The organism is Myxococcus sp. MxC21-1 (genome assembly GCF_032612255.1).
GTDB classification, from domain to species: Bacteria; Myxococcota; Myxococcia; order Myxococcales; family Myxococcaceae; genus Myxococcus; species Myxococcus virescens.
In genome coordinates this window covers 8,432,944-8,545,194 of sequence record NZ_CP123278.1, presented here as the reverse complement: position 1 = coordinate 8,545,194, position 112,251 = coordinate 8,432,944, and the positions used below count along the sequence as shown (strand labels likewise).

The following is a 112,251-nucleotide window of genomic DNA, read 5'->3' as shown; positions in this document are numbered from 1 at the left end:
GGAAGGCGGGTACTTCTGCAGCTTGCGCTGGAGCGAGCGCCGGTGGATGCCCAGCTTGCGCGCCGCCTCGGAGATGTTGCCGCCGCAGTCCGCCAGCACGCGGTTGATGTGCTCCCACTCGGCGCGCGCCAGGGACGGGGCCTCGAAGCGCTCCGAGGTCGCGACGGAGGCTCGCCGGACGCACGCGCGAAGGCCGCGAGCAGGTCATCCGCGTCCGCGGGCTTCGGGAGGTAGTTCACCGCGCCCAGCCGGATGGCATCCACCGTGGTGGCGATGCTTCCGTAACCCGTGAGGACGACGACGCGCGTGGAGGCATCCACCGCCAGCAAATCCCTCACCACCTCCAGGCCGCTGCGGCCCGGCATGCGCAGGTCCACCACCGCGTACTCGGGCGACTCGCGGCGCGCGGCGGCGAGGGCCTCGTCGTAGTCCCCCGCGGTGGTGACGTCCCAGCCGCGCTCGCGGAAGGCGCGGGCCAGCCGCTCGCGCAGGGTGGAATCGTCATCCACCAGCAACAGGCTGGGGCGCTGCTCCGTGCCCGCGCTCGCGATGCTCATGGCGCCCCCTCCGTCACCGGCAGGGAGAGGCTCGCCGTGGTGCCCCGGCCCGGCGTCGAGCGCAGCTCCAGGGAGCCGCCCAGTTGCTCCACCAGCGTGCGCGCCAGGAAGAGCCCCAGGCCCATGCCTTCGCCCGGTGGCTTGGTGGTGAAGAAGGGCTCGCCCGCCCGGGACAACACGTCCGCCGCCATCCCCGTGCCCGCGTCGCGCACCTCCAGCAGGGCACCTTCGCCGCGCGCTTGCACGCGCAGCTCCACGGGACGTGACACCTGGGACGCCTGGAGCGCGTTCTTCACCAACCCGCGCAGCACCCGGGCCAGCGCCCGGGGCGGGCCGTGGACGTGCCAGTCGCGGGCCTCGGTGGGCAGTTCGACCGTCACCCGCTCCGCGCCAGGAAGCTCCGCCAGCATGTCCTCCACCAGCCGGCCCAGGGGCACGGGGTGGAAGGGCTCACCCGTCGTCTGCCCGGCGTCCGCGGACATCTGCACCAGGACGTCGCGGCAGCGGTCCACCTGCTGGCGAATGAGGCGCAGGTCCTCGCGAACGGACTCGGAGGTGCCCGCGGTGGCCAGCGCGCGCTCCACCTCCTTGCTCACCACGGCGATGGTGGACAGCGGCGTGGACAGCTCGTGCGCGGCGCCCGCGGCGAGCGTCGCCAGCGAGGCCACCTTCTCCCGCCGCGCGTGCAGCGCGCGCGCCTGCGCCAGCTCCTGCTCCCGCGCCCCGAGCGCCCGCGTGACGCGCTGGACGAAGTAGACGATGAAGCCCGCGGCCACGGCGAAGGCCACCCACATGCCGTTGATGTGCAGCCGCATCAGCTCCGCGTGGTCCGGCCGCGACAGGCCCGCTGGCAGCTCCACGTCCTGCAACACGAACAGCGAGCCGAAGGCCGTCAGCGTGAAGCCGAGCAGACCCCACATCCACCGCGAGGGCAGCAGCACGGTGCCCAGCGCCACGTTCACCAGGTAGAGCGTGGTGAAGGGGTTGTGCGTGCCGCCGCTGAGGGCCAGCAAGCCGGTGAGCACCAGCGTGTCCCACAGCATCAGCTTGCCAAGGGTGCCCTCCGTCACCCGGAGGCCGCGCGCCAGCCACGTTCGCACCGACACGTTGGTCAGCGCCTCCAGGCCCAGCAGCGCGGCCAGCTCCGGTATGGGCAGCGCCAGCTCCAACCCGAAGGCCGCCACGCCGATGACGAGCGTCTGACCCAATAGCAGGCCCCATCGCAAGCGCAGCAGCCACTCCAGGTTGATGCGGGCCCGGGAGTCGGGCTCTGGGAGCGGCGGGGCGGCTTGGGGCGGAGGCGTCATGGTGCGACGGAGGAGGGAGGCACCACCGAGCGGGCCACGTTGCCCACCAGGTCCACGTTGGCGGGCGGCTGCTCGGCGCTGACGCCATCCAGCCACGTATCCCACGAGAGCGCAAAGACGAGCTGCGTGTGAGGCGCGGCTTCCGACAGCGTCACCCACTCCAGTAGCACGTCCACCGAGGCGCGCGTCTGGAAGCTCACCTCGAAGGGCTGGGGCTCGCTGTCCTGTCCGGTGCTCAGGGTGCCACGCAGGTGCAGGCTGCGGCCCACCATGTCCACCGGCGCGTCGCCCTGGGCGGCCGCGGCCAGTCCTTGCGCGTCGTTGCCCGCAGGCTCGAAGTTGAGGCGCGCGTGGCAGTAGCGGCCCGGCGGCGGGTGCACCGCGCCCAGCGGAATGACCGTCCCATCCGCGCTGCCCAGGCTCACGACGTGGGCGGTGTCCAGCCGCGTGGGGTGGGTCACCGTGTGGTGGGCCCACGCCGTGCCCACGGGGGACAGCTGACGCAGGAAGCGTTTCCAGCCGACCTCCGCGCACGGGAGCAGCTCCACGCTGCCCAGCGTGACGAAGCCGCTGGTGAGGACGGCGCGGGTGCCCTGGTCGTTCATGAGCTCGCGCGCGCCCGCCGCGCCCGAGATGGGCCGCGCCCGGGCGGTGATGAGCGCGAGGTCGAGCGTCATGCCGTCCTGGACGTTGGTGCCGCCGCAGCCGGCGAGAGACAGGAGCGCGGCGGCGCCCATGGTGACGGGCTTGAGGAAGGTGCGCATGGTTCAGAGGTCGTAGGCGACGGACAACATCGCGATGGGCGTGGGGACAACGCGGCCACGCAGTTGGTTGATGAAGGGCACGCGCACGCCCGCCGCGACGACGACGTCCATGCCCGGGCTGAAGATCACGTCGGGAGACGCGTAGCCGATGAATCCGCCCGTGTGCTCATGGCGCTCGCTGTCCGTGTGGCCCTGGTGCTCGCCTTCCGAGTCGGCCGGCGCCTCCAGGCGGCTGTCGAAGCCCAGGCGCAGGGCCCAGCGGGCCGACGGCTGGTATTGCGCGGCGAGCGTGGTGCGCAAGGAGACACCCGCGCGGAAGCCCTGGATGCCGCGCGTGGGGAAGAAGCCGGTGGCGCTGGCCAGGAAGGACCAGCTGCCACGGAAGTGCTGATAGGCGAGGCCAGCCAGTGGATCCACGGAGCCGCTGCCCAGCTGACTGTCCAGGGCCAGCTGGGCGCCGTCCGGACCGCGCAGCACGGGCGCGGTGGGGAGCTTCACGCCGCCCAACACGCTGAACAGGTGGTCCGCGGAGAAGGCCTTGTCCTGGAAGAGGAACACCTTCGCGGCGACCTCCACGTCGCCAATGCCCCAGCCGCGGTCCCGGGCGAGGCTGACGTGCCGCACCTCGCGGGCCTGCAGGGGCAGGGTGGCGGAGAGGAACAGCCAGGGGAGCGGCGCGTAGGCCACCGCCAGGTCCATGCGCGCCTCGCGCAGGCGCAGGGCGTCCACCCCTTCCTCGCCGACCGTGTGGCCCCAGCCCCGGACGGTGGAGGACACGCGCAGGCGGCCGGAGAACGGCTGCTCGGTGCCCATGGACATGAGCGTGGGGTCGCCACAGGCGCAGGTGGCGCAGGCCCAGGCGCTCGAGGTGGGGACGAGCAGCAGGGCGCTGGACAACAGGAGGGTGACGGTGAGGGCGTTCTTCACGGCCCGGGCACCATACGTGCTGGCCTGGAGGCCCGCGTGTGGCGTGTTGTCGCAGCGTGCGATGGCCTGAAGGGGCTGGCGGCGCAGGGCGAGCGGCCAGGCGAGCGGCTGGTGTCACGCAGGAATCGATGCTCACTTTGAGGATGACGACGTCCTGCCAGCGTTGAGGGGCTGGGAGGAGGGACGACAGGGAGGATTCATGGGCGTGCTAGCGCCGATTGGCCGGCTGCTCTTTTCGGCCATCTTCATCACCAGCGGCCTGAACCACTTCTTCCAGTGGGAGGCGCTGACGGGCGTGGCCCAGGCGTCCGGGGTGCCGGAGCCGCGCATGGCGGTGCTGGGGTCTGGCGTGGCGCTGGTGGTGGGCGGCTTGTCCGTGCTGCTGGGCGTGTTCGCCCGCCTGGGCGCGGCGGCCATCGCCATCTTCCTGCTGTCCGCCGCCTTCATGGTCCACAGGTTCTGGCTGGTGACGGACCCGGTGCAGGCGCAGGACCAGCTCATCCACTTCATGAAGAACCTCTCCATGGCGGGTGGAGCGCTGCTCATCGTCTACTTCGGGTCCGGGCCCTTCAGTCTGCGGCGCAAGAAGGCGGAAGGGCTGGGGAGCGGGAGGCTGGGCGTTCCGCTGCGGCCTTGAGGCTCAGGGCGTGGGGGCGCTGACGGCGGCCTGTCGCAGCGTGAAGAAGGCCACCTCCGGCTCGCTGCCCCGGCGCAGGTAGGGGCCGCCGAAGCCGAAGCCCAGGCCCCGGTTCACGTACAACTGGTTGCCATTCACGTGGTAGTGGCCGCGGATGTACGGCTGGCCCGCGCGGCGGAAGAGGGCCTCCGTCAGGCCGCGCACCACGAACTGGCCGCCGTGCGTGTGCCCGGAGAACTGCACCAGCCCCGCGTGCGCCGGCAGCTTCTCCGCCGTGGGCGGCGTGTGGGCCAGCACCAGCCGCGTGCCGGACACCGGCGCACCCCGGAAGGTGGCCTCCACGTCGTCCCGGCCGGTGAGCCCGTCGTCGATGCCCAGCACCGTCACCGGCGCGCCCTTCACGTGCACCTGCCGGTGCTCATTCTGCAGCACCGTGTAGCCCATCCGTTCGAAGGACTCGCGCAGGTACGGCGCGTTCACCCAGTGGTCATGGTTGCCCATCACCACGTAGACGGGACCCTTGATGCCAGCCAGCAGCTCGCGCACGCGCGGCAACGGCTTGGGGCTGTGCGTGACGTAGTCGCCGGTGAGGAACACCAGGTCCGGCTTCTCCTCGTTGACGGCCTCCACCGCGCGGCGGATGCGCAGCGCCGAGGTGGCCTGCCCTACGTGCACGTCCGACAGCTGCGCGATGCGCAGGCCGTCATGCTCGGCGTGCATGTGCTGGACCATCAGCACGTTCTCCGAAAGGGAGAAGTGGTCCCGCCAGCGCAGGCGCCGCTCCGTGCGGAAGGGGTCGGCACCGCTGCGCGCGACCAGCGCATTGCGCCCGTCCTCCTGCAGGTTCCGCCGGAAGCTGTTGGCCGGCGCTGCCAGGGGGCGTCACGACGGGCGAGACGTCTCAGGCGCATGCGGTTCGGTTCCTTTCGGTGCCGGGAACGGCGTGAGGCTCGATTGTAGCGAGCCTGTCGAGGTGGGTTGAAGCAGGTGTCCCTCGCACGCCTGCCCAGTCAGCGGCCGGCGCTCGAGGTGCGTGGAAAACCCGCGCGATTTCAGGAAGATTCCGAAGCGTCCTCAGGCATCCTTCCATCATTGGACAGACGTCCGGGGGCGTGCAGTGACGGTGACCGTTGGGATTGCTACACCCGGGGGGACGATGACCCCCAGGCTCGGGTCCGCCCAGGACACGGGGCCGGACGTGACAACGCCAGAAGGTGGAGGAAGCGCCGCGCCCCCTCCGGCGGCGGTTCGCGGCCGGTGGAGCTGGCCGAGCTCATGGCCACGGTGCCGCTGGGCATGGCCATCATCGACCGCGAGCTGCGCTTCGTCGAGGTGAGCGACGCCATGGCCGCCATGCATGGCGTGTCGCGCGAGGCCCATCTGGGCCGGCCCATGGTGGAGGTGCTGCGCGCCGAACCCTCCGCGGCCGACGTCGTGCGCCGCGTCCGCCGCGTGCTGGAGACGGGCGTGGCGCTGGAGGGCGTGGAAATCATCCACCGCGAGTCGGGCGCCCACGGCGAGCGCACCCGCGTCTACCGCGCCAGCTACCACCCCGTGCGCCGTGATGGCGCCATCGTCGCCGCGTGCATCTACGTGGAGGACATGACGGAGCGCCGCCGCGTGGAGGCCCAGCGCGACGCGGGCGCTGCCCGGGAGCGCTCGGTGCGCGAGCAGGCGCTGCGCGAGACGCAGGAGGCCGTGCGCGCCCGGGATGAGTTCCTCAGCGTGGCGGCCCACGAACTGCGCACGCCCCTCACCAGCCTGCGCCTGCACCTCCAGTTGCTGCTGCGCCGGGGTGGGCGGCTCGAACCAGGAGCCGCCCGCGGAGCTGGCGCCCAGGGCCCGCGTGCTGGACCGCCAGTTGTCGCGGCTGGTGGGGCTGGTCAACACGCTGCTGGACGTGTCGCGGCTGGCCGCGGGCCGGCTGTCGCTGGAGCCCCGGGAGCTGGACCTGGCGCAGATGGTGCGGCAGATGGCGGAGGCCTTCTCCGAGGAGTTCAACCGCGCCGGCAGCACGTTGTCGCTGCACGTGGACGGCCCCCTGCTGGGCGAATGGGATTCGCTGCGCCTGGAGCAGGTGCTGGTGAACCTGCTCTCCAACGCCGTGAAGTACGGCGGAGGTCAGCCGGTGGAGGTGTCGCTGGCCAGCGAGGGCCCCACGGCGGTGCTCGCCGTGAAGGACCAGGGCATCGGCATCTCCGAGGACGGCATGGCGCGCCTGTTCGGCAAGTTCGAGCGCGCGGTGTCGGAGCGGCACTACGGCGGTCTGGGCCTGGGCCTCTACATCACCCGTCAAATCGTGGAGGCCATGGGCGGCAGCATCACCGTGCGCTCCGCGCAGGGAAAAGGCTCAACGTTCATCCTCCGCTTGCCCACGCGGCCCCCGGTGCCCACCAAGGCCGCCGCGGGCGCGCGGTAGCTTCAAGACGCGAACCCCCAGGGCGCCCGTGCGTGGCACCCCGGGGCTTCCCCGCGCTTCAGTTGCCGCGGAGGACCGTCAGGCCTTTGTCGGTGAGGACGTACAGCGCCGCCGGCGTCACCCGCGGGTCGTAGATGAGCTGCCGCACCCGGGAGCCGCTCACGTCCGCTACCTTCTCCAGCGTCTTCAGCGGCGTGAGGCGCCACAGGCCCGCGCGGTCCGTGCCGATGTAGAGCGAGCCGTCACCCGTGGCCGCCAGCGCGTTGATGTTCTGGAGCGCGGCGTTCTGCTCCGCGTTAGCGCCGGTCAGCCGGGTGCCCGTCTGGGCCTGATTGGAGGCCCCCGTAATCGTCATCTCCCACAGGCCGTGGTCCTTGCTGCCCAGGTAGTAGCGGCCGTCGGTCGTCTGCTGGAAGCCGCGCCAGCTGTCGAACTCACTGATGCTGTTGAGCTGGGGCAGGTAGGAGGACTCCACCTTCATCAGGTTGACGCGCTTGTCCATGTTGTCCCAGTCGCCGTGGCGGGGCGTCGGCGTGACGATGCCGAACATCCACTCGTTGGCGATGAGGACGTCTCCGTCCTGCGCGATGCCGAGCCCGTAGGTGTAGCCCGCCATCTGGCTGCCCTTCTCGTTGAGCCACACCGGGTGCCGGTGGGAGCTGTACTCCAGGCCGCGGATGCGAGTGACGCCGTGGTTGGAGCCCACGTAGACGTCGCCCTCGTCACGGCCGTGCATCACCGTCACGCAGCTCAGGATGCTGCGGTCCTCGTCGAAGTGGTGGTCGTTGCTGTTGCGGATGCCCAGGTTGTGCACGTCATCCAGCCGGCGCGGGCCTGTCTGCACGCGGGGATTGCCGTTCGCGTCCGTCGTGTTGCGCACCGACTGGTGCAGGTGCTCCTCGAGGACAATCTGCCCGCTGCCGTCCAGGCGCACCACGTCCACGTCACCCTGCCTGTAGTACTGGAGCCGGCGGTGGCTGTACGGGAAGCACGGCTGCGCCGGGTCGGGCTGGTAGCACTCGTTGGGGCTGACGATGTAGTTGGGTTGCAGGCCCGGGAAGTCCGGGTCCGCGCGCAGGTCGGTCGTGGCGTAGCCCACGTAGGCGCGGCCCGCGCTGCCACCACAGATGACAGTGGAGCCGGTGGCCGCCCGGTCCGGACCGAAGCCGCCCTGGGCCGGCCAATGGGCGAGCGCGTCCAGACGACCTGCCGCGAGTCCGCGCGCAGCACGCCAATCCGGTCGCCATCCAGCAGCCAGATGTTGTGCGCGGCATCCACGCCCACCGCCTGCACCCGGGAGATGTTGTAGCGGGACGAGTAGTTCGTCACCGCGTCCGTCGGCCACGGTCCTTCAACAGGACCGCTGCCCGCGTCCGGCTCCGTCCCGGCGTCTGGCTCCGAGCCCCCGTCGGGCTCCGAGCCCGCGTCTGGCTCCGTCCCCGCGTCCGGCTCCGTCCCCGCGTCTGGCTCCGTCCCCGCGTCTGGCTGCGTGCCGGCGTCGGGCTCTGGCCGCGTCACCGGTGGAATGTTGTCGATATCGTTGCCCGTCGTGGGGGACGTGGGCTCGTTCGAGCCACCGCATGCCCATGCCGTCATCACCACTGCCCCGAGACACCCGCCCCACAGTCGTCGATTCACCGCTTCCTCCTCCTGCGGGACGCACAGCAATTCGCATACCGGGCCTTGGACGCCTGGCCGCCCGGGAAACAGGGTCAGCGTGGGCAAAACGCTTCCCTGTCTGGAGAAGAAGAGGGCCTCGCGGTGACGAAAAACGAACGGGCCCGCCTCCGGTGTGGAAGCGGGCCCGTTCCGAGGCACGATGCGCGTGTCGCCAGGACTACCGCGTCGGCGTGCCGTCGAGCTCCTTGTCGACGGACTCATGCGGCTGCGTGCCCGCGCCACCGGTGCCCGGCTGCTTCTTCTTGGTGCCCTTGGGGCTGGTGGCGCGCAGCTCCAGCGCGACGACCTCATCGCCCTCCAACTGGAACTTCGCGCGCACCGAGGCGCCTTCCGGAATCTCATCCGTCTTGGCGACCTTCTTGCCGTCCAGCATCAGCACCGTCTTGTCACGCACGTCCAGGTCCGCGTCGGGCAGGCCCGGGCGGGACAGGCTCACGCCGTCCGCGGTGGCATCCTTGAGGGTGCCTTGCAGGCTCATGGCCTTGTCCATCTTGAAGGTGCCTTCATCCTCCGTCTGGACGCCCGTCACATCCTTGGCGGCCTTGCCGATGGCAGGCCCCACTTCGGTGGCGTCCACGCCGGTGCTCTTCTCCGTACCGGGGCGGGGTACCTGCGTTTGCGACGGCTGCTGCTGCGCGAACGCGGCGCTTCCCACGCACAATGCGACTGCGGTGATGAGCTTCTTCATCATCCCTCTCCCTGGGTTCAGGTCGGTTGGACCGACTGCTGGGAGCAAGGGTGGGGCCGCTTCCTGCTCTCGCCAATCCAGGCCGAGTGCCCCAGCGGCGCCCCTGGCCGCAGGGCAGCCGGGCAGGCGCCCACGCTCAGTCGGGCAGCCGACTGAGCCGCTTCACCGCGTTGGGCGTCACTCAGTTGCAGCCGTCGCAGAGACCGCGAAGCTGCACTTCCACCGAGCGCTGGGACACCGCGCGGGGCACGCCCTTCGAGGACGCGATGCGGACCGACTCCTCCGGGAGGCAGGCCACGGTGCCGCAGTCGGTGCAGGTGAAGTGCGGGTGGCTGCCGCTGTGCCCCCCGCCCGCGCGCTTCAGTTCGAAGCGCCAGACGTGGTCGCCCAGGTCCGCCCGCACCACGAGCCCGGCCTCGGTGAGGTCCGTCAGGTTGCGGTAGATGGTCACCCGGTCGTAGCCCTCGTCACCCAGCGCGTCCACCAGGTCGGCGTGGCTCATCGGGGACGTGGCGTCCTCCAACTCCCGCAACACCGCCACACGGGGCGCGGTGCTGCGCAAGCCTGCGGAACGAATCCGGTCCTGGAACTCAGTGAGCTTCGGCTGCACGGCACTTCTCTTTGCTCCCATGATGCCCTTTCGATAACCGATTTGACGGCCACTTTCACCCTGCTGAGACCTGGAGCGTTGAGTCCTCACGCTCCGCGTCATGCATCCCAGCGGGTCGTCCCCGACTCCTCGCGCATGCACCCGGTGTTGTATCTGCTTCCAATGCAATCTGGATGCAGAAGAATCCTCGTTGCCGCCGTGCTTGGGCGAACCGTGAGTTGAAGGTCCCGCCCCCGGTGCCTGGTGGCTGGCGTGTCTGGCGTCACCCGACGGCGGGGAGGGTGCGGGAAGCTGGAGCTCCGGAAGCCGCGCGGCATGTCACTGGGAAAGACCTCGGGGAGGGCGGGCTGGCCACAGGTGGCCCCTGCCTGCCCGGATGCGACTGTTGACGGGATACCGCTGCCGCCGTGGATGCATCCGCCACGCAAGTGCGTTTCTGGAGGGAGGAGCCGAGGGCCGGCGACCGACGAGCGGTCATTTGCACCGGAGAACACTTGCCGCCGGACTGCTTGACTCGCTGCGTCCGGTGCCCAGACTGCGCCTCTTTCCTTCATCTGGGGTGTCCGGACGCCCCGGCCGCACGCTCGCCTTCGATTCGTCGTGATGACGCCCTCCCTCCTGCTCATCGAAGACGCCGGTGCCTCCCGGGAGCTCCAGGTGCTTGCCCTGGAAAGTCAGGGCTGGCGGGTCTGGGCTTCCGCGGACGTTCCGGGCGCGCTGACGCTGCTGCAGACGCAGTCGGTGCAGGTGGTGGTGGCGGCGGCCGGCCTGCTGATATCGGATGGGACGCACCTGGAGTCGCTGCGGAGCGCACTGTCGCTGGCGGGCGCCCTGTTGCAAATCAGCGCCTTCCCCGCAGAGCGGGAGGCGCTGCGCCCGCTCGACCTGCCGGTGGAGCGCTACCTGAGCCGGCCCCTGTCGCTGGGGGCGCTGGTGGAAGGGGCGCGGCAGGCCTTCCCGGTGGAGGCGGCCGGGGGCCGGAGGCACGGCGTCCGCGCGTGCTGGTGGCGGATGACGACCCGGTCTCCCGCAAGCTGGCGCAGCTGCACCGGCGCCCTTCCGTTTCGACGTGGTGCTGGCGGCGGATGGCGCCACGGCGCTGGACCGGCGCGGCGCCGCGGTCCGGACGTGGTGCTGGCGGACGTGCTGATGCCGGGCATGGACGGCTTCAAGCTGTGCCTGGGCTTCCGGCAGGACCCGGGCTGGCCCGGGTGCCCGTCATCCTCACGCACACCATCGCGCCCGACGAGCTGGACTTGCGCATGGCCCACAACGTGGGGGCCAACGGCTTCGTGCGCAGGACGCAGGAGGGCGACGAACTGGTGGGCGCGCTGCTGCGTGAGCTGCGCGCCGGCGGGCCTGCCCACACGTCGCCCCCCGCGGACCTGAGCACCGAGGACCACCTGTACCGGATGGTGCGCCAGCTGGAGCGGCGGGTGGGGTTGCTGGAGCAGGCCGAGCGCACCGCCCGGGAGAGCGAGGCGCGCTACCGCCTGGTGGTGAGCGGCTCCTACGACGGCATCTGGGACTGGGACTTGCGCGGCCAGGCCTTCTACTGGAGTCCGCCGCTGCTGGACATGCTGGGCCTGGAGCCGGGGGACTTCGGCGGGACGTTCTCCGCCTTCCTGGAGCTGATTCACCCGGAGGACCGGCCGGACGTCATGGCCGCGCTGTCCGCGCACCTGGAGCGGGGCACGCCCTATGACGTGTCCCTGCGGCTGCGGCACGTCACCGGCACCGGCGCTCGTGCGTGAGCCGTGGCCGGGCGCTGCGGGACGCGCAGGGCCGCCCGGTGCGGATGGCCGGCATCATTGGCGACGTGACGCAGCAGCTGCGCCTCTACCGCGAGACGCAGGAGGCGGTGCGCGCGCGCGATGACTTCCTCAGCGTCGCGGCCCACGAGCTGCGCACCCCGCTGGCGGCGTTACGGCTGCGCGTGCAGGGCGCCCAGGGCGTGCTGCGCTCGGGCCTGAGCAGCGGGACGGAGCGGTTGGAGCGCGCGCTGGATGCGGCGGACCGGCAGGTGCAGCGCCTGTCGGACTGGTGGAGTCGCTGCTGGACGTGTCGCAGCTCCAGGGCGGCGCGCCCCGGCTGCACCTGGAGGACGTGGACCTGGCGCTGGTGGTGCGCGAGGCGGTGTCCCGTTCGGAGGATGCGGCGGCGCGCGCGGGCTGTCTGCTGGTGCTCAGTCCGCTGGAGCCCACGCCGGGACGGTGGGACGCGGCGCGCCTGTCCCAGGTGATGACGCACCTGTTGTCCAACGCGATGAAGTTCGGGCCGGGCAAGCCAGTGGAGGTGGCGCTGGAGTCCGGGCGGGACGTGGCGACGCTGATGGTGAAGGACCATGGCATCGGCATCGCGCCCGGGCGGCTGGAGAGCCTCTTCCGCCGCTTCGAGCGCGCCGTGCCGGTGCGGCACTACGGCGGGTTGGGCCTGGGCCTGTACCGGCTGCGCCGCATCGTGGAGGCGCATGGGGGCGGTGTGTCCGTGGACAGCACCCCTGGAGCGGGCGCCACGTTCCGCGTCCGTCTGCCGCGCGAGGGCCCTCCCGCGGTGAGGGACTGACGGCGTCCCTCGGCTGACGCGAGTGAGGACGCCGCTTCTCCGTCATGCCAGAGGATGGCCTCCGCGGGCGGCCGGCCGCGGCCGTTGCCCAGGTGACAGGCTAGGCAGGAGACGGAGTGGACGAGGGGCCCCATTCCGACGCGCTCGCCTGTGCCCCGGACTTCCACGTACCCCCATTACTCGAGGTGAGGACACCCAGGCCGACGGCGTCCGCACCGCAGGCGCGTCGGGACTGATACCGGCGGTCCCAGGCGGGGCACGTCGCTGCCGTGGACTGTCTGCCAGTGTGCGCTGTAGCAGCCCCATGTCCGGCAATGTCTTTCAACTTCGCGGAATCGCTCTAGGTTCGGTGGCCGTTTCCAGGGGACGCCATGGCAGATGTGCTCGTCGTTGATGACAGCAAAGTGATGCGCGACATGGTGGTCGCGTGCCTGCGGCCCTATCCGGGCCTCACCTTCACGCATGCTTCCAGTGGCTTGGAGGCCATCGAGCGGCTGTCGCTCCAGCCGTATGACTTGCTGGTGCTGGACCTGAACATGCCGGACATCGGCGGCATCGAGGTGGTGGAGTTCGTGCGAGGGCAGGACCGGCTGCGCGAGCTGCCCATCATCATCGTCACCACGCGTGGGGACGAGGCCTCGCGGACGCGGGCGTTGGCGGCGGGTGCCAGCCGTTTCATGACAAAGCCCTTCACGCCGGACGCCATCCTGTCGGAGGTGCGTGGGCTGCTGGAGGGGAGGCGCGCTTGAGCGCGTCCGTGGACCTCGCGGACTTCCTTCCCGCCTATCTGGCGGAGGCGGAGGAGTTGCTGGGGGTGGGGCATCGCCAGTTGCTGGCCATGGAGGCCAGCATCCGGCGGGGGCTGCCGCACCCGCGCGCCGTGCGCGAGCTCTTCCGCGCCGTGCACACCATCAAGGGCCTGTCGGCCATGGTGGATGTGGAGCCCATCGTCGACATCGCCCATTGGATGGAGACGTGCCTGCGCCACGCCGACCGGGCGGGGGCCGCCTGCCCGAGGCCAGCGTGGAGCCGCTGATGGAGGGGCTGCGCGAAATCGAGCAGCGCGTCCGCCAACTCGCCGCGGGCAAGCAGGCCGCGCCGGTGCCCCCGGGCCTGCTGTCTCGGCTGGAGGCGCTGGATGCCGAAGGCGCTCCGGGTGGGAGCGCCGCGAAGGCCGCGCCCGCCGCGCTGGCGCTGGAGGAGGCCGTGGCCTCCCGGCTCTCCGCGGCGGAGCGGGAGCAGCTCACCACGGGCGCCACCGATGGCCGCCGCGCGGTGCGGCTGGACTTCATCCCCGGCGCGGACCGCGCCGCCAACGGCATCACCATCAACAGCGTGCGCGAGCGCGTGGCCCCGCTGGGCGAGACGGTGAAGGTGCTGCCCCTGTCGGGGCCCGCCGCGGGCGGTGGGGCGCTCACCTTCGTGCTGCTGCTGCTCACCGAGGCCTCCGACGCCGCGCTGCTGGAGGCCGCGGGGGCCCGCCCGCGTCGGTGCGCCCGCTGGCCGTCGTCGCCCCCGGGCACCCGCCCTGGCGCCCTTGCCTGAGTCGGCGCTGGCGGACGAGGAGCCCGAGGAGGCGCGGCGTGGCGGCGGCTCCCTGCGGGTGGACGTGTCGCGCCTGGACGAGGCGCTGGAGCGGCTGGCGGCGCTCGTGGTCAACCGTTCGCGGCTGACCCGCGCGGTGGCGGCGCTGACGGCGGCCGGCGCGCCCACGCGCGAGCTGCAGGCCATCCTCCAGGAGAACGCACGCCAGCTTCGCGACATGCGCACGGCCATCCTCCGCCTGCGCATGGTGCGGGTGGGGATGTGCTGGAGCGGCTGCCGCTGCTGGTGCGCGGCCTGCGCCGCAGCACGGGCAAGTCGGTGCGGCTGGAGCTGGACGTGGGGGACGCGGAGCTGGACAAGGCCGTGGCGGACCGGCTGCTGCCCGCGCTGGTGCACCTGGTGCGCAACGCGGTGGACCATGCGCTGGAGTCGCCGGAAGCGCGCCGCGCCGCGGGCAAGCCGGAGGAAGGCGTGGTGCGCGTGGCCAGCCATGGCCGGGCGGGTGGGCTGTTGGACCTCACCGTGGCGGATGACGGGCGCGGCGTGGATGCGCGGGCGGTGGCCGCGCGCGCGGGCGTGCCCGTGCCTCCCACGCCGGACGCGCTGCTGGAGGTGCTCTGCCGGCCCGGCTTCTCCACCCGGGATGCCGCCAGCGCGACCAGCGGGCGGGGCATGGGCATGGACATCGTCCAACGCATCATCGTGGACCAGCTGGGTGGCGAGCTGGGGATGGAGACGCGGCCCGGCGCCGGCACCACCTTCCGGCTCCGCGTGCCGCTCACGATTACGCTGCTGGACGCGCTCGTCTTCGAGTGCGCCGGGCTTCGCTACGCCGTGGCGGTGGGCTCCGTGGAGGAGCTCGTCGAGGTGGACGCCGCGCGGCTGGTGTGGCCCGCGGGCGCGGGGGCGTGGCCCTGCTGGAGCGCCGGGGGAACTCGGTGCCGCTGATGGGGCTGGCCCGGCTGCTGGGGCGCGGGGAAGCGGACGGCCGCGGAGGCGCGGTGGCCAAGGCGCTGCTCGTGCGTCAGCGCGGTGAGCTGGTTGCGTTCGGTGTGGAGCGGCTGGTGGGGCAGCAGGAAATCGTCCTGCGTCCGCTGGAGGACCCCTTGGTGCGCGTGCCCGGCGTGGTGGGCGCCACGGACCTGGGGGATGGGCGGCCCACGCTGGTGTTGGACCTGGCCGCGCTCGGGCTGGCGCGAGGTGGCGGCGCGCCGCACCGACGCAGGGCTTCCGTCCGGGAAGAGGGGCGCCTCGCATGAGCGTGCTGCATGTCGTGTTCAAGGTAGACGGAGCCGAGTACGTGCTGCCCGCGGCGGACGTGCTCCAGATGGAGTCCTTCACGGGGGCCACGCCCGTACCGGGCGCCGCGCCGCACGTCGCCGGGTTGGTGCAGGTGCGGGGGCGCGTCATCCCGGTGGTGGATGCCCGCCTGCGCTTTGGCCTGCCGCCGGTGGAGCGCACGCTCGACTCCCGGGTGGTGGTGGCGCAGCTCGGCAGCCGGGTCGTGGGGCTCGTGGTGGACAGCGCCCGCGAGGTGCTGAAGCTGGACCCCCAGCAGCTCAAGCCGCCCCCTCCGCTGGTCGTGGAGGGAGCGCGCGGTTTCGTGAAGGCCGTGGCCCAGGTGGGCCCGCGCCTGGTGATGCTCATCGATTTCCCTCGGGTCATCGGGGAGGAGACGTTGGATGGCGACGGACAGCGGTAACGCAGGGGTGGCGCTGGAAGAGGCCCGTACCCTGGCCGAAGACGCGGCGCGCAGTGTCCAGGAGAGCGTGGGGTTGGTGCAGGCGGTGGAGGGGCTCGCGACGCGGCTGGCGGCCGGCGGCAACGAGCAGGCCGCGGCCTCCGAGCAGGTGCGCGCCGCCATCGAATCGGTGGCCGCGCACGTGGAGGAGACGGGCCAGTCCGTCCATGAGCTGGTGCGCTCGCAGCGCACGGTGAGCGACTCCGCGCGGGCCCAGGTGCAGGAGGCCGAGGCCACCGCGGGCACCCTCCAGGAGGTGAACGCCTCGGTGGCTGGCGTGCGCAAGGACGCCGCGCACCGGCGGCCTCGGCGGACACCACGGCGGGGGCGCTGGAGGAGGTGTCGCGCTCGGTGAAGGGCGTGAGCGCCAACGCGGAGGAGCTGGCCGCCTCCAGCGAGGAGCTGCTGGCCTCCATGACGGAGATGAACGCCACCGTGGCGGACCTGGTGGCGCGCAACCAGGCCAGCGCCGCCGCCACCGAGCAGGTGGCCGCCACCGCCGAGGAGATGGCCAAGGGCATTGTCCGGCTGTCCACGGATTCGCAGGGGTGGGCGAGCGCGTGGCGCAGGTGACGCAGGCGGTGGCGGGAATGGTCCGCTCCCTGGCCGAGGCGTCCCGGGACGCCACGTCCATGGCCTCCAGCGTGGAGGACACGGCGGCCACGGTGGAGGAACTGGCGCGCAGCGTGAAGGGCGTGGCGGAGATCGCCCGGACGCTGGAGACCCACTCCGCCAGCACCGCGTCCTCCGTGGAGGAGGTGGCCGCCAGCGTGGAGGAGGTGGCCGCCACGGCGGAGAAGAACGCGGCGACCGTGGAGGCCAACGCGGCCACCATCGAGCAGCTCGCCCGCTCCGCGCAGACGGTGGCGAAGGCCTCCGAGCAAATCAATTCCCTGGCGGCTGGCAGCGCCACGGCCTCCGCGCAACTGGAGGCGTCCACGCGGCGGGTGGCGCAGATGATGGAGGAGGCGCGCACCACCGCCGAGCGCGTGGGGAGCACCGCGCGGGAGGGTGGCGCCACGGTGGCGCGCTCCATCGCCGGCTTCGGCCGTATCCGCGAGTCCATTGTCGGGTCGGCCGGGGTGATGAAGGAGATGGGGCGGCGCGCCGAGGAGATTGGCGACATCGTGCAGACCATCAACCTCATCGCGGACCGCACGAACCTCTTGTCCCTCAACGCCAGTATCGAGGCGGCGCGCGCCGGTGAGCACGGCCGGGGCTTCGCGGTGGTGGCGGAGGAGATTCGCGCGCTGGCGGACCGCGCGGCGGCGGCCAGCGCGGACGTGGCGAAAATCGTCCGGGGCCTGCAGACGACGGCGCGCGAGGCGGCCACCGCTTCGGGCGAAGGCGTGCGGGCGGCGGACGAGGGCGCGGCGCTGGCAGGGGATGCCGAGCGCGCGCTGTCCACCATCCTCAAGGGGTGGAGGACCTGGGGAGCAACGTGCGCGAGGTGTCGCGCGCCTCCAGCGAGCAGGTGCAGGCCACGCAGGCGCTGGTCCAGGGCACCGCGAAGGTGAGCGAACAGGGACGGGCCATCGCCACCTCCGCGGCGGAGCAGGCGCAGGCCGCCCAGGCGCTGGCGCAGGGCGGCGCGGAGATGCGGCGCATGTCGCGGCAGACGATGCAGGCCACCTCCGAGCAGGCGCGCGCGCTGCGCGACGTGGTGCGCTCCAACGGTCAGCTCGCGGAGGCGGCACAGAAGGTGTCGCGCGCCGTGCAGGAGCAGGCGGTGGCGGCGGCGGACCGGCCAAGGGCACCTCCCAGATGCGTCAGCTCGTCCAGGGCGTGAGCGGGGTGGTGACCACCCAGAGCCGTGACGTGGCGGGGGTGGGCACGTTGGTGCAGGAGGCGGCGGCGTCCACCCAGCGCACCCTGGTGGGGCTGGCCGAGCAGGCCACGGCCGCTCAGGAGGTGACGCGGGCCATGGAGGAGACGCGCAAGCAGGTGGCCCAGTCCGCGCGCGGCATGACGGAGCAGGCCCGCGCCCTCAAGCAGAGTGAAACGGCCAGCCGCCAGGTGGCGAAGCTGGCCGCGTCGGTGACGCGGGCCGCGGAGGAGCAGTCGAAGGCGCTCAGCGGGCTGGTGCGGGAGGCGGACGAGGTGCGGCGCGTGGCGCGGCAGACGTCGCGCGCGCTGGACGAGCAGACGGAGGCGCTCGGTGCGCTCACGGCCTCCGCCAGCCGCCGGCCACGGGCGTGGCCGTGGTGGCACGCGCCAGCGCGGAGGCGACGGCGGTGATGGAGGGCCGGCCAAGAACGTGGAGGAGATTCGCCTCCGGGCGCGGGACATCACCACCGCCACCGCGCAGCAGGCGCGCGCGACGGCCACCACCGCCACGGAGGTGCAGGAGGTGGCGGGCCGGCTGGCCCACCTCACGCGGCTGCAAGGCGCGCAGTCGGAGAGCCTCGCCCGGCTGCGAGGCGCGCTGGGCGGCGCGAAGGACAACCCGGAGGTCGCGGCGGCCTCGCCGCGGGAGCAGCGGGCATGACGGCCGCATCCTCGACGTCGGTGCACCCGTTGACGCTGTCGGCGGAGGACCGCTCCCAGGTGGATGAGGTGGAGCAGCTCGCCCGGCGCGGCGCCGCCAGCCTGGCGCTGCTGGTGGGCGGGCTGGATGCCCAGAGCTGGGCGGTGCGGCGCGCCGTGGTGGGCGCCCTGGCGAAGCTGGGGACGCCCGCGGTGGCGCCGCTGCGCGACGTGCTGGTCCACCGCCGCGACAGTGAGGCGCGACTGTCGGCCGCCGTGGAGGCGTTGGTGGCCTCCACCGGTGATGTCGAGGGCACGCTGGAGGCGCTCGGGGAGGACGCCAACCCCGCCATCGTCTGTGACGTCGCCCAGGTGCTGGGCCGGCGCCGCAGCCGGCGCTCGGTGCCGCTCTTGTCCCGGCTCACGGTGCACCCGGACGACAACGTGGCGGTGGCGGCCATCGAGGCGCTGGGCCGCGTGGGCGGCGGCGCGGCGGTGGATGCGCTGCTGGCGGCGCTGGGCAGCGGGAACTTCTTCCGCATCTTCCCCGCCATCGACGTGCTGGGCCGGTGTGGAGACCCCGTGGTGGTGCCCGCGCTGCTGGGCCTGCTGCCCGACCCCTTCTACACCCTGGAGGCTGCGCGCGCGCTGGGGCGCACCGGTCAGGAGGCCGCGGTGCCCTCGCTGGTGGGGCTGCTGCGCAAGGGCAATGACGCGTCGGTGCGCGCGGCGGCGGTGGCGCTGGTGGACATCCACGAGGCCCAGGTGCAGCGCTTCGGCGGCTCGCGCACCGTGCACACCGCGGTGCGGGGGCCGGAGTCGGCGGTGCTGGGACGGCGGCTGTCGCAGTGTGTCTCGAGCGCGGACACGACGGAGAAGACGGCCCTCGCACGCCTGCTGGGCTGGGTGGGGGGCAGGACGCCGCATTCGGGCTGCTGAAGCTCCTGGACGGGCCGGACCCGTCGGTGGCGCGCGCGGCGGCCGGCGCGCTGTCGGAGCTGGGCGCGGACGCGGACACCCAGATTCTCCAGGCGCTGCGCGAGGGCGACAGCCTCCGGCGCCGCGTGCTGTTACCGCTGGTGGGCCGCAGGTCCGCGGCGGTGCCGGACGTCATGTCGTGCCTGGAGGACCGGGACGCGGCGGTGCGCGCCCTGGCGGCGGACACGTTGTCCCGCATTGGCAGCCCGGCCGCGGTGCCGGCCCTGTTCGAGCGGTTGGTGGACGAGGACCTGCGCGTGGTGCAGGCCGCGGTGGGGGCCATCCAGTCCCTGGGCAGCGACACCACGGAGAAGCTGGCGTTGCAGGCGGCCCGCTCCCCCGACGCGCGCCTGCGCCGCGCGGCGCTGCGTATCATCTCCTACTTCGGCTATTCCAAGGGACTGGAAGTGCTGCTCCAGGCCATGCGGGACCCGGATGAGCGCCTGCGCGACGCGGCCATCTACGGCCTGCCCTTCATCGAGGACCCGCGCGCGGTGGACGCGCTGCTGACGGCCGCCAGCCACGAGTCAGAGCGCACGCGCGCGGCGGCCATGCGCGCGCTGGGGCAGACGGAGAAGGAGGCGCGCATCACCTCCGCGCTGCTGCGTGGTCTCAACGACCGCGACCCCTGGGTGCGCTACTACGCGTGCCAGGCGCTGGGGAAGCTGAACGAGGAAGCCGCCGCGGACGCCATCGTCGCGCTGGCGGACGACGCCGCGGGCGGTGCGCGTGGCGGTGGTGGACGCGCTGGCGCACATGCACACGGAGAGCGCGATGTCGGCGCTCCAGCGCGCGGCGGCCAGCGCGGACGCGGATGTGCGGCGCGCCGCCCTGCTGGGGCTGGGCGTGGGCCGGCGGCCGGACGCGCTGCCCGTGCTGCTGGAGGCGGCGAAGTCGGAGGACGCGGCCACACGGCTCGTCGCGCTGTCCGCGGTGGCCGAATACGAGGCGCCGGAGACGCTGCCCGCGCTGCTGCATGCCGCGGGTGACGGCGACGACAGCGTGCGCAGCGCCGCGGTGGGCTTCATCGCCACGCGCCCCGGTGTCCCGGCCACGCAGGCCCTGGTGTCCCTGCTGGGGGACATGACGCTGCGCGAACGGGTGGTGAGCGCCTTGGCGCTTCCCCTGGAGGGACGGCTGCCGGGGCTGCTGGCCGCGCTGGAGGCGGCGGACGAAGTCACGGCGCCGCTGCTGGTGGCGGCACTGGCCCGGATGCGACGGGCGGACGCGCGCGCCGCGCTGATGCAACTCCTGGTGTCCGCCAGTCCGGCGGGCCGTCGCGCCGCGGTGCCCGCGGTGGCGGCATTGGGGACGTTGGAGGCACGCGAGGCGCTGGAGCGCGCCTCCCATCAGGACGAGGACCCCGAGGTCCGGAGGGCCTGCCGGCTGGTGCTGAGCCGCTGACGCCCCGCCATGTTCTCACTGCCCATGTCTCCCCAGGTGTTCGCCATCCTGGCCGCGCTCATCGAACAGCGCTCCGGGGTGCACTACGCCCCCGAGGACCGGGAGCTGCTCGCCGACAAGGTGGTGCCCCGCGCGCTGGACGCGGGCTTCGACTCGCTGCTCGACTACTACTACTTCCTCCGCTACGACCCGGCGGGCTCCGAGGCGCTGGACGCGCTGGTGGACTCGCTGCTGGTCCACGAGACGTACTTCTTCCGGGAGGCCCTGCCGCTGCGGGTGCTGGCCGAGGACCTGCTGGTGCCCGCCGTGCGCGCCGGACGGCGGCCCCGCGTGTGGAGCGCGGCCTGCTCCACCGGAGAGGAGCCCCTCACGCTGGCGATGATTCTCGCGGAGCTGGGCGTGCTCGACGAGGTGGAGCTGCTGGCCAGTGACTTGAGTGCCCGCGCGCTGGAGCGGGCCCGCACCGGGGAGCACAACCTGCGCTCCCTGCGCGCGCTGCCTCCGGGCGTGGAGGGCCGGTGGCTGGAGACGCGCGAGGGGCGCCCACGCGTCCGGCCGGAGTTGGTGCGCGCGGTGGACTGGCGGCGCGTCAACCTGGTGGATGCCAGCGCGGTGGCGCAGCTGGGCATCTTCGACGCCATCCTCTGCCGCAACGTCCTCATCTACTTCCAGGACGACACCGCGCGCCGCGTGGTGTCGTCCCTGACGCGCGCGCTCGCTCCGGAGGGACACCTGCTGGTGGGGACCTCTGAGTCCCTGATGCGCTTCGGCACCGCGCTCGCCTGCGAGGAGCGGCGCGGCGCCTTCTTCTATACCAAGGCAAGGCCATGACGGCGGTGTCTCCCATTCGCGTGCTGGTGGTGGATGACTCCGCCTTCGCCAGCAAGGTGCTGCGGCAGGTGCTCTCCAGCGCGGAGGGCTTGGAAGTGGTGGGCGTCGCGCGCGACGGCCTGGACGCGCTGGAGAAGGTGGCCGAGCTGTCTCCGGACGTGCTCACGCTGGACCTGGTGATGCCGGGCCTGGACGGGCTGGGCGTGCTGCGCGCGCTCACCTCCAGTGCCGCGGCGCCTCGCGTGGTGGTGGTGAGCAGCGCGGGCGAGGAGAGCGAGCTGGCGGTGGCCGCGCTCCAGGCCGGCGCGGTGGAGTTGGTGAACAAGCCCACCGCGCTCGCCACCGAGCGGCTGTATGAGCTGGGCGGCGAGCTGGTGGCGAAGGTTCGCACGGCCGCGGGCGCGGTGGTTCGCGCGCCGCCGGAGCCGGCACCGTCGCCGGAGGCCTCCTCCTCGCCGGTGGCTCGCGCGCCCGCGAAGAGCCTGGTGGTGGTGGGCACCTCCACCGGCGGGCCGCAGGCGCTCACCCGCCTGCTGTCCGAGCTTCCCGTGGACTTTCCCGCGCCGCTGGCGCTCGCGCTCCACATCCCCACGGGCTACACGGAAGCGGTGGCCCGGCGCCTGAACGCGCACTGCGCGCTGGAGGTGCTGGAGGCGGTGGATGGGCTGGAGCTGCGGCCCGGCCGCGTGGTGCTGGCGCGCTCCGGGCAGCACCTCAAGCTGGAGCGCCATGGACCGGTGACGCTCGCGCGGTTGGATCGGCAGCCGCTGCGCACGCCGCACCACCCCAGCGTGGACGTCCTCTTCGAAAGCGCCGCGCGAAGCTGGGGCCCGGACGTGGTGGGCCTGGTGCTCACCGGCATGGGGGACGACGGCGTCGCGGGCGCCCGGGCCATCCGCGAGGCCGGAGGCACCGTCCTCACGGAGAGCGAGTCCTCCTGTGTGGTGTATGGCATGCCGCGCGCGGTGAAGGAGGCCGGGCTGTCGACCGCCAGCGCTCCGCTGGAGGGAATGTTGGCGTTGCTGCGGCGCCATGTGCGCTGACGTCCACCTGTGTTCGAATCCAGGAGGGGGTGGATGGTAGTGGGGCGCCGACTGGGTCAGGATGGCCGGCATGCTCCGATACGCCGCTGACCGCCGGACGATGCTGTGGTGTCTGGCCATGCCCGTGGTGGCCCTGTCGATGTACGTGGCCCCCGGGTGGATTCCCTATCTCTGCCCACTGGCGTGCTACCTGGCGCTGTCGGCGGGCGTCATCGCGCACAACCACAACCACTGCCCCACCTTCCGCAACCGGAAGCTGAACGAGGCCATGGGCATGTGGCTGTCGCTCTTCTACGGGTACCCCACCTTCGTCTGGATTCCGACGCACAACCTCAACCACCATAAGTTCGTGAACAAGGCGGGCGACGCCACCATCACCTGGCGCTACTCGAAGAAGCACAACTTCCTGGTGGCCTTCCTCTTCCCCTTCGTCTCCACGTACTGGCAGCAGGAGCCGACGAAGGCCTTCATCGACAAGGCGCGCGAGCGCAACCGCCCGCTGTACCGCCAGATTCTCACCCAGTACGCCGTCTGGGGAGGCACGCACGCGGCGCTGCTGGGGCTGGCCATGGCGATGCATGGCGTGGCCGGCGGCGCGCGCATCTGGGCGTTCGCCTTCCTGGTGCCCGCGCTCTTCTCGCTGTGGACCATCATGTTCTTCAACTACATCCAGCACGTCCACACGGACCCCTGGAGCGAGCACGACCACAGCCGCAGCTTCACCGGCCGCCTCATCAACTTCTTCCTCTTCAACAACGGCCTCCACGCCGTGCACCATGAGACGCCGGGCCTGCACTGGAGCCTGCTGCCCCAGGCGCACGCGAAAATCGAGGCCGCCATGGACCCGGCCCTCAAGCCGGTGAGCTTCTTCGGCTGGTGCTTCCGCTCGTACGTGGTGGCACCCTTCCTGCCCCGCTTCGGAACGGCGCAGGTGGGGCGCGCGCCCTATGAGCCGCCCGCGGGTGTCGCGCTGGACGTGCGCTTCGGGGACGACCTGCAGGCCGTCGACTCGGGCGTCAACGTCGCCCGCGTCTGACGCGCCTTCGTGGCGCCGTGGACACCGGCTGCGGCTCCAGTCGGAGGCCGGTGTCCTTTATTCCCCATCTGTCAATGGAATCTGGCCCAGGGGGATTTTCTCTGACTGGCCGTTTCTCATACTTCGAAGTCGCAGGATGAGCGCGGTGGGCGGGCCGGGGGGGGACGAAGACACGGGAGGCTCCGCATGATGACGGCTCCAGGACGCGTGCGTCCTTCACCAGGGCCGGTGGAAGCAGCGCCGCGGGTGCTGTGTGTGGGGGCCACGAGCGAATCCTGGTTGGCGCTGTCACGAGCCCTGCGCCCCTTGCGCTGCGTGGCCTTGCAGGTGCCTTCCCTGGAGTCGGCCTTCCTGGAGGTGCAGCACACGCGGCCTTCCCTGGTGCTGGTCCACTGGCGGCAGTTGGTGGCCGGAGCGGGCATGGGCCTGCGCGCGTTGAAGCTGCGCCTGGGGGGATGGTCCGCCGGTGGTGCTGGTGGCGGAGCCGGAGACGCCCGCCGAGGTGCTCGAGGTGGGCGACGCGGAGGGGGTCGAGGACTGTCTGCTGTCGCCCCTTCGCACGCACGAGCTGCGCGCGCGGTTGGCGATGCTGGCGGGTGGCGGCGTCCCGGCCGCGCCGGTGCGTGCATCCCGTGTGCGTTCGCGCCTGCTGCTGCTGGCCGGCGCCAGTGGCCCCTGGCGTGGAGCGGGCTGGGCGCCCTGCTGGAGGCGTGTGGTCATCGCATCCTCTACAGCGCCACCGTGGGCGGTGGCGCCGCGCGCGTGGCCGAATACGGTGAGCGGCCCGACCTGGTGTTGTCTCGGGAAGGGGCGCCGGTGTGCCCCGGGGCCTGCCCTCTCCACGGCTGCAGCCGCTGCTGGCGGGGGTGCCGTCGCTCACGCTGGACGCGGACGCGCCGGTGCGTCCGGCCTCGTTGCTGCCCCGCATCCACGCGCTGCTGGGACGGGAGGACGGCTCGCTGCGTGTCGAGGCGCGGGTGCGTTTCTGCTGCCCGGTGTCCTTCGGCGAGGCGGGGCCGCGCGGCGCGGAGTGGCGCTCCGGTGTGTCCAGCGCGCTGAGCCCTGGCGGCCTCCTGGTGCGCACGCTGGTGCCGGCGAAGGCGGGGACGGCGGTGGAGTTGCACATCCTGCTGCCCACCCTGGGCGAGCGCCTGGAGACACACGGCGTGGTGGCCTGGGCCCACGCCTACGCGCCTCGCAACGGCGTGTCCCACCCCTACGGCATGGGCGTGCGCTTCCTGGGCATGGGCCCACCGCGCCTCATGCAATTGCGCCAGTTGTGTCAGGGGGAGGTGCGCCCGTGACAGCGCAAGGCGCACCGAGGCGCAAGAAGGTCCTGCTGGTGGATGACTCCGACACCGTCCTGTTGCTCCAGCGGATGCTGCTGGCGGAGCTGGGCCACGACGCCATCGTCGCGCGGGACGGGCTGGAGGCGCTGGCGCGCGCGGAGCAGGAGCGGCCGGACCTCGTCTTCCTCGACGTGCTGATGCCGCACCTGGACGGGCTGGAGACGTGCCGGCTGCTGCGCGACCGGGAGCCGACGCGGCGCACGCCCATCATCCTCTGCAGCGCGCGCGCCGAGGCGCGCAGCGTGCGCGCGTGCTTCAACAGCGGCTGCAACGACTTCGTGGCCAAGCCCTTCGACGGCGCCGCGCTGGTGGCCCTGCTGCGGCGCTACCTGGATTAGTCGCGCGGGCTTCCGGTGGGAGGCTGGGGCGGCCGGGCCGGCATGGAGCGGCGCGGCAGCGTCACGGTGAAGGTGGTGCCTTCCGCCTCATCGGAGCGGACCTCGATGGTGCCGCCGTGCGCCTGGACGATTTCCCGGACGATGAAGAGCCCCAGCCCGTAGCTCATCTTCAGCGTGCGCGAGCTCTGGGGCCCGCCGCGGAAGGGCTCGAAGAGGTGGGGTAGCAGGTTGTCCGGAATGGGGCGGCCGGCGTTGTGGACCTCCAGCACCACCCGGGTGCGGAGCCCGCGCGCCGTCAGCCGCACCGGCGTGTCCGGCGGGCTGTACTTGAGCGCGTTCTCCACCAGGTTGGACGTCACCTGCGCCAGCCGGTCCGGGTCCCACACGCCCTGGGTGTTGCCCTTGGGGTCCACCTCGACGGTGCGCTGGGGAAAGGCCACGCCGAACTCGTGGGCCACCTTGGCCACCAGGTCCTTCAGGTCCACCGGCCGGGGCTCGATGGCCACGCCGCCCATCAGCCGCGTGCGCGTGAAGTCCAGCAGCAGCCGGGTGAGCCGTTCGATGCGCACCGCCGCGGTGGCGATGCGCTGGCTGGTGCGCTGCGCGTCCTCATCGGTGCCGCCCGCGGCGAGCACGCGCGACCAGTTCATGATGGCGCCCAGCGGGCTGCGGATGTCATGGGTGACGATGCCCATGAGCTGCTCCTGGAACTCGGAGTGCCGCCGGGCCTCCTCTTCCGCCCACTTGCGCTGGGTGATGTCGCGGCTGATGCCGAACAGGCCGAACACCTTGCCCTCGGCGTCACGCAGCACGCCCTTGGTGGACAGCCACACGCGCGGCCCGTCCACGCCCGGCTGCGCGTCCTCGTAGGTGACGGTGCGGCCGAAGGCGAACACCTCGCGGTCGTTCGCCGCGTTGGTGCGCGCCACCGCCGGGTCGAACAGCTCGAGGTCCGTGCGCCCCACCACGTCCTCGGCGCGGTAGCCCACGGCCTTCGCGCCCGCCGCGTTCATCATCGTGAAGCGGCCGTCCAGGTCCTTCGTGTAGACAGCGTCCGTGGTGCCTTCGAGGATGGCGCGGAACACCTCGCCGTTGCGGCGCAGCGCCTCGCGCCCCTGGCGCTCCTCGGTGATGTCACGGCAGTGCACCAGCAGGCCGCCCTCCACCGGGCGCACGCGCACGTCGAGGCAGGTCTCCGCTCCCGGCCAGGCGTGCTCGTAGCGGACGGAGGGCTGCTCGGAGACGGGGTGTTCGAAGTGCAGGTGACGGCTCAGCTCCAGCAGCTCCGGGCACACCCGGCGCACGTCGTCCTGCAGTCGCGCCGCGCCGCCGAGCAGCCGGGCCATGTCTGGATTCACGTACGCCAGACACCACCGCGCATCGAGCAGGAAGAAGGCGTCCGGGAGCGCCTCCAGGAGCGTTTGCAGCAGCTCGGGGGAGGGGGCTGCGGCGGAAGGCTCGGCCAGGGGACGCTGGCGCTTCTTGGCGGGGGTGGGGGGCATGCCTCTTCGGTTTCAGCGGTGGGGATGGAACCATACCCCGCTCTCCGCCCCGCGCGATGCCAGGCAGGCATCAGCGCGCTGTGTGTCGCCCCCGTTGCCTGGAAGGGAGGCGACCACCGCCTCCAGGGTGCATCCGTGACAGAGGAATGCGACCCGGGTGGATGCAGCCTGGGTGAAACAAGAATTTCAGGAAGTCACTTTCGAGGGAGGGTGGAGAAAGTCAGGCAAGCGGTGGTTCACGAGGTTCTGTCGGGGTGCTCCGCTTCGTCCTTCTCGAAGAGGCTCTCCAGCTCTTTGCGGGCTTTGTCGGCCAACTCCACGAGCTTTTGCTCGTCGCGGTGGAACCGGGCCGTCTCGCGCAGGAGGCGCTCGTCGTGTTCCATCATCCGTTCCTGGGCGCGCCGGCTCTCCGAATACGTGAGGCCCAGCTCCTGGAGCACCCCGGTGCCCATCTCCAGGCTGTCGAGAAACGTCTCACGCGTCACCCGTTCGATTCCCATGTCCAGCAGCTCATAGGCGTGCACGCGGTTGCGCGCGCGGGCGAACAAGGTGAGGTGGGGGAAGTGTTGCTGCACGGCCCGCGCGGTGCGCAGCGACGCCTCGATGTCGTCGATGGCGAGCACGAACACCTTCGCCTTGTCCGCGCGGGCCGCGCGAAGCAGGTCCAGACGTGAGGCGTCTCCGTAGAAGACCTGGCTGCCGAAGCGCTTCATGAAGTCAATCTGCTCCGGGCTGGCGTCAATCGCGGTGAAGCCGATGCGCTTGGCGCGCAGCAGGCGGCCCACCACCTGCCCCACGCGGCCGAAGCCGGCGATGATGACGGGGTTGTCCTCCGTGGGCGCCACGTCGAACTCGCGCCCCGAGGCCTTCGGCTCGAGGCGCGGGCGCACCCAGCGCTCGTGCGCGGCATACAGCACCGGCGTGGTGGCCATGGACAGGCCCACCACCACCACGAGCAGCTCCGACAGCGAGCGCTCCATGACGTGCTGGGCGGTGGCGAGCGAGAAGAGCACGAAGGCGAACTCACCGCCCTGGGAGATGACGACGGCCAGGTCGAGCGCCGGCTCACGCCGCCCCAGGGTCATCCGCCCCAGCCCGTAGAGCACCGCGCCCTTGAGGGCCACCAGCCCCAGCACCAGTCCGAAGACGAGCAGCGGCTTCTGGAGGATGAGGCTCAGGTTCACGGACATGCCCACGCTGATGAAGAACAGGCCCATCAGCAGGCCCTTGAAGGGCGCCAGGTCCGCCTCCAGCTCGTGGCGATACTCGGAGTCCGCCAGCAGCACGCCCGCGAGGAAGGCCCCCAGCGCCATGGACAGGCCCACCGCGTTGACCAGCGACGCGGTGCCCACCACCAGCAGCAGCGCGGTGGCGGTGAACAGCTCCTGGCTGTGGGTGGCGGCCACGGCGCGGAACACCGGGCGCACCAGGTAGCGGCCGCTCAGCACCACCGCCAGCAGCACGCCCACGTCCTTCAGGAGCAGGAGCCACACCGGGCCGGGAGAGGGCGCGGCGCCGTCACCCAGCAGCGGCAGCAGGGCCAGCAGCGGCACCACGGCCAGGTCCTGGAAGAGGAGGATGCCGAAGGCCAGCTGGCCATACGGCGTGGTGAGCCGGTTGCGCTCGGCCAGCAGTTGCAGCGCGAAGGCGGTGGAGGACAGCGACAGGCCAAAGCCCGTGACGATGGCCGCGCCCCACGTCAGGCCACACAGCAGGCCCATGCTGGCCAGCAGCGCGCCGGTGAGCAGCACCTGCGCGCCGCCCAGGCCGAAGACGGAGCGGCGCAGCGCCCACAGCCGGCTGGGCTGCAGCTCCAGGCCGATGACGAACAGCAGCAGCACCACGCCCAGCTCCGCCACGTGGAAGATGTGCTCCACGTCGCTGATGAGCTTCAGTCCCCAGGGGCCAATGACGGCGCCCGCCGCCGGTAGCCCAGCACGGAGCCCAGTCCGAGCCGCCGCGAGAGAGGAACCGCCAGCACCGCCGCCGCGAGGAACACGAGCGCCTGCTGCAGGAAGGACATGCGGCTTCCTTGCACGGACGTCCGCGTGGCGGCAATTCGGCGCGGGCGCGGGGCCCCGCGGGCTCAGGCGTCCGTGGCCCTGCGTGCAAGCGGCGGGTGTACAGCGTGGGACGCCGAGGCGCCCGCGGAGGGCAGGGTGAAGGTGAACACACTGCCTTCGCCGAGGGTGCTCTCCGCCTGGATGCCACCGCCGTGGGCTTCGACGAGCCCCTTGGCGATGGCCGGCCCAGTCCGGTGCCGCGGCTGGCCGCGTCGCGGGCCTGCCAGTAGCGGTCGAAGATGTGGGGCAGCGCGTCCGGAGCGATGCCGGAGCCGGTGTCGCGCACGTGGACGGCCACCTCACCGCCGCGCGCCTGGGCGCCCAGCATCAGGTCGCCCCCGCGGTGGTGAACTTCACCGCGTTGCCCAGCAGGTTGCCCAGCACCTGGAGCACCCGCACCTTGTCGCAGCGCACGCGCACGTCCGCGGCGGGGAGCTCCACGGACAGGTGCAGGCCCTTGGCCTCCGCCAGCGGACGGATGGAGTCCAGCGCCTCGGTGAGCAGCCCCGCCACGCCGTGCTCGCCCCACTCCAGCGGCAGGCCGCCCGCCTCCAGCCGGCCCCAGTCGAGCAGGTCGGAGATGAGGCGCGACATGCGCTCGGTGGCGTCCTGGATGCGGGTGGCCTGCTTGGCCACGCTTTCGCCGCCCGGCTTCGCCCCCGCGCCGCGCAGCAGCAGCGCCGCGCCCAGCTGCACCACGCCCAGCGGGTTCTTCAAGTCGTGCGACACCACGGCCAGCAAGTCCTCACGGGCTCGCGCCGCGCGCCGGGACTCACCCACCAGCCGCGCGTTGTCGATGGCGAGGCTGGCGCGCAGGCACAGGTCCTCCGCCAGCGCCAGGTCGTCCGGGCCGTAGCGCCGCCCGGAGCCCGAGGACACGAAGGTGACGGCGCCCAGCGTGTGGCCGCGCGCGCGCAGGGGCACAATCATGTACGAGCGCGCCTGGAGCAGCCGCAGCAGCGCGGGGTGCGCGGGCTCCGCCGCGGCGGCGCGCAGCAGGGAATCCGTCACCGCCGGCACCAGCTCCGGCTCTCCGGTGCGCAGCACGCGCAAGAGGCCCACGGCGGCGTCGTCCCGCAGCTCGGTGCGGGTGGGCAGCGCGCCCGAGCGCTCCTGCTGCGTCGGGTCCAGGCAGGCCGCCGCCACGCGCGTCACCCAGGGGCCCTGCTCCAGCGCGTCCACCAGGCACCAGTCCGCCGGTCGGGCACCGCCGGTGCGCCAGCAGCGTGTACATGCCCTGCGGGTCCGGCGGGTGGGTGAAGAGCGTCGTCATCGCCTGGTAGAGGAAGGAGCGGCGGCGCTCGGCCTGCTCCACCTCCGCCCGCGCGGCCAGCTCCAGCTCCATGGCGCGGGAGAACACGGCCTCCGCGTCGGTGAGGGGGCGCGCCGTCACCAGCACGCAGCCGGCCCCCATCCTCCGAGGGCAGCGGACTGAGCATCAGCGCGTGACGCCGGGGGCCCGTCTGCGTGGCCCAGGGCGCTTCCAGCTCGCAGGTGTCCTGGATGCGCATCACCCGCGCGCGCGCCGTCTCCAGCCGCGCCAGCTCCTCGGGCGGGAAGCCCAGCTCCCCCAGTGTCTGCCCTCCAGCTCCTCGGGGAGCCGGCCCACCGTCCTCGCGCCCGCCTGGCTGCACACCAGGACCCGCCCCGTATCATCCAGGACGTAGGACGGGTCGGGGAGCGCGGCGAAGACAGTGGCGAGGGATGCGGGGAGTCGAGCTGCCATGAATGGGGACTGGCTGGAAGGGGCCCCCATCATGACACCGCACGGGCGCCGGACCATCCCGGCACCGGGAGAATCCTGTGGATGTTTTAAAATCCAATGTTCTGGCGCGTGTAACTCAGGCTCCCCCGTTACCCCGGAAAGCCGAGGTGAGCCGGCTCGCCAGGTCGGGCAGGGCGACGACTTCGTGGGCCAGGTTGGCGCCCACCACCACGCCGGGCATGCCGTAGACGACGGAGGACTGCTCGTCCTGGGCCAGGATGCGGCCTCCGGCGCCGTGGAGTTCGCGTACGCCCTCCAGTCCGTCCTGGCCCATGCCGGTGAGGATGACGGCGAGCGACGCGGGCCCGTAGGCGCGGGACACCGAGCGGAACATCCACGTCGCGGACGGCCGGAAGCCATTCACCGGCGCGGCCCGGGAGACCTCCGCCCGGCCCTCGCCTTGCACGCCGAGGTGGCGATCATCCGGCGCCAGATACACATGCCCGGGGAGCAGGGGCTCGCCATCCTCCGCCACCTTCACGGGCAAGGGCCCCGCGGTGCGCAGCCACTGCGCCAGGCCCTCGCTGAAGCCAATGGCGATGTGCTGCACCACCAGCAGGGGGACGGGGAAGCTGGCGGGCAGCTCGGACAGGAGGCGGAAGAGCGCCGCCGGACCACCCGTGGAGGCGGCCAGGGCCACCACACCGGGGCGCGTGGGCGACACGGGCGGCGCGGTCGGGGTGGGCACGGGCGCGGGGGCGCGGCGCGGTCCGGCCAGCGGCGCACCACCTTCACCTCGGCCATGGCCTTGAGGGTGTCGCGCAGGCGGCGGCTCTCCGCGTCGAAGTCCGGGGACTCCGGGCCCAGGGGCTTCTGGAGCACCGCGAGCGCGCCGGCGCGCAGCGCGGCCATGGACGTCTGGATGTCGCGCTCCACCAGGGTGGACACCACCACCACCGGCGTGGGCACCTCCGTCATGATGCGGCGGGTGGCCTCCAGGCCGTCCATCCGCGGCATCTGGATGTCCATGGTCACCAGGCTGGGCCGCAGGCGCTGGGCCAGCTCCACCGCTTCCACGCCGTCCCTGGCCTCGCCCACCACCGTCAGGGCGGGGTCGGCGCGGACGATTTCCACCAGCAGGCGTCGGGCGGTGGGCGAGTCCTCGGCCACCAGGATGCGCAACGGGTCGTTCTTCATAGCAGTCGTCTCAGCGTCTCCAGCAGGCTCGTCGGGTCGAACGCACTCTTCACCAGATAGGCACTCGCGCCGGCTTGCAGGCCGCGCGCCTTGTCCTCTGGCTTGCCACGGGCGGTGACGAGCACCACCGGCAACCGGGAGAAGCGCGGCGAGGCCCGCACCGCCTCGGTGAGGGCGAAGCCGTCCATGCGCGGCATCTCCACGTCCAGCACCAGCGCGTCCGCGCCGCCCGACTGGAGCCGCTCCCAGGCGTCCGCGCCGTCCACGCAGGCCACCACTTCATAGCCCGCGCTCTCCAGGATGCTCTGCTCCAGCGCGCGCGTGGTGGGCGAGTCGTCCGCCAGCACCACCCGCCGCCGCGTCCGCTGGGCGGCGGGGGCGGGGAAGAGCGAAGCCGCCGGGCGACCACCCGCCGCGCGGACCAGGGATACAGGGCTGAGCAGAAGCGACAGCCGTCCGTCCGGCAGCACCGCCGCCGCGGACACGTGCCGGGCCCGGCGCACGCGGTGGCCCAGGGAACGCACCAGCGCCTCCTGTTCGGCGAGCACTTCATCCACCACCACCACGGCGCGCGCGCTGCCCGCGGCCAGCACCACCGCGCCCCGCCGCGCGCGAGGCGGGCCGGGCGGCAGCCCCAGCACCTCCGCCAGCGAGGCCAACGGCACCAGCGCGTCACCGGAGGCCCACGCGGGGCGGCCCTCCACGTCGCGCACTTCGTCGGGCGCCGGCGCACCAGCCGCGCCACGCTCTCACTGGCCAGCGCCAGCGTCTGCCCGCCCGCCGATACCAGCAGCACCCGCAGCGTGCTCAGCGTGAGGGGGACGTCCAGGATGAAGCGGGTGCCCTCGCCCGGTCGGGTCGTCACCTCCACGCTGCCGCGCAGCCCCTCCACGTGCATGCGCACCACGTCCAGGCCCACGCCACGGCCAGCCACCTGGGTCACCTTCGTCGCGGTGGACAGGCCGGCCAGGAACACCAGCCGCGCGGCCTCCTCGTCACTGTCAGGCACCCGCAGGCCCCGGGCGCGCGCCTGCTCCCGCAGCGCCCCCAGGTCCAGGCCGCGCCCGTCGTCATCCACCGTCACCTCGACGCGGCTGCCCTTGAGGCGCGCGGTGAGGAGGAGGCGTCCCTCGGCGGGCTTGTCCAGTCGCTGGCGTTCCTCGGGGCGCTCCAGGCCGTGGGCCACGGCGTTGCGCACCAGGTGCAGCAGCGGCTCGCGCAGCCCTGCAGCAGCGAGCGGTCCAGCTCCAACGCGCCGCCATGAATCTCCAGCCGCACCTGTCGGCCCAGGCTGCGCGCCACGTCGCGCGCGGCGCGCTCCAGGCCCTCGCAGCCTTCCTCGAAGGACAGGGTGCGCGCGCGGCGGACCTCGTCGTCCAGGCCCGTGGCCACGCCGCCCAGCGTCCGGCGGTCCGCCGCCAGCTCCAGCGTCACCCGCGCCAGCTCCGTCTCCGCGCGCAGCAGCGCCTGTTCGCCGGGCGTGCCGAGCACCGCCTCGCGGGCCTGCGCCAGCGCCTCGCGCACCGACTCCAGCGCGTCCGCGCGGCCTTCCAGCCGGAGCGTCGCCACGCGCAGCTCACCGCTGCGTGCCAGCAGCGCGTCCAGCTTCTGCGCGGAGACGCGCACGGGCAGCGCTTCGGCTCCGGCGGACGCGCCGCCGCTTGGATGTGGCTCCACGCTGGCCGGGGCGGGCACCGCGTCCGTCAGCATGGGCGGAGGCGGCGGTGGCGGCTCGGCGCGCGTGGGGGCGGGCGCGCCGGCCCGGCGTCCGACGGCGCGCTCCAACTGGGGCAGCAGCTTCTCCAGGGGCGAGCCCGCCAGGTCCTCCCGCGCGGCCGGCGCCGGCCCGCGTCGTCGAGCGCGTCCACGGTGGTGAAGCACAGCTCGTACACGTCGGGCGTGCCGGCGCCCGCGTCCCGCACCTGCTCCAGCAGCTCCTCCATGCGGTGGCAGGCCGTCTCCACCCGCGTGGCGCTGGCCGCGCGCGCCGCGCCCTTCACGCTGTGCAGCGTGCGCAGCAGGGACGCCACGCGCTCCGCCATGCGCGCGGGCACGGTCTCTCGTTCCAGGGCCAGCAGCTCGCGGTTGAGCGAGACGACGTGGCCCTCGAGCTCCTCGAGGAACGTGGCCAGCAGCGCTTGGGCCAACCGGTCGCGGTCCATCAGCGCCCGTACTCTCCGAGCAGCCCCTTGAGCTTCTGGCCCATGCCGTTGAGGTCCTGCATGGCGCGCTCGGTCTGCCGCGACGAGATGAGGGCCTGCTGCGTGGCCTGATTCACGTCATGCATGGCCTGACGAATCTGGCCGATGCCGGTGGCCTGCTGGTTGGCGGAGGCGGCAATCTGCGCCGCCGTCAGCGAGGCCTGGGCCAGCAGGTCCGACAGCGTCTGGATGTTGGCGCCCGCCTCGGACACCACGCGGGTGGCGGTGGCCACGCTCTTGGTGCCTTCCTCGGTGGTCATCACCGCGCCGTGGGTGGCCTTCTGGATTTGCCCCAGAATCTGGCGCACCTGGCCGGTGGCCTTCTTGGACTGGTCCGCCAGGGCCTTCACCTCGGAGGCCACCACCGCGAAGCCGCGGCCGTGCTCGCCGGCGCGGCTGGCTTCGATGGAGGCATTGAGCGCCAGCATGTGCGTCTGCTCGGAGATGTCGTTGACGGTGGTGATGATGTCGCCAATGGCCTGGGCCTGCTCGGCCAGGGCGAGGATGCGCGAGGCGATGGACTCCACCTGTTCACGCACCGCGCCCATGGCGCCCACGGCCTCCTCCACGGCGCGGCGGCCGCTGCGGCCCACGTCCTCTGCGTGGCGGGCGGAGTCGCTCACCGCGCGGGCGCGGCCCGCGGCCTCCTCGGACGTCTTGGTGATTTCCTCGATGGTGCTCACCGTCTCCGTCACCGCGCTGCCCTGCTCCTGGGCGCCGGCCACCTGCTCGGTGGTGCTGGAGAGGATTTCCGCGCTGGCGCCGGCGAGCTGGTTGACGAACTCCGCCACGGTGCGGAGCGTGTGCTCGCGCTGCTCGGACTCCTTCTCCAACTGGACCTCGTTCTGCTGGCGCTTCTCCGCCATGTCGTTGAACGCGCGCGCCAGTTGGGCCGTCTCGTCCTGGCCCTTCACGTCGATGCGGTGCTCCAGCTTCCCGCGCCCCAGTTGCTCGGCGCCCACCATGAGCGCGCGCAGCGGCGTGGTGATGCCGCGGGTGATGATGTAGCTGCCTCCGCCGACGATGAGCACGCCCAGCAGCGTGCCGATGCCCAGCACCCAGAGGATGCGCTGGGCCATGTCCCGGGCGGCGGCGGCGTGCTCGTCCCAGCGCTCCTGCTCCGCCACCAGCATCTCGTCGATGACCTGCTTGACCTGGAGCATGACCTCCCGGCCCTGGCCGGCCTGGACGAACTTCGCTCCGGCTTCCAGGCCCTCCTGGCTGCGCAGGCGGATGCCGTCCTCCAGTCGGTTCACCCGCTGGGTGACGATGGGCTCCAGCCGGTTCAGGCGCGCCCGCTGGTGGGGGTGGTTCGCCATGGTGTCGCGCAGGCGGGACAGGTCATTCTGGAGCGCCACCGTCGCTTCCCGATAGGGCACCAGGTAGGACTCATCCCCCGTGAGGATGAAGCCGCGCTGGCCGGACTCGGCGTCCATCAGCAGCGCGCGGACCTCGCGGATGATGCGGAAGTTCTCATGGGCTGTCAGCAGGCCCGCCGTGCTCGTCGTGAGCTGATTGGCGCCCTGGAAGGACACACCCGCCACGATGAGCAACATCAGTAGCGACAGTCCGAATCCGAGTGCGATGCGGTTCCCGATGCTCATACTGCTCCTTCGCCGGACATATCGAACATGAGGCGACTGTCACCCAGGAGCGCCTCTCCCTCCAGTACCAGGGTGCCTTCCCTGTCGGCAGCGGACACGAGGTGTCCGGCGGCGTCGTTCAGGGAGGTGGGCGGCGCCAGCAGCTCACTGCCCGCCAGCACGGTGACTTCCTCCACTTCCTCGGTGCGTACGCCCAGCTCCGCCCGTCCCACGCCCACCACGAGCAGCGGGCCCGCGGCGTCCGAAGGCGCGCGTCCGAAGAGCGGCGCCAGCTCCACCACGGGAAGCACCTCGCCATGCATCAGGGTGAGGCCGCGCAGCGCGGGGGCGCGCCCGGCAGTGTCACCAGCTCCGGCGCGCGCACCACCTCCAGCACGAAGCGGGACTCCAGGGCATAGCGCTGGCCAGCGGCCTTGAAGCGGACCACCTCGCGCAAGGTGCCAGGGTCGACCTGGGGACGGGGCTCGCGCGAGAGTGCCCGGGCGCGGGCCTCCAGCAGCGCCGTGGCCTCCTCGGGCGACAAGGCGCCCTGTTCCTGCTCCAGGTTGGCCAGCCGCGCCAGCCGCGCGCGTGTGGCTTCCCAGTCGATTCCGCCGGAACCCGGCATCAGCTCAGCTCCTCACCGGCAGCCTGGGCTGCCTCCATGCGTGACCGCTCTCCACGCGCCACCTCGGCCAGCCTGCTGGCGCTCTCGCCGTCCGCGTGGGGCACGGGCGCGTCCGGAGGCAGGGCGTTGCACAGTTGCTCCGCCTCGCGCCAGGCCTTCAGGGCACCGGACGCGTCGCCGTGCCTGCGTAGCACGCGCCCGAGGATGAGCCACGCCACGATGAGTGTGGGCTCCAGGTACAGCGCCTGCCGGACAGCGCGCTCCGCGTCCGCCGCGCGCCCCTGGCCCAGCAGCAGCAGGGACTCCAGGTAGCGCAGCCCCGCCACCAAGGGATGCCGGGCGGCTGCTTCGGTGCAGGCGTAGACGGCGGCGGCGGCGTCCAGGTTCGCCAGCGCGCGCACCGCCATGGCGGCGGTGTCCGCGTCTGAGTCCAAGGCCCCTAGGTGCTGGGCCGCTTCGCGCCAGTGGCCCCGCGCCAGGGCCTGCCGTGCCGCGTGCATGGCCGCCGCGCTGGGGGCGTGCGTCGGTGTCTCGGCCCCGGGGAGGGTGACGGGCCGCGAGGCGGGGGCACCGGTGCCCGCTGTGTTCCCGAGGACGGTCCCCGCGCCGGCCTGGGGCTGGCCCGCCACGCGCGTTCCTTCCGCCTGGGAGGAGGTCCCGCCCGCTCCGGGGGACTCCAGGCGGGGGCCGTCGTTCTGGCCGCGGATCCGCCTGGACGGCTCGGAGCGGATGCACCCGGGAGCGCGGTCCCCCCGTGGAGGATTCGGAGCCGGAGGGCAGGCCCGTCGTGGTGGTGCCCAGGGACGCGGTTCCGGGGACGCCGGTGGAGGACGGGCTCCAGGCGGCCGGGATGGGCAGGGAGAGGGTGGCTCCGGGCAGGGGCCGGCGGTACAGCACGCCCCATTCGGTGAGGATGGACTCCAGCGGCGCCAGCCCGCCGAGCGGCGGGTCCGACGGGCCGGTGAAGAGGTAGCCGCCCTCATCCAGCGCGTCATGGAGCCGGCGCGCGACGGCTTCGATGGTGGGCCGGTTGAAGTAGATGAGGACGTTGCGGCAGAAGATGACGTCCAGCTTCCAGATGCCGCTATCCGCCGACGGCCAGGTGTCGAGCGCGAGGTTGAGGTAGCTGAAGCGCACGTGCTTCCGCACCTCGGGTGACAGCACGTACCGGCGTCCCTCGGCGCGCAGGTGGGCGCGCATCCGGTCCGCCCAGCCGCCGCGGAGGGACCAGTCGCCGTAGTGGGCCTGCCGGGCCCGGCCGAGCGCGCCGCGCGACACGTCCGTGGCGTACACGGTCATGTGCTCGTCCCAGCCTTCGCCCAGCAGCAGCGCGGCGATGGAGTAGGGCTCCTCGCCGGACGAACACGCGGCGCTCCACATCCGCGCGGTGTGGTTCGGGCCATGGCGCTCGCGCAGCTCCGGGAGCACGACGCTCCGCACGTGTTCGAAGTGCTCAGGCGTGCGGAAGAAATACGTCTCCCCGACGGTGAGCTCGATGAGCAGGTCATCCAGCGCGGAGGGTTCTTCCGCGAGCCGCACGCGGTAGGCGTCGAAGTCCTTCAGCCCGGCCCGCTCCATGGCGCGGGCGATGCCTTCCTCGGCGGATGCGGGGCAACTGGGCGGCACCAGCCCGGCGCGCTCTTCCACGAGCGCGAGCACGGCCGCATAACCCGGGTGGCTCCAGGGGCCCCAATTCACGCGGGCTCCGGCTCCTGCGGCGCGGCCAGGGCGGCCTCCAGCTCCAGGGCCTCGGCCTCGGACAGGAAGGTGCGCAGGTCATGGACCAGGACGAGCCCGTCCTTCAGCTTCACGGCGCCCGCCACATAGCCCACGCCCGGAAGCTGGCGCGGCGTGGCGTCCCACTCATCCGGTGTGAGGACGCGCAGGCCCTCGGCCCGGTCCACGCGCAGCACGACGCGGCGGTCGCCCGCGGAGGCCACGATGAAGTGGTCCATGGGGGACAGCGGGCGGGGCGGGTGGCGGAAGCGCAGGCGCAGGTCCAGCACCGGCAACAGCTCTCCCCGAAGGTCCAGCAGGCCCTCCACCACGGCGGGCGCGCGCGGGAGCGGCGTCAGGCGCGCCGCGCGTACCAGCTCGCGCACATCGGGGGCGGGCAGTCCGTAGCGCTGGCCGTTCAGGGTGAACAGCAGCACCTCCGTGGGTGCGGGGGTCATGTCCTGGGACATAAGACGTGGACGTGGCCACTGTCGAACATTGATGTCGGCCCGTGGTCGTGGTGTCCACCAGTCCTCAGTGGGGACAGGGGGATGGGCCCATGGTTCGGGGGGAACACGACAAGTGTCCGTTGTGCCCCTGCCTGGACGGAGGCCCCCGCGTGCGGGTGAGGCTGGGAGAACGGCCGCTCTCTCTCCCTGGAGACGAGCGGCGGCTTCGCGCCCGCGTCCGTCGACTTGCGCTCCCCAGTCCGTGCCGGAAGACGTCGGCCACGGCCGCCCACGGGCGGGTGCCCTGGGCGGCATTGGCCCGTGAGCTGCGTCGCCCCGAAGGGCGATGTCATTGACGGGCGCTGCTCCAATCAAGCCACGCCACCGCCCGTTCCGTTCACAGGCTGACGGCGACTTGCCGTATGGGGTTTGGCACGTGTTGTCCCGGTCTCGCGTTCTCCACTTAATGTTCGCCATCGCCACTGCAACCAAGGCAATGGCTCTCACGCGTCGGCTGCCAGCGAAGAAAGACATCCCTCGCGCGTTCATGTCAGCCCTTGCAGCGGCGCTTCGCGGAGGCGAGGGGGGCAGGCACCATGGTGTTGGTAGACGTGCTGGAGGAGCACCTCGACGAGGCCGAGTTCCGGTGGCTGCAGTGGGAGAAGGCGCTGGGGGCGCCAGACTTTTCACTGATGGAGGTTGTGAGGTTGGAGGAACTCCTCCTCGCGCACCTGGACGGGCTGGTGGTGGGTGCATCCACCTCGGTTGAATCCGTGCTGCGCCCCGCCTTCGCGACAGAGGACGCCTTCCGCATCTGCGCGGCGGCCTTCTCGCTGCTGGCCCTCGGCGAGGTGGACGAAGTCCTGCTGCGACTCCGCGAGGCCGAGCCCGAAGCGCGTGCCGCCATTCGACGGGCACTGGAGCTCAGCGAGGCTCCAGGGCTGGGCGCACGCCTGCTCGACGTGTTGAGGCGGGAGGACACCGCGCCGCAGGCCGAGGTGCTGGAGGCGCTGGCGTTTCGCCAGGAGGCACCTCCGGAGGTGTTGGCGCACTTCTTCACCCATGGCGAGCAGCGGGCGCGGGTTGCGGCCCTGCGTGCGGCCCTGCCCTTGCCGGAAGACGCTGCGCGAGGGCTGCTTCCCAGCCTGCTGGACTCTGCCCACCCCAGCGTTCGCGCGGCGGCGATGGAGGCGGGACTTGCGTCTGGCGTGAGGTCAGCCTGGGAGACGTGCCGCACCGCCGTGCACGCCCGCGATGCACACAGCCTCGAGGCCATGGTGCTGCTCGCCATGGGCGGCAGTGAGACGGACATCTCCTTGCTACTGGGGCTGCTGGATGCGGAGCAACTCCGGCCCCATGCGCTCTGGGCCCTGGGCTTCAGCGGCCGGGTGGCGGCCATGGAGGCGTGCGTCGCGTACCTGGAGGTGCCCGTGGTGGCACAACTGGCCGGGGAGGCCTTCTCGGCCATGACAGGCCTTCGGCTGGAGGCGCCCTACGCCCTGCTCCCTGGCGAAAGGCCCGAGGGTGCTCCTCCGCCGCCGGAGTTGCAGGAGGACCTGGACGCGGACCTGGTGCCCAGGCCCGAGGACGACTTGCCTTGGCCGAATGTGGCCGCCGTTCGGGGCTGGTGGGACGCGGAGAAGAAGCGCTTCGCGAAGGGGACGAGGTACCTTCTCGGCCGCCCCTTCAATGGCAGCGTCCTGGTGGAGGCGCTGGAAACCAGCCCCATGCGGCGCCGCCATGTCCTCGCCCGCGAGCTGGCGCTGCGGAGTCAAGGCACGTTGATGGTGCGCACTCGGGCCTTCACGCACGTCCAGCGCGCGGAGCAGGCCAAGGCCCGGGCAGCCAGCGCCCGAATCCACACGCGGTCCTTCGACAGCGGCCTGCGCTGAGGGCAGGCCCTAAGCCGCGCTCCTTCACTCGGCACGCCTCGTCACCAACCATGTGGGTACTTCAAAACCAGACACCCTATGCGGCGGAGCGGACGTGGATCCGTGACAAGGACGGCCACCACCACTGGGTCATCGCGCTCAAGGCGACCTTCGACGTCGACGACGCGGGCCACCTCCGCCCAGCCGACGCGCAGGAGCCTCCACTGCGGGAGCCCGTCTACTGGGGGGAGCCTGGGCGCTCCAGTCTGCGCTACGAGGCCGAACTCGTCGCCCCCAAGCTGAACACCGACGTCCTCATCAACGCTTGTGCCCATGCGCCCGGTGGGCGGCCCGCGCCCAGCGTCGAGGTGGCCGTCCGCATCCACGATGTGGACAAGATGCTCGTGGTGCACGGAGAGCGCTTCCATACGCGCGGCCTTGCGGGCGTGAGGCCATCGTCTCCCAAGCCCTTCGTCACCCAGCCCATTCTCTACGAGTGGGCCTGGGGAGGCACCGACACGCGCGACGCGGACACGCGCAAGCACGTCAGTGACTCGCGCAACCCCGTGGGCCGCGGGGTGGCCAGCCGGGAGGCGCATCTGGTGGACCAGCCCGCCCACCGCATCGAATACCTGCGGGGCAACCCAGCGAAGCCGGGGCCGGCTGGCTTTGGCCCCATCGCCAGCTATTGGTCGCCGCGGCTCGAACTGGCAGGCACCTTCGACGAGGCCTGGCGGAAGACGCGATACCCGCTGCTGCCGCGAGACTTCGACGAGCGCTTTGCTCTCTGCGCGCCTGCTGACCAGCGGCCTTCACGCCGCCTCGTGGGCGGAGAGAAGGTGGCCCTGGTGCACCTCACGCCGAAGGGCACGCTCCACTTCACGCTGCCGCGCCTGCGCTTCGGCTTCACCACCTGGTTCGGCGCCGTCCGGCGCTTCCATGAGGCCACCCTGGGCACCGTCGTCATTGAGCCCGAGGTGATGAAGGTGCGCATGGTTTTCCAGACGAGCTTGAGAGTCGGTCCCCAGGACACCGAGCGCCTCGACTTCACAGCCATTACCGAGAGGACGGACTGACATGGGCGTCGACGCGGTACTCGTGGCATCGGGAGCGCGTGCCCCGGTGGGGACGACGGCGGAGAGCGTCGCGGCGGCGGTGCGTGCGGGCATCAGCCGCGTGCGGCGCGTCCAGGTGCCGGAGCTGGGGCGTCAGGCCGATTCCTTCATCGCGAGGGACGGGCTGTTGGACGCGCAGGAGTGGAGCGGTGCGGCGCGCATGGCCGCACTGGGGGCCATGGCGTTGGAGGAAGTCCTCGCCGGCTGGCACCCGCCATCCCCCGGAGGATGTTGACGTGCCGGTGCTGGTGGGACTTCCCGAGGAGCGCCCGGGCTGGAAGGCCGCGGATGCCGCGCGAGTCGTCGCCGCGCTCGCGGCTCTCGGGAGCGCGCGCCTGCGCCTGCGGGTGGAGCCTCGGCTGACGGGCCACGCCTCGGCGCTGGAGGGACTCCGAGACGCCGCGACACGGGTGGGTCGCGCCGCCCGCTGTCCGCTGGTGATTGTCGGGGGCGTCGACAGCTACCACGACGTCCAAACGTTGGCCTGGTTGCGCGAGCGGAACCAGTGGCTGGAAGAAGGGGCGCGCACGGGCTTCGCCCCCGGCGAGGCCGCGGCCTTCGTCGCGGTGATGGCCGCTCCGGATGCGCGTCGGTGGAGGCTCGCGCCTCACGCCACGGTGCGCGCCGCCGCCACGGCCCGTGAGACGAAGCTCATTCACACGGATGACCTCAACCTGGGCGAGGGACTGACGGCCGCCGTAGGGGAGGCGCTCGTGCCGCTGGAGGACACGCGCGAGGTGGTGGCGTGCGTCCACAGCGACCTCAACGGCGAGCGTTACCGCTCCGAGGAGTGGGGCTTCGTCGCCCTGCGGCTGGGGGCCGCGTTCCGCGACGCCTCTGTCATTCACACGCCTGTGAGCAGTTGCGGCGAGGTGGGCGCCGCCACGGGGGCGTTGAACCTCGTCCTCTGCGCGCAGTCCTGGCGGCGTCGGTATGCGAGCGGCTCCCGCGCGCTACTCTGGGGCAGTTCGGAAGCCGGGTTGCGCGCCGCCGCACTGCTGGAAGAGCCACTGTCCGGAAGTGAAGGAGGAGTGAAGCCATGGCCAAGGTAACCGTCAACTTCCCGAGGACGCCCGTCACCCAAGGCAGCGCGGGCGTCGCCGCGGCCACGCTGCCCAACGTCTGCAAGATGCCCGGCCCGCCGACGCCCTTCGTGCCCACGCCCCTGCCCAACATCGGCAACAGCGGCGATTCGCCCGAAGGGTACTCGAAGACAGTCACCATCAACGGGCACTCCGTCGCCATCGCCGGCGCCAGCTTCGGCAGCAAGGGGGACCTGGCCAGCAAGGGGACGGGAGGTGGCCTCGTCTCCAGCAACACCCACGGCCCGACGAAGTTCATCGGCCCTGGCTCGATGAACGTCAAAATCGAGGGGAGGAATGTGCAGTTGTTGGGCGACCCCATGCTCAACAACTGCGGCCCGTCCGGCAGCCCCGCGAATGCCGCCACCATGACGGGCATCATCCAGGCCTCCGGCGTCATGACCGTCATCTACGGCGATGACATTTCGTGCTCGCTCTGCGGGAAGACGCACCCGCTGGAGGCGGGAGAAGAGACGCAGACGGCGATTGCGGCGCTGTTTGAACGGCTCCAGGCAGCGCTCGATGCACAGAAGCAGCAAATTCTTGAGTACGCCAAATTGGAAAAGGAGGAGAGAGCCAAGGCTATTCGGCTCAAACAACTGGAGAAGAAGAACACCGCTGAGAACAGAAGAAGCGGGAGAGGGCCCAACCCTTCCGAGAGAGCAGAACTGGCTAGGTTGCCAGACGAACTCGCCTCCTTGAGGGCTCGGATTGCCACCCTCGAAGACTACTTCCAAACCAGCGCGGTGCTTCGACATGGTCGCAATAGTGGCTCTTATACCAAGGGCTACATGATTGGCGTCATGGTGTGCATATGCCAGAAAGGAAAGAAGCTTGCAGCCAGTTCTGGCCATGCGCCTCCCGGATTCATCAAAGCCGTGGAGTCGGTCGGTTTCCAGTGCGCAAGCCCGCCCGTGGACTCCGGTGCCCAACAGGAAGTTTGGGACTGTGCCGCTAAACAAATCGTGGAAAGGTGTGAGCACCACAGGCCTGCTCAACTTATCGAGCGGCTGTTCTACCCGACGGTTGAGGGATTCAAACCCGACCGAGGGCCCAGAGTAAAATTTCGGGTCCGCATGGACGACATCGATACGGAGCAACTCTCCGAGTCAGAAGAGCGCGAGCAAACATTCGAAAATGGCGAGAACGTCCCATCGTGTTCAAGCTGCCAGGAGAACCTCCCTGCCATGTATTGCAAGAAGGAGTGTTCGTGACTCAGGACGCCACAATGAAAGCATTCGTCGAGTTCGTCGAGAAATACCGTCCAGGCTTCTCTCAGGGGATTGTCTCGGCGGATGAGACCGAGATTGAAGTGCTGGAGGACTATGCGGGCCCCTTACCAGGCATCTACCGTCGCTTCCTGGAGACAATGGGAGAGAACATGGGCGGGCTGGAGCTTGCGGAGGCATCCTTTTCAATTGCAGGAACCCTCAGTGTCTACATCGCAAAGGCCTGGCTTCAACGCGGACGGTACATTCCAGTGGCTGGAGACAATGGACCTTCCAGCTTTGATTGGTTTCTAGACCGGTCTCATCCGCACGGAGCCGATGACTGCTTGGTCGTCCGAAGGGCCTTGGAGAAGAACTATCCCCCCGAGGCCAGTTCTCTCCAGTACGTAGGGCTGGAGGAATTCCTCTACTGCGAGGCCTTCAAGGAGCTTCGCCTGCCGCAACTGCCATTCCGGCGGAAGTTCTCGTCACCGGATGATGCAGATGCCGCAGTTCGCTATCGTTCGGACGTGGTGACTGCGCTGGCCGAGGAGAAGGGCTTCAAGCGCATCCCGCCTGCTGAACACTGCGCGCTGTACGAGAGGGGAGACGCCGCGCTGCTGCTCTACCGGCACCCGATTCAGCCCACCTTCTCATTCATCCTGGGATGCGAGGACTCGGCGGAGCTGGAGCGACTGCGCCAGGAGTTCGAGACACGAACGGGGCTGAAGAGCGTCGCCACGCGGTAGGCGCAGCGGAGGGGCGGCACCTCCGCCCGCAACACGTTGGACCACGGCTCGACGTGTCGTGTGCGCGGGACGCGCCTCGCTTCTTGCGAGGACACGGGCGCTGCATGGGATGATTTGCGGCCGGCGGACGCCCTCACGGGAACATCACGTTGCCCAGGATGACGGAGCGCTTGTCGCCCTCCGCCCAGACGGTCAGCGTATAGGGGCCCGGGCTCATGGTGTCCGTGGCCTCCGCTTCCACGATGAACTGGCCGACCATGCCCGCGGCGGTGGGCGCGGCCTGCCAGACGCGTAGCACGCGGAGCGCGGCCCCCTCGCGGGGAACCAGCGTCGCGCTCCGGGCCTCCCATGGCGCGTCCCCGCGCAGTTCCTCGCATTCGACGAACACAGCCACCTGGGTGGCGGCGCGATAGGTCGTTGCGTTCGTTACATTGAGCGCGTTGCGCGGATGGAGCACGAGTTGTTCACGGCGCCATCGCGCCCGTATGCCATTGGCGTCCAGTTGCTTGGTGGCAAGCATGCCGGTGAGGCCATCTGGTAGGTTCCGGGCAGCCTCCATTCGCGCCAGTTCGCTTCGCAGGCGCCGCAGCTCTTCCTCCTTCTCCAGCAACTCGGCATGGAGCGAGTCCGCGCTTCGGGCCTGTCGGTGGACTTCCACCTGACGGTCGGCCAGGGTGGGGTGGGGCACCAACCTGAATGTCGCGCTCGTGGGCGCGGCGCCGTCCGCGAAGTGGACGGTCAGCCGCAACTCCTCGCTGTCCTCCACGCTTGGGGAAGGCATCAGCGTCAGGGTGTCACCCGCCAGTTGGACGCGAGTGAAGCGTTTTTCGCCTTCCAGCTCCGCGCGGGCCACTGGCGTGTCGAAGAGCAACAGCGTGCCCATTCCAGGGCTGATGCGCACTTCCGGGGGCGGCGTTGCGGCCCGGGGAGCTTGGAGGCCTACCGTGAGGCGCCGCACTGTCTGTGCCCAGGACGCGACAGGGGGCAGCGGAGTGGATGCAGCCTGCGCCACAATGAGCGTGTGAATGAGCAGGGCCGTCGCGGAGGCATTCATCACGGGAGCGCCCTGGTGCGGGAACGCGGTATCACTCGAAGCGCCTCACCACCTTCAGGCCCGCCACGGAGTCGATGATGGGCTCGGCGGGTGGATGGTTTCCTGACACGCGCGGCGTGCCGCGCTCGTTATCGCCTGGGTAGTAGAGTTCCATGCACACCGGGAAGCGCTCGCCGTCCCTCTCTGCTTCCGTGAAGCGACCGTAGACCCGCTCGCTCACGTTGAGCCGTCCGCTCAAAGTCGCGTTCGCCAGTTCATAGGGCGTGGCCCCGATGCGGACGCGCACCCAGCCCTCGCTCACGGTGATTCTTTTCGGAGTGCCTCGGGCGAAGATCACAGAGCCCAGCTCACCCACGCGGAGACCTCGCGCCTCCATGGCTTGCAGCGCGCCCTCTGGGCACGGTTCGGAGGGCGGGGCGGGACGCACCTCGGGCCCGCTCGGGCAAGCCAGCGCGGTGCAGGCGGCAGCCGTGGCGGCGGCGCGCCGGGCCAGTGTGCCCACTGAGCGCGATGGCTGTGACGGGGGCGGAGATGAGGGAGCGATGTCTGGCTTCTTCACGGGTGATGCTTCTTTCGGGTCGCGCGCCATGGGAGGGGCAGCGGTCGCGGGGAGGAGGTCCGCCAGTGAGGGCGGGACCGCGGCCCGGACAGCTTCCGGCGAGGTGTGCGGTGACGCCATTTCTGGACGCTCCCTGCTCGCTGGCGGCGCGCCGTCGCGTCGCGTGAGTTCCCATGCAAGCGTCAGCGCGGCCAGGGTGCTCACCATGAGCGCCAGTGCGGCGGGTCTCCAGGAGCGTAAGGCCCCCGGCGCAAGCCGATTGGAAGGCGCTGCGCCCCCAGGCGCCGCCTCCTCCCGTGCGTCCCCTGGCCTCGCGAGGCCGCCCTCGGCGGAAGGCCGGGCGCGCCCCGGTCGTCTGCCGCGTCTGGGCGGCGACAACGCGGGCTCACCATGGTGCCGCCATGCCTCCAGCCCACCCTGTGGTGGAAGTTGCGCCGGGAGCTCGGGTGACTCCTCCCACGACGCGCACAGCGGCCGGTCCCACTCGCCGTCCGCGGCGGTCAGTGCTGCCTCCAGGGCTTCGGCCAGGGCGGCGGCGTTGGGAAAGCGCGCCGTGGGCTGCTTCTCCAGCAGCCGCGAGCACACCGCGTCCAGCGGACCGGGCACCCTCGGGTTCACGGCGCGAGGCGGCTCGGGTGGCTGCGAGATGACGTGCTCCACCTCTGACGGTGTTCCCGGGGCGGGGAAGGGGAGCGGCCCGTCAGCACCCAGTAGAGGACGACGCCCAGCGCATACAGATCATCCGCGGCGGTGGGCGCGTAGTGCGCCCCCTCCTCGCCCGCGTGCGACTTGCGGAAGGCCAACGCCTCCGGACTGCGGTACTGCGGTGTGCCCGGGGGAAGCACCCCCAGGTGAGGCGAGGCGCGCCGGGATAGGAGCCCACGCCGAAGTCCACCAGCACGGGCGCCCCGGTGGCATCCCGCACCATGATGTTGGACTCCTTGAGGTCCCGGTGGAGGACGCATTTCGCGTGCGCCGCCGCGAGCCCTCGGGCCAACCCCAGCGCCAGCGCCGCCGCCTGTCGCGGGCTGGGGTTCTCCTCATCCACCCACCGGTTCAGCGGTCGCCCCTCCACCAGCTCCATGGCCGGTAGAACCACTCGGGGGCCGTGTCCCGCCACAGGCCGCACGCGTGGAAGCGCACGACATTGGGGTGGTTCATCCTCCGGAGGATGTCCACCTCCCGCTGGGCCAACCGCCCAGCGCGGAGAGCGACTGAAGCTTCAGCGCGAAGCGCGCGGTGCCCCGCCGGGCCCGGAAGACGGCGCCGCAGCCGCCCATCCCGAGCAGGCCCTCCACGACGAAGCCCCCCACCTGGGTGCCGATGGCCACGTCTCCCCGAAGGCGCTGGGCCTTCATACGCCCACCCCTGGGGGTTCGCTCCGCCGCGCGCCCCTCCTGTCAAGGTCATCGCTTCCCTGTCGCATGGGGCTTGTCTCTGGAGGGGCGGGACGTGGCGGAAGCGGGAATTTATCTTCTCCAAAACCCTAAAGGTAGAGTCTTGCCCTTCGCCTCGCCAGGCGCCGGGTCGTCGCTTCCACCCCAGCCAGCCCCTCCGGATGCGCTACGTTCTCCCGCGTATGGACGAACAACTGGGCATGATGGTGGGAAAGGCTGCGCGTGAGGCGCGTGCGCGCCTGGGGTTGACGCAGGTGGAGGTGGCGGCCTTGGTGGATATGCACCCCATGGTCTACAGCCGAGTGGAGCGCGGAAAGATGGTCCCCAGCGCGGGGATGCTGCGCCGCCTCAGCATGGTCCTCCGCATCTCCACGGATGAGCTGCTGGGGCTGGCCCGGCCCGGCAAGGACGAGCGGCGTGAGCAGGAGAAGGAGCCGCCGCTGCTGCGCCGGCTGGTGACGTTGGCGCGTGAGCTGGACGAGCCGAAGCTGGAGGCGCTCGTCACGATGGCCCGCGCGCTGACCCGATAGGGGGCATCAGGGCTCGGTCGTCACGGCGGGAGTGGCCGCTCCGAGCTCATGGGCCTCCAGCCCGGAGGAAAAGAACCGCTCGTCGCGGTTCTGGCTGGCCCCGGTGATGAGGCGGGCGAGCTCTTCGGCGGCTTCCTTGCGGCCATAGGGGCGGCCGCCGCTGGCCTCCCGAACCTGGACGAGGCACTCCCGTAGCACGTCGCGCATGTCCTCCGCCGTGGTGTAGCGCTCAGCGGCGGGTTTGCGGAGGGCCTTCCTCAGCGCGGCCCGGAAGCCCTCGGGCAGACCCGCGGTTGCTTTCTCCACGTCGTCTGGCGTGTAGGCGTCCAGCCACATCATCAAATGCGTGAGCGGCAGCGAGGGTTCCTCCTCCACGTCCTCCACGGGAGCCCGCTGCCGCCATGGAGGAGGCTCCGCCAGCCTTTCCAGGGCGGCATGGAAGAGGTGGCGTCCCGTGGCCAGCTCCAGCAGGACGAGTCCCAGCGAGAAGAGGTCCGCCGCGGGAGTCAATGGCAGGCAACTCAGGTACTCCGGCGAGGTATAGGCGGCATCTCCCTTGCGCAGGCCGCCCTGGGTCTCCTCGCGCCCGCCAAGATGCGTGTAGGCCGCGCCGAAGTGCGTCAGCTTCACCTCCCCGCCCATTCCCACGCTCACGTTGCGCGGGCTCACGTCCCGGTGAATCATCCCGAGCCGCGCCCCGTGGTCATCCGCCAGCCGGTGCGCATAGGCCAGCGCGTCGGCGACCTCCGCGCCCACGTACAGTGCGAAGGAAGTGGAGACTGGCTGGCGCCGCAGGGCCATCAGGCTCAACACGCCGTCCAGGGTGGGGCCGTCCACGTACTCCATGATGACGTAGGGTTTGCCTGACTTGACGGTGAGCAGGAGGACCTTGGCGATGGCCGGGTGGTTCAGCCGGTAGGCCCGCTGGACCTCTTCCACCAACCGGTGCCTGCGCCTGGACGTGGCGGGCGAGTGCACGCGCCGGATGAGGACCGGGCCGCTCAGGCCGTGGCGCTCCTGTCGCTCGGCCAGCATGAGGACCTCGCCGTTGGGACGTGCGTCCAGGGTGCTGACATGGATGTACCGCGTTCCCGCGACCTGGAAGAGGGTCGGCCGTCGCGCTGGATGCTCTCGGGCCCGCTCCTCCTCGGTCATCGGGCGGAGGCTGGGCTGCGTGGGGTGGGTGGGCACGGTGACTCCCGGTTTTTTGGGTGTAAACCTCCGCAGTTTATATAATGATTGGAGCTGGGTGAAGAGGCGCATGGGGCCTGGCGCATCTTCACCTCCACGGTGGATGAGGCGTGGACCTCATCCCCGGGAGCGCGTGGCGGGGTGTCTCAGCGCTGGTGGCGGCGGCGCAGCAGGGCCAGGGGCGAGGCGGCCATCAGCAGGGCCCACAGCGGCGCGCTGCCCGCGGCGGCGCAGCCTCCGCTCTCCTCGCCCTTGTCATCCGGCTCCATGCCCGGCGTGCCCTGGCCCACCTTCACGCTCAGCTTCGTGGCGGCGGCCCGGTCTCCGTCGGTATGGAGGTCCGCGTTGGAGGAGTTGCCAGCGCCGAAGAGGGTGAGGGTGACGTCCGTCGCGGGGGCGACGAGGCTGAAGTTGAAGCGCAGCTCGTTGTTCGCGAAGGGCTGGGGCTGCGAATGGGTCAGCTCGGCGCCGAGCTTCTTCATGCCCTCACCGGGTTGGAGCGTGGCCGCCGCGCTGTCCACGGCGATGCCCACGCCGCCCGTCCTGGCGGGGCCACCCCGGATGATGAAGGTGTACTGGCCGGTGGCGCCCGGCGCGAGCGTGGCGGGACCTTCGAGCGCGACGGTGGGGAGGTCCCCGCCCTGATGGCAGGTGCTGCACGTGGGGCCTGTCTTGCCCGTCTGGCCGGTGACGCCCGTGCTGGTGGCGAAGGCGGGGATGGACCACAGCGATGACACGACGACGACGCCCGCGATGCGGAACGGAAGACGCATGGACACTCCAGGAGATGGGTGAAACCGGGTGGTGCTACAGCCGGGGCCCCGCGTGAGCGGAGCCCCGGGGACTTCCGCTGGCGTCGGTGCCTAGCGCAGCTGGAGCAGGGAGAAGGACAGGCCCCGCGTCGTCAGCGTGGGCCGGCCGTTGTCGCCCAGCACGTGCAGCGTCGTGGACGCGGAGCCCGCGCCGAACTCGGTGTAGAGCGTCTGGTTCTCGGTGTGGAAGAGGAAGCTGCTGCCCGAGGTGGCGGGGAACTGGGTGTTCCGCGTCGCCGTCAGCGTGTTGAGATTCAGCGCCCACCACTGCCAGCCGGCGCCGCTCGCGATGCCGCGGGGATGCGCGCCCTCCTGCACCGGGGCGACGCTCTCATCGAGCACGCGCAGGTACGCCGTGCCCGACGGGCCAGGGACGAGCGAGCCCGCGGTGCCGCCGCCCACGAGCTCCGACAGCGAGCGGTGGAAGCCAGCGTCGAAGGTCCGCGTCTGCGGGTCGAACCGCAGCAGGCACGGCTTCGGCGCCGCGTCGGCCGACACCCGGTGCACCGCCGCGCCGTAGGCCTCCGTCGCGACGTAGACCTTGCGGTCGGGGGCGAGCACGGCGTCGTGTGCGTAGCCGCATCGCTCATCCGTGACGATGGTCGCCGTGTCCGTCGCCGTGTCGACGACCACCACGCCCGTCCTCGGGGTGATGCCCACGCCGGCCACGGGACGCCAGCCCACGGGAATGATGAGCTGCCCGTTGTCCGAGACGACCGAGCCCGAGAAGGCCATCTCCGTGCCTTCGAGTTCCAGGTCGCCCAGCGCGATGTTGCCGGTGACGGTCATCTCTGTGGGGTTCCAGATGACCGCCTGCGCGGTGATGCCGTCGAAGAAGTACGCCTTCGTCGCCGACACGAATTGGAAGTTCGCCTGGTACTCGCCCAGCGACATCACGCCCAGGCTGGCGAAGCTCACCGTGCCCGACTGCTCCAGGCCGCCGCCCTCGGTGAGCGAGTAGCGCGTCACGACGGGGCTGTCGTCCGACACCACGTAGACCTGGCCCGACTTGCGGATGCCCACGCCCAGCGCACGGCCGGACACCTTGATGGCGCCGTCCAGCGACAGCTGCGCGGTCTGCTCCGCCTCACGCGTCACCACCACGTAGCTCGCCGCCGGGTCGGCGTTGAGGTCCTGCGTGGTGATGGCGTACAGCGGGCCGGTGTAGTCGTCGCCGGAGTCGTCGCAGCCGCCCATCAGGGACAGCGCGAGCGCAGCGGCGGAGAGTCGGAAACCCGAGCGGGCAAACAGATGCGTCATGAAGACGGCCTTCCTGGAAGTGGCGTGGGGCGCCGTTTCACCCCGAACCGAGTTGCGGGCTCGGGTGAAAACGATACGCATTCTCAATTTCAGGAGTTGTTTAGGCGGAATTCATGAAAAGTCAAGAAGCAGGCGGGAGGCCCGCGAGGCTCAGCGGTGGTGTCTGTGGCAGTTGAGCACGTTGAGCCCAGCGGAACCTTTCACCTGATAGGTCATGCTGGTGTCCGGGGTGGAGGCGGCCCATTCGATTTCTGGCTGGGCCTGGGTCCAGGCCGTCACTTCGGTCAGCGAATCACAGGCGGAGGGCCACTGCTGGGCGAGCTTGCGATTGAAGTCCATCAATCGCTCGTATGCCTCCTCGGCCTGCCGCTGCTGCGCGGCCACCTCCTCCCGCGTGACGATGGCCACGTCCGCCGGGAAGCTCAGCCGCGTGCTGCCGTCGGCGAAGCGCAGCGCCGCGGCCAGCCGCGCGGTTCGCGCCGTGCGCGTGTCGAGCGTGACGTGGAGCGGCAGGTCGGCCATCTGGGGCTCGACCTTCTTCGTGGCATGGCGCCGGGCCGTGTTCCCCTTGCCATCCAGCTCCACCAGGCTGACCTCGACTGGCGGGGGGACGATGCCATCCAGCCGCGCGTTCAGTGCGAGCGTCCCATTGGCGCCCACCTCCAACTGATGGATGAGGGCGGGGGCGTCATCCGCCCTGCGCCTCCCCGCCAGTGACAGCACGTTGCGCGCGTCCCGGATTCCCGCCGGCAGCGGTTCGTCACAGAAGACCCTCAGCGTCGCGGTGAACTCCCGCTTCTCGACGGGCGCACCCTGGCAATGCAGCTCCGCCTTCACGCGGGATTCCAAAGGAGACGCGGAGGCGCGGCAGGCCTGGAGCACCTCTGCGGGCTTCCAGAGCGGGAGGTCCACGCGGACGCTGGCATTCATGCCTCGGACGTCGGGCCGGAGCTGGAGCGGGGCCCCGCCCGCGGGCGCGCCGCGCAGCACGAGCTTCTCCAGCGCGCCCTCGCAGGGCGTCAGCACGGTGGCGCTGGTATAGACGTGAGCGGGGGTGCTTCCTCCGCCAATGACGGCCAGCAGCGCGTCCTCCTTGACGTAGGCCGTGGACCTCTGCTCGAGCTCGAACTCGGGCATGGAGGACGTGGGCATGGAGCCATGCCGGGCGAGCCACATGAGGTAGCGGCTTTGCTCGAACTGCGTCAGCCGGCTGACCTGCTCGCGGGTGAGGGGCGTGTCGGGGAACTCCTGCGCCGGGCGCGGGCCGGTCCGGCGGAGGCGCAGGACCCGTTCAGCGTCGGCGCCCTTGATGCGAATCGTGAGGGGTTCGTCCCACGTCGGCATCAAGGCGTCGTGCAGGTCCGTCTGGCTGAGGAGGTGGATGGGGTCGCGCGCGAACGACCGTCTCGGCCGGTCGATGCTCACAATCCGCATGCCGGGCTCGAGGCCTTCCTGGGCGGCGACGCTGCCCGGCAGGACCTTCGTCACCCGGACCTCCTTGTTGGCGTTCTGGACGGAGAAGCCCAGGGGCTCGATGGTGACGGAGAGAGGGGCGGCGGTGAGCAGCAGGGCGCTCGCGAGCGCGGATGTCATTGCAGACAGGAACACGTGAATCCTCCTGCCTGTCATTGAAGGGCCTTGCCGTGCTTCCCCGCAAGGCAGGGAGCGTCAAGCCACGGCCCGTGGGCCGCCCAAGGGCAGCACGACGGTGAACGTGGCGCCCTGGCCCGGGGTGCTGGCCACGCTGATGTGGCCTCCCAGGGCCTCCACGAGCTGGCGGGTGATGAAGAGGCCCAGGCCCAGCCCGCCATAGTGGCGGCTGGAGACGGCGCGTTCGAAGCGGCCGAAGATGCGCTGCGCGTCCTCCGGCGGAAGGCCGATGCCGTGGTCCTCCACCTCCACCATCGCCTGTGTTTCGTCCGAGCGCACGCGCACGTCCACGGGGGCTCCGTGGCCGTACTTGAGCGCGTTGGACAGCAGGTTGGTGAGCACCTGCTCCAGCCGCATCCGGTCCCACTGGCCCGTCACGGGGGCCGGCGAGTCCACCGACACCTGGACCCCCGCTGTCCTCGCTTCCGTCTCGAAGCGGCGGACGGCCTCGCGCACCAGTTCGTCCAGGTCCACGGGCTCCAGGTTCAGCTCCATGTGGCCGCGCGCCAGGCGGGACACGTCGAGCAGGCTGTCCACCAGCGTCGCCAGGCGCGAGGTCTGACGCTCGCAGGACTGCACCCGCTGCGCGAGCTTCTCCACGTCCAGGGCTCCTCGCCGCGAAGCTGGCGGTACAGCAGCTGGAGCTGGAGCTTGAGGTTGGTGAGGGCGTGCGCAGCTCGTGTGCGGCGATGCTGAGGAAGTCGTCGCGCACCTGGACGGCGTCGCGGGCCTCGCCGGTCAGCCGCTGTTGCTCCGTGTTGGCGGCCTCGGCCGCGGCCCGAGCGCGGACTTGCGAGCGGGTGATGAAGAACAGCAGCAGCGTCACCATCAGCCCGGCGCCTACGACGGTGCCATGCTGCTCGGTGGTGCTGGCGGCGATGAAGGCCTGGCGCGCGTTGAACCGCAGCGTCCAGGTCTGGCCGGCCACGGGTATCTTCACGTCCTGCTGGAAGACGGGGGCCCCCGCGATGCCGGGAGGCTGGACGCGTAGAGGAGCGCGTCGTCGCGGACCTCCGTCCCGTCGTACACCTCCAGGTCGATGGTCTCCTGGAAGCCGATGAAGCGCAGCTCGCTCATCAGGTCCTCCATGGCGAGGGGAGGTAGACGAAGCCGCGCAGGTTTTCGGTGGGGGGCGCAGGGGGGGGGGGTGCGGGTGTACACGGGGATGAAGATGACGATGCCCACGCGGCCCGCGGCGTCCTCCCAGCCTTGGATGAGCCGCACCTTGTGGGTGGCGGCCTGACGCCTCGTGCCCAGCGCGCGCAGCATCGCTGCCCGGCGGTGGGGCTCGGTGAGCATGTCGAAGCCCAGGCCCCGCTGGGTGCGCGCGTCCAGCGGGTTCATCATGATGATGGCGGTGTAGGCCTCGCGTGGGCCCGGGGGCCACACGGGATGGCCTGGCTCCTGCCCGCTGCGGACCTTCGCGTCGTACCGGGCCATGTCCTCCGGCCGAAGCCACCGCGCGAAGCCGATGCCCTCCATCTCCGGGAAGCTGCGGTTCAGCTCCAGGCTCTCCAGGTAGGCGTCGAACTCCTCCCGGGTCACGAAGCGGCTGCCGGTGAACAGTCCATGCACCCCCTGGAGCAGGGACTGGTTCAGCTCCAGGCGCTGCAGGAGGCTCAGCACCCCGTCGTGGACCGCGCCGTCGAAGCGGTGCAGGCGGCGCTCGTGGATGCTCTGCTGCACATAGGCCGCCGACGCGGCGGTGAGGAGCAGCCCCACCAGGAGCACGCAGTAGGCGGCGGCGTTGCGGCGCAGGTGGGAGGAGGAGTGCGGTGGCACGGTGGCCGAAGAAGGCTGGAATGGCGTCCGCCCGGGGGCCAGTGCCGGACGGTGCTCTTGTAACGTCCTGGCCGGTTCGCGCGTTCGCCAGGTGAATGAGTGGGTGGGATTCCGTTCACCTGGGTACCGGAGGGCCTTGGCATCCGGTAGGTCATGGCAAGCGAGGGAGGCAGCGTGCGGCACGTCATCGTCGTGGGTGCGGGACCGGGGGGCTTGTCGGCCGCCATCAACCTGGCGGGGCAGGGCTTCCGGGTCACCGTGGTGGAGAAGGACGCGGTGCCCGGGGGGCGGATGAAGGGGCTGACGCTGGGCGCGTCGGGCGAGTACGCGGTGGACACCGGGCCCTCCATCCTCCAGCTACCGGGCGTGCTGGAGCAGATATTCCGGCGCGCGGGCCGGCGGCTGGAGGACTACGTCAAGCTGCTCCCGCTGGACGTCAACACGCGGGTGCACTTCTGGGACGGCACGCACCTGGACACCACCCGGCACCTGGACCGCATGGAGGCGGAGCTGGCGAAGTTCGGCCCGCGGCAGGCGTCCGCGCTGCGCCAATGGATGGAGGACGGGCGGGAGAAGTACGGCATCGCCTACGAGAAGTTCATCTGCACCTCCGCGGACAACCTGGGCTACTACGCGCCGTGGCGGCTGGCGCCCACGCTGCGCTTCAAGCCCTGGCAGACGCTGTACCGGCAACTGGACGGCTTCTTCCACGATGACCGGGTGACGTACGCCCTGGCGTACCCGTCCAAGTACCTGGGCCTGCACCCCACGACGTGCTCGTCGGTGTTCAGCGTGATTCCCTTCCTGGAGCTGGCCTTCGGCGTCTGGCACGTGGAGGGCGGCTTCCGCGAGCTGTCGCGCGGCATGATGCGCTGCGCGCGGGACCTGGGCGCCACCTTCCGCATGGGCACGCCGGTGGAGAAGGTGCGCGTGGACGCGGGCCGCGCGGTGGGCGTGAAGCTCGTGGGCGGCGAGGTGCTGGACGCGGACGCGGTGGTGGTGAACGCGGACCTGGCCTACGCGGCGCGGTCGCTGATTCCGGCGGAGGCGCGGGAAGGCTCGCGACTGACGGACGCGGCGCTGGAGCGGGCGAAGTTTTCGTGCAGCACGTTCATGGCGTACTACGGCCTGGACACGGTGTATGCCGACCTGCCGCACCATCTCATCTACCTGTCGGAGTCCGCGCGGCGCACGGACCGTGACGCGCTGGAGGACCGGCACGTCGACCTGGAGGACCCGCCCTTCTACGTGTGCAATCCGGGCGTGACGGACCCGTCCGGCGCGCCGGCGGGCCATTCGACGTTGTACGTGCTGGTGCCCACGCCGAACACGGGACGTCCGGTGGACTGGGCGAAGACGGAGCTGGCGCTGCGCGAGCGCATCCCCGCCATGCTGGAGAAGGTGGGGCTGAAGGGCGTGCGCGAGCACATCCGCGAGGAGCGCTACTTCACGGCGGAGACGTGGCGGGACGACTTCAACGTGTTCCGGGGCGCGGTGTTCAACCTGTCTCACACGTGGCTGCAGTTGGGGCCGCTGCGGCCGAAGGTGAAGAACCGGGACATTGAAGGGCTGTACTTCGTGGGCGGGGGCACGCATCCGGGAAGCGGCCTGCTGACCATCATGGAGAGCGCGAACATCGCGGCGGACTACCTGACGCGCGAGGCGGGCAAGGGACCGCTGCCGGGCTGGCCGTATGTGCCGCCGCTGGAGCCGGAGGCACCCGCCCAGGCTCGCGCGGGGTGAGCGCCGCGCCATCCGGTGGCGCGCCCACCCGGCAGGCGGGGAAGGGGCGCCCGCATCCGCCGGGCGGGACGGGGGCGAAGCTGGCATAGTTGCAAGGCATGCCCTTCTTCATCCCATTCGCGGTGGGTGGCCTGGTGCTGACGGCACTGGGCCTGGGTGTGCGGAAGGTGCTGACGGAGACGGGCGTCACCACGCCCGATGATGCCCGGCTGGCCCAGGCGCGTGAGCGGCACCGCGGGGCCGTGGCCGCGCTCCGGGCGGACCGTCTCCAGGTCCGCGACGGCGTGGGCACCTACGGCGCGCTCCAGGCGCGGGTGCACGCGGAGGTGCTGGTGCCCTTCGGCGCGCTGTTGGAACGGCTGGAGCGCTGGGGGCACGTCCGGGAAGCCGAGCTGCTCGAGCCCGAGGCGCTGGAGGCGCTGCGCGCGCTCCTGCGCGAATCCCCGTCCCGCGCGACGCGGCGAAACTGGCCCCTGTTGGGCGCGGGGGTCGAAGTGCCCGCCGCGCTGGAGTCCGTGCTGGCGTGGCTGGACCGGGGCTGGCTGGACGAGGATTCGCCGCCGGTGGTGCTGGATGGGACGCCGCTGTACGCGGCCATCTCGGCCCGCGCCATCCTGGCGGGGAGCGCTCCGGAGGAGGGCGCGGGCGCTCGATGAGGCCTGCGCGCTGCTGGCCCGGACGACGGCGTTCCTGGGGGAGCTGCGCGCGCGGCTGACGGCGCAGGAGCAGCGGGTGGCGGGGCTGCATGGACGGGCCTCGGCGCAGCTCGCCTACCTGGACGCGGCCAGCTTCGAGGCGGGCGGCGAGGAGCCCCGGGAGCGGCTGACGCGGCTGGCGGTGCTCGTGGGCCAGCTCGCCGTGCTGCTGCGCACGCCCGTGCTGAGCTCGGAGGGGCGTCTGACGCCCATGCTCGCCGCGCGTGCGGAGGACGACGCGCCTTCCAACGGCTGAGGCAGCGGCACCGTGGCCCGCGCTCGGGCACGGGCGAGCCGCCGCATCAGACGTAGCGTTCAGCCAGCTGCGACACCTGTCCCGTCGCGTGGCTCACGGCCGAGGCCGCCTGCTGCGTGGTGTCCAGGTGCCGCAGCGTGTCCGTCGTCAGCTCATCCAACTCGCGCACCGCCGCGAAGAGCTGGTCCACGCCCGCGTGCTGCTGCGACACGGCCTCCGTAATCTGCCGCACCGCCGCCGCGGATTCCTTGGACAGTCCCGCCAGCTCGCGCAGCCGTTCGCCGCTGTGTCGCAGCGGCTCCAGGGCCTCGGCCACGCCCGCCGCGCCCTGGTCCGACATCGCCGTGGCCTGCTGGGTGGCCGCGGCCATGCTCTCCAGCAAGCCGCGCACCTGGTTGGTGGCCCGGACGGACTGGTCCGCCAGGTCGCGCATCTGCCGCGCCACCACGCCAAAGCCCTTGCCGTGCTCGCCCGCGCGCGTGGCTTCAATCGCCGCGTTGATGGCCAGCATGTGGGACTGGTCCGCCAGCGACTTCACCACCTCCGACACGCGGCCCACCTCGCGGGCGCGCTGCTCCAGGTCGAGCATCTGCTCGTGCAGCCCGGCCGCGATGTCGCGGATGACGGTGAGCCCCTTCTCCGTGCCGGCCAGGGACTCCTCTCCCAGCTTGCCCACGGCGGCGGCGCGCTCGGCCACCTGGAGGATGCTGGTGGCGCGCGAGTGTGTGACGTGGGACGCCTGCTGGATTTCCTGCGCCGTGGCGCGCGCCTGGTGCAGCGCCGCGGCCTGCCGCGACAGCGTCTGGTTCTGCTGGGAGCTGGCCTGTGACAGCCGCTGGCCCGCGTCGGCCAGGTCCCCGCGGAGGCGCGCAGCGAGCGCGGCATCTCCTGGAGCCGCTGGTACAACTGCCACGTGGACGCCGCCAGGTCGCCCACTTCATCCGAGGAGACCCACTGTGGCGGCGTGGCGCGGCCCTCCACCAGGGCCTCCAGGGATGCACCCACCGCGCGGGCCCCCGGGCCAGCCGGCGGGCCGCCCAGGCCGCGGTGAGGATGGAGCCCAGCGCGGCATACCCGCCGAGCACCACCACCGGTTGCACCAGCTCCGCCTCCAGCGGCCGCACCGTGGCCTGGACGCGCTCGGCCGCCGCGGTGTCGCCCTGCGCCGCCAGGTCCGCCGCCAGCGCGCCCATGCCGCGCTCCAGGCGCAGGTGCAGCGTGACGATGCTGGCCAGACAGGTGATAAGCAGCGCGGAGACCACCATCGCGGGCAGCAGCCAGAGCTGGCGCGTGGCGAAGCCCTCACCCGCGGGCTTCGTGCTGGGCGCGCGCTGATAGGCGTCCAGCACCGTGGGCATCATCACCCGTTCGAACAGCATGTACGCCAGCGGGCTGCTGAAGAGGCCCGCGCTCACCGCCACCGCCACGCCCACCATCACCACCGACGCCGGCCGGTCCAGGAGCAGCACCGCGCCGCCGTTGAAGAGGATGCCGCCCAGCGTCCACGACACCATCATCTCCACGAAGGCGATGCTGGAGGGGATGCGAATGAGCCGCTCCACCCGCGTCGTCCCCTGGGCGCTCAGGGCGCGCTTCATCAGCCACGGCATCACCACCAGCGGCTGCACCACCGCGCACAGGCCGAGCACCACCGGGGTGATGATGCCCAGGAAAATCTTGAACTCCCGCGCACCCGACAGGTCGAGCAACTGCATGTCGACGTAGACCGCGGGCGTGAAGGCCACCGTGGTGACGACAGACCGCAGCAGGTAGAGCCGGCGTAGCAGGGCGCCAGGGGTCGGTAGCGAGGAGGTGGCCATCGGGGAAGCGGTGCTCCTGGGTAGCAGTGACCCCAGCGTGCGGCCCGAATTGCTCGCCGTCAATGTCCAGTCCCGTTCCGCCTCATCCAGCGTGTATGGAAATGCGGTGCTTGCCAGAGAGTGGTTGGCACTGAATTCTTGGATTGCTCGTCTCTGCTCTTCACACTTGGTTGCTGTCCAGGCGGGTGGCCCTGGGGTGCCTGCGCGGCTCTTCTGGAATGCCCACACTCTGACTCGAACGCGCTGTCTGTAGTGAAAGGAGACCCGTCATGGGCGAGTGGACCGACAAGGCCAAGGGCAAGGTCAAGGAAGTGGCCGGCGTCGCGAGCGGCGACCGTGAGCTGGAGGCCGAGGGCAAGCGTGACGCCGCCAAGGGCGCCATCAAGGGCAAGATTGAGGACGCCAAGCGCGCCATCAAGGACGTGGTCGACTCCGACAAGCCGCGCCGGGGCGAGCCCTAGCTATCCTGCCCGGCGCCTGCCGGGTACATGCATGTGCATGTGAATGATTCGGGCCGTGAGGAAGCCTTCCTCGCGGCCCGTTTCATTTCAGCGTGAGGACCAGGATTCCACGTTCCCTCCGTATCCGATGCTGGACGGCATTTCAGGCCGTCGCAGACCCGAACGAGGGGGAACTGCTCCATGCATGTGTCGCGAAATTCGTCGTTGAGAGGAGACGTGTGTCCGCCCGGGGCACGCGCGCCCGCCAGAGGCTGGCATCCACGCTGGCTCCAGGGCGTGGTGGCCGCGCTGGCGCTCTGGGGGTGCGGTGAGCCCGCGCCCGAGGGCACGCCGCCGCCCGCTGAGCCCGTCGTCACCCGGATCGCCGAGGACGGCCTTGCCTGCACGCCGGAGGACATCGCGACCGGTGACTGGATGTGTACCGGCGGCTTCACCTACAGCCTGGAGTGTTACGCGCGGCAGACGAGCGCGGCCTGTGGCGCGGACACGAGCCCGAAGACGTGTACGTCCTACGGCACGTGCCGGCACGCGGACTTCGGCTCCACGTTGGGCGTGCACCAGGCCGTGTTTCCGTTGGGCACGCGGCCCGACGCCTCGTGCGAGGCCGGTGCCCAGAACTACATGATGGACAACGCGCCCGCGTCCACGTGGGGGGGCATCACCTGGACCTGGTACATCGGTGGCAGGCCCCCGGGGGGCGGGACCTCGGAATCCATGCTCACGGGAGGCGGAGCCCTCAAGCGCGCCGCGGCGGGCGTGGGCGAGGAGTACTGCTACATCACCTACTCCAACTACCCGGTGCCGCACATGGGCACGGGACCGCAGTGCGGCACGGTGGAGTCGCCCTGCACGGTGGCCTGCCTCAACCCCCAGACGTGCCAGGTGAACGGCGCCTGGGTCACCGACGCGGCGCAGTGCGGAACGATGACGGGCCTCTGCGGCCCTGGCAGCGGCGCGCAGCTCCAAGGCACCTGCCGTGATGTCAGCCACGGCCTTGCGCCGGATGCGGAGTGTGGCGCGGGCTTCGTGGAGGGCCGGCGCCCGCCAGCTCCACCCTGGCGCAGGTGCAAGCGCAGGCCCAGGCGCAGTGGGTGGCCTCCGGGAGCAGCGGCGCGCCCGTCTATGACGCGCCCATCCTGTGCTCGGAGTGCCGCGGCACCTTCTCGCTGACCGCGCAGGAGGTGAACCGGCGTGTGTACGCGGCGGTGGCCATGTCCCGGCCGGACCCCGGCTGCACCTCCAGGCGGGCGTGGCGTACTTCCTGGCCCGTGACAACCCGGCGCTCTCCCAGGCCGAGCTGACGGCGGCGCTCAACGCCGTCTCCACCGCGTTGAACGTCTATCCCTTCAACCCGGCGAAGGACGGCTCCGGCCCGCGGGTGCGGACGATGATTCGCATCCTCGCGCGGGCCCAGCCGCACCTGCTCACGACGACGGCGGCGGGCAAGGCGCTGCGGACCTATACGCAGGCGCTGCTGGGTAGCATGCACAACGGCCTGGACCTGGAGCGGGGGCTCGTCACCGCCCACTCGCTGGTGGAGCGCTACGGGGACGTGGAGGTCTTCAACGAGGAGACCTGGTCGCGGCTGCATGACCTGGCCCAGGGCAACGTCGCGCTGGCGGCGGTGGTGAACGGCGGTGGCATTGGCGCGGGCGTGGGCGTCCAGACCTCGCAGACCGCGGCGCAGATGCTGGCCCTCCGGCCCATGGGCCCCCTGGCGGCCTTCGTGCTGCCCCGGCTGGCGAACGACGGGAGCCTGTCGAGCACGAAGGCGGACGCGCGAGGCTTCATCCTGACGGCGTCCACCGCGGGCCTGTCCGCGGCGCAGCAGTACTCCGACATGCTCAACGACCTGAACGTCGCCGAGCAGGCGTACCGCGCCTCCATCGCGCTGAAGGAGCCGGGGCAGACGCTGGCCCTGGCGGAGGGCGGCGCGGCCCAGGCGTCCCTGTCCGGCACGCCGACGTCCGAGGAGGCGGCGCTCCAGGCGGCCATCGACGCGGCGAGGACGCGGGGCACCCAGCTCAAGGACCAGCTCAACGGCGTGCGCGAGGGCGTGACGGGCGGCCTGGGTCTGGTGGCCGAGCTGTTCAAGAAGGACGGCGAGGCGCAGTTCGCAGCGGACATCGTGAGGTTCGCCAGCGCGCTGAACACGACGCTGGAGGCGGTGGCGAAGTACGCGGAGAGCTCCGTCAAGATCGCGGAGAAGGTCTCCAGCTTCCTCAACCTGGGCGTGAAGGGCTTCGAGATTGTCAGTGGCGCCATCTTCACCGGGCAGCTCATCGGCGCCGCCTTCCAGCTCTTCTCCCTGCTGCGCGGGGCGGCCGAGCCGCCCATCGAGCAGATCATCCTCGAGGAGCTCCGCAAGCTCCATCAGTTCGTGGAGCAGATGCAGACACGGCTGTTCAGCCGCTTCGACCGGGTGGACCGCAAGCTCAATGACATCCACCGCGACATGCAGGCCCGCTTCGACCTGGTGGACTGGGAGCTGGGCCGGGTGAACCAGAACGTGGAGGAGGTGCAGGCGTCCTTGCACTCGCTGCACGCCGGGCTGAACCGCGTGGACCAGAACATGTACGAGTACTTCACCGACACGAAGAACGACGCCTTCGAGCTGGCGGCCTGGTCCTATCTGAAATGGGACGACCGTCACCCCACGCCCATGCTCTACGCGGACTTCGCGTTGGCGGAGAACCAGTTCTCCATCTGGGGCGCGGTGGACGCGCGTCAATCCACCATCCTCGCGGGCATCGACGGACTCGGCTCCAACCCGACCGTCAGCCCCGCGGACGAGTTGTCCACCCACAAGCTCTCCTACAACATCAACTACCTGCGCGAGTTCCCCGTCCAGTTGACGCTCCCCATGCTGAGCGGCGAGCGCATCTCCAGCCCGAAGGACTGGATGGCTGGCGCGGAGGCCTACGCGCAGCTCTTCGAGGAGCAGCCGGTGCTCGGCGGGCAGATGGTCTCCACCCGGCACAGCAACCTCATCACCGCGGGCACGCAGCTGGACACCGCGCTGCGCAACATTGGCAAGCCGCTGTTCGCCGGCCTCCACGCGCGCTACCTGGGGGACTGGGCGTCGCTGAAGTGGCTCATCGAGCAGGCGGAGCTCGACTGGCGGCACAGCCCTGCTCGCCACCTGCACGGCATCGACCTCTGGGGCGGCCCGGACCAGGAGCCGGCGGCGCACTACCTGAAGCCGGATGTGAAGCCCGTCGTCCCCTGCGGCGGCGGCGAGTGGGGGGACTACAACGGAGACGGCGCGCCGGACTCCCTCAGCGTGGACCCGGCCCGCTGGAACCACGACGTGCTGCGCCCGCTGCTCATCGCGGACAACCTGAACGTGGACCATGCCTCCATCGACCTGTGCGGCGAGGGGAGCTGGCAGCTCTACTCGGAGGTCTTCACGGGCTTCGGGGGCATGTACGAGCGCAAGTACCGGCTGGTGTCCACGCTGTACGTCCGCTACACCTACTGGGACGCTGCGGCGTCCGCATTGAAGTCCGAGCGCGTGTACGAGCACCGCTTCACCGGCGGCTCTGAATTCGTCACGCTGGTGCGCGGGGTGGACCGGCCCACCTACGACCCGAACAGCGAGCACAACCCCCAGGAGTGGATGGCGAAGCGCTGGGCCGCCGTCTCGCAGGACATCACGCCGTCCAACTACGTCCCGGCCCCTGCCTTCCGCGCCGCCATCCGCACCCGGGTGGTGGATGCGCTGAAGGACCAGCAGCGCCAGTTCTACGGCAGCATCGCCACGCGCATGGGCCAGGCGGGAGACGCGTTGCAGGTCCAGGCGAAGCGGATGACGGGCACGCGGCTCCTGTGGCAGGCCTACACGGCGCTGGCGCTGCCGTTGTCGCTGGACCACGACGAGTACCTGCGTGGTCTGCTGTATGGCGAGGACGCGGTGCTGTCGGGCCACGACACGCTGCAGGACGTGGAAGTCACGCCGGTGATGAACGACGTGATGGACATGTACATGTTGTTCAGCGCCACGAACGCGCCGCCGTCCCACAACATCCTGGCGGACCTGCACCCGGCGGTGACGACGCGTGCCGACCGGCTGAAGGCCGCCATCGACGCGTCCCTGGATGCCCAGGCCGAGGCGGGCGGCCCCGAGGCGAGCGCCTGGGTGGAGCCGACGCTGCTGCGGCTGCGGCTCAGCGCCCCGCAGTGACGCTCACGCGGTGACCTGACGTGAGGTGGCGCGGGCCGCGGGGACCTTCCTCCGCGGCCCGTGCCGTTGCTACCGCTTCGCCACCGGCGGGCACGCGACCTCGAGGAACGTCGTCGTCTTCCCGCTCAGCATGACCCACAGGCAGCGCAGCACGCAGCCCGTCCCGAACTCCCGGTAGATGAGCCCCAGGTTGGCGACCACCTCTCGTCCGGTGATGACTCCGCGCATTGGCACTTCCCCCTTCTTCAGCGTTCCGCCCGACCCCGCCACCCCGCCTGCCGCTGCCCGCCCGGACCCCTCTGCAAAGCATCGGCCGTGCCTCGCTCGGACCTTCTATCGGACTTCGGACATGCCAAGCAGGCCAAGCCTCGTGAAGGACGCCTGCCCTCCCTTCTTCTCGGTGGGGACGGCCGCCGGGTTGCTGGAGATTTTTCAGGGAGCCGCGCCTTGGCACCTCTGCCCCCCGCGGAGTGTTCCCTGGGCAGAGGTGGGCTTGTTCTGGAGGCCTGCCCGGTCGCGGACTTTGCGACACGCCGAGCCCGGTGGCGCCAGGCGCGCGACGCCTGAATCTTCGAGGTGTGGATGACGCCAGGCGCCGTGCGGCCGTCCACGGAGCGGTGGAGCGACCGGCTGCCTCCGGGAGGCTGCAAGGTGCCACCTTCACCGCTACACGCATACTCACAAGGTGAGTCGGGTGGAAGGGAAGGAGGGATGGAGATGAGGCCGTCACAACTTTCGAGGACGGCAGTGCCGTTGCTCCCTCCAGGGCTCGCCCGGGGGCAGCGGGGCGTGTCGCGCCTGGTGGTGGGAACGGATTTCTCGCTGCGCTCCGAGTTCGCGCTGGCGCGCGCGCTGCGCCTTCCGCTGGCGCACGGGAGCGTCTTCTGCGTGCTGCACGTGGCCCCCGTCCTGGACGGGCAGGAGGGGCCCGGTGGGACGCTGTCGGGTGCACGCTGCCTGCGCAAGGCGGTGAGCTCCGTGTGCAGGCGGCTGCGCAACCGCGTGGACATCGACGTGCGCGAGGAGCTCGGGCGAGGGGACCCGGTGGAGGTGGCGTCGGCCGTGGCGCGGATGTCGGGCGCGGAGCTGGTGGTGCTGGGGCGTCCCCATGTGACGTACCCGGTGCGTGCGCTGGCCGAGGATTCGACGGTGCGGCGCATGGTGCGCAAGCTGGGCGTCTCCGTGCTGGTGGTGGTGCCGCACCCGGTCCGGCCCTACGGCAGGCCCCTGGTGGCGGTGGACTTCTCACGCGAGTCGCGCAGGGCGCTGGAGCTGACCTTGCGCCTGTGCCCGGCGCCCGCGCTGGTGGACGTGCTGCACGTGGTGGACACGGCAGCGCAGGAGGCGGAGCTGCGCCGCGCCCATGCGCCGGCCGAGCGGTGGCTGCTGCTGCGGCAGGAGCGGGAGTATCAGGCGCGGGTGGCGCTTGGTCGCTTCCTCGCGCCCTACCGGGAGGCGGGCCGCGAGTTGGAGGTGAGGGTGCGCTGCGGCGAGCCGGCCGAAGAGGGCATCCTGGCGGAGGCGTTGGAGCGGGGCTCGGACCTGCTGGCGCTGGCCATGTCCGCCGTGGAGGCGCGCACGCCGCTGACGGAGCAGGTGCTGGCGCGCGCGGGCTGCGACGTGTTGGTGTCGCGTCACCTTCCGCCCGCATCCTGAAGCAGGAGGGCGCGCTCCGCGTTATGAACGCGGACCGTGTCTCCTCGTCCTACAACAGCCCCTGCCGCCCCGGTGTCGCTCAAGGCCCGCTTCCAGAACGCGGGCAGTCTCTTCAAGCAGCTGCCGGGGACCTTCCGGCTCTTCTGGCAGGCCAGCCCTCGCGGCGCGGTGGTGCTGGGCGCGCTGACGCTGGTGGCGGCGCTGTTGCCGGCGGCCATCGCCTGGGTGGGCAAGCTCATCGTGGACTCGGTGGTGGCGGCGGCGCAGGGCTCGGTGGAGGCCCGCTCGCGGGTGTACGGGCTGGTGGGGTTGGAGTTCGGGCTGATGCTGGGCTCGGCGGTGGTGGACCGCGGGCTGACGCTGACGCGCGAGCTGCTTCGCGCCAACCTGGGGAACCTGCTCAATGAGCGCATCCTCCAGAAGGCGCTGGCGCTGGAGTTGCAGCACTTCGAGGACTCGGCCACCTACGACAAGATGCAGAACGCGCGGCGCGAGGCGAACAGCCGGCCGCTGTCGCTGGTGACGCAGGCGTTCTCCATCGTTCGCAACACCATCACCCTGGGCACCTTCGCCGCGTTGTTGGTGGCGTTGTCGCCGTGGAGCGTGGTGGTGCTGGTGGCCGCGTCGGTGCCGGCCTTCATCGCCGAGGCGCGGCTGGCCATGGCGGGCTTCCGGCTCTACTCGTGGCGCGCGCCCGAGGGCCGCAAGCTGAACTACCTGGAGTGGATTCTCACGCGGGACAGCCACGTGAAGGAGGTGAAGCTCTTCGGGTTGGGGCCGCTGGTGCTGGGCCGCTACCGCACGCTCTTCCAGAAGTTCTTCGCGGAGGACCGTGCGCTGGCCTTCCGGCGGATGGCCTGGGGCCTGGGGCTGGGCGTCCTCTCACTGGGCGCCTTCTATGGCTGCTACCTGCTGGTGGCGGGCCGCGCGGCGAGCGGGACGATTACCGTGGGCGACATGGTGCTGTACCTGAGCGTGTTCCGTCAGGGGCAGGCGGCGTTCCAGGGCATCCTGACCAGCGTGGGCTCCATGTACGAGGACGCGCTCTTCATGAGCAACCTGTTCGCGTACCTGGACATCCCCACCGGCGGCGAGGCGACGCGGGTGCTGCCGCCGCTCTCTCCGCCGCGTGGGCACGACAGCGCCATCGAGCTGCGCGATGTGTCCTTCCGTTATCCGGGGAAGGAGGCGTGGGCGCTGAAGAACGTGTCGCTGACGCTGAAGCCGGGGCAGAAGCTGGCGCTGGTGGGGGAGAACGGAGCGGGGAAGAGCACGTTGGTGAAGCTGCTGTTGCGCCTGTACGAGCCGGTGGACGGCGACATCTTCTACGGCGGCGTCAACCTGAAGGACATGGACGTGGAGGACCTGCGCAGCCGCTTCGGCGCGGTGTTCCAGGACTTCGTGCGCTACCAGTTCAACGTGGCGGAGAACATCGGCCTGGGGCACGTGCCGGCGCTGGAGGACCGGACCCGCATCGAGAAGGCGGCCGAGGAGGGCGGGGCCAGCGGTGTGATTACGGCGCTGCCACAGCAATACGACACGATGCTGGGCGGGTGGTTCGAGAAGGGGCAGGAGCTGTCGGCGGGCCAGTGGCAGAAGCTGGCGGTGGCGCGGGCCTTCATGCGCGACGACGCGGAGGTGCTGATTCTGGACGAGCCCACGGCCAGCATCGACGCGGAGGCGGAGCACGCGCTGTTCGAGCGTTTCCAGGCGCTGGCGGCGGACCGGATTGCGATTGTGATTTCGCACCGCTTCTCCACGGTGCGCATGGCGGACCAGATTGCCGTGCTCCACAACGGGCAGGTGGACGAGCTGGGCAGCCACGACGAGCTGATGGCGAAGGACGGCCGCTACGCGCACCTGTTCCGGTTGCAGGCGCGCGGCTATCGGGACTGACGCGTCAGGCGCGCTCGCCACGCAGGCGCGCGATTTCCGCCCGAGCCTCGGCGAGCTGGCGCTCGGCGTCCTCACGGCGCTGGGTTTCCAGTTCCAGGAGTCGGGACTCCTCGGCGAGTTGCTCCACTGCTTGGCGCGTGAGAATTCTCGGATTGCGATGGGCTCCGCGGCCCGCGAGTTTCGCGCGCGCATGTCACTGCCTCATGGCAGGTTCTCCCGCCATGTCGCGTGCTCAAGCTCCGAAGAAGGTCGATGTCGCTGCGTTGATGAAGAAGGCGGACAGTCTGCTGGACGAGATGCCGCCGCAGCTGGACCAGGCGATTCCGTTGCTGCGCGAAGTCGTAGCGGCGGAGCCCGAGCACCTGCTGGGACTCCACTCCCTGAGCTGGTGTTTGGACCCGACGCGGAGCATGGAGCCGCACCGTTGGGAGCAGGAGTTGAAGGCCGAGCACTGGCGGCTGCGCGACCGCATCCTCGAGCTGACGCGAGGGACGAAGCCCGGCGGCGCGCTGACGCTCGCCCATCGCGCGCGTTCGCTGGCCCTGAGCCAGTGGGCGGAGGACCTGGTGCGGCGCAAGCCGACCGTGGCGCAGCTCGACGAAGCGGAGGCCGCGCTGAGCGAAGCCAACAGTCTTCGGGAACTCGCGAACCACCAGCGTGGACGCCGCGGGATCGAGGCGTGGCGCGCACTGACGCAAGGCAAGCCGGAGCAGGGCTACCGCGAGTTGCTCGCCAAGGTGGAGGAGTTTCCGGGCATGTGCGCCCAGGGCGTGATGGACGATGACGACTCGCTCAACTTCCAGGGGCTGGAGGGCGCCTACTCCGATGAGGGTTTCCTGGCCTGGCTGCGGAAGCAGAAGCCCGCGGCACGCCCCGCGGGGAAGAAGGGCAAGGACCTGGATGCCGGACTCCTGCTGGCGGCGGGGCTGGATGCGAAGCCGTTCTTCGGCCCTGGCTTCGAAGGGAACAGCCGCACGGGCCGGGTGCTGGCCCTGGTGGCGTTGGGCGCGGACCTGAAGGCGAGGGATTCCAGCAAGCACAGCGTGCTCCACCTCGCCGCGATGGTGGATGACGCGGCGCTGGTGAAGGAGTTGCTCCGCCTGGGCGTCGCCGCCGACGTCGTCGATTCGAACAAGTCCACGCCGCTGCATGTCGCGGCCGAGCACGGCAGCGTGTCCTGCATCGCTCCGCTGGCGAAAGGCGGCGTGCCCGTGGATGCGCTCGATGCGTCAGGGCGGACAGCGCTCTTCGAAGCGCGTCAGGCCGACGTGGCCCAGGCGCTCATCGACGCGGGAGCGAATCCCAATGCGGGCAAGGGCTGGACGCCGCTGCATCAGCACGCACGCTTCAAGGAGCGAGGCCCCGTCATCGAGGTCCTGCTCAAGGCGGGGGCGGATGTCTCGCTGAAGAATGGCAGCGGCCAGACGCCCGCGCAGGAGGCGCTGGCGCACAAGAACGCGTCCCTCGCCCAGCTCATGGGGGCCAAGGCTTCCTCGGGCAAGGCCGGTGCGTTGGACGTGCAGCCGCTGCTGGATGCGCTGGCGCGTCAGCGCAAGACGCTGCTCAAGGCCTGGTACTTCGAAGACAAGAACGTGGACGGCGTCGAACAGGTCCTGAAGGGGCTCGCGCTGCAAGGTGCCACGTCATGGGACCAACTCGCGGCCGCGCTCCAGGGCGAGCTCCCCTGGACGGCCATGGCGGTGGTGCAGCTCGCGCGGGACGTGCTGCCGGCCGAGGAGAAGGCGCCTCGTCTGTCCAAGCTGCCGCGCTTCGTGCGCGGGGACCTCGTGGTGAAGGGCGACGTGCACGTCGATGGGCCGCTGCTCGTGACGGGAGACCTCACGGTGGAAGGCGTGGTGCGCAACGCGGGGATGGAAGGGATGCTGGTGGTGGGCGGCACGCTGCGCGCCACCGGTGTGGACACGGACGGCGAGGTCGTCGTGGGCGAGGGCCTGGAAGCGCAGGTGGTGTGGGGCCACGGCAACGACGCTTCGCTCCGCGTCGGCGGCGTGCTGAAGGCGGATGTGGTCATCGCGGACGACCACGACATCCAGGCCAAGGTGAAGGCGAAGCACCACTACGAGAACGGTGAGTTCGATGCCTCGGATGAGGCGCTCAAGGAGGTCTTCGTCGCGAAGGCCTTCGCGAAGTCGGAGTTGGACCGGGACAAGCTGTTCAACGTGCTGCGCAAGGTCGGGACCATCCTGGTGTAGACGCGGCCCTGGGGGCTTCCGTTTGGAGGACGAACGGGTGCCCTTTGACGGCGTCACGGCGCGCACCCGTGTCGAATCCCTGAGCGACGTCAGGCCTTGGGCAGGTGGTCCCGCACCACGCCGAGCCAGTACTCTTTTCCATAGTACTGGCTCATCTTCCCGATGAGCTTGCCCTCACGGAACAGCAGGAACGTGGGGATGCCGAAGAGGCCGAAGCGCTTGGCCAGGTCCTCGTACTGGTATGCGTTCACCTTGACGACGCGCATCGGGGCGCCATCCAGATCCGCCAGCAACGCGGGCTCGGCCGCCGCGTAGATTTCGCAGTTCGGACAGCCGTCACCCCAGAAGTCCACGACCACCAGCTCACCCTTGGGTTCCAAAACCAGTTGGTCGAAGTTCTCCGCCGTCCCCTCGTAGCTCACGGGATGTGCCATGGCCTCCTGCCTAACGGGCTCGGGTGTCGTGTTCAACCTGCTCACCGGGGCGCGGCTCGAAGTCCTCGATGCCTGCTGCGTCCCAGGAGCCGCCAGCGCGGTGCTTCCGGTTCGGTCTGACGGAGGCCAGGCCCGGCCGGAAATTCCGCTCGTGCGGCCGGGCGGCTCACTCCATTGGGCGCCCTGGCCGGGCCCTGGGGGCCAGGCGGGTGGGCTGTTGCCGTGCTGGGACGCTTCAGCCGGCGGAGGATGGATCAGCGGAACGCCTGGGCCGCTCCGGAACGCGGGCGGCTGGAGCGGGCGCCAGGGGCATCACCTTCGTGCGTGAGTCCTGTTTTTCCGGAGGAGGGGATGGGTTGGACAGTGGGTACGGGTTTTCAAGGTATGACTGCGCGCGGCGGTGGCCGCCATGTCAGCCGGAGCGAGTTGGATCAGCTCTGGCGCGGTGTCATCAAAAGCCAAAGCCCGCACTGCGCAGGAGCGCTCAGCCGCCGTAAGGTTGTGCGACTGGATGTCGTGGAGGGGTCATGCACGAGTGGTTGGAGGCACTTCGCAAGTCGGTAAAGGCATCGTCAGCTGGCGTCTCTCCCGAGGAGATTCGCCGGGCCGAAACGGAGTGCGGCGTTCCATTCCCCGATGAGCTCACCGACCTGTATCAGGCGTTCAACGGGGGCGAGCTCAACGGTGAGGTTCTTCTCTTCCGTCTGCACGGCGCGGAGGGAGACCCGAGCGTCCTGGAGAAGACCCGCCTCAAGCTGGAAGGGCTTCCCGCGGCGGGGCTGTGGCGCATTGGCTTGAAGGGGCAGCACCGGCACCTCTTCGCCTCGCGCAAGTCGGCCATGGTGGAGCAGGGCGACGGTGGCGGTCCGTTGCCGGCCTGGGTCGAGGCGCTGGATAGCGACGACTGGGTCTATGGCACCTGGGAGGGCGAGAAGCGCCAGATGCGGCTGTACCGCTCGTTGAAGGACATGCTCGACGTGCTCGTGCCCCCCGCGGAGGTGGAGAGCTTCGGTGAGCGCACCTTTGCTCGGGCGATGAATGCCGTCCTTCAGGGGGCGCTATCCGGCGTCCAGGTCGACGAGGAGGACGAAGAAGCGGCGGAGTCCGGCGAGGCACCGCTCGGTGCGGCGGCCGAGGCCGAAGCAGCCGAAGAGGCCGAGCAGCTCGAGGAGGCGGAGCTGGCCGATGAGGAGGCCGCCGAAGTGGCGGTAGAGGAGACGGAGGTACGCGAGCTCGCGTACGAGTACGACGACGTCCGCCCGTCTCCCCGTTACGAGGATGGGGCCGGCCCGAGAAAGGCACGCGCGCAGGCCCAGCAGATGCCGCTCGCCATCGGTGGCGCTGGCGTGCTGTTCCCGAAAAGCGCGTCGAGCAGGGTGCAGGGTGTGAAGAAGAAGCCCGCTGCGGAGCCCACTCCCGGGAAGGCGCGCTCCGCGAAGAAGGCCGCGATTGAAGCGGTTTCGGCGGAGCTTCCAACTGGAGCGGCTGAGGCCATTTCGGAGCCGGAGGCTGCGCCCATGGAGGCCACCGAGAAGGTCCTCGCCCAGACGGGTGTGGCGAAGAAGTCCTCCGCCACCACGAAGAGGGCGACGAAGGCCCCTGCCCAGGAGCGCACTGAGAAGAAGCCTGCCACCGCGAAGGAGGCGACGAAGGCCCCTGCGCAGAAGGCCGTGGCGAAGAAGGAGTCCGCCACCGCGAAGACTCCTGCCCAGAAGGGCGCGGCGAAGAAGGCCGCTACCGCAAAGGCCCCCGCGAGGAAGGCCGCGGCGAAGAAGGCCGTCACAGCGAAGGCACCTGCACAGAAGGGCGCGGCGAAGAAGGCCCCTGCTCAGAAGGGCGCTGCAAAGCGGGCCGGTGCCCCGACGAGCGCGGTGAAGAAGGTCCCTGCTCAGAAGGGCGCTGCAAAGCGGACAGGTGCCCCGACGAGCGCGGCGAAGAAGGCGACTGCTCAGAAGAACGCGGCTGCACAGAAGAGCGCAGCCAAGAAGTCGTCTGTGAAGAAGGCCGCTGCTCAGAAGTCCGGGGCGAAGAAGAGCGCTGCGAAGAAGGGCTCAGCCCGGAAGCCAGCGGCGAAGAAGGGCGCACGCGGCCGGTAGTCACGGGCTCGGAGGCAAGGCGCGCTCCCGCGCCTTGCCCCGACGTCGCCTCACCGCACGTCTATCCCTGCGGCAGCTTGTCGAAGTCGATGGGGCGGATGCGGTAGCCCGGCTGTGCCGTCAACTCCAGCGGCTCTTCCTCCTCATCACCCCGGCGGAACTCGTGAATCTCATCCGGGAGGATGTCGCGGAAGTCCGGCTCCTCCTCCATCGGTGGGGTCGCCGCCAGGTCCTGGTCGGAGATGTTGATTTCATCCTCACCGGTGTCCGGGTTCATGTGACGCCGAGAGGTGGACTCGCCCACCTCGTCTGACCCCAGCTTCTTGAATCGCATGGCCTCTCCTCGGATAGCGCGGTGGGTCGGCTGCCTTCGTCTCAAGAATGAGAACCCGCGGGGGCCCCGGCAATTCTCGCCGCCCGCCTGCCTGCCATGCCTGCCCGTGCCTCAGCGCTCCGGGAGCACGGTGCGGCCAGAGGGGTAGGCGGGCTCCACCTCCAGCATCACCATGGCCAGGGCCAGCACGCGCGACAGCGTCTCGCGCACCTGGTAGCGCCACGGCGTCGACCGTCCCTCGTCCGCGGCCACGCCCCACGCGTCGATGCCCACCGAGTTGGCGATGAACAGCGCCCGCGTCAGGTGGAAGCGCTGGGTGACGAGCACCGCCCGCTTCGCGCCGAACACCGTGGCGGCTCGCAGGCAGCTGTCATAGGTGGACAGCCCCGCTTCGTCGCCCAGGACCGCGCTTTCAGGCACGCCGTGCTCCACCAGGTAGCGCCGCATGGCGCGCGTCTCGTGGTGGAAGGGCTTCGTCTGGTCTCCACTGACGAGCACCCTCTGCACCTTGCCCTGCTGCCACAGCGCGATGGCCGCATCCAGTCGCTGGGCGAGCACGGGGAGGGCACCGCGCCCCGCGCCAGACCCGCGCCGAACACCAACGCCACGGGGGCCTGGGGCGCCTCTTCCAGGGGGACGATGCGGTCCTGGTAGCTGAGGCGGACGAGGTGGGAGAGGGCGAGCAGTCCCAGCCCCCCCGCGGCCAGCACCGCGAGGCCTCTACGCAACCACACCCATCTCGCACCGCCTGGCTTCATGGACCCCGAGAACACCGGTAGAGGGGCCATTGTGTTCCGGGCGCTCTCCTCCGGAAAGTCCAGAGCGACATCCCTGTCTCAGGGGAACGTGCCCGCCTGGGAGCCCGCCGGCCTTGGGGCGAATCGCTCGATGGCCTCCAGCAACTGTCGGGGCTCCACGGGTTTCTTCAAGAACGCCGCCACGTTGTACGAAGACGCATAGACGGCCCGGTCTCTCGGATTCATCTCCGCCGTGCCCGCGGACAGGATGATGACGGGCACCTGGGCCAGCGCTTCACTCGCCTTGCGGGTGGTCAGCACCCGGTGTCCGTCCATGACAGGCAGGGCCATGTCCAGCACCATGAGGGCGGGGCGGGGAGGTTGGGCCAGTTGCTCCAAGGCCTCCCGGCCGTTGCGCGCCACGCGCACCGCGTGGCCGTGCAGCTCCAGGTAGGTCTGAAGGGCCTCACAGATGTCCACGTCGTCTTCGACGATGAGCAGCGGACCGGATGACGTCTGAGCCACCATTCCCGCAAGGTAAGTCCGTGTCCTACCGCGGGGAGGGGCTGTCAAGGGGGCTTGGCCGCCCGCCGTGTGCGGTGGGGCGTGCGATCGTCTGCCCGGCGGCGGCAGGCATCCGTTGACCGGCTCCCGCCCCGCCTATATAGGGGGCCCCGTCTTACCCTGCCCCGCCTTCCTTCAGGACAAAGCGGGTCGAACGCCCCACAGGAGCTCCCCGGTCCATGGCGTCCCTTCGCGACATTCGCAAGCGCATCCGCTCGGTGAAGAACACGCGTCAGATCACCAAGGCGATGAAGATGGTTTCCGCCGCGAAGCTCCGCAAGGCGCAGGACGGCATCCTGGCGGCGCGTCCCTACGCGACGATGCTGGATCAAATCATCGCGGACCTGTCCGCCCGCGCCGGGGATGAGAGCCTCAGCCACCCGCTGCTCACGGCCCGCCCGGTGAAGCGCGTGGAGCTGGTGCTCCTCACGTCGGACCGTGGCCTCGCCGGCGGCTTCAACTCCAACGTCATCCGCCGCGCCAACCGGTTCCTCTACGAGAACACGAACCTGGAGAGCATCCGCCTCTCCACCGTGGGCCGGAAGGGCAACGACTTCTTCCGCAACCGCGGCCAGAACATCCGCAAGGACTTCGGCGGCCTGTACCAGCGCCTGAACTACCGCGCCGCCGCGGACGTGGCCGAGGAGCTGGTGGCCAGCTACCTCAACGGCGAGGTGGACGCGGTCCACATCGTCTACAACGAGTTCGTCACCGCCATCTCCCAGACGGTGAAGGTCGCTCAGCTGCTGCCGCTGCAGACGCTGGGGACGCCGGGGGAGGCCCCGGTCGCGGGCTCCACCTCGCTGGTGGATTTCAAGTACGAGCCGGACCGTCAGTCCGTGATGGACCGCCTGGTGCCCCAGGCCGTCAACATCAAGCTCTACCGCGCCCTGCTGGAGAGCGTGGCCAGCGAGCACGGCGCCCGCATGAGCGCCATGGAGAACGCCACCTCCAACGCGACCGACATGATTGGCAGCCTGACGCTCACCTACAACCGCACGCGTCAGGCGGTCATCACCAAGGAGCTGATGGAGATCGTCTCCGGCGCCGAGGCCCTGAAGTAGGACGTTTCCGCAGCCGCGCCTCCTGGGCCCGCCTCGTCTATCGAGGTGGGCCTTTCGCGTTCAAGGCCCCCGCGACGCGCTTCGAACTGCATCCCCAGACCGGGTCAAGTACGCCGGCAACCTGCTCGCCTCGCGGTCCGCCCGGAGGCCCGCGGTGTGTTCGGCCGCTACGCGCCGGAGGAGCGTTCCTCCTCGAAACGCGAGCAGGTTCAGAGCCAGAACGCCAAGGCCGTCCTGGTCGGTAGCCCGAACAGCGGGCGGCCCCTGGTGTACCAGCCGGATGGGAGGTAAGGGGGTGGCGCCCGGCATGTGGTTCCGCTAAGCCGGACTTACCAGTCAGTTGCCCGGGAGGCTTGACCCCCGGGGGGGGCCCCGGTAAAGGGGGCCCGCCCTCACAGCCGGGCCGAAATTTCAAGGGTGGCGGCGCCCGTCCGCTCCCCGTGCGAGGCAGACGATTCCATGAGCGCTCAAGTTCCGACGGCAGGCAGAATCATCCAGGTCCTCGGCCCCGTGGTCGACGTCGAGTTCCCGCCCGGCGGTCTCCCCGAGGTCTACACGGCCCTCAAGGTCACCAACGCGAACCTGAGCGCCGACGCCGACAACCTCACCCTCGAGGTGGCGCAGCACCTGGGTGAGAACACCGTCCGCACCATCGCCATGGACTCCACGGAGGGCCTGGGCCGCGGCATGCCCGTCAGGAACACGGGCGCCCCCATCCAGGTGCCGGTGGGCAAGGCCACCCTGGGCCGCATCCTGAACGTCACCGGCGAGCCGGTGGACGAGATGGGCCCCGTGAAGGCGCAGGAGTACTGGTCCATCCACCGCCCGCCCCCGCCCTTCACGGAGCAGGACGTGCGCGTGCAGATGTTCGAGACGGGCATCAAGGTCATCGACCTGCTCGCCCCGTACACCCGCGGTGGCAAGATTGGCCTCTTCGGCGGCGCCGGCGTGGGCAAGACGGTGCTCCTGCAGGAGCTCATCCGCAACGTGGCCGTGGAGCGCGGTGGCTTCTCGGTGTTCGCCGGCGTCGGTGAGCGCACCCGCGAGGGCAACGACCTCTACCACGAAATGCAGGACACGAAGGTCATCCAGACGGACAACCTGGAGGCCAGCCAGGCCGTGCTGGTGTACGGCCAGATGAACGAGCCGCCCGGCGCCCGCGCCCGCGTGGCCCTGTCCGCGCTGACCATGGCTGAGTACTTCCGCGACGTGGAAGGCCGCGACGTGCTCCTCTTCGTGGACAACATCTTCCGCTTCACCCAGGCCGGTTCCGAGGTGTCCGCCCTCCTGGGCCGCATCCCCAGCGCCGTGGGTTACCAGCCCACGCTGGCCACGGAGATGGGCAGTCTGCAGGAGCGCATCACCTCCACCACGAAGGGTTCCATCACCTCCGTGCAGGCCATCTACGTCCCCGCCGACGACCTCACGGACCCGGCGCCCGCGACGGCCTTCGCCCACCTCGACGCGACGACGGTGCTCAACCGCTCCATCGCCGAGCTCGCCATCTTCCCCGCCGTGGACCCGCTGGACTCCACCAGCCGCATCCTGGACCCGGCCGTCATCGGCGCGGAGCACTACGGCGTGGCCCGCAAGGTCCAGGGCATCCTCCAGCGGTACAAGGAGCTGCAGGACATCATCGCCATCCTCGGCATGGACGAGCTCTCCGAGGATGACAAGCTGGTGGTGGCCCGCGCCCGCAAGATTCAGCGCTTCCTGTCGCAGCCCTTCTTCGTGGCCAAGGTCTTCACGGGCAAGGACGGCCGCTACGTGAAGCTCCAGGACACCATCCAGGGCTTCAAGGAGATCGCCGAGGGCAAGCACGACGACATCCCCGAGGGCGCCTTCTACATGACGGGCGGCATCGACGAGGTGGTCGAGAACGCGCGGAAGCTCGCGGCGAGCTAAGCTGGGCGCTTCTCCTCCCGCAGAGGTCCCCATGCGCCGTGCAGCGCTCGCCCTGGTCCTGATGTTCCTGGCTCCCTCCTCCGCCCTGGCGGAGGAGCGCAGGGGACGGGCCCGGGTGAGCGCCAACGGGCTCTACAGCGTCCGCATGGTGGAAGCGGCGCAGGACCAGTGCCGGTTGGAGGTGGCGCAGGAGAGCGGCCCCGTCTGGACGCTGAAGGAGTGTCTGGGCACGGTGGACGACCTCTACTTCGTCTCCAACGACGGCGAGCGCGTCTGGGTGGTGTGGCCGCTGGTGGAGAAGGGCAAGGCCGTGGCGGAGCCGCGGACGAAGAAGAAGTCGAAGGCGAAGAAGCCCAAGGGGCCTCCCGCCTGGGCGCGCGTGGTGGTGGCGGCGCAGTATGGGCGGGATGGCCAGCGGCTCCAGGAGAAGCGGCTGACCGAGTGGCTCAACACGCGGCAGCTCTCCGAGGTGCGCCAGCTCACCCACCACTTCAAGTGGCTGGAGGGCACGCTCGGAATCCCCGGCAAGGGGCCCCGGTTGACGGACGCCGGGGTGGTGGAGTTGGAGCCAGTGGGTGGAACCACCCGCCAGCTCACGTTCTGATTCGGTTGTGCGAGGAGCCTCATGGCCAAGCTGACTGTGGAGATTGTCACCCCCGAGAAGCGCATCCTGTCGGTGCAGGCCGACGAGGCGATTGTTCCTGGCGGCCGGGGCCTGTTCGGCGTGCGGCCGGGGCACACCCCGTTCCTGTCGCTGATGGAGCCGGGCCCGCTGACGCTGATCGAGGGTGGCCGGCGCGAGTCCTACTTCGTCGCGGGCGGCTTCGTGGAAGTGGGCAACGACAAGGTGCTGGTGCTCGCCGACGCGGCCGAGCCCGTCACGGGCATCGACGTGGAAGGCGCCCGTCGCCGCATGGCCGAGGCCCAGGAGCGCATGAAGGGCATGTCCTCCGAGGACGCGCGCTTCGAGCTGGAGCAGGCCACGGTGCGCCGTGAGGCCGCCCGTATCGGCGCCGCCAGCACCGCGCGCGCGTAGGCTTCTCCCCGTTTCACCGCCCAGGAGCGTCTCGCGCTCCTGGCGTCCCTGGCGTGACACCCGGGCTCCCCTTGAGCGGAGCCGGTGTCCGCTTCTGTTTCCGTGAGGGTGCCCCTCTGGGGTGGCGCCTCCGGAACAGGCATCCCGGTCCACACCTCGCTTCGCAATGCCCCCAGGGGCCTGGCTGCGTTCGCCTCCGAGCCTTCGCGCGGGCGCGGCGGCCTCCTGTCAGCGGCTGTCCTCGGTCGCAGAAGCTCCACTGACAGTGCTGCTTCCATTTGACGTGACGGTGCGGATTTTAAGGTGCATCTAGAATGCATCTTAAAGCCCATGCCGGGCGAGAGGAGCGGCACCATGAGCGTGACGGCGGAGAAGAGTGTCTACGAGGAGCTGGGCGGAGAGCCGGCGATGGCGGCGGCGGTGGAGGTCTTCTACCGGAAGGTGCTGGCGGACGATCACATCAGCCACTTCTTCGAGGACGTGGACATGGAGCGCCAGGCTGCGAAGCAGAAGGCGTTCCTGACGATGGTGACGGGTGGGCCGGTCCACTACTCGGGCAAGGACATGCGCGCGGGCCACGCGCCTCTGGTGAAGCGTGGGCTGAACGACTCGCACTTCGACGCGGTCGCGGGCCACCTGAAGGCGACGCTGGAGGAGCTGGGCGTGGCCGCGCCGCTGGTGGCGAAGGTGATGACCATCGCGGAGAGCGCCCGCGCGGACGTCCTGGGACGCTGACCCGAGGAGCACGCCATGCCCAAGGTCAAGCACGAGTCTGACTGGTATCCGCTGGAGTCTGGAGAGAGTGTGCTGGACGCGCTGCTGCGCCAGGGCATCTCCATTCCGAATGCGTGCCGCGCGGGGGCCTGCCAGTCCTGTCTGATGCGGGCCGTGGCGGGGACGGTTCCAGAGGCCGCGCAGGTGGGGCTGAAGGACACGCTCCGGGCACAGGGCTACTTCCTCGCCTGTGCCTGCCGGCCTCCGGAGGGCACGCAGCTGGAAGTCACCGGCGCGGAGGCGCTGCGCATCCCCGCGCGCATCCAGGCGCTGTCGTTGCTGTCCACCAGCGTCCTTCGTGTGCGGCTGGTGACGGACAGCCCGCTGGCGTACCACGCGGGGCAGTACGTCTCCCTGGTGCGCGAGGACGGGCTGGCTCGCAGCTATTCGCTGGCCAGCCTGCCTCATGAAGATGCCTTGGAGTTGCATGTGCGGCTCCAGCCGGGCGGGGCGATGAGTGGCTGGCTGGCGCAGGACGCACAGCCGGGAGACAGGCTCCAGGTGCAGGGCCCGGCGGGGAGTTGCTTCTATGTGCCGGGCCGGCCCGAGCAGCCCTTGTTGCTGGCGGGCACGGGCACGGGGCTGGCGCCGCTGTACGGCATCGTTCGCGACGCGCTGGCCGCGGGCCACTCGGGGCCCATCTGGCTCTTCCATGGTGCTCGGACGCCCGAGGGGCTCTACCTCACCTCCGAGCTGCGGGCGCTGGCCGAGCAGCATCCTCAGTTTCGCTATCGTCCGGTCGTGTTGGAAGGCGGCAGCCGGGACGTGGCCGAGGGCGCGCTCGATGTGCTCATCCGCGCCGAATGCCCGAAGCCGCTGGGCTGGCGCGCATGGCTCTGCGGAGACGGGCCATTGGTGCTATCCCTTCGAAAGAAGCTGTTCCTGGCCGGGCTCTCGCTGAAAGACCTCCACACGGATGCCTTCTTGCCGAGCGTTCCATCGGGGCAGCGTAGTGCCGACGCCGGAGCCCGCTGACGTGCACCTCACCCTCCATGCCGACTACTCGCTGCGGGTGCTGCTCTACCTGGCCACGCGCACGGGGCGGCCCGTCTCCACGCAGGAGATGGCGGATGCGTACGGCATCTCCAAGCACCACCTGGTGCGCGTGGTGCAGACGCTGGCGGGGCAGGGGGTGGTGGACGCGCGAGCGGGCCGCTCCGGCGGCGTGGTGCTGGCGCGCGCGCCGGCGGACATCCAGGTGGGGCGCGTGCTGCGCGCCGCGGAGCCGGACTTCCACCTGGTGGAGTGCTTCGACCGGGAGCGCAACGCCTGTCCCATCGCTCCCGCTTGTGGGCTCAAGAGCGTCCTGGACGAAGCGCGCGAGGCGTTCCTCGCGGTGCTGGACCGGTACACGCTGGCGGACCTGCTCCGCCGCTCGCGCCCGAACCTGCAGGACTACTTCCTCCCCACCTCCGAGCCATGATGTCCGGCACGCTGGAGCTGTTTCATCGCATCGCGGATGCACCGTCCGCGCAGGCCCGGCGCTACATCGTGGACTACGCGCTGGAGGACCGCGTGCGCTTTCGCAACGTGGCCTTCGACGAGGCGGAAGCGGACTGGCGCAAGCATGGCGGACATACCACGCCCGCGCTCTGGGATGGCACGCACCTGCATCAGGGCGCGCAGGCGGTGATGGCGCGCTTGCAGGCCGTCGTCAACCTGGGGCGCGACGACGCATGAAGTAGCGGGCGCGCGTGTGCTGACACCCGCGCGCTGGTGCCACCTGCGCGTCCCTCGTGCGCCATTCCCGCCGTGCGCGAAGCTTCGAGAGTTGGACACGTGTACAGGTGCGCGGATGCGTGCACCCTCCGAGGCTTGCCGCGCGCGTGTTGGTTGCGGTAGTCAGCCCACCCCGCGCTGCGATCCACGAGGCGCCAGGGATGGAGGGTGGACGGTGAAGAATCCGAGCGGCGGAATTTCGAGGACGGCTGTATCGCGCTCGTCAAGCCCCGGCATGATTCTTCCCGCTCCGGCTCGCGGATGTTTCACGGGTTTCTCTCGGCCGTTCTGGCCTGAGCGTCGGTTAATCTCCACGACCCCATGCCGCTGACTCCCGCCGAGCGCCAGGACAGGTTCCATGCGGCGTTCGTGGGGCTCGCCATCGGTGATGCGCTCGGCTTTCCGCTGCGCGGCATTCCACCGGCGAGCCTCACGCGGCTGCCCGGCCTTGCCGAAGACTTCGCGCCCGCCCGCGCGGCAAGTTCGCCAAGGGCCAGTTCAGCGACGACACGCAGCTGCTGCTCGCGGCGGCGGAGAGCGTCATCCGCGAGGGCAAGGTGGACGGCCGCAGCGCGGCGGCGCACGGCGTGGCTGTGGCAGGAGGGCATCATCCTCCAGCCGCCCAAGAGCCTGGCGGACGCGCTGCAGCGGCTGGCCAGCGGCGTGCCGTGGATGAGCGCGGGCGCGTCCCTGGGCACGCGCTGCCATTCAGTGCTCAGCCGCGCGCTGGTGGTGGGCCTGCTGGAGAGCGGCCACCGCGCGCGCCTGCCGCATGACGCGGGCGTGCTCACCATCATCACGCACAAGGATCCGGTGTGCGCGGCGGCCGCCGCCGCTTTCGCGCAGGCCGCGGCGCTGGGCATGGAAGAGGAGCCGCTGACACCCGCGGCCTTCTGCGAGGAGCTGGCGCTGGCGGCGGCCGTGCACGACAAGGGGCTGGCCGAGGAAGTGCGCCACCTGCCGCGCCTGCTCACCTGGGACACCGCGCGCGCGCTGACGCAGCTGCGCAAGGTGGGCGTGCCCCCAGCGAGCTGAAGGGCGTGGACGGGCTGCCGCCGCACGTGGTGCCGGTGCTGCTGACGTCGCTGTTCGCCATCCTCAAGGTGCCGCACGACTTCCGGGAGGCGGTGGCCCTCACGCTGCGCTGCGGCGGCGAGGCGGACGTGGCCGCGGCGCTGACGGGCGCTCTGCTGGGTGCCCACCTGGGGACGCGCGCCATCCCGGCGCGGCTGCGCAAGCAGGTGTTGTACTCCGAAAACCTGGTGGATACGGCGGACCGCCTCTTCCGCGCCCATCAGGTCCGCGAGACGCTGGCCACCGCCCTGTCGCACCGCCGTCGCCGCTGAGCGCGAGGGCAGGGCAGGCAGGCGGGCGCCGGCGTGCATTTCCCCGGGGCTTCACTGGAGGGAGCGTCCTGCCCACCTTGTGCGAAGGAGCGGGCCGCAAGGATGCCAGGCAGGCATGGGAGCGCACGTGTGGTCCGCGGAGTCATCGCAGGAGGCGCACGTCGTGGATCTCGAATCGGAACGCCTGGAGCGAAGTCAATTGGAGACGCTCTCCACGGCGGAGCTCATCCGGCATGCCTTGGCGGAGACGCGCCTGCTGGTGCGCGCCGAGGTGATGCACGCCAAGAAGGAGCTGCGTGAGGAGCTGAAGGCCGCGCGTACCGCGGGCATCCTCCTGGGGGCGGGCGCGGTGCTGGCGCTCACGGCGCTGGCCGTCCTCTTCGTCGCGCTGGGGCTGGCCCTGCCCATGGCCCAGGCGCTGGGCGTGCTGGTAGTGGGCGTGGTGCTGCTGGCGATTGCCGCTGGCCTGCTCTTCATGGGCCGCAAGCGCGTGCCCAAGAAGCCGCTGCCGCACACACAGGAACGCTTGAAGATGGACTACCAACTCACGCGGGAGACGCTGCAATGAATGGCAACGACCGCGACGCAGGCGAGCCCTCGGCTATCGAGCGGCGGCATGAGGACCACCGCATCACCCGGGGCATGGGGGACCGCAAGCAGGTGGAGGAGACGGCCGACCGCATCCGCGACGAGCTGATGCTCACGCTGGCGGAGTTGGACCGGCGACGCGAGCGCGCGCTCGACGTGCGCTACCATGCGCGGCAGCACCGCACTGAGCTGATGGCCGCGGGCGCCGCGCTGTTGACTGCGGTGGGCCTGGGCGTGGGGTACGCGGTGTACCGCGCGCGCAACCGCGATGAGATTCTGCGCCGCAAGCGCCGCAAGGCCCTGACGCGTGCCTGGGAGCACCCGGACCGCGTGGCCTCCAGCGCGGAGCCGCGCCCGCTGGGCGCGGAGCTGGGGAGAAAGCTCGTCCTCATCTTCGCCAGTACGCTCGCCACCGCTGTTGCACGAAACGCGGTGATGACACTGGTTCCCGCGCGCCGCGTCCCCGCTTCTGCTCAGGGGGTTTATAAGAATACATAATTGCGACAAATTAAGACATAAACCATTCTGATGCTCATGACGGACCTGCTCTATGCGCGGGCCCAAATGGGCTTGTCGCTCGCGTTCCACATCGTCTTCGCCGCGGCGGGAGTGGCGCTTCCCGTCCTCATGGTGCTCAGTGACTGGAAGGGCCGGCGCACCGGTGATGCGGACTACCAGAAGCTGAGTCAGAAGCTGGCGAAGGGGACGGCCATCCTCTTCGCGGTGGGCGCGGTGAGTGGCACGGTGTTGTCCTTCGAACTGGGCCTGCTGTGGCCAGAGTTCATGGGGCAGTACGGCGAGGTGATTGGGCTGCCCTTCAGCCTGGAAGGCGTCGCCTTCTTCACCGAGGCCATCTTCCTGGGCATCTATCTGTACGGGCGGGAGCGGGTGTCGCCAGGGATGCACATGTTCTCCGGCGTCATGGTGGCGGTGAGTGGCGCGGCCAGCGCCTTCTTCGTCACGCTGGTCAACACATTCATGAACGACCCGTCGGGCTTCACGCAGTCGGCGTCGGGGCCCGTGGACGTGCAGCCGCTGGTGGCCATGTTCAGCCCCGGCTGGCAGTACCAGACGGCGCACGTGCTGCTCTCCTGCTACCAGGCGAGCGCCTTCGCCATGGCGGGCATCCACGCCTTCGTGTTGCTGCGCCACCCGGGCGCGGCCTTCCACCGAAAGGCCCTGTCGGTGGCGCTGCCGCTGGCGTGTGTCACCGCGCTGCTCCAGCCCGTGGTGGGGGACTTGTCCGCCAAGCACGTGGCGAAGGCGCAGCCGGTGAAGCTGGCCGCGATGGAGAGCCAGTTCGAAACGGAGCGCGGCGCGCCGCTGCGCCTGGGCGGACTCCCCAACGTGGAGACGGGCGAGGTGCCCTACGCGGTGGACATCCCCAAGGGCCTGTCGATTCTCGCCTTCGCGGACCCGGACGCGGAGGTGAAGGGCCTGAATGCCTTCCCGCGCGACGAGTGGCCGCCGGTGGCGAAGGTCCACGTGGCCTTCCAAGTCATGGTGGGCACTGGGAGCGCCATGGCGCTGCTGGCGTTGGTGACGCTGGGCTGGCGGTGGCGGAAGAAGGCCTGGCCTCACGGGCGGAAGATGATGTGGGCGTGGCTGTTGTCAGGGCCGCTGGGGGTGGTGGCCATGGAGGCGGGCTGGCTCGTCACGGAGTGGGGACGACAGCCGTGGATTGTTCGCGGCGTCATGCGCACGGCGGACGCGGTGACGCCGGTGCCACACCTGGCCGCGCCCTTCTGGACCTTCACCGCCGTGTACCTGTTCCTGGGGGTGACGGTGGTGACGCTGCTGGTGCGGCAGGTTGCGGGCACGCTGCCCACGCGCGACAGCGGTCAGGCGGGAGGTGAGGCTCATGTCCACTGATGCGATTCTGGGCTTCGCGGTGGCGGGGACCTTCGTCCTCTACGCCCTCTTCGGCGGGGCGGACTTCGGGGGCGGCGTCTGGGATTTGCTCGCCTCCGGACCGCGCAAGGCGGAGCAGCGCGCGCTCATCGCCCGCGCCATTGGCCCGGTGTGGGAGGTGAATCACATCTGGCTCATCGTGGGCCTGGTGCTGCTGTTCGCCGGCTTCCCGCGCGCCTTCGCGGTGCTGAGCGTGGCGCTGCACGTGCCGCTGACGTTGCTGCTGCTGGGCATCGTGTTCCGGGGCGCGGCCTTCACCTTCCGGGCCTACGACACGCGCGGGGATGCGGTGCAGCGGCAGTGGGGGCTCGTCTTCAGTGGCGCCAGCGTCATCGCGCCGGTGCTGCTGGGCATGTGCGTGGGGGCCGTGGTGAGCGGCACCATCCGCGTGGAAGGGCGGGTGGTGGTGAGCGGCTTCTTCGCGTCGTGGCTCGCGCCCTTCTCATGGGCGGTGGGCGCGCTGGCGCTGAGCCTCTTCGCCTTCCTGGCGGCGGCATACCTCACTCACGAGGCGCACGAGCCCGCGCTGCGCGAGGACTTCCGCCGCCGGGCGATGGGCGCGGGCGTGGCCGTGTTCGTCGCGGCGCTGGCGGTGCTGTTGCTGGCACGCGAGGGGGCGCCGCGCGTCTGGGAGGGACTCTTGCGCTCGCCCTTCGCCCTGGCGCTGCATGCGGGCACGGCGGTGGCGGCGGTGGCGTCCTTCGCGCTCTTGTGGGCGCGCCGCTTTCAATGGGTCCGTGTCGCGGCGGCCGTGCAGGCGGGGCTCATCGTGCTGGGGTGGGCCGCCTCGCAGTACCCGTACCTGGTGGTGCCCGACGTCACGCTGCATGGCGCGGCGGCGAGCCTGGCGTGCAGCGTTGGTTGTTGGTGGCGCTGGGCGTGGGCACGGCCGTGGTGGTGCCTTCGCTGGTGTTGCTGTTCCGCGTCTTCCGGCCCGCGCCCACGTCGGGCGCCGCATCGGAGGCGTGAGTCGCGCGGGCGTCCTCGCCACGCGCAATGCGTGACGAGGGACGAAGCGGCGCCTTAGAACCGCGCGTTCACACCCGCGTAGACGGTGCGGCCGCGCTCCTGGAACACGTAGCCTTCCTCGTCCTCGGTGCGGGTGTTGGCGAGGTTGAGGACGCCCGCGTTGACGCCGAAGTTCTTGCTGATGTCGTAGCTGGCGCCCGCGTCGAAGAGGGCATAGGCCTCCACTTCCTCGGTGCCGCTGAGCTGCGGGCCAATGTACTGGCCGCGCACGAAGGCCTTCAGCTTGTCCACCGGCGTCAGGTCAATCTGGCCGTTGAGGGTGTGCTTGGGCCGGTAGGCGAGCTGCACGTCGTTCTCCAGGTCCCGGCTCTCCAGGAAGGTGTAGTTCGCGCTCAGGCGCACCACGTTGCCGAAGGCCTTGCTCGCCGTCGCCTCGACGCCGCGCAGGCGCGCGCGGTTGACGTTGCGGGGCACGTACAGGGGCAGGCCCGTCGCCGGGTCGGTGCCCACCGGCTCCACGCCCGTGCCGCGCGGCGTGTCGATGAGGTTGCGGATGTTGTTCTGGAAGACGGTCGCCGACAGGGCCCACGACGTCATGGTCCAGTTGGCGGACACCTCGAAGTTGGTGCTCTTCTCCGGGTCCAGGTCCGGGTTGCCGATGATGCCGCAGCGGCCTCGGCAGCTCGTCACCAGGGACTCGGTGCTCATCTGACGCAGCGTGGGCGCCTTGAAGCCCGTGCCGACGCCCACCTTCAGCGTGAGGTGGGTGATGGGCGAGTAGACGGCGTAGGCACGCGGCGTGAAGTGGAGGCCGAAGTTCTCGTGGTTGTCCAGGCGCGCACCCAGCAGCAGGGTCAGCTTGTCCATCAGCGCCAGCTCATCCTGCGCGTAGAGGGCCTGCTGGTGCACGCTGGCGCCGCCGCTGGTGAACTCGTCCGACTTGAGGTCAATCCAGCGCGCCTCGCCGCCCACCGTCAGCGTGTTGATGCCCAGGTACGCGGTGGCGTTCGCCTCCGCGACGATGTTGTCCTGGGTGAGGCCGTCGACGCCGCTCTCCAGTCCTTCCCAGTAGCCGCGGACCTCGGAGTTGCCCCAGTCCCACTTGCCCTTGTGGCCCAGCACCGCGTCGTTGCGGTGGACCACCGCGTCCGCGTCGCCGTAGGAGCCGCCGATGTAGTACTCGCCGATGCGGTTCTGGTACGCGCGGCCGTACTCGGCGGTAATCGTCTGCTGCGCGGTGGGCGTCCAGTTCAGCGACAGCCGGCCGTTGTGGTCATTGCGGCCCTCGAGCGTGGCCAGGTCGCCGTGGTTGACGACGCTGCCGTCTTCACGCGTCACCGGCGCACCGTCCGCGTTGAGCACGGGCGAGCCCGGGTTGCGCGCGCCATTCCACGCCTGGCGGTGGTTGAAGCCGCCCGTCACCTTCAAGGAGAGCGTGTCCTCGATGAGCGGACCGCTGAGGAAGACGCTGGAGCGGAGCTCCTCGCCGTTGGCGCCCACGGTGGGCGTCTGCGCCTTCAGGTCGATGCCGCCCGTCCACTTGGGCGCAATCGGCTTGGTGATGATGTTGATGACGCCGCCCAGCGCCTCGGAGCCGTAGAGGGAGGACATGGCGCCGCGGACGACCTCGATGCGCTCGATGCCCTCCGTGGGGATGAGGCCGATGTCGAAGTCGTTGTGGCGGAACACCGCCTCCAGCGAGTTCACGCGCTTGCCGTCGACCAGGATGAGCGTGTAGCTCGAATCCATGCCGCGGATGCTGATGCCACGGCGGCCCTGGCTGCCGGCCGTCAGGCTGATGCCGGGCGCCAGACGGATGGCGTCCGTCAAATCGCCCACGGGCGCCCGCTTCAGGTCCTCCTGCGTCACCACGGTGACGGAGGCAGGGGCGGAGGTGACGTCCTGCTCGGTGCGCGTCGCCGTCACCACCACGGGGGCCATCTGGAAGATGTTGTCCTCCAGCGCCGTCTCCGCCTGCTCGGCCTGATGCTCGGCGGCCGCGGAGTCCGGCGGCGGCGTGGCCGCGTCCTGCGCCCAGGCGGGCGTCATGGTGAGCAGCAGGGCGGAGCCCACCCACTTCCACGTCACGGACAGGCGGGGAGCACGGAAAGGTCGGGGGGAAACGTCATCACGATGAACGGCGCGCAAGGTCCTTCTCCTCATGTGGGTGTCTGAACTGCCGGACTCCCCCCGTTCCGCTTCCGCCCGAGGCGTCCGCGGGTGCTGATTCGAGCAAGGCCCTCCCGCCGCCGCGGAAGCCGCGACGTGGAGGGACACCTGCGATGCAAAGGGGCCGCGTCCCGAGGTCTTCCGGTGCTCAGCGGAGCGTGCGCGGAAGGCACTGTACGTTGCGTGTGACTTTGCAAATCAATATCAATTGTGCGGCACTTTGCGTCCTGGCGGGTGTCCTGTCAACGCGCGGAAGGCGGAATCTTCTACACCAGCCGTAGAAGCCCGCCTTCACCGCGGAGATGCCCGCGAGGTGTGCGTCAGCCTTGCGTGGGCCAGACGGCCCGTGGCTCTTCATCGTCCCGGGCGATGAGCAGGGTGGCGCCTTCGAGCAGGTCCTCGGAGTCCAGGGCCTCCACGGCCGTGCGCACGCCCGCGTCGGCGTCCATCACCCGGCAGTAGACGCGGAGCTGCTGTGCCTGGAGCTCACCGCCTTCGACCTCGCCATTGCCCGTCCAGCCGAGCGCGTCCGTGAGCAACTCCTCCACGGCGACGCGCTTCTCCACGTCGTGGCCGGTGCCCTTGCCCTCGATGGTGTACTGGACGATGAGGGTCATCATCGCCGTGGGATCAGGCTCGTCATAGCCCTGGTCCACCAGGGGGCCAGCGGCCTCGGCGATGACCATGTCCGGGTCTTCATCCGGGGGGAGGGGCAACTGCTGGTCTTCACCCGTCTCGCCCACGAGGCCTTGGTGCACGGTGAGTGCTCCGTCATGCACCCAGGCCTCCCAGTAGCGGAGCCGGTTGCCTTCCTTCTTGTAGAGCTTCAGCACGCTTCGAGTCTCATTCGAGGGCCCCTGCATAGCACGGAGCCCGGGGGGCTTTTCGCTCAGAAGGCACGGCCCTGGCCCCCATCCACGGGCAGGGTGGCCCCTGTGACCCAGCGTGCGCGTTCCGAACAGAGGAAGGCCACCACGTCGGCCACTTCCTCGGGGGCGCCGAAGCGGCCCCAGGGCAGCTCGTCGCGCACCAGTCTGGCCACCTTCTCTGGATTCTCCTTCTGGCGTTTGTCCCAGCTGCCGCCGGGGAAGAGGATGGAGCCGGGGGCCACGCCGTTGACGCGGATGCGGTACTGCGCCAGGTCCACCGCCATCTCCTTGGTGAGCGCGGTGATGCCGGCCTTGGCGGTGGTGTAGGGGGCGCTGGTGGCGTACTCGCGGCCAAAGATGGAGTTGATGTGGACGATGCAGCCGCCGCCCTGCTGGCGCATGGCCTCCACGGCGCGCTGGCTGCACCACACGGCGGACAGGAGGTTGCGGTCCAGGACGGATGTCCACTGCTCGGCGGTGGCGGAATGGAAGGCGCCCGCGCCGCCGCTGCCCCCCACGTTGTTGACCAGGATGTCCAACCGGCCGAAGGCGCGCACCGCCGCCTCCACTGCCTCCACGGCGCCGGCCTGGGTGGCCACATCCGTCACCACGGTGGCCACGTCCGCGCCCTCGGCGCGAAGCTGCGCCGCGGTGGCCTCCAGGGCCTCCGCGCCGCGTGCGCTGAGGCACACCCGCACGCCCTCGCGGGCCAGCACCGACGCGATGGCCCGGCCAATGCCCCGGCTGCTGCCGGTGATGAGGGCCGTCTTTCCTCTGAGCTCCAGGTCCATGGGCGGGCGTTCTACTGCGCCTGTCCGCTCATGGGGGCGTCATGGTGCCGGGGCGTTGAGTCCTGTGCGCAAGGCCGGGACGCATCGCCAGGGAGGGTTCTGCTTCTCCGATGACCGGTGCCGCGGCCGGGCGCTTCGGCCGCGGGCATCGGTGGCGGCGGTCCTACTTCGCCTGGAAGCGCGCCTGTGTCGGGGTGGCCCCCGGGGTGCGCGTGACGCCGCGGTCCGGGTTGGCGGACAGGTGCTGGAGCACCTTGAACACCGTCTCCACCTCGTCCGGCATGCCGATGTCCGCCGCGAGCTGCTCGGCGGTGCGGGCCTCCGCGCGCGCCTCGCGCAGGCGCGTCGTCAGCTTGCGTTGGAGCTCCAGCACCACGCCCGCGGCCTTCTTGCCCGCCTCCACGCCCGGCTGGTGGTACGCGTTGATGTGCACCAGCGTGGCGTAGAAGCCCACGGCCCGCTCATACAGGGCAATCAACGCGCCCAGCGTGCGCGCGCTCACGTCCGGCACGGTGAGGGTGAGTGACTCGCGGTCCTTCTCGTAGAGCGCGCGCCGCGTGCCCAGCAGGAAGCCCAGCAGGTAGTCACCGCTGGTGACGCCGGGCTCCACTTCCTGCGAGCCGCCGTCACGGTCCTTCAGCACCTCGATGAAGGTGACGAAGAAGTTGAGCACGCCTTCACGCAGCTGCTGCACGTAGGCGTGCTGGTCCGTGGAGCCCTTGTTGCCGTAGACGGCGATGCCCTGGTTCACCACCTGGCCATCCAGGTCCGTCTCCTTGCCCAGCGACTCCATGACGAGCTGCTGGAGGTAGCGCGACATCAGCAGCAGCCGGTCCTTGTACGGCAGGATGACCATGTCCTTGTGGCCTCTGCCGTCACCCGCGTAGTGCCACATGAGCGCCAGCAGCGCGGCCGGGTTCTTCAGCGCATCACGCTCCCGCGTCGCGGCGTCCATGTCGCGCGAGCCCTTCAGCAGTGCGTCGATGTCCAGCCCCTGCAGGCGCGCGGGGAGCAGGCCCACCGCGGACGTCACCGACGTGCGACCGCCAACCCAGTCCCACATGGGGAAGGTGCGCAGCCAGCCCTGCTTCTTCGCGTGGTTGTCCAGCTCGCTGCCGGCGCCGGTGACGGCCACCGCGTGCTTGCTGAAGTCCAGGCCCCGCGCCGAGTAGCCGCGCTCGGCCTCCAGCATGCCGTTGCGCGTCTCCTTGGTGCCACCCGACTTGCTGATGACCAGGGTGAGCGTCTCCGACAGCCGCTCACCCAGCTGCGCCAGCACGCGGTCGAAGCCGTCCGGGTCCGTGTTGTCGAAGAAGGACACCTGCATCGGGTCCTTCGCCGTGCCCAGCGCGTCCGCCACCAGCTGCGGCCCCAGCGCCGAGCCGCCAATGCCGACAATCAGCACGTGCGTGAAGCGCTGCGCCTTCTGCGGCTTCACCCGGCCCTCATGCACGTCCTTCGCGAAGGCGTGGATGGCGGCCACCGTGTCGGTGATTTCCTTCTGGAGCGCGGGCTCGGGCGCCAGCTCCGGCGCGCGCAGCCAGTAGTGGCCCACCTTGCGCTTCTCGTCGGGGTTGGCGACGGCGCCCTTCTCCAGGGCCTCCATCGCGCCGAAGGCTTCCTCCAGGCGGGGGCGCATCCGCTCCAGGTAGTCCGCCGGGAAGCGCATCCGTGAGACGTCGAGCGTGAAGTCCAAGGCCGGGACGACGCACAGATAACGCTGGTACCGCTCCCACAGTTCTCGCTCGGTCATGGCTCCTCCTGGCAGTTCTCGCGTCGCGATAGGTGCCGGGTGGCTTAGCGCCTCCGTGCGCGGGTGGGAAGCTGGACGGCGGTGTCGGTGCGCGTCCACGGGGCCGCGGGCGGCCGGGTGCTCAACACCTCACACGGAGGGCCGTGCCGCTTCGGGCGGGGGCTGTACTCCGGGCGGCTGGGGCGCCTCTGGGGCGTCGGGTTTCCAGGCCGGGTTGCGGAAGACGTAGCTCAGGCGCTGCTTCAGGGAGCCGGGCCTCGCCGCGTCGCGCGTGATGGCCGCGAACTCGTGGAAGGCGATGCGCACGGGATTGAACGTCTCCAGGTTCTTCGTCAGGCCGTACACGGGCTTCTCGCCCTCTGGCTCGAACGTTCCGAAGAGGCGGTCCCAGATGATGAGGATGCCCGCGTAGTTCTTGTCCAGGTAGCGCGGGTTGGACGCATGGTGCACGCGGTGGTGTGACGGCGTGTTGAGCACCCACTCCAGCGGGCGCGGCAGCCGGCCAATGGCCTCGGTGTGAATCCAGTACTGGTAGAGCAGGCTGACGGATTGCTGCACGACAATCATCACCGGGTGGAACCCGAGCAGCGCCAGCGGTGCCCAGAAGACGAAGCTGGTGGGCGGCGTCCATGTCTGCCGCAGCGCCGTGGAGAGGTTGTAGTGCTGGCTGGAGTGGTGCACCACGTGGGACGCCCAGAAGAAGCGGCTCTCATGGTGGACGCGGTGGAAGGCGTAGTAGCAGAGGTCGTCCGCGAAGAAGAGGAGCACCCACGCCAACACGCCGGTGCCCATGCGCAGCGGCGTCAGGTGGTAGAGCGCCAGGTAGCCGGCGAAGGCCACGCCCTTCCACAGGACGTTGATGGCCACGTTGCCCAGCCCCATGGAGAGGCTGGCAATCGTGTCCTTCCAGGTGTGGCCCACCATGGGACGGCCTTCGTCCCGCTGCTTCTTCACCCAGAGGGCCTCGGCAATCACCGTGAGGGTGAACACCGGGATGGCGGGGGTGATGAGGTCGGGGATGTGTGCTGCGTCCATGGTGGGACCCTCCGTGTCGGCGAACTCAGGAGCGGGCGCGGCGGCGAGGCCGCGTCAATGAGGGGAGGAAGGCGTTGCGCATGAAGTGGGTGAGCGCATCCAGCATGCGCCGGTGCGCCGGGTCGTTGGGCCGGGCGCTGCCTCCCACCGCGGCGCCCTGCACCGCGTCCAGCGCCAGCTCCACGATGGAGTCGAAGTCCGGGTGCGCGGAGGCCTCGGGGAACAGCTCGCGTGCCACGCGGTGCAGGTTCTCCCGGTGCGGCCCGTCCACCGCCGCCAGCGCCACGCGCAGCTCCGCGTCCGTGCGCGCCGCGACGTACAGCTCGATGGCGGCCTGGAGCTCCGGGCGCTGGAAGGCGGCCCACAACATGTCCACCGCCGCCGCGATGCGGTCCCTGCCCGACGGCCGGGCCCCCACACCGGCCAGGTAGTCCTGGATGAGCCGGGGGAAGAGGTGCTCCACCGCCGCGGCGAGCAGCTCCTCCTTCGTATCGAAGTGCGTGAAGAGCGCGCCCTGTGACAGGCCTGCCCGCTTGGACACCTCCACCGTCGTCAGGCGGGCGTAGCCCTGCTCCACCAGCGTTTCGATGGTGGCGTCCAGCAGCTTGCGCCGAGTCGTCTCACGGCGCTCCTGCTGCGTGCGGCGGACAGGCCGGGCAGGCGCGTCCGATGGAGTGTTCTTCGCGGCCATTCAACTCGCAGGATAAGTCTGAACTTAGTGAGTGACCAGTCACTTTTTGTGGTGAGGAGTGAGTGCTCCTCACAGTGGCGTGTGCCGCCACCTGTCCCCGTACACGGGCAGCTCGAATGGGAAGTGGCCGCTCACGAGGCGCGCCAAGCCCGCTTCCCCAGCGGCCCGGCGGGCAGGGGCCTGGGTGCCGAGTTCGCGGCGTTCGCTCGGGACTCGGGCATGATTCCCCTCGGGAGGGTGGGCGTGCCGATGCCCTCCGCGTCGTGCAGCAGGCGGGCGCGGCGAAAATCCGCAGGGAAATACCCGCGCCACTTGCCCCCGTTTCCGCCCCGCCCCGATATGAACCTTTCAGCCCTCCTCCTTGGTTCTCTCCTGGCTTCGGCCCCTGCGGTTCCTTCCTCTTCTTCCGCCACGGATGCGGGCGACGTGCCCGAGGTTGGCGTTCCCTTCGCCTGTGGTCGCATCCACACGGTGAGCCAGGGACATGACACGGGAAGTCACCAACACAACGACACACATGCGTGGGATTTCCGCATGCCGGATGGCACGCCCATCGTCGCCGCGCGTGACGGCACGGTGCGCCTGTCTCGCGGTGACAGCACGAAGGGGGGGTGTGACGAGAAGTTCGCGCCCTACGCCAACTACGTCGTCATCTCCCACGGCGATGGACTGGAGACGCAGTACCTCCACTTCAGCGCGGTGGTGGTGAAGCCGGGTGACGTGGTGAAGGAGGGCCAGCTCATCGGCTTCTCCGGCTCCACCGGCTGGGCCTGCGGCGCGCACCTGCACTTCAAGGTGGCGCGTGAGAGCGGCAAGGGTTGGAACAACCCGTCCGTGCCGGCGCGCATCGCTGGCTACGGAGACCCGGTGCGCGACACCCGCGTGGCCGCGCCCCTCTGCAAGGACAACGGCACGCAGGCGCTCATGGCGAGCAACGGCGGCACGCACACCCCGGGTCAGCCGGTGGTGTCCATGTCACCGGAGCGCCAGCAGGCCCTTCGCGGCCTCCCGCCCGGGGCGCAGAGCATCCTCGACGGTCTCTCCCAGCCTCCCGCCCAGGGCGGCCAGGGCCTCAACGAAGCGCGCACGTCCGGTGGTACCCGCACGGCGAGCGGCTCCAGCGAGACTCGCTGAGGCCAGCAACGCGCCCGCTCCGGCGAGCAGCATGAAGAGGGCCCCCGCGTTGACGAAGTAGTCCAACGGCAGCAGGGGCCTTCCACGTAGGCCCGCACCACGCGGTAGCCCACATGGCCCAGCAGGGCCAGCAGCGGCAGGTTGATGAGCGGTAGCACCAGCCAGCGCGCGGTGCGCCACCATCCTGCCACCGCCTCCGCGACGCCGGTGGTGGCGGTGTAGCGCCAGGCGCCCGCTCTGGCCACCCGCACCTCCTCCAACAGCGTGTCCACGTCAGGGACGCCCAGCAGCGCGGGCTCCAGTCCGCTCGCGCGCGCCACGCTGCGCGCCTCCGCCAGCGCGGTGCGCGCCGCGGCCTGGGCGCTGAAGTCGTCCTCGAAGGGCTCGACCACGGCGGACTCCGCGGCCCTGGCGCGGGTGTGTCCGCGCACCACGTCCACCACGGTGGAAGCCGCCGCCACCGCCAGCCCCGCGGGCAGACTGCTCCGCCCCACCAGCGCCGCCGCGCCCAGCCCGCTGGCGCCCCAGAGGGACAGCCGCAGGCCCCAGGCCGCGGGCCCCCAGAAGCGGCCTCCCGCCTGACGCCGCACCTCCGCCGCCAGGTGGCCGTGCGCCAGCCGCAGCCGCGCGTCGAAGTCCGCGCGCAGGCCCTCCGCGGCCTTCTCCATCCCCGAGTCCAGCGCGGCGCGCGTGCGTGACAGCATCGCGTCCGTCTCCTTCAGCGCGGCCTCCACGCGCGTGTGCACCTCTTCCAGCGCGCCCATCGCGTTCGTCTTGCGCACGCGCGCGGCCACCGCCTGCGTGGCCAGCCCGCGCAGGTGGAAGAGCAGGGCGCCGAACTCGCCGGACACGTCCCGGCCGTCCTTCGCCGACAGGGCGCTGATGGCGAAGACGGGCACGTCTTCCTGGGCCAGGCCGTACTGCTCGGAGGCCACGCGGCGCACCTGGGCCTTGAGCGTGTCGCGCGACTCCGGAGACAGCTCGTCCGCGAAGTTGAGGATGAAGACGAGCGAGCGCCGGCGGGCGAACTCCGTGAGGAACTCCACCTGGGAGGCCTCCGCCACGCTGCCGCGGTGCATGACGACGAGCGCCACATCCGCGCGCTCCAGCGCCGCGCGGGCCACTTCGCGGTGCGTGGTGGCCACGCTGTTGAGGTCCGGCGTGTCGATGAAGACCTGTCCGCCCCACAGGCCCTGGGGGCCGGGGGCATACGTCATGACCCGCGCGCCGGAGCCCGCCAGCGCGTCCGTGGGCGTACCTTCTGGCGCGAACACGGTGGCGGCCGTGCTGGTGGGCCGGTTGACGCCTTCGCGCGACAGGGCCTGCCCCGCCAGCGCGTTGAGGAGGGTGGACTTGCCCGCGCCGGTGGCTCCCACCAACGCCACGCTCAGGGGGCGTCCTTGCGCGCCACGCCGCGCGCATAGTCGTCCACGAGCCGCTCCAGGCGCGCGGCATGCGGCCGGAGCGCGGGCAGCTCCAGGGCCGTCTTCAGCAGGGAACGCAGGGCATCGGGTTCGGGCAGGCTCGTCTCGTCCACGTGGAGAGAGCCTGTCCCGGCTTCGTCCGGGTGACTACGAAGAAGATGCGCGGAGGGTGCGCCAGCGTGCAGTTTCCGCCCGGGGGCCTACCGGAAACGTCGGGCGTCCGGGTGGGGCGGGGAGCGGATGGCCGCGGGGACGCCTGGAGGAGTAGAAGCAGTACCACCATGGACCTCTTCCTCATGTCGCCGCCGGGACGCACGTGGGCCCTGCGTGGCCGCAGCAACTTCCGCAGCCGCGAGGCACCGCCCGTGGACGCGCGTCAGGCCCGGCGGGAATGGCTGGCGCTGGCCCGGGACATCGAAGCGCGTGGCGGCACGGTGGTCGCGTTGCCGTCTCCCTCCGAGCTCCTGACGGGCATGCCGTACGCCGCCGAGTGTGGACAGGTGGTGGCGCGTCAGGGCGCCGCTCCGTTGTTCGTGCTGCCGCGGATGATGAGCGCGCACCGGCAGGCGGAGCGCGAGCACTGGGCGCCCCTGGCCCGGTCGCTGGGCATGGAGGTGGTGGACCCGGGCGTGGGCATCTGGGAAGCCCACGGCGACGTGGCCACCTTCGACGGCGTCACGCTGCTGTTCTGGGGCGGCCGCACGACGCTGGACGGCCTGGAGGCCGCGGCGCGGTACTTCCCCGGAGAGGTGCTGCGCATCCAGGTCCGCGAGCCCGCCTTCCACGGCAACATGGCGGTGCTTCCGCTGCCCGCGGTGGACCGGCTGATGGTGTGTCCGGACGTGATGGCGCCGGAGTCCCATGCGCTGCTGCGCGAGCGCTTCGGCGAGCACCGGCTGCTCCTCGTGACGGAGGCGGAGATTCGCCGCTACGCCACCAACGGGCTGCCGGTGGGGCGCGACGTGCTGGCGCCTTCGGTGGTGCCGGACTCGGTGCGGGAGCGGCTGGAGGCGCTGGGCCTGCGCGTGGTGTCGCTCACCATGCGCGAGCTGTGTGAGAAGGAGGCGGCTCGTCACGCTGCCTCGTGTCGCGCGCCGAGGTGGACGCCTCGACGCTGAACATCCCAGACGCGTTCCGGTTGTCGGCCATCGCGAGGGACATCGATGCCGATGGGTGACGCGGACACGCTGCCTCGGCAGGCGGAGGCTTTCCTCGCGGCGCACCCTGGCGCGTCGCTGGTGGCGCTGGGCTCGGGTGAGCACGCGGGCTCGTTGGACTTGTCGCCGCTGGGTGTGCCGGTGACGTTCCTGCCCGCCGAGCGGAACGCGGACCTGGCGATGCAGTACCTGGCGCTGAACCAGCTCGCCTTCGGTGGCATCGGCGTGCCGCGTTGGGTGCTGTCGGACCTGTATCTGCTGCCGGGCGCCATTGGGCTGCTGCGCTGCCCGGCCCGGATGCTGGCGGCCCCCGTGCGCGAGCGGTTGGGGCTGGCCGACGAGGACCCAGCCATTGGCGCGGCCTACTACGCGGCGCCTTCGGTGACGCCAGGGTTGGTCATTGGCGTGTCGCTGCTGAGCGTGCTGCCGGGAACGGGGGCGTCGCCGTGGGTGAAGCTGCTCACGTTGCAGATGCTGCGCGCGCGGCGGCTGCGAGGCGTGGCCCAGTGGGACAACCCCAGCGTCCGTGTCCATTCCAGGCTGGGCCCGCTGCGCCTCGTGGGGCGCGTGCCCGGGGGCCATGAGTATGGGGAGCGCTCCTTCGTCTACGAGTCGGCGCTGACGGACCGGGTGCGGCTGGGGGACGCGATGGTGCGGCGCCTTTCACTGACGCCGTCGCTGCGTGTTCCCGTCACGGACCTCCCGGCGCTGAGCGCGCTGCTCGACCGCGCGGAGGCGGGCGAGGTGTTGCACCTGGTGCCTCCAGGGCTGGAGGCGGGACAGGTGCTGGTGCGCGAAGGGCCGCTGGGCTGACGCGCGCGGGCGGGCTCAGGGCGCTGGCGCGGCGGGCGACTCCATGTCCTCTTCCAGCGCGAGCCGCAACGCGCGGGCGCCGTCGCGGAGGATGGGCGCGCCGTGGGAGAAGCACAGCGTCTCCACGGGGAGGTGGTCCAGGATGCGCTGGACGCTGTGCCGGGTGCGCAGCGGTTCGTCCTGGTATTCGCTGGGGATGAAGTCCGGCGTCTCGCCGTCCTCGTGCGTGAGCAGGTCGGAGATGAACGCGACGGCGCGCGGGTGTTGCTGCATCCACAGCGTGTACATCGCCTCGGTGGGGCCGGGGGTGTGGAACGAGATGAGTCCCCCGGGCAGCGTGTCTCCCGCGACGTAGAAGAAGTCGGGCTGCTCCTCCAGCGACTGTGCTCCCTCGGGTGCCCAGACGGGCACCTTGAAGGCCTTGCGCAGCCGCCACGCGGAGCGCTGGTGGTTGCCCGCCGTCAGGACGATGGCGGAGATGTTCCCCAGCTTGCGCAGCGCTTCCTCGTCGATGGGCAGCGGGTCGATGAGGACGACGGCGCCATCCGTGTCCACCACGGCGTACGCGTCACTGCGCGCGCCGCCGATGCGGTCATCGGAGAGGGTCCAGTGGTGGACGCCAGGCACCAGCTCGCTTGTCCGCTTCGCCTTCCCCTTGGGCTCGCTCATGCGGACAAAGCTAGGCACCCCCAGCCGTTGTCACGTGGGCGGGGAGGGAGGCCACGGCCTGGATGCTCCGCCGCTTCCACGGCGGGCGCCCGAGGATACGGGGACGTCGTCCGTGGGACGGCACAACGTTCCCGCATGATGGCGCGAATCTCTCGCGGTGTGCTGCTGACCCGGCCCCTGGTGCTCTTCGACGGCGACTGCGCGTTCTGCCGGCGTTGGGCGGCGCGCTGGCGGTGGCGCACAGAGGACCGTGTCCGCTACCGGCCGGGCAGCGGGTGGCGCCGCTGGCTGCTGGGCATCCCGAAGGCGGACATGCGCAGGGCCATGCAACTGGTGGAGCCCTCCGGCCGGGTATCCCAGGGCGCGGAGGCCCTCTTCCGCGCGCTCGCCGCGTCGCCTCGCCGGGGGACTCGGGTGGCCGCGAGGCTGGGGCTGATGCCGGGGGTGTTGCAACTGGCCCAGGGCGTCTATGCGGTGGTGGCCCGGAATCGCCGTCAGGCGGCGGGCGTGGACCGCTGGCTCTTCGGGCGCGCGGTGGTGCCGCACGAATACCGGTGGGTGCGCTGGGTCTTCCTGCGGTTGCTGGGAGGAACGTTCCTCATCGCCTTCACCTCGCTGGGGCGGCAGGTGCGGGGACTGTATGGGACGCAAGGCCTCCGGCCCGTGGCGGAGCGCCGGCCGCGGAGCGTCGCGAGGAGGCTTCGGCGCTCGCGAGGTGGCGGCGCATCCCGTCGCTGTTCTGGTTGGACGCCTCGGACGCCGCGTTGGTGCGTGGGTGCTGGAAGGGCCAGGTTCTGTCCCTGGCGTTGCTCTTCAACGTGGCGCCCCGCTTCAGCGTGTCGACGCTGTGGGCGCTGTACCTCTCCTACGTGGCCGTGGGGCGTGAGTTCCTCTCCTTCCAGTGGGACGTGCTGCTGCTGGAAATGGGACTGCTGGCGGCGCTCACCGCGCCCGGAGGACTGCGGCCGGGCCTGGGCCGTGACGAGCCCTCCGCGCTGGATGTGTTCCTCTTCCGGCTGCTCGTATTCCGGCTCTACTTCGGCTCGGGGCTCAGCAAGCTCCAGTCAGGGGACCAGACCTGGCGCGAGTTGAGCGCGTGCGAGCACTATTACGAGACGGCGCCGCTGCCCACGCGGGGTGGTTGGTACGCGCATCATCTGCCGCGTCGGCTCCAGCGGGCCTCGACCGGAGCGGTGCTCTGGCTCGAGACGGTGGTGCCCTTCCTGGCCTTCGGGCCCCGGCGCTTGCGGCAGTTCGCCTTCTGGAGTCTGAGCGGCTTGCAGACCGCCATCGCCGCCACAGGGAACTACGGCTTCTTCAACGTCCAGGCCTGGGTGCTGGGCGTGTGGCTCCTGGATGACGCGGCGCTGCGGCGGGTGCTGCCTTTGAAGGACGGGCCTCCCGCTCAGCCACGGCCCTGGTGGCGTACCGGCGTGTCCGCGCTGGTGGTGTCGCCGCTGCTGGTGCTGGGGGCGTCGGAGGTGCTTCGCCGGTTCGAAGGGTGGCAGCGGTACCGGCCCGAGCGCGTCGGCGCGATGCTGACGTGGCTGGAGTCCCATGCGCGGCCCCTGCGTTCGGTGAATCCCTACGGCCTCTTCAGCGTGATGACGGTGCAGCGGCCGGAAATCCTCGTGGAGGGCTCCGACGACGGTGTGCAGTGGAAGGAATACTCCTTCCACTACAAGGTGGGGGACCCGGCCCGGCCTCCCCGGCTGGTGGCTCCCCACCAGCCGAGGCTGGACTGGCAGATGTGGTTCGCCGCGCTCGGCTCGCCTCCTGGCTGGTTCGTCGCGTTCCTGGCCCGGTTGCTGGAGGGCTCGCCGGACGTCCTGGGCCTGCTGGCGAGCAACCCCTTCCCGGACCGGCCGCCTCGGATGGTGCGAGCGGTGCTGTACGACTACCGGATGACGGACGTGGCCGAGCGGCGGCGCACGGGCATCTGGTGGCGGCGGGAGCGGCTGGGCCTCTACGTGCCGCCCCTCTCGCTGGCGCCCGGGCCCCGGCCTCGTGGACGCATTCCCGCGCTGCAATGGCATGCCGGGGCGTGAGGCGGGTGGGGGCAGGCGTGCGGCCCTGAACCTCGAAGGCCCCTTTTCGTACGCCGCCGATGGGGTGGGGCTACAATGGGGGCTTCCCACCCATCTCCGCCGTCGTGACGCCGTGAAGACGCCGCGCATTCCTATTTGCCTCCCCCTTGTCGCCGTCATCGGGCTGTTGAGCGCCTGCGGGCCCACGCCCACCACCATGAAGCTGGAGCCGCTGGAGACGAAGTACCTCCGCACGCCTGGGCAGACCGTGAAGCTGGCGTACGAGGTCTTCGACGCGGAGGGCCAGCCCATGTCCAACCCGAAGCTGCGGTGGACCAGCTCCGCGCCGGACGTGGCGCAGGTCCAGGAAGGCTTGCTGACGGTGCGCAAGTCGGGGAAGACGACCATCGGCGCGACGGGTGGCAAGGTCCGCGCGGCGTTGCCGCTGGAGCTGACCATCCTCAACTCGCTGGATGTGCGTGCCCCAGGCGCGGACTTCCTCGAGGTGGGGCGTGTCATCAAGCTGCGCGTGGTGGCGAGGAACGAGCAGGGCTCTTCGTTGCAGGACGCCATGCCCACGTTCCGCTCCTCGGATGAGACGGTGGCGCGGGTGGAGGACGGGCAACTGGTGGCCGTGCGCCCGGGCAAGGCGACCCTGAGCGCGACATTGGGGCACCTCAGCCGGCACATCGCGGTGCAGGTGGTGCCGGCGGACTTCGCGCGGCTGGGCCTCAACCTCACGCACCACGCCTTCCAGCGGAGGGGCAGTCCGTGCAGCTCCAGGCGCGCGCCTTCAATCGCAGCGGCGTCGTGCTGGACACGGTGCCGCTGGAGTTCTTCACCTCGGACTCCGCCGTGGTGTCGGTGTCACCCGAAGGCCGCGTGACGGCGGTGGGCTCCGGGCGCGCGGTGGTGTCCGTGGTCGCCGGCCGGCGGCGGACGGCGGCGGAGTTCGTCGTCCCGTAGCGAGTCTTCCCCCGCGTCTACGGCTTCGGCGCCGCGGGAGCCTTCGACTTCGCCTTGGGCGCGGCAGGCGCTTTCTTGGTGGGGCGCTTGCGCTTCTTGTCCTCCGCGTCCTCCGGGCAGGGCGGACGCGGTCCGTCGCTCGGCGGCTGGATGGTGAAGTCGACGCGGCGGTTGAGCGCCATGCCTTCTTCCGTCGCGTTGTCCGCCAGCGGCCGTGAGCGGCCAAAGCCCTGTGAGCACAGCCGCTCCGCCGCCACGCCGCTCTCCACCAGGAAGCGCATGACGCTGGCCGCGCGGCGGCGCGACAGGTCCAGGTTGTACGCATCGCTGGCGCGAGAGTCGGTGTGACCCTCGATGTGCACCCGGTCGGCCTCGGTGTTCTCGTTCATCACCCGAGCGACCTCCTCCAGGATGGGGAAGGACTCGGAGAGGATGATGTCCTGGTCGGTGGCGAAGTTGAGCTGCTCCAGGATGACAATCCGGTTGCCATCGCGGCGGGCCAGCGGGCACCCGTCCTTGCCGCGGCTGCCGGCGGGCTGGTCCGGGCACCGGTCGAGCCGGTCGACCACGCCGTCGCCGTCCTTGTCCGTGTCCGGGCAGCCCATGTTGGCCACGGGGCCGGCCACGTCGGGGCACGCATCCGACTCGCCAATCACGCCGTCACCATCCGGGTCGATGGGCGGCGGCGGGGGCTCGGGCGGCTCCTTGAAGCGCTCCAGGGCCTCCCACTCGCGCGTCTTCGCCGGAATCCACAGGATGGACGTGAAGAAGCTCAGCGAGGGCGAGGCGATGGAGCAGCCGCAGCCCATGCCACCGCCGAACGTGAAGGTGAGGCCGGTGGAGCTGTACCAGCGCAGGCCGAAGAGCGCCTCCGCGGGAACCTGCCGGGGCTCATCGGGCTGCTTCTGCAACCCCACCGCGCCATGCACCATGCCCACCGCGGTGACACCGCTGCCGCGGAGGATGGGGACCTCCGCGCCGACGCCGAAGGGCATCATGTCGCCCACGGACACGCCGCTGAAGACGCGGTCCGGGCGCTTCCAGAAGCCGCCGTTGAGCGCCAGGAGGATGCCGTTCTCGAAGCGGTAGTCCAGCACCAGGCCCGGGGCCCAGGTCAGCTCGCCGTCTCCGGCGAAGGCGTCCTGGGCGCCGGTGGGGAAGCTCACGTTGAGCGTCACCGCGCCGCCCCAGCCCTTGCCCTCGGCGGGCCGGCGCAGGCCCGGGATGGCCACCTTGCCGGTGAGCCGGAGGTCACCGAGCACGAAGCTCTCCACGCTCCCCTCGGTGCCGATGACCTCCAGGTTGGCGCCGCCCTGGGCGAGGATGAGCGGCATGTCCACGCCGACCTCGGCCCAGTCGAAGAGGCCAATGGTGGCCATGACGTCCAATTGAAGGCGGTTGCCGACCAGGTTGATCTTGCTCAGGTCTCCGCCTTCGGGAATCAGCGACAGGGGATTGAGCGAGTAGCTGAGGTACGGCCCGGCCGAGACGGACAGGTGTGACAGCGGACGCGACTGCTGCACCACGACCAGGTCCTGGGGCGCGCCGGACGGACGGAAGAGCTGCACGTTGAAGCGCGCGTCTGGCTGCGCAGTGGCGGTGGTGGACAACCCCATCGCCACGATGAGGAACAGGTGCGAGGGCTTCATCGAGCAGGGCGCCGGGGGCGGAGGAACGTGAGACCCGCGGCGAGCAGTAGCAGGAAGGTGGTGCTTCCAGCGGGCGTGGCGTCGGCGGTGGTGCCGCAGCAGAAGGCGCCGCCTTGGGGCTCGGTGCCCGGCTTGCGGCGGCCGCGCTCGCACTCCATCGTCTTCGCGGAGCAGTGCTCCACGCCCAGGCAGTCTCCGCTGTCGGAGCAGGCGGTGGAGCAGGTGTTGGTCGCGGTGTCGCAGGTGCCGCCACAGGGGCAGTGGGCATCCGCGAAGCACTCCACGCAGGAGGTCCCGTCGCAGACCGTTCCCGGCTCGCACGTCACCGCGCACGCGCCCGAGTTCTCACACGTGCGAGTGGTGGGGTTGCATACGCCGCTCCCGCAGTCCCCGTCATCCGTGCAGCCCACGCAGGTGCTGCCCTGCGCGGTGCCATTGGAGAGGCAGAAGGGGGTGTCACCACCGCAGGCTCCACAGCGGGGGCCGCAGTGCTTGTCCGTGGTGCAGGACGCGCATTCGCCACTGAGGCAGAACTGGCCGTCGCCGCACTCCAAATCGTTGCGACACTGGACGCAGACTTCGCCGTCGAGGCAGAAGGGGCGCTCGCCGGGGCACTTCACGCAACCAGGGCCGCAGCTGTCGGCCGTGTTGCACGAAGGCACGCTGTCCACGCAGCGGCCGTTGGCGGTGTCGCACTGCTGTCCCTCGGCGCACTGGCTGCTGGTGGTGCACTCCACGCAGGTCGGCGTGGCACCGGGCGTCAGCGCCATGCACTGGGTGCCGTTGGGGCAGCAGTTGCAGGAGTTGCCGGCGCACGAATCATTGGTGGCGCAGGGCGAGCACACGTTGTTGGTGCAGGACTCGCCTTGAGGGCAGTGGGCGTCTTGCGTGCACTGGCGGCACTCATGGATGTCGGTGGCGCAGACCTCGCCGTTGGTGCACTGGCTGTCGTTCTTGCACTCGACACATGTGAATGTTTCGGTGTCACAGGCGCCCGTGGCGCAGTCACTGTCTTCGTTGCAGCCGGTGCACTGGTTGGTTTCGAGGTCGCAGCGGCCGTTCGGGCACTGGCCGTCCTCGGTGCACTGCACGCACTGGGTGCGGCCGTTGACGTTGGCGCAGTGGGGCGCGGACTCGCCGCAGGGGGAGCAGTCCTCGCCGCAGAAGAGCGAGGAGTCGCAGGGCGCGCAGAGGGCCGCCGCGTTGCAGTGGTAGAAAGAACCGCAGCCGCCAGTGCCTGGGATGTTCGCGAACTGGCGGTTGCACTGCTCGCAGCGGTTGATGTCGTCTGGGAAGGAGGGACGTCCGCCCTCCGTGTGGAAGAAGAGCTCTGGCGGAGCAAGGACGAAACCGGCTGTGTTGAGCTTGACGATGGGGTCGGTGCTGGCGCCACGCTCTGTATCTGGAAACGCACCGACGAACGTCGAGAACTCAAGCGCAGAGTGCTCGCTGACCTGAGCGTAGAGGATCTCTACGGGATAGAGGCCCGGTCTCTCAAAGACCACGGTGTTGGTCGTGCGCCAGGACGCGATTCCGAGCTGCGGTGGCCGGTTGATGACCTGATAGGGCGTCTGGCTCAGGTCATAGATGACGAAGCTGACGGCATCGTCGGCATAGAACCCGAAGTGTAGAGGGACTTCCACCCACTGTGGTTGGACGTTGATGTATCCGCGAAATCGGGCGCCGAAGGACGAGAACGTTGGGTGTGGGGAGGCACATCCGCCTCTACCGCACGAACCAACGGAGTTCACGAAGTCGCCGTAGCTTGGCTGCTGAATCGTTGGGTCGTTTGGATCGCCTAGCGTGATGTTGTTCGAGAGGTCGAACAACGTGCGGAGTACGGAGGTGACGCGTCGCGGCCTGCTCGACTCCATGAACGCATTGAAGGTACCGGGGAATGTGGCCTCGCTCTGAGGGAAGTCCACGGCCGGAGTCGATGATGTGCTTGATGCCATGCACAACCCGGTGCCGACTGCTCCTGGCGAAGGAGCTACGGGAACCCCACGGATGCGGACAAGTTCTGGCGCCTTTTCGCCTGGCTCTGGCTGTGCCTGCGCAACACTGGCGAGGCACACCGTCAGGACAGTGAGCGCGGTACGCGCGATGCGGGACACGGGCGATTTCAAAGCCCCGCAACAATGCGGGATATCTCCCACAACCGCAATTCCGGCAACGTGCGGCTTTCCGCTACGACGTCGCAGGTCCTCCAGCGGTCGCTCAACGGCGGAGATTCAGTGGGCCGTTGCTACTCGGAATAGTTTGAAATGCAGGTCGCTCTGACTCAGACCCGCTTGCAGCTCACGTCCCCATCCTGGGAGCGGATGAACGCGGCGGTGAGTTCCGTGCCCAGGGCCGCGCACAGCACCTCGAAGGTTCGCCGCCGGGCGCCGCCAACCACAGACGGCTGACTGGCCAGTGTCTCGGGATGTCGCACGAAGATGTTGTAGCCCACGATGCAGCCATCCGCGCGGAGCACGGTGATGCCATCGGTGGCCATCATTCCCCGCAGCAGCTGCGCGGCGGCGCGCACGGCGGTGCCCGCGCTGTCGGTGGGGTCCGCGTGGTAGCGCTCCAGTAACGCCACGATGTCCAGCGGACGGGGGAGGATGATGCCGTCTACGAACAGCGTGGAGCCCGCGCGCTCCCGGGGCAGCACCGCCACGAGCGCGCCGTGGGAGCCCTGCATCACCTCGAAGAGCACCCGGCGGAAGAACCCTCGCGCGCGCTCGCGACTGTGCGTGGTGACGCCGGCCGTGACGACGTCCGCCAGCTCATCCATCACCTCTGGCGGAGAGGCCGACTCCACCCTCGCGCCGGACAGGTACACGTGCCGGCACAGCCCTCCGCCCGAGCGCAGCTCCAGGATGTTGTCGGCGAGCTGAAGCACACCCACGACGCCCGCGCCCTTGTCCTCGACACGGCGCAGCCGCTCCAGCGGCGTCTCCGCTAGAGGAAAGGGGTCCGTCCGGAAGACGCCGTAGGCGAAGCCCTCCGGGACGCGCAGGAGGTACAGCGCCCACCAGCGCCCCTGGCCCAGCGGCGCGCACTGCTTGAGCGCGCGCTGGATGGTGGCGCGCGAACGCGGACCGATGCCGATGGCAATCGGGTCATGCCCGCCCAGGTGTTCGAGCAGCTGTCCCAGGTCGTCTCCCACGAAGGCCATGGGAAACAGCGGAGCTCCCTCTTCGCGATAGCGCGACAGGGTGACGATGAGCTCTCCGATGGCGTCCGCCGTCAGCTCACAGGACATGGAGGCTTCGTCCAGGAACGTGCTGACGGCGTCGGTCAGCAGGTGGCGGAAGGACAGGACGAGAGGTGGGGAGCCCAGTCCGGCTGGGTCCGAGCCGTTCATGAGACCCACAGCATGGCGCATTGCCGCCGGGCACGCACGGACGGAGTGACAGCGGGCCAGGAGGCTCGTTCCCTCGCCGAGGCGTCATCGTGCGCCGATGTCCGCCGGTTCAGCCCCGGCTGATGCAGGGTGTCAGCGCCGCTGGGTACACTCGGGACTCAGGGCCCGTCAGGACAAGCCTGCCCGGGCCTCGTCCAGGCGGGCCGCCGTCTGGTTCCAGTCGCTGGCCAGCCCGTCGAGCTGCTTCAGGATGTCGGAGAAGTACCGCGCCTCCAGGGCCTTCGACAGGGTCGCGCCGTGGGCATCCGCCCACTTCTTCGTGACACGAGCCCGCACCTGGGCGCCCAGCAGGTCCACGAAGCGCTCCATCAGCGGCGTGGACAGCAGCGTGCCCGCCCAGACGACCGCGTCATGGCCCATGCCGCCCGTGGCCACCGTCACCGCCGCCGCCGCGCCTGACGGCACGGAGTACACCAGCGTCGTCAGTGTCTGGAGAATCTCCTCCCGCATGTCGCCCTGAAGCTCCGCGGAGACCAGCTCCCGGCAGTACGCATACAGCGTGGCCCGGTCCGCCGCGTGCGCGTGCAGGGGCTCGAAGCCCAGCGGCTCCTCCAGCTTCGTCAGCGTCACCGGACCGAAGGCTTCCTCCAGCTTCGTCCGCGTCTGCGCGTCGGCGCGCCACGCGGCCACTTCCGGAGCGAAGGCATCCACCAGCCGCCGCACTCCGTCCTTCAGTGACTCGTCCACCGCGTGGGTCGGCGTGTCCGGGCCCGGGGCCTCGGGCGCGGTGAAGGACTCGCGCACCTTGCGCGTGACGAAGGTGAGCGCCGTGGCCAGCCCTCGGAAGGGCAGGCGCACCCACTTGTGGAACTGACTGCGCGCATCCAGTTCGTCGCGGAAGGCGTCGATGAGCACGTCCGCGGGCACGGCCTTCAGCGCCGCGTGCGCCCCCACCACGTCCAACTCGTGGCGCAGTCGCTTGCGGAGCCGGTCGGGCTCCCGCGCCGCCTCCGAGGCCGCGCGCGACACGGCCTCCATCTCCGCGCGCGCATCCGCGAGCGAGGCTTCCAGCGCCCGGGCCTTCAGCTCGCGCGCGTGTTCGGCCTGTCCCAGCAGCGCCCCCAGCGCGGGCTTCCCGTCCAGGGGCTCCGTGGCCAGGGGCTTCAGTCCCGCCTCCACGTCGGGCTGGTGCGGCGCCGGTAGCGCGCCAGCGCCGGGTGGCCCACGTCCTCGGCGAGCTTGTCCAGGTGCCCGCGGGCCACCTCCTCGCGCGTGGCCTCGTTATAGACGAGCAGGTACGGCCGCCCATGCCCCACGGCCGCGCGCAGGAAGTCCACCAGCGCGGCGTTCTGGTACGTCTGCCGGCTCACCACGAACGCCAGCACGTCCACGGTGACGAGCAACGCCTCCGCGCGCTCGCGGTTGTCGCGGTACACGCTGTCGAAGTCCGGCGTGTCCATGACGAGCAGCCCGCGAGGCACCGCGTCCGACAGCGTCAGGTACAGCCGGCCCGGAGGCCCCGCCTGGTCCACGGGCGCCGCGTCGCCGGAGGCCACGAGCACGATGTCATAGCGCCGCGTCAGGAAGTCCTTCAGCGGCCCGGTCCACGTCTCCGGGTGGGCCGCCGCCGGCACTGTTTGGTGAGCCCGCCCTCGGGCCTCGCGGGGGACAGCGCCGCGCCCACCAGCGAGTTGAAGAGGGTGGACTTGCCCACGTTGTTGGGACCGGCGATGGCCACCAGCAGCAGCGGGGAGTCCGCGGAGCCCAGGCGGGGGAGCAGGTCGCGGCGCAGGCGTTCGGCCAGACGGCGCGCGAGCTCGGCGTCCGAGGCGTCCGGGAAGCGCTCGGGAGCGGGCAGGGCGTCCAGGGCGGACGCGAGGCAGGTGCGCAGGGTGTACGGGTCTCTCATCACCAGAAGTCCTCGCACCACAGCACGCGGGACGCCCCGTGCCCAGGCACTTGTCCCACCGGTGTCGGCCGGGGACAGAGCGGGTGGAGCGCGGTAGGGTGGTCCCATGCGCCTTCTCGCCGCCTGCCTGCTCCTGTCGGGGCTCGTCGCCTGCACCGCCGCGAATACGAATGCTCCCGCGGCCGCCGCGTCTCACGCCAAGGGCCCGTTGCCCTTCATCGAAGACGACTACGCCCGCGCGCTCGCCGAGGCCCAGGCGAAGGGGCTCCCCCTCTTCGTCGACGTCTGGGCGCCCTGGTGCCACACGTGCCGGTCGATGAAGGCCTACGTCCTGTCCGACGCGTCGCTGGCCCGGCACGCGGACCGCTTCGTGTGGCTGGAGGTGAACACCGACCTGACGTCGAACGCGGCGTTCCAGGAAAAGTATCCGGTGGAGTTCTGGCCCACGCTGTACGTCATCGACCCGCGCCAGGAGAAGGCCTTGCTGCGCTTCGCCGGCAGCGCCACCGTGGCGCAGTTGGAGAAGCTCTTCGAGGACGGTGAGCGCGCGTACAAGGGCGGCGTCACCGGCGCCGAGGCCCTGCTGGCTCGCGGGGACGCGCTCTATGCGGAGGGCCGTTCGGCCGAAGCCGCGGAGACGCTCGTGGAGGCCCTGGCCGAGGCACCCGCGGATTGGTCCCGCCGGGGCCGCGCGGTGGAGTCGCTGCTGACGGCGATGTACGGCGCGAAGCAGCACGAGGCGTGCGCGCACAAGGCGTTGGAGGAGCTCCCGAAGACGCCCCGCTCGCTGTCCTGGGCCAATGGCGCTCTCTTGGGCATGTACTGTGTGCTGTCGCTGCCGGAGGACCACGCGGCGGGGGCGGAGCTGCGCGGCGGCCTGGAGGCCAAGGTGGCCGAGGCCCTGGCGCCCCCGGCCATCGAGATGTCCGCGGATGACCGCTCCGGCCTGTACGAGGTGCGCGTGCAGGCGCGCGAGGTGGCGAAGGACACGGCGGCCGTGAAGGCCCTGTCGGAGGAGTGGCTGACGTTCCTGGAGGCCGAGGCCGCGAAGGCGCCCAATCCCCAGGCGCGGACGGTGTTCGACTCGCACCGCATGCTCGCGGCCATGAAGCTGGAGACGCCCGCCCGGGCGATTCCCGCGCTCGAGCAGAGCGAGAAGGACCTGCCCCAGGACTACAACCCGCCCGCGCGCCTTGCGACGTTGTACCGGCTCGTCGGCCGGCTGGATGACGCGCTCGCCGCCAGCGACCGTGCGCTGGCGCGCGTCCAGGGCGCGCGGCGGTTGTCGGTGTTGTCGGGCCGCGCGGACATCCTCGTGGCGCGCCAGGACACGGCGTCCGCCGTGAAGACGCTGGAAGAGGCCATCACCTTCGCGAAGTCGCTGCCCGCCTCGCAGGTGTCGCCGCGCACGGTGGCCGGGCTGGAGAAGAAGCTCAGCGGTCTTCAGGCCTCGGCGCGGTAGCCGCCGCGCGGGTGTCCAGGTCGAACAGCTCGTAGTCCGGGGCCGGCACTCGCGCATGGCTCCGTCGGTGAACACCAGCATCGCGGTGCCGGGTGCTGGTGGAGGCGGCGCGCCGTGGGCGTAGTCCACGCGCGTTCCATCCGTGACGAGATGCCGCAGCACGCCGTCGCGGGCGCCGTCGGGTGGCATCCCCAGCATCGCGCGGCTTCGCTTGTCGCGTGTATGGCCCACCACCTGCGTCAGGCCCGTGGGCAGCCGCCTCGGGTCGAAGCGGCGCCGGGGCGTGCCGCGCACGCGCTCGGCGTCCTCGGGCAGCAGGCTGGGGCGCTGGTAGAAGATGCCCGTGCCCTCGCCCTGGGCCGCGTCGCCTGGGTGGTGCAGTCCCGGAATGACGAGCGGACCTCGAGTCCAGCCCGCCACCGCCGCATCCAGGGCCGCGTTCAGCGCCGCCGCCACCTGGTTCGCGTCCTCGCGCTGGGCGGGAGGCAGGCGCGTCACGTCCAGGTCCTCCTGTGTGACGCCCGCGTGCAGCACCAGCAGGTCAGGGGCCGCGGCATGGGCCACGCGGAAGCGCTTCACCCGCAGCAGGTGTTCCACCCAGGTGCGCTGCACCGCGCGGAAGTTGCCGAAGTCGCGGGCCACCAGCTCCGCGGAAGGAACTTCGGGCCAGCGCGCGAGGAACGCCTGTTCCGCCGCTTCGTCCGTCGCGCCTCCCTGGTAGATGCGGTCCGCTTCGGCCTGGGCCTCGGCGAAGCGCGCATCCGTGAAGCCGGCCAGCTCGCCCACTCGCGCCAGGTCGTGGTTGCCCAGCAGCATCACCGCTTGGGTCGCCGGGTGGGCGGCCAGCCACGCCACCAGCGCCAGCCCACTGGCGGCGGCGGACTCTCGCTCGGCGGGCTTGCCCCAGTCGAAGTGGTCGCCCACCGAGATGAGCTGCACGTCGGAGCGAAGCCACCCCTCGCCGGTCAGCAGTTCGTGGTGCGCCAGGATGGCCAGGACCTGGTCCAGGTCGGCTTGCGGGTCCCCCATGACGAGCCGCCGCCGCCAGACAGGGTCCTCCGCTGGGACGGAGCGCGGCGCCTCCGCCGCGGCCTCGGTGGCCCGCGCGAGCGCGGCCTGGATGGATGACGTCTTGCTCACGAGCTCTGGAAGAACCGGGCGATGAGCGCCGAGCGGCTTTCCACCTGTGCCTTGCTTAGCAGATGCGTGACGTGGACTTCCACCGTGCGCTCGGCGCAGCCCAGCCGGCCGGCGATGGACTTGTTCGTCTCGCCCTGGATGATGTGCGTCAGCACCTCGGACTCGCGCGCGGTGAGCGACCAGCGCGCCGACAGTGCCTGCACGCGCGCGGCGGCGCTGGACGCGGTGCCGGTGTCGATGGCCAGGTAGTGCGGTGGCAGGCCGGTGGTGAGCAGCGGCGTCATGGTCAGCGGGCCGGAGCAGGGAATGCCCTGGGCGCCGCGGCGCAGGGACTCCATCAGCTCCGGGTCATGCCGTTCCAGCCGCGCTCGGCCGGCATTGTTGGCGTGCACCACGCGGCCACTGGAGCTGACAATCCAGGCGGCGCGCCCCAGCGCCTCCATGGCGACCTGCAGCGCCGTGGACATCAGGCCCGACTCGCGCAGTCGCGTCTCCATGGTCAGCCGCCGCTGGAGCGCGGGCGTCAGGGCCTGGAGCAGGCGCTGCTCGCGCTCGGTGAAGGGCTCGGCGCGGGCCAGGCCCACCCAGCCCAGGAGTACCGGCCCATCACAGACGAGCGTGCGCAGCCATTGCATGTTCTCCACGCCGAGCTGCCGGAATATCGCCGCGGAGCGGGCGCTGATGCGCTCCCGGGTGCTCTCCAGCGATTCCTCGCTCATGCCCAGCCGGCGCCCCACCTCGCTGGCTGATAAGTCATGCAGCGGCAGTTGGCGGGCCGTCTCGGTTTCCGTCAGCGAGCGGAAATGCAGCGCGCGGTTGCGCTGAGCAGGCTCGGGCCGGGCGGGATTGAACCAACCCCAAGGTTCTCCCCAGGCAGACACCTGGTTTTCGATGGCCGCGTGCACTGTGGCGGCGGGGAGTGGGAAGCCCGCGCAATGGGCGTAGCTCGCGTGGTAGCGCTCGGGGCCCACGTCCACGCCATAGGCGACGGCGCGCTCGGCCCGTAAAGCCTCTCGTAAAGCGCCTAGCACCGGGGGCAGGGATTCTGTCCCGGGCTCGGCCTCCACGAGCATTGCCTCAAGGTCCGTCAGCAGGCCTTGCTCCTCGGAATTCAAACGAATCACGGTTTTGGAAGTATACGCCCGTCAGGGTTTGCGCCCAGTCCTTGCCCTCTCTTCACGCACGTCTTGAACGTTCAGAATTGTCCCCCCGGGGACTTCTTGGCTTTCAAAGGTTCTGGGTTTTTAATGACCCAGGGATTTCCCCAATAGCCGGACACGGGGCAGTGGCGGAACACTCTCATGTCGGCCCCCGGGGGGAGGGCCGCCGCGGTGAACTGTGAGCGCGCGCCGGGCGCTCGGTTTCGGGTACCCGGTGCGCCGCTCCTTTCCCACACGCCTGGCGCCCGCACTCCAACCCACGAGGATGGCTGCCTTTGTGGGCCCACCAGACCTCATGGGACATGCAGGAAGCGAGGCAGGCGCCCGGGGGCACCACCCTGCCCAGGAAATGAAGCATGCCCAGGCCCAGGTAGGCCATGCCCAGGGCCAGTGCAGCCCAGCCCAGCCAGGCGCTGATGGCGCCCGTGCCCAGGCCCACCAGGGCCCAGATGGCGAGCGCCGTGCCCACGCCCCAGGGCATGGCCGTGCGCAGGTGGGGCGGACTGAAGGCACCACCCAGGGCGCAGAAGGCGGCCGCCATGACGCCAAAGCCGAACCACTTTGGCTCCTGGACGGGGAAGATGGCCGCCATGGATAGCAGCGCCGTGAAGAGTCCAAGAATCGCGAGTCCCAGGGTCATGACTTACTCCGTGGCCGTTCCTGGGAAAGGTGCTCACCGAGCGCGTAGCGCGTAACGCACCTTCGGTTCGTGGGCTTCGCGGCATGCCGCGTGGTGTCGTGCGCAAAGGCGCGAAATCGCAACATCCTTCCGCTCGGCACGCTGCTGGCTAGGCTGCCAATCGGTTGTACCACCGTGCGACGGCCGGCCCACGTGAAGAACGGATGGACACCTGGAAATGCGTTCGATGAAGACGAAGAAGTCCGTGAAGCGCGCGTTGTGCATGGCGGTGGTGATGACGGTCTCCGGATGCAGGGCGCCCGCGGCGTTGGGGCCCGGAGGCGGCATGAGCGCTTCAGAGGGCTCCGACTCCGCCGCTTCGTCCGAGGGCTCTGATTCCGCCGCTTCATCCGAGGGGTCCGATTCCGCCGCTTCGTCGGAAGGCTCGGGTGAATCGAGCCAGTCGGACTCAGGTGCGTCGTCGGAGGGCTCGGGCGACTCCAGCAAGTCGGAGTCGAGCGGTTCCAGTGGAGAGGGCTCCAGCCAGTCGGAGTCGAGCGGCTCGGGTGAAGAGGGCACGAGCCACTCCGAGTCGAGCGGTTCCAGTGGAGAGGGCTCCAGCCAGTCGGAGTCGAGCGGCTCGGGTGAAGAGGGCACGAGCCACTCCGAGTCGAGCGACAATGAGTCCACGGAGGTCGCCTCTCGAAGCTCCGAGGAAGGCGGCACGAGCGAGGGCTCCGCGGGAACGGAGAAGGCGGACGGCGAGGCGTCGCGCTCCCGCAGCAACAACAGCAGCCAGTCGAACAACAACGACGTGGCGTCCTCGGTGACGGTGGCCGCGCTGGTGGTGGGGCTCGGCATCATCATCTGGCA

103 protein-coding genes and 18 pseudogenes (2 of these 121 cut by a window edge) are annotated in these 112,251 nt (G+C 70.7%); 68 read left to right on the top strand and 53 right to left on the bottom strand.

The features are described from left to right. The 4 genes and pseudogenes from QEG98_RS38475 to QEG98_RS38460 all read right to left on the bottom strand — a co-directional run. Window positions 1–557: pseudogene (locus QEG98_RS38475) on the bottom strand (response regulator transcription factor); it reaches 6 nt to the left of the window's first position. Further along, window positions 554–1,864 carry an ATP-binding protein gene (locus tag QEG98_RS38470; protein ID WP_316564865.1) on the bottom strand — a complete coding sequence of 437 codons (1,311 nt, stop codon included), beginning with the start codon at window positions 1,862–1,864 and terminating at the stop codon, window positions 554–556. Before QEG98_RS38470 ends, QEG98_RS38475 begins: the two are co-directional and overlap by 4 nt. Next, a complete protein-coding gene (locus QEG98_RS38465; RefSeq protein WP_316564864.1) occupies window positions 1,861–2,628 on the bottom strand; it encodes a hypothetical protein in 768 nt (255 codons plus the stop codon). Before QEG98_RS38465 ends, QEG98_RS38470 begins: the two co-directional genes overlap by 4 nt. 3 nt (window positions 2,629–2,631) lie before the next feature. Further along, window positions 2,632–3,555, bottom strand: coding sequence for a transporter (locus QEG98_RS38460; protein WP_090487189.1), 924 nt, complete (start codon window positions 3,553–3,555; stop codon window positions 2,632–2,634). A gap of 199 nt (window positions 3,556–3,754) precedes the next feature. Here QEG98_RS38460 and QEG98_RS38455 point away from each other — a divergent pair, with 199 nt between their 5' ends. Continuing rightward, window positions 3,755–4,192 (top strand): DoxX family protein, encoded by a 438-nt coding sequence (locus QEG98_RS38455; RefSeq protein ID WP_090487192.1) that lies wholly within the window; start codon window positions 3,755–3,757, stop codon window positions 4,190–4,192. Between the two features lie 3 nt (window positions 4,193–4,195). Here QEG98_RS38455 and QEG98_RS38450 read toward each other — a convergent pair whose 3' ends face one another. Beyond that, window positions 4,196–4,912 (bottom strand): metallophosphoesterase, encoded by a 717-nt coding sequence (locus QEG98_RS38450; protein WP_316564863.1) that lies wholly within the window; start codon window positions 4,910–4,912, stop codon window positions 4,196–4,198. Between the two features lie 555 nt (window positions 4,913–5,467). Between QEG98_RS38450 and QEG98_RS38445 the strand changes: the two are divergent. Further along, window positions 5,468–5,944 (top strand): annotated as a pseudogene (locus QEG98_RS38445) (PAS domain-containing protein); the annotation flags it as partial. Between the two features lie 43 nt (window positions 5,945–5,987). After that, the gene (locus tag QEG98_RS38440; RefSeq protein ID WP_316564862.1) at window positions 5,988–6,611 is read left to right on the top strand and encodes a HAMP domain-containing sensor histidine kinase; all 624 of its coding nucleotides are present in this window, start codon (window positions 5,988–5,990) and stop codon (window positions 6,609–6,611) included. 58 nt (window positions 6,612–6,669) lie between these two features. Here QEG98_RS38440 and QEG98_RS42530 read toward each other — a convergent pair. The 3 genes and pseudogenes from QEG98_RS42530 to QEG98_RS38425 form a co-directional block, all read right to left on the bottom strand. Next, window positions 6,670–8,492 (bottom strand): annotated as a pseudogene (locus QEG98_RS42530) (hypothetical protein). Further along, entirely contained in the window at window positions 8,449–8,982 is a 534-nt protein-coding gene (locus QEG98_RS38430; RefSeq protein WP_090487205.1) for a hypothetical protein, read from the bottom strand. Before QEG98_RS38430 ends, QEG98_RS42530 begins: the two are co-directional and overlap by 44 nt. A gap of 178 nt (window positions 8,983–9,160) precedes the next feature. Continuing rightward, complete coding sequence (locus tag QEG98_RS38425) at window positions 9,161–9,610, bottom strand: Fur family transcriptional regulator (protein WP_011556888.1); 450 nt, start codon at window positions 9,608–9,610, stop codon at window positions 9,161–9,163. A 579-nt stretch (window positions 9,611–10,189) separates the two neighbouring features. On the opposite strand from QEG98_RS38425, the gene QEG98_RS38420 reads away from it, so the two are divergent. The 25 genes and pseudogenes from QEG98_RS38420 to QEG98_RS38300 all read left to right on the top strand — a co-directional run bounded on the left by QEG98_RS38420 (window position 10,190) and on the right by QEG98_RS38300 (window position 24,885). Further along, window positions 10,190–10,978 carry a hypothetical protein gene (locus QEG98_RS38420; protein WP_316564860.1) on the top strand — a complete coding sequence of 263 codons (789 nt, stop codon included), beginning with the start codon at window positions 10,190–10,192 and terminating at the stop codon, window positions 10,976–10,978. Beyond that, complete coding sequence (locus QEG98_RS38415) at window positions 10,912–11,343, top strand: PAS domain-containing protein (RefSeq protein ID WP_316564859.1); 432 nt, start codon at window positions 10,912–10,914, stop codon at window positions 11,341–11,343. Before QEG98_RS38420 ends, QEG98_RS38415 begins: the two co-directional genes overlap by 67 nt. Window positions 11,344–11,387: 44 nt before the next feature. Beyond that, window positions 11,388–11,567, top strand: a pseudogene (locus QEG98_RS38410) (histidine kinase dimerization/phospho-acceptor domain-containing protein); the annotation flags it as partial. Window positions 11,568–11,632: 65 nt separating this feature from the next. Next, window positions 11,633–12,154: a HAMP domain-containing sensor histidine kinase gene (locus QEG98_RS38405; RefSeq protein WP_316564858.1), complete on the top strand. Its 522-nt coding sequence runs from the start codon at window positions 11,633–11,635 to the stop codon at window positions 12,152–12,154. 371 nt (window positions 12,155–12,525) lie between these two features. Beyond that, window positions 12,526–12,903 carry a response regulator gene (locus tag QEG98_RS38400; RefSeq protein WP_090487211.1) on the top strand — a complete coding sequence of 126 codons (378 nt, stop codon included), beginning with the start codon at window positions 12,526–12,528 and terminating at the stop codon, window positions 12,901–12,903. Further along, window positions 12,900–13,190: an Hpt domain-containing protein gene (locus QEG98_RS38395; RefSeq protein ID WP_316564857.1), complete on the top strand. Its 291-nt coding sequence runs from the start codon at window positions 12,900–12,902 to the stop codon at window positions 13,188–13,190. The genes QEG98_RS38400 and QEG98_RS38395 overlap by 4 nt, the downstream gene beginning before the upstream one ends. Continuing rightward, complete coding sequence (locus tag QEG98_RS38390) at window positions 13,190–13,699, top strand: hypothetical protein (protein WP_316564856.1); 510 nt, start codon at window positions 13,190–13,192, stop codon at window positions 13,697–13,699. Before QEG98_RS38395 ends, QEG98_RS38390 begins: the two co-directional genes overlap by 1 nt. Before the next feature lie 58 nt (window positions 13,700–13,757). After that, window positions 13,758–13,877: pseudogene (locus QEG98_RS42525) on the top strand (hypothetical protein); the annotation flags it as partial. An 83-nt stretch (window positions 13,878–13,960) separates the two neighbouring features. Next, window positions 13,961–14,647, top strand: coding sequence for an ATP-binding protein (locus tag QEG98_RS38385; protein ID WP_316564855.1), 687 nt, complete (start codon window positions 13,961–13,963; stop codon window positions 14,645–14,647). Next, on the top strand, window positions 14,608–14,958 hold the full coding sequence (locus QEG98_RS38380; RefSeq protein ID WP_316564854.1) for a chemotaxis protein CheW: 351 nt from the start codon (window positions 14,608–14,610) through the stop codon (window positions 14,956–14,958). The genes QEG98_RS38385 and QEG98_RS38380 overlap by 40 nt, the downstream gene beginning before the upstream one ends. Further along, window positions 14,955–15,401, top strand: coding sequence for a chemotaxis protein CheW (locus QEG98_RS38375; RefSeq protein WP_011556884.1), 447 nt, complete (start codon window positions 14,955–14,957; stop codon window positions 15,399–15,401). The genes QEG98_RS38380 and QEG98_RS38375 overlap by 4 nt, the downstream gene beginning before the upstream one ends. Continuing rightward, window positions 15,382–15,795, top strand: coding sequence for a hypothetical protein (locus tag QEG98_RS38370; protein ID WP_316564853.1), 414 nt, complete (start codon window positions 15,382–15,384; stop codon window positions 15,793–15,795). The genes QEG98_RS38375 and QEG98_RS38370 overlap by 20 nt, the downstream gene beginning before the upstream one ends. After that, window positions 15,780–16,013: a hypothetical protein gene (locus QEG98_RS38365; RefSeq protein WP_316564852.1), complete on the top strand. Its 234-nt coding sequence runs from the start codon at window positions 15,780–15,782 to the stop codon at window positions 16,011–16,013. The genes QEG98_RS38370 and QEG98_RS38365 overlap by 16 nt, the downstream gene beginning before the upstream one ends. Then, window positions 15,989–16,957: a methyl-accepting chemotaxis protein gene (locus QEG98_RS38360; protein ID WP_316564851.1), complete on the top strand. Its 969-nt coding sequence runs from the start codon at window positions 15,989–15,991 to the stop codon at window positions 16,955–16,957. Before QEG98_RS38365 ends, QEG98_RS38360 begins: the two co-directional genes overlap by 25 nt. Next, complete coding sequence (locus tag QEG98_RS38355; RefSeq protein WP_316564850.1) at window positions 16,882–17,229, top strand: hypothetical protein; 348 nt, start codon at window positions 16,882–16,884, stop codon at window positions 17,227–17,229. The genes QEG98_RS38360 and QEG98_RS38355 overlap by 76 nt, the downstream gene beginning before the upstream one ends. Further along, entirely contained in the window at window positions 17,205–17,678 is a 474-nt protein-coding gene (locus QEG98_RS38350; protein WP_316564849.1) for a hypothetical protein, read from the top strand. Before QEG98_RS38355 ends, QEG98_RS38350 begins: the two co-directional genes overlap by 25 nt. A gap of 19 nt (window positions 17,679–17,697) precedes the next feature. Continuing rightward, window positions 17,698–17,928 (top strand): hypothetical protein, encoded by a 231-nt coding sequence (locus QEG98_RS38345; protein ID WP_316564848.1) that lies wholly within the window; start codon window positions 17,698–17,700, stop codon window positions 17,926–17,928. Further along, on the top strand, window positions 17,925–18,845 hold the full coding sequence (locus tag QEG98_RS38340; protein WP_316564847.1) for a HEAT repeat domain-containing protein: 921 nt from the start codon (window positions 17,925–17,927) through the stop codon (window positions 18,843–18,845). The genes QEG98_RS38345 and QEG98_RS38340 overlap by 4 nt, the downstream gene beginning before the upstream one ends. Before the next feature lie 173 nt (window positions 18,846–19,018). Next, window positions 19,019–19,540: pseudogene (locus QEG98_RS38335) on the top strand (HEAT repeat domain-containing protein); the annotation flags it as partial. 100 nt (window positions 19,541–19,640) lie between these two features. After that, a complete protein-coding gene (locus tag QEG98_RS38325) occupies window positions 19,641–20,288 on the top strand; it encodes a HEAT repeat domain-containing protein (RefSeq protein ID WP_410477900.1) in 648 nt (215 codons plus the stop codon). A gap of 9 nt (window positions 20,289–20,297) precedes the next feature. Then, window positions 20,298–21,119 (top strand): protein-glutamate O-methyltransferase CheR, encoded by an 822-nt coding sequence (locus tag QEG98_RS38320; RefSeq protein WP_316564846.1) that lies wholly within the window; start codon window positions 20,298–20,300, stop codon window positions 21,117–21,119. Then, window positions 21,116–22,162 (top strand): chemotaxis-specific protein-glutamate methyltransferase CheB, encoded by a 1,047-nt coding sequence (gene cheB, locus QEG98_RS38315; protein WP_316564845.1) that lies wholly within the window; start codon window positions 21,116–21,118, stop codon window positions 22,160–22,162. The genes QEG98_RS38320 and cheB (QEG98_RS38315) overlap by 4 nt, the downstream gene beginning before the upstream one ends. Window positions 22,163–22,223: 61 nt before the next feature. Beyond that, a complete protein-coding gene (locus QEG98_RS38310) occupies window positions 22,224–23,198 on the top strand; it encodes a fatty acid desaturase (protein ID WP_316564844.1) in 975 nt (324 codons plus the stop codon). 818 nt (window positions 23,199–24,016) lie between these two features. Continuing rightward, on the top strand, window positions 24,017–24,502 hold the full coding sequence (locus QEG98_RS38305; RefSeq protein ID WP_316564843.1) for a PilZ domain-containing protein: 486 nt from the start codon (window positions 24,017–24,019) through the stop codon (window positions 24,500–24,502). Further along, window positions 24,499–24,885: a response regulator gene (locus QEG98_RS38300; protein WP_011556877.1), complete on the top strand. Its 387-nt coding sequence runs from the start codon at window positions 24,499–24,501 to the stop codon at window positions 24,883–24,885. The genes QEG98_RS38305 and QEG98_RS38300 overlap by 4 nt, the downstream gene beginning before the upstream one ends. On the opposite strand, the gene QEG98_RS38295 is transcribed toward QEG98_RS38300, so the two are convergent. From QEG98_RS38295 to QEG98_RS38245, 11 genes and pseudogenes are all read right to left on the bottom strand, one after another. Next, window positions 24,882–26,387 carry an ATP-binding protein gene (locus tag QEG98_RS38295; RefSeq protein ID WP_316564842.1) on the bottom strand — a complete coding sequence of 502 codons (1,506 nt, stop codon included), beginning with the start codon at window positions 26,385–26,387 and terminating at the stop codon, window positions 24,882–24,884. The two genes, QEG98_RS38300 and QEG98_RS38295, sit on opposite strands and share 4 nt — an antisense overlap. A gap of 236 nt (window positions 26,388–26,623) precedes the next feature. Further along, window positions 26,624–28,410: pseudogene (locus tag QEG98_RS38290) on the bottom strand (monovalent cation:proton antiporter-2 (CPA2) family protein). Window positions 28,411–28,473: 63 nt separating this feature from the next. Continuing rightward, a pseudogene (locus QEG98_RS38285) lies at window positions 28,474–30,233 on the bottom strand (ATP-binding protein). 58 nt (window positions 30,234–30,291) lie between these two features. Beyond that, window positions 30,292–31,352, bottom strand: a pseudogene (cheB, locus tag QEG98_RS38280) (chemotaxis-specific protein-glutamate methyltransferase CheB). Beyond that, a pseudogene (locus QEG98_RS38275) lies at window positions 31,349–33,514 on the bottom strand (response regulator). Before QEG98_RS38275 ends, cheB (QEG98_RS38280) begins: the two co-directional pseudogenes overlap by 4 nt. Then, window positions 33,514–35,157 (bottom strand): methyl-accepting chemotaxis protein, encoded by a 1,644-nt coding sequence (locus QEG98_RS38270; RefSeq protein ID WP_316564841.1) that lies wholly within the window; start codon window positions 35,155–35,157, stop codon window positions 33,514–33,516. Before QEG98_RS38270 ends, QEG98_RS38275 begins: the two are co-directional and overlap by 1 nt. After that, complete coding sequence (locus QEG98_RS38265) at window positions 35,154–35,459, bottom strand: chemotaxis protein CheW (protein WP_316564840.1); 306 nt, start codon at window positions 35,457–35,459, stop codon at window positions 35,154–35,156. The genes QEG98_RS38270 and QEG98_RS38265 overlap by 4 nt, the downstream gene beginning before the upstream one ends. Further along, window positions 35,459–35,764, bottom strand: a complete 306-nt coding sequence (locus tag QEG98_RS38260) for a hypothetical protein (protein ID WP_316564839.1) — start codon at window positions 35,762–35,764, stop codon at window positions 35,459–35,461. Before QEG98_RS38260 ends, QEG98_RS38265 begins: the two co-directional genes overlap by 1 nt. Continuing rightward, the gene (locus QEG98_RS38255) at window positions 35,764–36,393 is read right to left on the bottom strand and encodes a hypothetical protein (protein WP_316568070.1); all 630 of its coding nucleotides are present in this window, start codon (window positions 36,391–36,393) and stop codon (window positions 35,764–35,766) included. Before QEG98_RS38255 ends, QEG98_RS38260 begins: the two co-directional genes overlap by 1 nt. Window positions 36,394–36,772: 379 nt before the next feature. Further along, window positions 36,773–37,342 (bottom strand): annotated as a pseudogene (locus tag QEG98_RS38250) (CheR family methyltransferase); the annotation flags it as partial. Window positions 37,343–37,458: 116 nt separating this feature from the next. Continuing rightward, complete coding sequence (locus tag QEG98_RS38245) at window positions 37,459–37,938, bottom strand: chemotaxis protein CheW (protein WP_316564838.1); 480 nt, start codon at window positions 37,936–37,938, stop codon at window positions 37,459–37,461. 587 nt (window positions 37,939–38,525) lie between these two features. On the opposite strand from QEG98_RS38245, the gene QEG98_RS38240 reads away from it, so the two are divergent. From QEG98_RS38240 to QEG98_RS38215, 6 genes are read left to right on the top strand one after another with little or no spacing between them, the layout of a single operon-like run. After that, window positions 38,526–39,821, top strand: a complete 1,296-nt coding sequence (locus tag QEG98_RS38240) for a TIGR02270 family protein (protein WP_316564837.1) — start codon at window positions 38,526–38,528, stop codon at window positions 39,819–39,821. A 50-nt stretch (window positions 39,822–39,871) separates the two neighbouring features. Further along, window positions 39,872–40,876, top strand: a complete 1,005-nt coding sequence (locus tag QEG98_RS38235) for a DUF2169 domain-containing protein (RefSeq protein WP_316564836.1) — start codon at window positions 39,872–39,874, stop codon at window positions 40,874–40,876. 1 nt (window position 40,877) lies between these two features. Further along, on the top strand, window positions 40,878–41,150 hold the full coding sequence (locus tag QEG98_RS38230) for a hypothetical protein (protein WP_316564835.1): 273 nt from the start codon (window positions 40,878–40,880) through the stop codon (window positions 41,148–41,150). Between the two features lies 1 nt (window position 41,151). Then, entirely contained in the window at window positions 41,152–41,967 is an 816-nt protein-coding gene (locus QEG98_RS38225) for a hypothetical protein (protein WP_316564834.1), read from the top strand. Then, complete coding sequence (locus QEG98_RS38220) at window positions 41,955–43,211, top strand: PAAR-like domain-containing protein (RefSeq protein ID WP_316564833.1); 1,257 nt, start codon at window positions 41,955–41,957, stop codon at window positions 43,209–43,211. The genes QEG98_RS38225 and QEG98_RS38220 overlap by 13 nt, the downstream gene beginning before the upstream one ends. Next, the gene (locus QEG98_RS38215) at window positions 43,208–43,954 is read left to right on the top strand and encodes a hypothetical protein (protein WP_316564832.1); all 747 of its coding nucleotides are present in this window, start codon (window positions 43,208–43,210) and stop codon (window positions 43,952–43,954) included. The genes QEG98_RS38220 and QEG98_RS38215 overlap by 4 nt, the downstream gene beginning before the upstream one ends. Window positions 43,955–44,087: 133 nt before the next feature. On the opposite strand, the gene QEG98_RS38210 is transcribed toward QEG98_RS38215, so the two are convergent. The 5 genes and pseudogenes from QEG98_RS38210 to QEG98_RS38195 form a co-directional block, all read right to left on the bottom strand. Further along, window positions 44,088–45,008, bottom strand: coding sequence for a DUF2381 family protein (locus QEG98_RS38210; protein WP_316568032.1), 921 nt, complete (start codon window positions 45,006–45,008; stop codon window positions 44,088–44,090). A 31-nt stretch (window positions 45,009–45,039) separates the two neighbouring features. Next, complete coding sequence (locus tag QEG98_RS38205) at window positions 45,040–45,309, bottom strand: hypothetical protein (protein WP_316564831.1); 270 nt, start codon at window positions 45,307–45,309, stop codon at window positions 45,040–45,042. 872 nt (window positions 45,310–46,181) lie between these two features. Then, window positions 46,182–46,412, bottom strand: coding sequence for a hypothetical protein (locus tag QEG98_RS38200; RefSeq protein ID WP_316564830.1), 231 nt, complete (start codon window positions 46,410–46,412; stop codon window positions 46,182–46,184). A 92-nt stretch (window positions 46,413–46,504) separates the two neighbouring features. After that, window positions 46,505–46,651, bottom strand: a pseudogene (locus tag QEG98_RS42520) (hypothetical protein); the annotation flags it as partial. A gap of 73 nt (window positions 46,652–46,724) precedes the next feature. After that, window positions 46,725–46,925: a hypothetical protein gene (locus QEG98_RS38195; RefSeq protein ID WP_316564829.1), complete on the bottom strand. Its 201-nt coding sequence runs from the start codon at window positions 46,923–46,925 to the stop codon at window positions 46,725–46,727. Between the two features lie 200 nt (window positions 46,926–47,125). Here QEG98_RS38195 and QEG98_RS38190 point away from each other — a divergent pair, with 200 nt between their 5' ends. Then, window positions 47,126–47,494, top strand: a complete 369-nt coding sequence (locus tag QEG98_RS38190; RefSeq protein ID WP_141594068.1) for a helix-turn-helix domain-containing protein — start codon at window positions 47,126–47,128, stop codon at window positions 47,492–47,494. Window positions 47,495–47,500: 6 nt separating this feature from the next. On the opposite strand, the gene QEG98_RS38185 is transcribed toward QEG98_RS38190, so the two are convergent. The 6 genes from QEG98_RS38185 to QEG98_RS38160 all read right to left on the bottom strand — a co-directional run bounded on the left by QEG98_RS38185 (window position 47,501) and on the right by QEG98_RS38160 (window position 54,189). Further along, complete coding sequence (locus tag QEG98_RS38185; protein ID WP_316564828.1) at window positions 47,501–48,685, bottom strand: serine/threonine-protein kinase; 1,185 nt, start codon at window positions 48,683–48,685, stop codon at window positions 47,501–47,503. 146 nt (window positions 48,686–48,831) lie between these two features. Beyond that, on the bottom strand, window positions 48,832–49,458 hold the full coding sequence (locus tag QEG98_RS38180; protein WP_316564827.1) for an MXAN_6652 family MXYO-CTERM-anchored protein: 627 nt from the start codon (window positions 49,456–49,458) through the stop codon (window positions 48,832–48,834). 90 nt (window positions 49,459–49,548) lie between these two features. Continuing rightward, window positions 49,549–50,757, bottom strand: a complete 1,209-nt coding sequence (locus tag QEG98_RS38175) for an MxcI protein (RefSeq protein WP_316564826.1) — start codon at window positions 50,755–50,757, stop codon at window positions 49,549–49,551. A 150-nt stretch (window positions 50,758–50,907) separates the two neighbouring features. Further along, entirely contained in the window at window positions 50,908–52,365 is a 1,458-nt protein-coding gene (locus tag QEG98_RS38170; RefSeq protein WP_316564825.1) for a PDZ domain-containing protein, read from the bottom strand. Between the two features lie 60 nt (window positions 52,366–52,425). Continuing rightward, window positions 52,426–53,007, bottom strand: a complete 582-nt coding sequence (locus QEG98_RS38165; RefSeq protein ID WP_316564824.1) for a HAMP domain-containing sensor histidine kinase — start codon at window positions 53,005–53,007, stop codon at window positions 52,426–52,428. A 336-nt stretch (window positions 53,008–53,343) separates the two neighbouring features. Continuing rightward, the gene (locus QEG98_RS38160; RefSeq protein WP_316564823.1) at window positions 53,344–54,189 is read right to left on the bottom strand and encodes a CHASE domain-containing protein; all 846 of its coding nucleotides are present in this window, start codon (window positions 54,187–54,189) and stop codon (window positions 53,344–53,346) included. 153 nt (window positions 54,190–54,342) lie between these two features. Between QEG98_RS38160 and QEG98_RS38155 the strand changes: the two genes are divergently transcribed. The 3 genes from QEG98_RS38155 (at window position 54,343) to QEG98_RS38145 (ending at window position 56,883) form a co-directional block, all read left to right on the top strand. Then, the gene (locus QEG98_RS38155) at window positions 54,343–55,932 is read left to right on the top strand and encodes a phytoene desaturase family protein (RefSeq protein ID WP_316564822.1); all 1,590 of its coding nucleotides are present in this window, start codon (window positions 54,343–54,345) and stop codon (window positions 55,930–55,932) included. Between the two features lie 98 nt (window positions 55,933–56,030). Continuing rightward, window positions 56,031–56,588 (top strand): hypothetical protein, encoded by a 558-nt coding sequence (locus QEG98_RS38150; protein WP_316564821.1) that lies wholly within the window; start codon window positions 56,031–56,033, stop codon window positions 56,586–56,588. Continuing rightward, entirely contained in the window at window positions 56,506–56,883 is a 378-nt protein-coding gene (locus QEG98_RS38145; RefSeq protein ID WP_316564820.1) for a hypothetical protein, read from the top strand. Before QEG98_RS38150 ends, QEG98_RS38145 begins: the two co-directional genes overlap by 83 nt. A gap of 46 nt (window positions 56,884–56,929) precedes the next feature. Here QEG98_RS38145 and QEG98_RS38140 read toward each other — a convergent pair whose 3' ends face one another. After that, entirely contained in the window at window positions 56,930–57,796 is an 867-nt protein-coding gene (locus tag QEG98_RS38140) for a methyl-accepting chemotaxis protein (protein ID WP_316564819.1), read from the bottom strand. 140 nt (window positions 57,797–57,936) lie between these two features. Between QEG98_RS38140 and QEG98_RS38135 the strand changes: the two genes are divergently transcribed. From QEG98_RS38135 to QEG98_RS38115, 5 genes are all read left to right on the top strand, one after another. Then, a complete protein-coding gene (locus QEG98_RS38135; protein WP_316564818.1) occupies window positions 57,937–58,218 on the top strand; it encodes a hypothetical protein in 282 nt (93 codons plus the stop codon). A 15-nt stretch (window positions 58,219–58,233) separates the two neighbouring features. Further along, window positions 58,234–58,608: a hypothetical protein gene (locus QEG98_RS38130; RefSeq protein WP_316564817.1), complete on the top strand. Its 375-nt coding sequence runs from the start codon at window positions 58,234–58,236 to the stop codon at window positions 58,606–58,608. A 364-nt stretch (window positions 58,609–58,972) separates the two neighbouring features. Continuing rightward, complete coding sequence (locus tag QEG98_RS38125) at window positions 58,973–59,164, top strand: CsbD family protein (protein WP_316564816.1); 192 nt, start codon at window positions 58,973–58,975, stop codon at window positions 59,162–59,164. Window positions 59,165–59,440: 276 nt separating this feature from the next. After that, entirely contained in the window at window positions 59,441–60,334 is an 894-nt protein-coding gene (locus QEG98_RS38120) for a hypothetical protein (protein WP_316564815.1), read from the top strand. Between the two features lie 79 nt (window positions 60,335–60,413). Then, complete coding sequence (locus QEG98_RS38115) at window positions 60,414–63,347, top strand: hypothetical protein (protein WP_316564814.1); 2,934 nt, start codon at window positions 60,414–60,416, stop codon at window positions 63,345–63,347. Window positions 63,348–63,416: 69 nt separating this feature from the next. On the opposite strand, the gene QEG98_RS38110 is transcribed toward QEG98_RS38115, so the two are convergent. Beyond that, the gene (locus tag QEG98_RS38110; RefSeq protein WP_161604945.1) at window positions 63,417–63,581 is read right to left on the bottom strand and encodes a hypothetical protein; all 165 of its coding nucleotides are present in this window, start codon (window positions 63,579–63,581) and stop codon (window positions 63,417–63,419) included. A gap of 342 nt (window positions 63,582–63,923) precedes the next feature. Between QEG98_RS38110 and QEG98_RS38105 the strand changes: the two genes are divergently transcribed. Both QEG98_RS38105 and QEG98_RS38100 read left to right on the top strand, forming a co-directional pair. After that, on the top strand, window positions 63,924–65,003 hold the full coding sequence (locus tag QEG98_RS38105; protein ID WP_316564813.1) for a universal stress protein: 1,080 nt from the start codon (window positions 63,924–63,926) through the stop codon (window positions 65,001–65,003). Between the two features lie 72 nt (window positions 65,004–65,075). Beyond that, the gene (locus QEG98_RS38100; RefSeq protein ID WP_090487305.1) at window positions 65,076–66,899 is read left to right on the top strand and encodes an ABC transporter ATP-binding protein; all 1,824 of its coding nucleotides are present in this window, start codon (window positions 65,076–65,078) and stop codon (window positions 66,897–66,899) included. Between the two features lie 4 nt (window positions 66,900–66,903). Here QEG98_RS38100 and QEG98_RS38095 read toward each other — a convergent pair whose 3' ends face one another. Further along, complete coding sequence (locus tag QEG98_RS38095) at window positions 66,904–67,026, bottom strand: hypothetical protein (protein ID WP_261771068.1); 123 nt, start codon at window positions 67,024–67,026, stop codon at window positions 66,904–66,906. A 76-nt stretch (window positions 67,027–67,102) separates the two neighbouring features. Here QEG98_RS38095 and QEG98_RS38090 point away from each other — a divergent pair, with 76 nt between their 5' ends. Beyond that, complete coding sequence (locus QEG98_RS38090) at window positions 67,103–69,112, top strand: ankyrin repeat domain-containing protein (protein WP_316564812.1); 2,010 nt, start codon at window positions 67,103–67,105, stop codon at window positions 69,110–69,112. 89 nt (window positions 69,113–69,201) lie between these two features. On the opposite strand, the gene QEG98_RS38085 is transcribed toward QEG98_RS38090, so the two are convergent. Continuing rightward, window positions 69,202–69,546 (bottom strand): thioredoxin family protein, encoded by a 345-nt coding sequence (locus tag QEG98_RS38085; RefSeq protein WP_141588186.1) that lies wholly within the window; start codon window positions 69,544–69,546, stop codon window positions 69,202–69,204. 527 nt (window positions 69,547–70,073) lie between these two features. Here QEG98_RS38085 and QEG98_RS38080 point away from each other — a divergent pair. Further along, window positions 70,074–71,642, top strand: coding sequence for an SMI1/KNR4 family protein (locus tag QEG98_RS38080; protein ID WP_316564811.1), 1,569 nt, complete (start codon window positions 70,074–70,076; stop codon window positions 71,640–71,642). A 61-nt stretch (window positions 71,643–71,703) separates the two neighbouring features. On the opposite strand, the gene QEG98_RS38075 is transcribed toward QEG98_RS38080, so the two are convergent. The 3 genes from QEG98_RS38075 to QEG98_RS38065 all read right to left on the bottom strand — a co-directional run bounded on the left by QEG98_RS38075 (window position 71,704) and on the right by QEG98_RS38065 (window position 73,241). Further along, window positions 71,704–71,976 (bottom strand): hypothetical protein, encoded by a 273-nt coding sequence (locus tag QEG98_RS38075; RefSeq protein ID WP_316564810.1) that lies wholly within the window; start codon window positions 71,974–71,976, stop codon window positions 71,704–71,706. Window positions 71,977–72,087: 111 nt separating this feature from the next. Continuing rightward, window positions 72,088–72,534: a vancomycin high temperature exclusion protein gene (locus tag QEG98_RS38070; RefSeq protein WP_316564809.1), complete on the bottom strand. Its 447-nt coding sequence runs from the start codon at window positions 72,532–72,534 to the stop codon at window positions 72,088–72,090. 278 nt (window positions 72,535–72,812) lie between these two features. After that, the gene (locus QEG98_RS38065; RefSeq protein ID WP_186817989.1) at window positions 72,813–73,241 is read right to left on the bottom strand and encodes a response regulator; all 429 of its coding nucleotides are present in this window, start codon (window positions 73,239–73,241) and stop codon (window positions 72,813–72,815) included. Window positions 73,242–73,456: 215 nt separating this feature from the next. On the opposite strand from QEG98_RS38065, the gene atpG reads away from it, so the two are divergent. The 14 genes and pseudogenes from atpG to QEG98_RS37995 all read left to right on the top strand — a co-directional run bounded on the left by atpG (window position 73,457) and on the right by QEG98_RS37995 (window position 84,589). Continuing rightward, window positions 73,457–74,341, top strand: a complete 885-nt coding sequence (gene atpG / locus QEG98_RS38060; protein WP_090487569.1) for an ATP synthase F1 subunit gamma — start codon at window positions 73,457–73,459, stop codon at window positions 74,339–74,341. Window positions 74,342–74,800: 459 nt separating this feature from the next. Continuing rightward, window positions 74,801–76,246, top strand: coding sequence for a F0F1 ATP synthase subunit beta (atpD, locus tag QEG98_RS38055; protein WP_316564808.1), 1,446 nt, complete (start codon window positions 74,801–74,803; stop codon window positions 76,244–76,246). A gap of 31 nt (window positions 76,247–76,277) precedes the next feature. Beyond that, window positions 76,278–76,850 carry a hypothetical protein gene (locus QEG98_RS38050; RefSeq protein ID WP_090487575.1) on the top strand — a complete coding sequence of 191 codons (573 nt, stop codon included), beginning with the start codon at window positions 76,278–76,280 and terminating at the stop codon, window positions 76,848–76,850. A 21-nt stretch (window positions 76,851–76,871) separates the two neighbouring features. Beyond that, window positions 76,872–77,282: a F0F1 ATP synthase subunit epsilon gene (locus tag QEG98_RS38045; protein ID WP_090487579.1), complete on the top strand. Its 411-nt coding sequence runs from the start codon at window positions 76,872–76,874 to the stop codon at window positions 77,280–77,282. Window positions 77,283–77,636: 354 nt separating this feature from the next. Beyond that, complete coding sequence (locus QEG98_RS38040) at window positions 77,637–78,017, top strand: group I truncated hemoglobin (protein ID WP_090488731.1); 381 nt, start codon at window positions 77,637–77,639, stop codon at window positions 78,015–78,017. A gap of 15 nt (window positions 78,018–78,032) precedes the next feature. After that, complete coding sequence (locus QEG98_RS38035; protein WP_316564807.1) at window positions 78,033–79,031, top strand: 2Fe-2S iron-sulfur cluster-binding protein; 999 nt, start codon at window positions 78,033–78,035, stop codon at window positions 79,029–79,031. 1 nt (window position 79,032) lies between these two features. After that, window positions 79,033–79,479 (top strand): RrF2 family transcriptional regulator, encoded by a 447-nt coding sequence (locus QEG98_RS38030; RefSeq protein WP_090487585.1) that lies wholly within the window; start codon window positions 79,033–79,035, stop codon window positions 79,477–79,479. Continuing rightward, window positions 79,476–79,736 carry a hypothetical protein gene (locus QEG98_RS38025; RefSeq protein WP_011556837.1) on the top strand — a complete coding sequence of 87 codons (261 nt, stop codon included), beginning with the start codon at window positions 79,476–79,478 and terminating at the stop codon, window positions 79,734–79,736. Before QEG98_RS38030 ends, QEG98_RS38025 begins: the two co-directional genes overlap by 4 nt. A gap of 360 nt (window positions 79,737–80,096) precedes the next feature. Further along, the gene (locus QEG98_RS38020) at window positions 80,097–80,810 is read left to right on the top strand and encodes an ADP-ribosylglycohydrolase family protein (RefSeq protein WP_316564806.1); all 714 of its coding nucleotides are present in this window, start codon (window positions 80,097–80,099) and stop codon (window positions 80,808–80,810) included. A gap of 5 nt (window positions 80,811–80,815) precedes the next feature. After that, on the top strand, window positions 80,816–81,121 hold the full coding sequence (locus tag QEG98_RS38015; RefSeq protein WP_316564805.1) for an ADP-ribosylglycohydrolase family protein: 306 nt from the start codon (window positions 80,816–80,818) through the stop codon (window positions 81,119–81,121). Between the two features lie 163 nt (window positions 81,122–81,284). Next, window positions 81,285–81,689, top strand: coding sequence for a phage holin family protein (locus QEG98_RS38010; RefSeq protein WP_090488733.1), 405 nt, complete (start codon window positions 81,285–81,287; stop codon window positions 81,687–81,689). Beyond that, entirely contained in the window at window positions 81,686–82,207 is a 522-nt protein-coding gene (locus tag QEG98_RS38005; protein ID WP_090487591.1) for a hypothetical protein, read from the top strand. Before QEG98_RS38010 ends, QEG98_RS38005 begins: the two co-directional genes overlap by 4 nt. A gap of 30 nt (window positions 82,208–82,237) precedes the next feature. Then, window positions 82,238–83,581: a cytochrome ubiquinol oxidase subunit I gene (locus QEG98_RS38000; protein WP_410477899.1), complete on the top strand. Its 1,344-nt coding sequence runs from the start codon at window positions 82,238–82,240 to the stop codon at window positions 83,579–83,581. Beyond that, window positions 83,571–84,589 (top strand): annotated as a pseudogene (locus tag QEG98_RS37995) (cytochrome d ubiquinol oxidase subunit II). The gene QEG98_RS38000 and the pseudogene QEG98_RS37995 overlap by 11 nt, the downstream one beginning before the upstream one ends. 54 nt (window positions 84,590–84,643) lie before the next feature. Here QEG98_RS37995 and QEG98_RS37990 read toward each other — a convergent pair. From QEG98_RS37990 to QEG98_RS37965, 6 genes are all read right to left on the bottom strand, one after another. Continuing rightward, window positions 84,644–86,677, bottom strand: coding sequence for a TonB-dependent receptor domain-containing protein (locus tag QEG98_RS37990; RefSeq protein WP_316564803.1), 2,034 nt, complete (start codon window positions 86,675–86,677; stop codon window positions 84,644–84,646). A 401-nt stretch (window positions 86,678–87,078) separates the two neighbouring features. Continuing rightward, on the bottom strand, window positions 87,079–87,621 hold the full coding sequence (locus QEG98_RS37985; RefSeq protein WP_316564802.1) for a hypothetical protein: 543 nt from the start codon (window positions 87,619–87,621) through the stop codon (window positions 87,079–87,081). Window positions 87,622–87,647: 26 nt separating this feature from the next. Beyond that, complete coding sequence (locus QEG98_RS37980) at window positions 87,648–88,418, bottom strand: SDR family NAD(P)-dependent oxidoreductase (protein WP_090487609.1); 771 nt, start codon at window positions 88,416–88,418, stop codon at window positions 87,648–87,650. Between the two features lie 163 nt (window positions 88,419–88,581). After that, on the bottom strand, window positions 88,582–90,171 hold the full coding sequence (locus QEG98_RS37975; RefSeq protein ID WP_316564801.1) for a glucose-6-phosphate isomerase: 1,590 nt from the start codon (window positions 90,169–90,171) through the stop codon (window positions 88,582–88,584). Between the two features lie 129 nt (window positions 90,172–90,300). Continuing rightward, on the bottom strand, window positions 90,301–91,206 hold the full coding sequence (locus QEG98_RS37970; RefSeq protein WP_316564800.1) for a sterol desaturase family protein: 906 nt from the start codon (window positions 91,204–91,206) through the stop codon (window positions 90,301–90,303). A 25-nt stretch (window positions 91,207–91,231) separates the two neighbouring features. Then, window positions 91,232–91,897 carry a TetR/AcrR family transcriptional regulator gene (locus QEG98_RS37965; protein WP_090487618.1) on the bottom strand — a complete coding sequence of 222 codons (666 nt, stop codon included), beginning with the start codon at window positions 91,895–91,897 and terminating at the stop codon, window positions 91,232–91,234. Window positions 91,898–92,116: 219 nt separating this feature from the next. On the opposite strand from QEG98_RS37965, the pseudogene QEG98_RS37960 reads away from it, so the two are divergent. Then, window positions 92,117–92,644, top strand: a pseudogene (locus QEG98_RS37960) (M23 family metallopeptidase); the annotation flags it as partial. A 228-nt stretch (window positions 92,645–92,872) separates the two neighbouring features. Here the strand turns inward: QEG98_RS37960 and QEG98_RS37955 are convergent. Then, a pseudogene (locus QEG98_RS37955) lies at window positions 92,873–94,568 on the bottom strand (GTPase). A 168-nt stretch (window positions 94,569–94,736) separates the two neighbouring features. Between QEG98_RS37955 and QEG98_RS37950 the strand changes: the two are divergent. Beyond that, the gene (locus QEG98_RS37950) at window positions 94,737–95,573 is read left to right on the top strand and encodes an amidinotransferase (RefSeq protein ID WP_316564799.1); all 837 of its coding nucleotides are present in this window, start codon (window positions 94,737–94,739) and stop codon (window positions 95,571–95,573) included. A gap of 45 nt (window positions 95,574–95,618) precedes the next feature. After that, window positions 95,619–96,425, top strand: a complete 807-nt coding sequence (locus tag QEG98_RS37945; protein ID WP_316564798.1) for a hypothetical protein — start codon at window positions 95,619–95,621, stop codon at window positions 96,423–96,425. A 15-nt stretch (window positions 96,426–96,440) separates the two neighbouring features. Here QEG98_RS37945 and QEG98_RS37940 read toward each other — a convergent pair whose 3' ends face one another. Beyond that, the gene (locus tag QEG98_RS37940; protein WP_186817991.1) at window positions 96,441–97,094 is read right to left on the bottom strand and encodes an MBL fold metallo-hydrolase; all 654 of its coding nucleotides are present in this window, start codon (window positions 97,092–97,094) and stop codon (window positions 96,441–96,443) included. Between the two features lie 135 nt (window positions 97,095–97,229). On the opposite strand from QEG98_RS37940, the pseudogene QEG98_RS37935 reads away from it, so the two are divergent. The 3 genes and pseudogenes from QEG98_RS37935 to QEG98_RS37925 all read left to right on the top strand — a co-directional run. Further along, window positions 97,230–97,538: pseudogene (locus QEG98_RS37935) on the top strand (DCC1-like thiol-disulfide oxidoreductase family protein); the annotation flags it as partial. 299 nt (window positions 97,539–97,837) lie between these two features. After that, entirely contained in the window at window positions 97,838–99,142 is a 1,305-nt protein-coding gene (locus QEG98_RS37930; protein ID WP_316564797.1) for a lipase maturation factor family protein, read from the top strand. Between the two features lie 196 nt (window positions 99,143–99,338). Beyond that, window positions 99,339–100,007 (top strand): Ig domain-containing protein, encoded by a 669-nt coding sequence (locus QEG98_RS37925; RefSeq protein WP_316564796.1) that lies wholly within the window; start codon window positions 99,339–99,341, stop codon window positions 100,005–100,007. A gap of 97 nt (window positions 100,008–100,104) precedes the next feature. Here the strand turns inward: QEG98_RS37925 and traB are convergent, their stop codons facing one another. From traB to QEG98_RS37905, 4 genes and pseudogenes are all read right to left on the bottom strand, one after another. Continuing rightward, window positions 100,105–101,736 carry an outer membrane exchange protein TraB gene (gene traB, locus QEG98_RS37920; RefSeq protein ID WP_316564795.1) on the bottom strand — a complete coding sequence of 544 codons (1,632 nt, stop codon included), beginning with the start codon at window positions 101,734–101,736 and terminating at the stop codon, window positions 100,105–100,107. Then, entirely contained in the window at window positions 101,733–103,892 is a 2,160-nt protein-coding gene (gene traA, locus QEG98_RS37915) for an outer membrane exchange protein TraA (RefSeq protein WP_316564794.1), read from the bottom strand. The genes traB and traA overlap by 4 nt, the downstream gene beginning before the upstream one ends. A 125-nt stretch (window positions 103,893–104,017) precedes the next feature. Then, a complete protein-coding gene (locus QEG98_RS37910; RefSeq protein ID WP_316564793.1) occupies window positions 104,018–105,088 on the bottom strand; it encodes a hypothetical protein in 1,071 nt (356 codons plus the stop codon). Window positions 105,089–105,256: 168 nt separating this feature from the next. Beyond that, window positions 105,257–106,997, bottom strand: a pseudogene (locus tag QEG98_RS37905) (GTPase domain-containing protein). 106 nt (window positions 106,998–107,103) lie between these two features. Between QEG98_RS37905 and QEG98_RS37900 the strand changes: the two are divergent. Continuing rightward, window positions 107,104–108,459: a thioredoxin family protein gene (locus tag QEG98_RS37900; protein ID WP_316564792.1), complete on the top strand. Its 1,356-nt coding sequence runs from the start codon at window positions 107,104–107,106 to the stop codon at window positions 108,457–108,459. Here QEG98_RS37900 and QEG98_RS37895 read toward each other — a convergent pair. The 4 genes and pseudogenes from QEG98_RS37895 to QEG98_RS37880 form a co-directional block, all read right to left on the bottom strand. After that, a pseudogene (locus QEG98_RS37895) lies at window positions 108,431–109,599 on the bottom strand (transcriptional regulator). The gene QEG98_RS37900 and the pseudogene QEG98_RS37895 overlap by 29 nt on opposite strands. Next, on the bottom strand, window positions 109,596–110,723 hold the full coding sequence (locus QEG98_RS37890) for a LuxR C-terminal-related transcriptional regulator (RefSeq protein ID WP_316564791.1): 1,128 nt from the start codon (window positions 110,721–110,723) through the stop codon (window positions 109,596–109,598). The pseudogene QEG98_RS37895 and the gene QEG98_RS37890 overlap by 4 nt, the downstream one beginning before the upstream one ends. Before the next feature lie 175 nt (window positions 110,724–110,898). After that, on the bottom strand, window positions 110,899–111,399 hold the full coding sequence (locus QEG98_RS37885) for a hypothetical protein (RefSeq protein ID WP_316564790.1): 501 nt from the start codon (window positions 111,397–111,399) through the stop codon (window positions 110,899–110,901). A 33-nt stretch (window positions 111,400–111,432) separates the two neighbouring features. Beyond that, window positions 111,433–112,251, bottom strand: partial view of a hypothetical protein gene (locus QEG98_RS37880; protein ID WP_316564789.1) — the 3' portion only. Its footprint extends 84 nt past the window's final position; 819 of the gene's 903 nt are visible here — the last part of the coding sequence; its start codon lies beyond the right edge, outside the window; its stop codon occupies window positions 111,433–111,435.

Coding starts and splice junctions, on each gene's coding strand:
- QEG98_RS38470 (WP_316564865.1), bottom strand. CDS start 1,864: ATGACGCCTCCGCCCCAAGCCGCCCCGCCGCTCCCAGAGCCCGACTCC.
- QEG98_RS38465 (WP_316564864.1), bottom strand. CDS start 2,628: ATGCGCACCTTCCTCAAGCCCGTCACCATGGGCGCCGCCGCGCTCCTG.
- QEG98_RS38455 (WP_090487192.1), top strand. CDS start 3,755: ATGGGCGTGCTAGCGCCGATTGGCCGGCTGCTCTTTTCGGCCATCTTC.
- QEG98_RS38450 (WP_316564863.1), bottom strand. CDS start 4,912: ATGCACGCCGAGCATGACGGCCTGCGCATCGCGCAGCTGTCGGACGTG.
- QEG98_RS38430 (WP_090487205.1), bottom strand. CDS start 8,982: ATGATGAAGAAGCTCATCACCGCAGTCGCATTGTGCGTGGGAAGCGCC.
- QEG98_RS38425 (WP_011556888.1), bottom strand. CDS start 9,610: ATGGGAGCAAAGAGAAGTGCCGTGCAGCCGAAGCTCACTGAGTTCCAG.
- QEG98_RS38400 (WP_090487211.1), top strand. CDS start 12,526: ATGGCAGATGTGCTCGTCGTTGATGACAGCAAAGTGATGCGCGACATG.
- QEG98_RS38390 (WP_316564856.1), top strand. CDS start 13,190: ATGGAGGGGCTGCGCGAAATCGAGCAGCGCGTCCGCCAACTCGCCGCG.
- QEG98_RS38375 (WP_011556884.1), top strand. CDS start 14,955: ATGAGCGTGCTGCATGTCGTGTTCAAGGTAGACGGAGCCGAGTACGTG.
- QEG98_RS38370 (WP_316564853.1), top strand. CDS start 15,382: ATGGCGACGGACAGCGGTAACGCAGGGGTGGCGCTGGAAGAGGCCCGT.
- QEG98_RS38350 (WP_316564849.1), top strand. CDS start 17,205: ATGCGTCAGCTCGTCCAGGGCGTGAGCGGGGTGGTGACCACCCAGAGC.
- QEG98_RS38340 (WP_316564847.1), top strand. CDS start 17,925: ATGACGGCCGCATCCTCGACGTCGGTGCACCCGTTGACGCTGTCGGCG.
- QEG98_RS38325 (WP_410477900.1), top strand. CDS start 19,641: ATGCACACGGAGAGCGCGATGTCGGCGCTCCAGCGCGCGGCGGCCAGC.
- QEG98_RS38320 (WP_316564846.1), top strand. CDS start 20,298: ATGTTCTCACTGCCCATGTCTCCCCAGGTGTTCGCCATCCTGGCCGCG.
- cheB (WP_316564845.1), top strand. CDS start 21,116: ATGACGGCGGTGTCTCCCATTCGCGTGCTGGTGGTGGATGACTCCGCC.
- QEG98_RS38310 (WP_316564844.1), top strand. CDS start 22,224: ATGGCCGGCATGCTCCGATACGCCGCTGACCGCCGGACGATGCTGTGG.
- QEG98_RS38295 (WP_316564842.1), bottom strand. CDS start 26,387: ATGCCCCCCACCCCCGCCAAGAAGCGCCAGCGTCCCCTGGCCGAGCCT.
- QEG98_RS38270 (WP_316564841.1), bottom strand. CDS start 35,157: ATGAGCATCGGGAACCGCATCGCACTCGGATTCGGACTGTCGCTACTG.
- QEG98_RS38265 (WP_316564840.1), bottom strand. CDS start 35,459: ATGCATGGCGAGGTGCTTCCCGTGGTGGAGCTGGCGCCGCTCTTCGGA.
- QEG98_RS38260 (WP_316564839.1), bottom strand. CDS start 35,764: ATGCCGGGTTCCGGCGGAATCGACTGGGAAGCCACACGCGCGCGGCTG.
- QEG98_RS38245 (WP_316564838.1), bottom strand. CDS start 37,938: ATGACCCCCGCACCCACGGAGGTGCTGCTGTTCACCCTGAACGGCCAG.
- QEG98_RS38240 (WP_316564837.1), top strand. CDS start 38,526: ATGGTGTTGGTAGACGTGCTGGAGGAGCACCTCGACGAGGCCGAGTTC.
- QEG98_RS38235 (WP_316564836.1), top strand. CDS start 39,872: ATGTGGGTACTTCAAAACCAGACACCCTATGCGGCGGAGCGGACGTGG.
- QEG98_RS38230 (WP_316564835.1), top strand. CDS start 40,878: ATGGGCGTCGACGCGGTACTCGTGGCATCGGGAGCGCGTGCCCCGGTG.
- QEG98_RS38220 (WP_316564833.1), top strand. CDS start 41,955: ATGGCCAAGGTAACCGTCAACTTCCCGAGGACGCCCGTCACCCAAGGC.
- QEG98_RS38210 (WP_316568032.1), bottom strand. CDS start 45,008: ATGAATGCCTCCGCGACGGCCCTGCTCATTCACACGCTCATTGTGGCG.
- QEG98_RS38195 (WP_316564829.1), bottom strand. CDS start 46,925: ATGAAGGCCCAGCGCCTTCGGGGAGACGTGGCCATCGGCACCCAGGTG.
- QEG98_RS38190 (WP_141594068.1), top strand. CDS start 47,126: ATGCGCTACGTTCTCCCGCGTATGGACGAACAACTGGGCATGATGGTG.
- QEG98_RS38180 (WP_316564827.1), bottom strand. CDS start 49,458: ATGCGTCTTCCGTTCCGCATCGCGGGCGTCGTCGTCGTGTCATCGCTG.
- QEG98_RS38175 (WP_316564826.1), bottom strand. CDS start 50,757: ATGACGCATCTGTTTGCCCGCTCGGGTTTCCGACTCTCCGCCGCTGCG.
- QEG98_RS38155 (WP_316564822.1), top strand. CDS start 54,343: ATGGCAAGCGAGGGAGGCAGCGTGCGGCACGTCATCGTCGTGGGTGCG.
- QEG98_RS38150 (WP_316564821.1), top strand. CDS start 56,031: ATGCCCTTCTTCATCCCATTCGCGGTGGGTGGCCTGGTGCTGACGGCA.
- QEG98_RS38145 (WP_316564820.1), top strand. CDS start 56,506: ATGGGACGCCGCTGTACGCGGCCATCTCGGCCCGCGCCATCCTGGCGG.
- QEG98_RS38135 (WP_316564818.1), top strand. CDS start 57,937: ATGGAGCCCAGCGCGGCATACCCGCCGAGCACCACCACCGGTTGCACC.
- QEG98_RS38125 (WP_316564816.1), top strand. CDS start 58,973: ATGGGCGAGTGGACCGACAAGGCCAAGGGCAAGGTCAAGGAAGTGGCC.
- QEG98_RS38090 (WP_316564812.1), top strand. CDS start 67,103: ATGGCAGGTTCTCCCGCCATGTCGCGTGCTCAAGCTCCGAAGAAGGTC.
- QEG98_RS38085 (WP_141588186.1), bottom strand. CDS start 69,546: ATGGCACATCCCGTGAGCTACGAGGGGACGGCGGAGAACTTCGACCAA.
- QEG98_RS38080 (WP_316564811.1), top strand. CDS start 70,074: ATGCACGAGTGGTTGGAGGCACTTCGCAAGTCGGTAAAGGCATCGTCA.
- QEG98_RS38075 (WP_316564810.1), bottom strand. CDS start 71,976: ATGCGATTCAAGAAGCTGGGGTCAGACGAGGTGGGCGAGTCCACCTCT.
- QEG98_RS38065 (WP_186817989.1), bottom strand. CDS start 73,241: ATGGTGGCTCAGACGTCATCCGGTCCGCTGCTCATCGTCGAAGACGAC.
- atpG (WP_090487569.1), top strand. CDS start 73,457: ATGGCGTCCCTTCGCGACATTCGCAAGCGCATCCGCTCGGTGAAGAAC.
- atpD (WP_316564808.1), top strand. CDS start 74,801: ATGAGCGCTCAAGTTCCGACGGCAGGCAGAATCATCCAGGTCCTCGGC.
- QEG98_RS38050 (WP_090487575.1), top strand. CDS start 76,278: ATGCGCCGTGCAGCGCTCGCCCTGGTCCTGATGTTCCTGGCTCCCTCC.
- QEG98_RS38045 (WP_090487579.1), top strand. CDS start 76,872: ATGGCCAAGCTGACTGTGGAGATTGTCACCCCCGAGAAGCGCATCCTG.
- QEG98_RS38040 (WP_090488731.1), top strand. CDS start 77,637: ATGAGCGTGACGGCGGAGAAGAGTGTCTACGAGGAGCTGGGCGGAGAG.
- QEG98_RS38035 (WP_316564807.1), top strand. CDS start 78,033: ATGCCCAAGGTCAAGCACGAGTCTGACTGGTATCCGCTGGAGTCTGGA.
- QEG98_RS38025 (WP_011556837.1), top strand. CDS start 79,476: ATGATGTCCGGCACGCTGGAGCTGTTTCATCGCATCGCGGATGCACCG.
- QEG98_RS38020 (WP_316564806.1), top strand. CDS start 80,097: ATGCCGCTGACTCCCGCCGAGCGCCAGGACAGGTTCCATGCGGCGTTC.
- QEG98_RS38005 (WP_090487591.1), top strand. CDS start 81,686: ATGAATGGCAACGACCGCGACGCAGGCGAGCCCTCGGCTATCGAGCGG.
- QEG98_RS38000 (WP_410477899.1), top strand. CDS start 82,238: ATGCTCATGACGGACCTGCTCTATGCGCGGGCCCAAATGGGCTTGTCG.
- QEG98_RS37985 (WP_316564802.1), bottom strand. CDS start 87,621: ATGCAGGGGCCCTCGAATGAGACTCGAAGCGTGCTGAAGCTCTACAAG.
- QEG98_RS37980 (WP_090487609.1), bottom strand. CDS start 88,418: ATGGACCTGGAGCTCAGAGGAAAGACGGCCCTCATCACCGGCAGCAGC.
- QEG98_RS37975 (WP_316564801.1), bottom strand. CDS start 90,171: ATGACCGAGCGAGAACTGTGGGAGCGGTACCAGCGTTATCTGTGCGTC.
- QEG98_RS37970 (WP_316564800.1), bottom strand. CDS start 91,206: ATGGACGCAGCACACATCCCCGACCTCATCACCCCCGCCATCCCGGTG.
- QEG98_RS37965 (WP_090487618.1), bottom strand. CDS start 91,897: ATGGCCGCGAAGAACACTCCATCGGACGCGCCTGCCCGGCCTGTCCGC.
- QEG98_RS37950 (WP_316564799.1), top strand. CDS start 94,737: ATGGACCTCTTCCTCATGTCGCCGCCGGGACGCACGTGGGCCCTGCGT.
- QEG98_RS37945 (WP_316564798.1), top strand. CDS start 95,619: ATGCCGATGGGTGACGCGGACACGCTGCCTCGGCAGGCGGAGGCTTTC.
- QEG98_RS37940 (WP_186817991.1), bottom strand. CDS start 97,094: ATGAGCGAGCCCAAGGGGAAGGCGAAGCGGACAAGCGAGCTGGTGCCT.
- QEG98_RS37925 (WP_316564796.1), top strand. CDS start 99,339: ATGAAGCTGGAGCCGCTGGAGACGAAGTACCTCCGCACGCCTGGGCAG.
- traB (WP_316564795.1), bottom strand. CDS start 101,736: ATGAAGCCCTCGCACCTGTTCCTCATCGTGGCGATGGGGTTGTCCACC.
- QEG98_RS37910 (WP_316564793.1), bottom strand. CDS start 105,088: ATGAACGGCTCGGACCCAGCCGGACTGGGCTCCCCACCTCTCGTCCTG.
- QEG98_RS37900 (WP_316564792.1), top strand. CDS start 107,104: ATGCGCCTTCTCGCCGCCTGCCTGCTCCTGTCGGGGCTCGTCGCCTGC.
- QEG98_RS37885 (WP_316564790.1), bottom strand. CDS start 111,399: ATGACCCTGGGACTCGCGATTCTTGGACTCTTCACGGCGCTGCTATCC.